Origin of the sequence: Alistipes intestinihominis, assembly GCF_040095975.1 — a bacterium.
Taxonomy (GTDB): Bacteria; Bacteroidota; Bacteroidia; order Bacteroidales; family Rikenellaceae; genus Alistipes; species Alistipes senegalensis.
This window is the reverse complement of the sequence record NZ_JBBMFL010000001.1, coordinates 230,687-346,029: the sequence shown is the minus strand read 5'-3', so window position 1 is coordinate 346,029 and position 115,343 is coordinate 230,687. Positions and strand designations below refer to the sequence as shown.

General features: G+C 55.4%; 68 protein-coding genes, 1 tRNA gene and 2 pseudogenes (2 of these 71 running past the window's edge). 37 read left to right on the top strand and 34 right to left on the bottom strand.

Annotation, left to right across the window (positions count from 1 at the left end; genetic code table 11):
* Both WMO46_RS01370 and WMO46_RS01365 read right to left on the bottom strand, forming a co-directional pair.
* Positions 1-441: the beginning of a glycoside hydrolase family 130 protein gene (locus tag WMO46_RS01370; protein WP_349093627.1), read on the bottom strand. Its footprint begins 588 nt before the window's first position; the window shows 441 of its 1,029 coding nt (coding positions 1-441); the start codon lies at positions 439-441; its stop codon lies off the left edge, out of view.
* A gap of 1 nt (position 442) precedes the next feature.
* Positions 443-2,023: a sodium:solute symporter gene (locus WMO46_RS01365; protein ID WP_349093626.1), complete on the bottom strand. Its 1,581-nt coding sequence runs from the start codon at positions 2,021-2,023 to the stop codon at positions 443-445.
* 156 nt (positions 2,024-2,179) lie between these two features.
* On the opposite strand from WMO46_RS01365, the gene WMO46_RS01360 reads away from it, so the two are divergent.
* The 5 genes from WMO46_RS01360 to WMO46_RS01340 all read left to right on the top strand — a co-directional run bounded on the left by WMO46_RS01360 (position 2,180) and on the right by WMO46_RS01340 (position 7,917).
* A complete protein-coding gene (locus WMO46_RS01360; protein WP_349093625.1) occupies positions 2,180-3,043 on the top strand; it encodes an AraC family transcriptional regulator in 864 nt (287 codons plus the stop codon).
* 16 nt (positions 3,044-3,059) lie between these two features.
* Complete coding sequence (locus WMO46_RS01355; RefSeq protein WP_349093624.1) at positions 3,060-5,627, top strand: beta-mannosidase; 2,568 nt, start codon at positions 3,060-3,062, stop codon at positions 5,625-5,627.
* A 15-nt stretch (positions 5,628-5,642) separates the two neighbouring features.
* Positions 5,643-6,578: a DUF4886 domain-containing protein gene (locus WMO46_RS01350; protein ID WP_349093623.1), complete on the top strand. Its 936-nt coding sequence runs from the start codon at positions 5,643-5,645 to the stop codon at positions 6,576-6,578.
* 68 nt (positions 6,579-6,646) lie between these two features.
* On the top strand, positions 6,647-7,234 hold the full coding sequence (locus tag WMO46_RS01345) for a DNA-3-methyladenine glycosylase I (protein WP_349093622.1): 588 nt from the start codon (positions 6,647-6,649) through the stop codon (positions 7,232-7,234).
* A 95-nt stretch (positions 7,235-7,329) separates the two neighbouring features.
* Positions 7,330-7,917, top strand: coding sequence for an HdeD family acid-resistance protein (locus WMO46_RS01340; protein ID WP_276760933.1), 588 nt, complete (start codon positions 7,330-7,332; stop codon positions 7,915-7,917).
* Between the two features lie 27 nt (positions 7,918-7,944).
* Here the strand turns inward: WMO46_RS01340 and WMO46_RS01335 are convergent, their stop codons facing one another.
* From WMO46_RS01335 to WMO46_RS01280, 12 genes are all read right to left on the bottom strand, one after another.
* On the bottom strand, positions 7,945-8,343 hold the full coding sequence (locus tag WMO46_RS01335; protein ID WP_278817556.1) for a DUF488 domain-containing protein: 399 nt from the start codon (positions 8,341-8,343) through the stop codon (positions 7,945-7,947).
* Positions 8,344-8,652: 309 nt separating this feature from the next.
* Positions 8,653-9,237 carry an RNA polymerase sigma factor gene (locus WMO46_RS01330; RefSeq protein ID WP_026076822.1) on the bottom strand — a complete coding sequence of 195 codons (585 nt, stop codon included), beginning with the start codon at positions 9,235-9,237 and terminating at the stop codon, positions 8,653-8,655.
* A 239-nt stretch (positions 9,238-9,476) separates the two neighbouring features.
* A complete protein-coding gene (locus WMO46_RS01325; RefSeq protein ID WP_019152230.1) occupies positions 9,477-10,376 on the bottom strand; it encodes a cation diffusion facilitator family transporter in 900 nt (299 codons plus the stop codon).
* A 1,001-nt stretch (positions 10,377-11,377) separates the two neighbouring features.
* The gene (locus WMO46_RS01320; RefSeq protein ID WP_014775068.1) at positions 11,378-13,249 is read right to left on the bottom strand and encodes a beta-N-acetylhexosaminidase; all 1,872 of its coding nucleotides are present in this window, start codon (positions 13,247-13,249) and stop codon (positions 11,378-11,380) included.
* 57 nt (positions 13,250-13,306) lie between these two features.
* Positions 13,307-14,812 (bottom strand): hypothetical protein, encoded by a 1,506-nt coding sequence (locus WMO46_RS01315; protein ID WP_279066877.1) that lies wholly within the window; start codon positions 14,810-14,812, stop codon positions 13,307-13,309.
* Positions 14,813-14,962: 150 nt separating this feature from the next.
* Positions 14,963-16,414 (bottom strand): hypothetical protein, encoded by a 1,452-nt coding sequence (locus WMO46_RS01310; RefSeq protein ID WP_242493120.1) that lies wholly within the window; start codon positions 16,412-16,414, stop codon positions 14,963-14,965.
* Between the two features lie 50 nt (positions 16,415-16,464).
* Positions 16,465-18,738, bottom strand: a complete 2,274-nt coding sequence (locus WMO46_RS01305; RefSeq protein ID WP_349093621.1) for a glycosyl hydrolase family 28 protein — start codon at positions 18,736-18,738, stop codon at positions 16,465-16,467.
* 9 nt (positions 18,739-18,747) lie between these two features.
* Entirely contained in the window at positions 18,748-20,238 is a 1,491-nt protein-coding gene (locus WMO46_RS01300) for a glycosyl hydrolase family 28 protein (protein WP_217726860.1), read from the bottom strand.
* 2 nt (positions 20,239-20,240) lie between these two features.
* Positions 20,241-21,974, bottom strand: a complete 1,734-nt coding sequence (locus WMO46_RS01295; RefSeq protein ID WP_231839890.1) for a glycoside hydrolase family 5 protein — start codon at positions 21,972-21,974, stop codon at positions 20,241-20,243.
* Positions 21,975-22,003: 29 nt separating this feature from the next.
* Positions 22,004-22,876, bottom strand: coding sequence for a discoidin domain-containing protein (locus WMO46_RS01290; protein ID WP_279066870.1), 873 nt, complete (start codon positions 22,874-22,876; stop codon positions 22,004-22,006).
* A 29-nt stretch (positions 22,877-22,905) separates the two neighbouring features.
* Entirely contained in the window at positions 22,906-24,756 is a 1,851-nt protein-coding gene (locus WMO46_RS01285; RefSeq protein ID WP_349093620.1) for a RagB/SusD family nutrient uptake outer membrane protein, read from the bottom strand.
* Positions 24,757-24,777: 21 nt separating this feature from the next.
* Positions 24,778-27,846, bottom strand: a complete 3,069-nt coding sequence (locus tag WMO46_RS01280) for a SusC/RagA family TonB-linked outer membrane protein (protein ID WP_009599108.1) — start codon at positions 27,844-27,846, stop codon at positions 24,778-24,780.
* Positions 27,847-28,186: 340 nt separating this feature from the next.
* Between WMO46_RS01280 and WMO46_RS01275 the strand changes: the two genes are divergently transcribed.
* Positions 28,187-29,044 carry a metallophosphoesterase gene (locus WMO46_RS01275; protein ID WP_227901012.1) on the top strand — a complete coding sequence of 286 codons (858 nt, stop codon included), beginning with the start codon at positions 28,187-28,189 and terminating at the stop codon, positions 29,042-29,044.
* Positions 29,045-29,103: 59 nt separating this feature from the next.
* Here WMO46_RS01275 and WMO46_RS01270 read toward each other — a convergent pair whose 3' ends face one another.
* The 9 genes from WMO46_RS01270 to WMO46_RS01230 form a co-directional block, all read right to left on the bottom strand.
* The gene (locus WMO46_RS01270; protein ID WP_009599127.1) at positions 29,104-29,940 is read right to left on the bottom strand and encodes an endonuclease/exonuclease/phosphatase family protein; all 837 of its coding nucleotides are present in this window, start codon (positions 29,938-29,940) and stop codon (positions 29,104-29,106) included.
* Positions 29,941-29,948: 8 nt separating this feature from the next.
* Entirely contained in the window at positions 29,949-31,943 is a 1,995-nt protein-coding gene (locus tag WMO46_RS01265; protein ID WP_009599083.1) for a glycoside hydrolase family 65 protein, read from the bottom strand.
* Between the two features lie 4 nt (positions 31,944-31,947).
* Positions 31,948-33,963 (bottom strand): glycoside hydrolase family 97 protein, encoded by a 2,016-nt coding sequence (locus WMO46_RS01260; RefSeq protein ID WP_349093619.1) that lies wholly within the window; start codon positions 33,961-33,963, stop codon positions 31,948-31,950.
* A 49-nt stretch (positions 33,964-34,012) separates the two neighbouring features.
* On the bottom strand, positions 34,013-35,122 hold the full coding sequence (locus WMO46_RS01255) for an acyltransferase family protein (RefSeq protein ID WP_014775057.1): 1,110 nt from the start codon (positions 35,120-35,122) through the stop codon (positions 34,013-34,015).
* A gap of 32 nt (positions 35,123-35,154) precedes the next feature.
* A complete protein-coding gene (locus WMO46_RS01250) occupies positions 35,155-36,741 on the bottom strand; it encodes a beta-N-acetylhexosaminidase (RefSeq protein ID WP_014775056.1) in 1,587 nt (528 codons plus the stop codon).
* A 22-nt stretch (positions 36,742-36,763) separates the two neighbouring features.
* Complete coding sequence (locus WMO46_RS01245) at positions 36,764-39,052, bottom strand: glycoside hydrolase family 3 protein (RefSeq protein ID WP_039940910.1); 2,289 nt, start codon at positions 39,050-39,052, stop codon at positions 36,764-36,766.
* A 34-nt stretch (positions 39,053-39,086) separates the two neighbouring features.
* A complete protein-coding gene (locus tag WMO46_RS01240) occupies positions 39,087-41,417 on the bottom strand; it encodes a beta-glucosidase family protein (RefSeq protein ID WP_349093618.1) in 2,331 nt (776 codons plus the stop codon).
* A 10-nt stretch (positions 41,418-41,427) separates the two neighbouring features.
* On the bottom strand, positions 41,428-43,281 hold the full coding sequence (locus tag WMO46_RS01235) for a beta-N-acetylhexosaminidase (protein ID WP_349093617.1): 1,854 nt from the start codon (positions 43,279-43,281) through the stop codon (positions 41,428-41,430).
* 131 nt (positions 43,282-43,412) lie between these two features.
* Entirely contained in the window at positions 43,413-47,546 is a 4,134-nt protein-coding gene (locus WMO46_RS01230; protein ID WP_349093616.1) for a hybrid sensor histidine kinase/response regulator transcription factor, read from the bottom strand.
* A gap of 317 nt (positions 47,547-47,863) precedes the next feature.
* On the opposite strand from WMO46_RS01230, the gene WMO46_RS01225 reads away from it, so the two are divergent.
* From WMO46_RS01225 to WMO46_RS01210, 4 genes and pseudogenes are all read left to right on the top strand, one after another.
* The gene (locus WMO46_RS01225; RefSeq protein WP_288116155.1) at positions 47,864-50,098 is read left to right on the top strand and encodes a glycoside hydrolase family 3 protein; all 2,235 of its coding nucleotides are present in this window, start codon (positions 47,864-47,866) and stop codon (positions 50,096-50,098) included.
* 12 nt (positions 50,099-50,110) lie between these two features.
* A complete protein-coding gene (locus WMO46_RS01220) occupies positions 50,111-52,048 on the top strand; it encodes a beta-L-arabinofuranosidase domain-containing protein (RefSeq protein WP_129650808.1) in 1,938 nt (645 codons plus the stop codon).
* 20 nt (positions 52,049-52,068) lie between these two features.
* Positions 52,069-53,790, top strand: coding sequence for a DUF4091 domain-containing protein (locus WMO46_RS01215; protein ID WP_129650809.1), 1,722 nt, complete (start codon positions 52,069-52,071; stop codon positions 53,788-53,790).
* 535 nt (positions 53,791-54,325) lie between these two features.
* Positions 54,326-54,843, top strand: a pseudogene (locus tag WMO46_RS01210) (DUF3408 domain-containing protein).
* A gap of 105 nt (positions 54,844-54,948) precedes the next feature.
* Here WMO46_RS01210 and WMO46_RS01205 read toward each other — a convergent pair.
* The 4 genes from WMO46_RS01205 to WMO46_RS01190 form a co-directional block, all read right to left on the bottom strand.
* Entirely contained in the window at positions 54,949-56,220 is a 1,272-nt protein-coding gene (locus WMO46_RS01205; RefSeq protein ID WP_015546725.1) for a site-specific integrase, read from the bottom strand.
* 324 nt (positions 56,221-56,544) lie between these two features.
* Positions 56,545-58,029 carry a proline--tRNA ligase gene (gene proS, locus WMO46_RS01200; RefSeq protein ID WP_349093615.1) on the bottom strand — a complete coding sequence of 495 codons (1,485 nt, stop codon included), beginning with the start codon at positions 58,027-58,029 and terminating at the stop codon, positions 56,545-56,547.
* 95 nt (positions 58,030-58,124) lie between these two features.
* On the bottom strand, positions 58,125-59,813 hold the full coding sequence (locus WMO46_RS01195) for an OmpP1/FadL family transporter (RefSeq protein ID WP_349093614.1): 1,689 nt from the start codon (positions 59,811-59,813) through the stop codon (positions 58,125-58,127).
* Positions 59,814-59,843: 30 nt separating this feature from the next.
* Complete coding sequence (locus tag WMO46_RS01190) at positions 59,844-60,983, bottom strand: hypothetical protein (protein WP_349093613.1); 1,140 nt, start codon at positions 60,981-60,983, stop codon at positions 59,844-59,846.
* 279 nt (positions 60,984-61,262) lie between these two features.
* Between WMO46_RS01190 and WMO46_RS01185 the strand changes: the two genes are divergently transcribed.
* From WMO46_RS01185 to WMO46_RS01160, 6 genes and pseudogenes are all read left to right on the top strand, one after another.
* Positions 61,263-61,352, top strand: a tRNA-Ser gene (locus WMO46_RS01185).
* A 188-nt stretch (positions 61,353-61,540) separates the two neighbouring features.
* Positions 61,541-62,186: pseudogene (locus tag WMO46_RS15650) on the top strand (IS1 family transposase).
* Positions 62,187-62,356: 170 nt separating this feature from the next.
* Positions 62,357-65,329 (top strand): type I restriction endonuclease subunit R, encoded by a 2,973-nt coding sequence (locus WMO46_RS01175; RefSeq protein WP_349093612.1) that lies wholly within the window; start codon positions 62,357-62,359, stop codon positions 65,327-65,329.
* The gene (locus WMO46_RS01170; RefSeq protein WP_276715895.1) at positions 65,319-66,614 is read left to right on the top strand and encodes a restriction endonuclease subunit S; all 1,296 of its coding nucleotides are present in this window, start codon (positions 65,319-65,321) and stop codon (positions 66,612-66,614) included. The genes WMO46_RS01175 and WMO46_RS01170 overlap by 11 nt, the downstream gene beginning before the upstream one ends.
* A complete protein-coding gene (locus tag WMO46_RS01165) occupies positions 66,611-67,759 on the top strand; it encodes an AAA family ATPase (RefSeq protein ID WP_349093611.1) in 1,149 nt (382 codons plus the stop codon). Before WMO46_RS01170 ends, WMO46_RS01165 begins: the two co-directional genes overlap by 4 nt.
* Complete coding sequence (locus WMO46_RS01160) at positions 67,756-69,408, top strand: type I restriction-modification system subunit M (protein ID WP_349093610.1); 1,653 nt, start codon at positions 67,756-67,758, stop codon at positions 69,406-69,408. The genes WMO46_RS01165 and WMO46_RS01160 overlap by 4 nt, the downstream gene beginning before the upstream one ends.
* A gap of 166 nt (positions 69,409-69,574) precedes the next feature.
* Here WMO46_RS01160 and WMO46_RS01155 read toward each other — a convergent pair whose 3' ends face one another.
* The 5 genes from WMO46_RS01155 to WMO46_RS01135 all read right to left on the bottom strand — a co-directional run bounded on the left by WMO46_RS01155 (position 69,575) and on the right by WMO46_RS01135 (position 74,157).
* Complete coding sequence (locus WMO46_RS01155) at positions 69,575-70,330, bottom strand: type II toxin-antitoxin system HipA family toxin (protein ID WP_349093609.1); 756 nt, start codon at positions 70,328-70,330, stop codon at positions 69,575-69,577.
* Between the two features lie 115 nt (positions 70,331-70,445).
* Positions 70,446-70,859 carry a hypothetical protein gene (locus tag WMO46_RS01150; RefSeq protein ID WP_242493125.1) on the bottom strand — a complete coding sequence of 138 codons (414 nt, stop codon included), beginning with the start codon at positions 70,857-70,859 and terminating at the stop codon, positions 70,446-70,448.
* 3 nt (positions 70,860-70,862) lie between these two features.
* Entirely contained in the window at positions 70,863-71,168 is a 306-nt protein-coding gene (locus WMO46_RS01145) for a helix-turn-helix domain-containing protein (RefSeq protein ID WP_009133522.1), read from the bottom strand.
* Positions 71,169-71,654: 486 nt separating this feature from the next.
* Positions 71,655-72,593 carry a BsuBI/PstI family type II restriction endonuclease gene (locus WMO46_RS01140; RefSeq protein ID WP_129650814.1) on the bottom strand — a complete coding sequence of 313 codons (939 nt, stop codon included), beginning with the start codon at positions 72,591-72,593 and terminating at the stop codon, positions 71,655-71,657.
* A gap of 1 nt (position 72,594) precedes the next feature.
* Positions 72,595-74,157, bottom strand: coding sequence for an Eco57I restriction-modification methylase domain-containing protein (locus WMO46_RS01135; protein WP_242493126.1), 1,563 nt, complete (start codon positions 74,155-74,157; stop codon positions 72,595-72,597).
* A gap of 167 nt (positions 74,158-74,324) precedes the next feature.
* On the opposite strand from WMO46_RS01135, the gene WMO46_RS01130 reads away from it, so the two are divergent.
* The 4 genes from WMO46_RS01130 to WMO46_RS01115 all read left to right on the top strand — a co-directional run bounded on the left by WMO46_RS01130 (position 74,325) and on the right by WMO46_RS01115 (position 78,645).
* Positions 74,325-75,776: an AAA family ATPase gene (locus WMO46_RS01130; RefSeq protein ID WP_129650815.1), complete on the top strand. Its 1,452-nt coding sequence runs from the start codon at positions 74,325-74,327 to the stop codon at positions 75,774-75,776.
* Positions 75,773-76,396 carry an HNH endonuclease gene (locus WMO46_RS01125; protein WP_129650816.1) on the top strand — a complete coding sequence of 208 codons (624 nt, stop codon included), beginning with the start codon at positions 75,773-75,775 and terminating at the stop codon, positions 76,394-76,396. The genes WMO46_RS01130 and WMO46_RS01125 overlap by 4 nt, the downstream gene beginning before the upstream one ends.
* 803 nt (positions 76,397-77,199) lie before the next feature.
* Positions 77,200-77,820, top strand: a complete 621-nt coding sequence (locus tag WMO46_RS01120) for an IS1595 family transposase (protein ID WP_129650817.1) — start codon at positions 77,200-77,202, stop codon at positions 77,818-77,820.
* Positions 77,821-78,135: 315 nt separating this feature from the next.
* On the top strand, positions 78,136-78,645 hold the full coding sequence (locus WMO46_RS01115; protein WP_129650818.1) for a hypothetical protein: 510 nt from the start codon (positions 78,136-78,138) through the stop codon (positions 78,643-78,645).
* A 501-nt stretch (positions 78,646-79,146) separates the two neighbouring features.
* Here the strand turns inward: WMO46_RS01115 and WMO46_RS01110 are convergent.
* Positions 79,147-83,124 (bottom strand): hybrid sensor histidine kinase/response regulator transcription factor, encoded by a 3,978-nt coding sequence (locus tag WMO46_RS01110; protein WP_349093608.1) that lies wholly within the window; start codon positions 83,122-83,124, stop codon positions 79,147-79,149.
* 286 nt (positions 83,125-83,410) lie between these two features.
* Here WMO46_RS01110 and WMO46_RS01105 point away from each other — a divergent pair, with 286 nt between their 5' ends.
* The 11 genes from WMO46_RS01105 to WMO46_RS01055 all read left to right on the top strand — a co-directional run bounded on the left by WMO46_RS01105 (position 83,411) and on the right by WMO46_RS01055 (position 105,180).
* A complete protein-coding gene (locus WMO46_RS01105; RefSeq protein WP_410520072.1) occupies positions 83,411-85,423 on the top strand; it encodes a hypothetical protein in 2,013 nt (670 codons plus the stop codon).
* A gap of 11 nt (positions 85,424-85,434) precedes the next feature.
* The gene (locus WMO46_RS01100; protein WP_349093607.1) at positions 85,435-88,161 is read left to right on the top strand and encodes a glycoside hydrolase family 2 protein; all 2,727 of its coding nucleotides are present in this window, start codon (positions 85,435-85,437) and stop codon (positions 88,159-88,161) included.
* Positions 88,158-90,020: an FAD-dependent oxidoreductase gene (locus WMO46_RS01095; RefSeq protein ID WP_278965376.1), complete on the top strand. Its 1,863-nt coding sequence runs from the start codon at positions 88,158-88,160 to the stop codon at positions 90,018-90,020. The genes WMO46_RS01100 and WMO46_RS01095 overlap by 4 nt, the downstream gene beginning before the upstream one ends.
* Before the next feature lie 13 nt (positions 90,021-90,033).
* Positions 90,034-91,434 (top strand): family 43 glycosylhydrolase, encoded by a 1,401-nt coding sequence (locus WMO46_RS01090; protein WP_227901009.1) that lies wholly within the window; start codon positions 90,034-90,036, stop codon positions 91,432-91,434.
* A gap of 48 nt (positions 91,435-91,482) precedes the next feature.
* On the top strand, positions 91,483-92,682 hold the full coding sequence (locus WMO46_RS01085) for a glycoside hydrolase family 88/105 protein (RefSeq protein WP_195497020.1): 1,200 nt from the start codon (positions 91,483-91,485) through the stop codon (positions 92,680-92,682).
* A 13-nt stretch (positions 92,683-92,695) separates the two neighbouring features.
* On the top strand, positions 92,696-94,003 hold the full coding sequence (locus tag WMO46_RS01080; RefSeq protein WP_302588098.1) for a glycoside hydrolase family 88/105 protein: 1,308 nt from the start codon (positions 92,696-92,698) through the stop codon (positions 94,001-94,003).
* A gap of 157 nt (positions 94,004-94,160) precedes the next feature.
* On the top strand, positions 94,161-97,337 hold the full coding sequence (locus WMO46_RS01075; RefSeq protein WP_195497022.1) for a SusC/RagA family TonB-linked outer membrane protein: 3,177 nt from the start codon (positions 94,161-94,163) through the stop codon (positions 97,335-97,337).
* A 16-nt stretch (positions 97,338-97,353) separates the two neighbouring features.
* Positions 97,354-99,189 carry a RagB/SusD family nutrient uptake outer membrane protein gene (locus WMO46_RS01070; RefSeq protein ID WP_019152184.1) on the top strand — a complete coding sequence of 612 codons (1,836 nt, stop codon included), beginning with the start codon at positions 97,354-97,356 and terminating at the stop codon, positions 99,187-99,189.
* A gap of 28 nt (positions 99,190-99,217) precedes the next feature.
* Positions 99,218-100,891: an Ig-like domain-containing protein gene (locus WMO46_RS01065; RefSeq protein WP_349093606.1), complete on the top strand. Its 1,674-nt coding sequence runs from the start codon at positions 99,218-99,220 to the stop codon at positions 100,889-100,891.
* A 75-nt stretch (positions 100,892-100,966) separates the two neighbouring features.
* Positions 100,967-102,139, top strand: coding sequence for an Ig-like domain-containing protein (locus tag WMO46_RS01060; protein WP_349093605.1), 1,173 nt, complete (start codon positions 100,967-100,969; stop codon positions 102,137-102,139).
* 77 nt (positions 102,140-102,216) lie between these two features.
* On the top strand, positions 102,217-105,180 hold the full coding sequence (locus WMO46_RS01055; protein WP_349093604.1) for a glycosyl hydrolase 115 family protein: 2,964 nt from the start codon (positions 102,217-102,219) through the stop codon (positions 105,178-105,180).
* Between the two features lie 57 nt (positions 105,181-105,237).
* Here WMO46_RS01055 and WMO46_RS01050 read toward each other — a convergent pair whose 3' ends face one another.
* Positions 105,238-106,407, bottom strand: a complete 1,170-nt coding sequence (locus WMO46_RS01050) for a glycoside hydrolase family 130 protein (protein ID WP_349093640.1) — start codon at positions 106,405-106,407, stop codon at positions 105,238-105,240.
* Between the two features lie 301 nt (positions 106,408-106,708).
* On the opposite strand from WMO46_RS01050, the gene WMO46_RS01045 reads away from it, so the two are divergent.
* The 6 genes from WMO46_RS01045 to WMO46_RS01020 form a co-directional block, all read left to right on the top strand.
* Positions 106,709-108,460: an arylsulfatase gene (locus tag WMO46_RS01045; protein WP_349093603.1), complete on the top strand. Its 1,752-nt coding sequence runs from the start codon at positions 106,709-106,711 to the stop codon at positions 108,458-108,460.
* Positions 108,453-109,844, top strand: a complete 1,392-nt coding sequence (locus WMO46_RS01040) for a sulfatase-like hydrolase/transferase (RefSeq protein WP_278965323.1) — start codon at positions 108,453-108,455, stop codon at positions 109,842-109,844. The genes WMO46_RS01045 and WMO46_RS01040 overlap by 8 nt, the downstream gene beginning before the upstream one ends.
* Entirely contained in the window at positions 109,841-111,238 is a 1,398-nt protein-coding gene (locus WMO46_RS01035; RefSeq protein ID WP_129650830.1) for a sulfatase family protein, read from the top strand. Before WMO46_RS01040 ends, WMO46_RS01035 begins: the two co-directional genes overlap by 4 nt.
* Positions 111,239-111,476: 238 nt before the next feature.
* Positions 111,477-113,168 carry a hydroxylamine reductase gene (hcp, locus tag WMO46_RS01030; RefSeq protein WP_349093639.1) on the top strand — a complete coding sequence of 564 codons (1,692 nt, stop codon included), beginning with the start codon at positions 111,477-111,479 and terminating at the stop codon, positions 113,166-113,168.
* Positions 113,110-113,448 (top strand): cupin domain-containing protein, encoded by a 339-nt coding sequence (locus WMO46_RS01025; RefSeq protein ID WP_129650832.1) that lies wholly within the window; start codon positions 113,110-113,112, stop codon positions 113,446-113,448. The genes hcp and WMO46_RS01025 overlap by 59 nt, the downstream gene beginning before the upstream one ends.
* Before the next feature lie 231 nt (positions 113,449-113,679).
* On the top strand, positions 113,680-115,343 hold the 5' portion of the coding sequence (locus WMO46_RS01020) for a translocation/assembly module TamB domain-containing protein (protein WP_349093602.1). The gene runs 3,052 nt beyond the window's last position; the window shows 1,664 of its 4,716 coding nt (coding positions 1-1,664); the start codon lies at positions 113,680-113,682; its stop codon lies off the right edge, out of view.

Below are 115,343 nucleotides of genomic sequence, written 5' to 3'. Positions count from 1 at the left end.
ATCGGTCGTCACGGCAAGCCCTGTATTTCCCAGATTATGCGCCATGGCGGCCGGCGCATAAGCCCCGCATTCAGGCAGACGCACCACATCGTGCGCGAAAGTCCAGTATTGCCCGGGAGCATAGGCGCGATAAGCATAGGTAATGTAAAATTCATTATCGAACTTCACGATGCGCGGGTCTTCGACGCATCCTCCGTCGGGGCCGTCCGCGCTGGGTCCGAAGACCGGCGAATCGCCGACACGGCGGAAATCGAATCCGTTCTCGCTGACAGCCAGCCCCAAACGGATGACATGTTCCTCATCGTCGCCGGCAGCGCGGTAGAGCATGTAAAACTTGCCGTCGTCGTAAATGACCCCCGGATTGCAGGTCACGAGATTCTCCCAGGCATTTGCGGGATTGGGAGCGACGATCGGATTCTTTTCGTATTTTTTCAGTTTCATATCAGCGGAAAATTATAAGAATGAACACACACAGGACCAGCAGCACAACACCCCATACGCGGTAGTTACGCCACCAGGAAACCTCCGCGAGCGACAGGGTTTCAGCCCGGAAATCCGCCGCCGAGAAGGTCGTATCGGTCAGTTTATCGGGGGGGGGCAGCGGGGCCGTGAGGCTTACGGACCAAATCACCAACAGACTGAACGCCAGCAGGAACGGCACGATCAGCAGGAAGTGCATCCCGCCGAAGATCTCCGTACGCCAGAAAAGCATCGCCGCCGCGACGACCAATCCGGCGATCAGCCCGGCAAAGGCACCCCGTCCGTTGGCGCGGCGCGAGAAAACGCCCATCAGGAAAGCCGCCACGACGGGAGGTGCAATATAAGAGAGCATCTCCTGGTAATATTTGAGCAGCGATCCGAAACGGCCGATCTGCGGAGCCCAAAGAGCGGCGATCACGATGATGATTAGCGAAGCCAGCTTGCCGACGCGCACCAACCTACGCTCGTCAGCCCGCTTGTCGATCTTGGCGTAAAAATCCATCGTAAAAAGCGTCGATGTGGAGTTCAGAATGGCGCTCAGCGTCGATGTCAGCGCGGCGAGCAGAGCCGAAAGCATAATACCAAGCAACCCCGTGGGCAGCAGGCGCAGCACCATCGTCGGGTAGATCATGTCAGGCTTCTCGATGCCCGGAAAGAGGTGCCGGGCGATGACACCCGGAAACACGATGATGAACAGAGTGGCCAGCGTCAGCGCTCCAGCGAACATCACCCCCTTGCGGCCCTCGTCAACGCTCCGCGCGCTCAGCACGCGCTGCACGAGCGTCTGATTATTGGCCCAAAAATAGATACCCAGCACCGGCATGCCGACGATCAGTCCCAGCCAGGGCGTGGCCGTATCGGTCAGCGGACGAATCAGTTTGACACTCATATCGCCGCTTTCGAACAGCGATGCGAGGTAGTCGAAACCGCCGTTGGCGAAGCAGGCTCCCGTAAGGATCACCGACCCGACAATCAGAATCACCGCCTGAATCAACTCGGCATTGATCGCCGACGAAAGACCGCCCGGAATAGTGTAGGAAGCCGCCAGCACGGCGAAGATGATGATGATAAGCTGCAAGTCCGCATCCGGAAACAACAGTTTGATAATCAGCGCGGCGGCATACAGCGCCCCGGCCGCATCGAGAAAGATGTTGCCCACGATGCAGATCCCGGAAAAGTAGTAGCGCGACCGCTTGTCGAAGCGTCGTTCGAGAAACTCGGGAATGGTGAATATCCCCGAACGGATATAGAGCGGGAGCAGGAACGTGGCGAAAAACACCATCACCACGACCCCCGTGAGGTTGTAATTGAACACGGCCACTCCGGTATGGTAGGCATCGCCCGACTGGCCGATGAGCGTCGTACTGGAGATGCTCGCGGCGAAAAGCGACAGCCCCACGATCCACCACGGCATCGTACGGCCGGCCAGAAAATAGGACCCGGCATCGGAACTCTTGCCGTTGCGCAATCCCCACCAAATTATAAATATAAGGTAAAGGACGATAATCACGCAGTCGAGAAAATTAATCGCAATCGAATTCATGCAAGTCGTTTTAGGATTTTTTTACTAATGCAAAGATATGTACCCTAAAATTTACCGGATTGTATAAGTCGGCTAAACAAGTATACTTTTTTGAATTATTCATGGAGCTTTCTGAATTATTCCTATTTTTGTATCGGACCCGAAACCCTACCGGACATGAAAGAGATACAGCAGGAGATCACCCCGATCACGAACGAGGACCTTTTCATCATCCTCAACCACCCCAACGCGCATTTCGACTATCCGATCCACTGCCATCCGGAATACGAGATCAATCTGGTGATGAACACCCGGGGATCGCGCATCGTAGGCGATTCCACCGAGGATTTCGGCCCCCTGGACCTGGTGATGACCGGCCCCTATGTGCCCCACGTATGGAAATCTCCGTTGAAAACCAACCATGTCATCACCATCCAGTTCTCGGGCGACCTGATCGACTTCCCGATCGTCAATAAACGCCTGTTTCTCCCCATCCGGCAACTGCTGCTCGATTCCCGGCAGGGACTCTCGTTCACGGGCCCCGAACAGTTGAGCGTCCGGGACCGGATTCTTGAACTGACCCGCATGCAGGGATTTCAGTCGGCGACCGCTTTTCTGGACATTCTCAACGCCCTGGCCACGGCCAACCGCAAGGTGCTCATGAGCAATCTCTGCGACTCGAAGAACATCGCCCATACCTCCAAATCGCGCCGCATCGCCAAAGTCTGCGACTACATCGAAAAAAACCTCTGCCAGAACATCCGGCTCGCCGACGTAGCCGAATTGGTCAACATGTCGGAATCGGCCTTTTCGCACTTCTTCAAGAAGCGCACGAACATCTCCTACATCACCTTCGTCAACAACATGCGCATCTCCAAAGCCTGCCAGCTGCTTGCCAACACGACGCTCAGCGCCTCGGAGATCTGCTACGCCTGCGGTTTCAACAACAAGTCGAATTTCATCCGCATCTTCACCAAAAAGAAAAACATGACCCCGATCGAATACCGCGAATACATCTCCCAGATGCTTATCAAATACTGACCTGTTTCCGCAAATCATGAAAAACCTCAAACAAATTCTTACCGCTATGTCCCTCTGCATGGCCCTCGCCGCTGCCGCAAGCCCCGTCCGTCAACGGCTGCACGACGACTGGCAGTTCCGCCAGGCACGGCTCAACAACTGGTATCCGGCCACGGTCCCCGGCACGGTGCACACCGACCTGATGGCCAACCGGATCATCGAAGACCCCTATTTCCGCCTCAACGAACGCGGCGTACAGTGGATCGACAAGGAAGACTGGATCTACGAAACGCATTTCGAAGCCGGCGCCGACCTGCTCGCCCGGGAACGGATCGAACTGGTCTTCGAAGGACTCGACACCTATGCCGACGTTTACCTCAACGACGAAAAGGTGCTCGCGGCCGACAACATGTTCCGCCGCTGGCGCACGGAGGTCAAACGGCTGCTCCGTCCCGGCGAAAACGTGCTGAAAGTCTATTTCCACTCGCCGATCAAGATCGACCTGCCCAAATACGACTCGCTGCCCTACCGTTACGAAGCCATCAACGACCAGTCGGCCAACGGCGGGCTCTTCGACAAACATTTGAGCGTTTTCGCCCGCAAAGCGGGTTACCACTACGGCTGGGACTGGGGCCCGCGCCTGGTGACCTCGGGCATCTGGCGTCCGGTCTATCTTGAAGGCTGGAACGGCATCCGCATCAGAGACGTTTTCTACCGTCAGGAGGAGGTCACGGCCGAACGGGCCCGGGTACAGGTCGAAGTGGAGATCAACGCCGTCCGGGAACAGCCCCGGGCCGTCGTAACGGTCACGGCTCCCGGCGAAGGGATCGAAGCCTCGGTCACGACCCCGCTCCGCCCGGGCGTCAACCGCGTGACCGTTCCGCTCAACATCGCCTCCCCGAAACGCTGGTGGACCCGCGAACTGGGCGAGCCCTATCTCTACGAATTCCGGACTTCGGTCGCGGCGGGCGACGCCTCCGACAGCCGCACGACCCGCATCGGACTGCGTTCGCTGCGTCTCGTGCGCGAGAAGGTCTCGGACGGCACGACCTTCCGCTTCGAACTCAACGGAGAGCCGCTCTTCGCCAAAGGCGCCAACTACATCCCCTGCGACGTTTTCCTGCCCCGCGTCACGCGCACCGTCTACGAAAAGACGATCGACGACGCCGCAGCCGTGAATATGAACATGCTGCGCGTCTGGGGCGGAGGCGTCTATGAAGACGATGTTTTCTACGAACTATGCGATGAGCGGGGCATCCTCGTATGGCAGGATTTCATGTTCGCATGCAGCATCTATCCCGCCGAAGGAGCATGGCTCGAAAACGTCCGGCTCGAAGCCGAAGACAACATCCGCCGTCTGCGCAACCACCCCTCGATTGCCGTATGGTGCGGCAACAACGAATGTAACGACGCCTGGTTCGGCTGGGGATGGAACACCCGGTACACCAAACAGGGGCATCCGGAATACGATAAGATCATCGATACGCAGTTCAAACGCCAATACTACGAAGTGCTGCCCGAAGCCGTCGCCGCGTTCTCGCCCGGAACGCCCTATCATCCTTCGTCACCGTGGTCCTGCTACGAAGGCACGAGCGAAAACAGCGAAGGCGATACGCATTTCTGGAAAGTGTGGCACAGCCGCGCACCGATTGCCGACTACAACACCACGCGCAGCCGCTTCTTCAGCGAATACGGCTTCCAGTCATTCCCCGAATATGCTTCCGTCCTGCGTTTCGCTCCCGAGGAGCGCGACTGGGACATCGAATCGGAGGTGATGATGGCCCACCAGCGCGGAGGCAGTTTCGCCAACATGCGCATCCGCCAGTATCTCGAAGACGAATACTGGCCCGCACGCGATTTCCGCACGTTCCTCTACATGAGCCATGTCCTGCAGGGCGACGCCATCAAAACCGCCATCGAAGCGCACCGGCGCGACAAACCCTACTGCTGGGGGTCGCTCTTCTGGCAGCACAACGATTGCTGGCCCGTGGCTTCGTGGGCCAGCCGCGACTGGTACGGCCGCTGGAAAGCGCAGCATTACTTCGCCCGTCCGGCCTTCGACGACCTGCTCGTATCGCCCTGCACCGCAAACGGACGGTTGGAGGTCTTCCTCGTTTCAGACCGCCGCAAAACCGTCCGGGGAAAACTCGAAACGACGGTCCTGAAGATGGACGGCACCGTCCTCTCGAAAAACCCCCGCAGCGTAACCCTCGCCCCCAATACCGTCCGAAAGGTCTATTCGGCCGACATTCCCGGGCTGCTGCACGGCTGCTCCCCCGGCGAAGCCATCGTCGTGACAAAATTCACGACCGGCGGACGACACTACTCCAACATCGGTTATTTCGCACCCCAAAAGGAGCTTGCGCTGCCCGAAGCCGACATCCGGTGGAGCGCCGAACCGACGGCGGAAGGTTATGCGGTCACGCTTACGAGTGACCGGTTCGTTCGCGCTGCATGGCTGTCGCTCGACGGCAACGAACACTTCGAAGACAACTATTTCGACCTTTTGCCGGGCGTCGGCCGCACGGTCGGGGTTTCGACGAAACTCTCCCGGGACGAATTCGACCGGCTACTGCGAATCACCCATCTGCAACAAACCCGATAAACCGACCATACGATTATGAAACACACACTGCGCCTTTTGCTGACCGTAGGACTGTCTCTGGTCTGCGTCAGCCTGTACGCCCAAAAACGTCCCAACTACCCGATCCCGCAACGGCCCGACACGCTGCGCATCCTCGGCATCGGCAACAGCTTCACCGACGACGGCATGATGTACCTGCCCGAACTGCTGGAGGCCGCCGGAATCCGGAACGTCGTATTGGGGCGCCTCTACATCGGAGGCTGTTCGCTCGAACGCCATTGCAGAGAGTACGCCGCCGGCAACACTTCGTACACCTATTCCAAATCGACGGACAACCGCTGGGAAACCATCTCGAAGAAAGCCACCCTGCTGGACGGACTCACCGACGAGCGGTGGGACATCGTGGTGCTTCAACAGGCGTCGGGCAAGTCGGGCATGTACCAGACCTACCGGCCCTGGTTCGACCGGCTGGCGGAGATCGTGCGGTGGCACTGCCCCAACGCAGGGGCCTGCATCGCCTGGCAGCAGACCTGGGCCTATGCCCGCAATTCGGAACACAGGGATTTCGGACGCTACGAGAAAAGCCAGCGGCTGATGTACGATGCGATCACGGCCTCGGTCGGGCAGCTCCTCGCAGACACCTCCGTCGAGGTGGTCATCCCCTCGGGAACGGCGATCCAGGACCTGCGCGCCACCGAACTGTGCGACTCGCTGGACCTGACGCGCGACGGCTACCACCTGAGCCTGAAAGCGGGACGCTACACGGCAGCCTGCACCTGGTTCCAGTCGCTCGTAGCCCCGGCTTTCGGGACGAGCGTCGCGGAAAACGGATGCCGCTTGGAGGGTACGCCCCACGCCCTGACGGAACGTGAAGCCGAACTCTGCCGGGAAGCCGCGCGGAGAGCCTGCATCCGGAGGTTCAGCGTCTGGAACGGCACCCCGGCCGACGAAATCCGTGCTGCGGCACAGTAAGGGCCGCCGATATTTGGCGCAACGCCGAGAATCCGTTATCTTTACGCCGCATTGAAATCATTCCGATTATGCAGGATCTGACAAACGGCCGCTGCGGTTGGTGCGGAACCGACGAACTGTATGTGAAATACCACGACGAAGAGTGGGGCGAACCCGTCACCGACGACAGGACGCTGTTCGAATTTCTGGTGCTGGAGAGCGCCCAGGCCGGATTGAGCTGGATAACGATCCTCCGTAAGCGCGAAGGGTATCGCAAGGCTTTCTGCGATTTCGAGGCCGAACGGGTGGCCCGAATGACCGACGAAGATGTCGAACGGCTGATGCACACGGACGGCATCGTAAGAAACCGGCTGAAAATCAAGGCCGCGATCACGAACGCACGGCTGTTTCTCCTTCTGCAAAAGGAGTTCGGGAGTTTCTACGACTACACGCTGTCGTTCTTTCCCGACCGGAAGCCGATCGTCAACTCGTTCCGGTCGCTGAGCGAAATTCCGGTGTCGTCGCCCGAGTCCGACGCCATGAGCAGGGACATGAAAAAACGGGGATTCAAATTCTTCGGGTCCACGATCTGCTACGCCCATCTGCAAGCCACAGGGTTCGTCAACGATCATCTGACCAGCTGCATCTGCCGGAAAAAGAGCGCCGCAGAGCGCTAACCGCCGGATTTCAACCGCAGTCCGGCCGGCGAAAGCCGCGGCGAACCGTCCGGTTTGGTACGCAATTTGCTCGGAAATCGGCAAATCCATATACCATGAAGAATTTCACCACACTGATCGAAAACTCGAAGCAAGCCGTCCGCTACTGGTGGCTGCTGCTGATCGTCGGCATCGCGCTGTTCGCAGTCGGCGTGCTGACCTTCGTCTACCCGGCCCAGAGCTATCTGGGCATGTCGCTCATCTTCGGCTGGCTGATGCTGGTCTCGGGCATCCTCGAAGTGGTGCTCTCGTCGGCCAACCGCCATTTCATCACCGGCCGCGGCTGGATGATGGCCGGAGGCATCATCGAGATCATCCTCGGCATCATCCTGATCTTCAACGTCGCGCTCTCGGCCGCCACGCTGCCCATCTTCCTGGGCTTCTGGCTGATGCTGCGCGGATTCAGCTCCATCGGACTGGGCGGGGACATGAGCGCCCTGGAGATTCCCGGCGCCGGATGGACCGTCTTCACAGGCGTCCTGCTCCTGCTGTGCTCGCTGTGGATTCTGTTTCAGCCGCTGGTGTTCGGCACCGCAGCCGTCATCGTCTGGGTCGGCATCACCCTGCTTTTCGCGGGTATCGCGGCCTGCTCGCTGGCCCTCCAGCTCCGCAACGCCCACCGCTGCCTCAGCGGCGACTGTTAGAGTTCGCTTCTTATGACAAGCGGGGCGTCACTTCGGTGACGCCCCGCTTGTCCGTTTATCGGCCGCCTCTTCCGCGGCACGCTGCAAATACTCCTGCAAAACGAGCGCATGGTTCTCGGCGGCGTTCTTCGAGGCGTAGAGCAGCGTCACGGTCCCGGCATCCGCGATTTCGCGGACGAAATCCCGCACGGCCTGCGAGTTGCGCAGCTCCTCCGTATAACGGCGGCGGAACTCCGGCCACCGCGCCGCAGGATCAGCGTGATACCACGTGCGCAGCTCGGCCGAGGGCGCAATCTCCCGGGCCCACACATCGTATTGCAGGGCCGCCTTGCGAACGCCCCGCGGCCAAAGTTTGTCCACCAGCACCCGGCAGCCGTCGTCCGGCGCCGGCGCTTCGTAAACCCGTTTGATCCGTATCCGTGTCATGGTTGTTCGTTTCGAAGGGAGAGATGCAAAAAACGGACCTGAGAACTCCAAAATGAAGGGCGCCTCCCGGCGCCCTTCCCCATCAAAAATTAACCCTTAAAAATTATCCCCGTTTCGGAAGACCTCCGAGAGGTAATGATGCAAATAACACAAATCCGCATCGCCTTGAATCACCTCCCGCATCATCAAATCCTCGTCCTCAGAGATGCCGTTGTCTGAAACCTCATTTTTGTCAATATCCTCCATAGGCCCTGTCATTAACTTGCTTTGTTCATATAACGCGGCCAGCCGGGGGATTATTGTGCAATGTCAGCTCAGAATCAGATTTTTTTCTTTGATCATTCTCCGCAGGTTGATGAGCGCATAGCGCATGCGCCCCAGCGCGGTGTTGATACTCACGTTGGTCTGCTCGGCTATATCCTTGAAACTCAGACCCGAGAAATAGCGCATCATCACCACTTCGCGCTGTTCGGCGGGCAGCAGTTCGACCAATGCGCGCACGTCGCGTTCGATCTGTTCGCAGACCATAGCGTCCTCGACGGTGCGTTCGGCCAGTTTCAGCGTGCCCAGCACGTCGTAGCCGGCCTCGGACTCGCTGACCGACTTGTTCTGACGCTGTGCGCGGAAGTGGTCGATCACCTGGTTGTGGGCGATGCGCAGTATCCACGAAAGGAACTTGCCGTTATCGGTATAACGGCCTTCGTCAATCACGCGGACGGCTTTGATGAATGTCTCCTGGAAAATATCGTCCGCCACATCACGGTCCTTGACCATCATGTGGATATAGTCCTTCACCCTGCGGCTGTGGCGTTCGATAAGTTGGGATATGGCACTCCGGTCACCTGAAAGGTAGTGATTAAGCAATACCTGGTCACTTAATACTTGCACGTTCATACTCTCGTCTCCTAATTAGTTACTAAGAGTAGATTTCTTTCCCGATAGGCAATCCTTTTAGAGTTACAGTTGTCGTCGATAATCATTGTTCGGGCCTTGTGAAACATCGGAGTTTCCGGAGGCTTTACGCTGGCAAGGTAAGCACATTTTCCGAAAAATCCAAATTTTTCTACTCTGCCGGAAATTGCCGGCACAATTTTCAGCCCGAGACATGCAAATTCCGTGCCACAAACCGCCGCTCATTTCAGCGGCTCCACATGAACGGCGATCATCGTTCCCTCGCCGAAACGCTCCCGCAGGCGGCGTTCGATTCCGACCGTCAGGGCATGGGAGCGCGCGACGGTCATCGCCCCATCGACGCGGATATGAATCTCGATGGCGATAGCGGCGCCGATACGCCGCGTGCGGAGGTTGTGCGGCTCCCGGACGGCGGGATCGAGCGTCACGATGCGCAGGATCTCCCGCTCCGTCTCTTCGGGGAGCGACTTTTCGAGCAGCTCGCCCACCCCCGTGCGGATCAGGTCGAAAGCCACCTTGAAGATGAACACCGCCACGATCAGCGCGGCGATCGGGTCGGCGATGCGCCACTTGTCGCCCAGAAAATAGGCGCATCCGATGCCGACGAGCGTTCCGAGCGACGAAAGGGCGTCGCTGCGGTGGTGCCAGGCGTTGGCCACGACGCTGGGGCTGTCGATGGCGCGCCCTTCGCGCACGGTATAGCGGTAGAGAATCTCCTTGGCCGCGATCGAAAGGACTGCCGCCACGAGGGCGACCAGCCCGGGCCGGGGCAGCACTCCGCCGTCGAGCACCGACCGGACGGCCCCGATGCTGTTGACGAGGATTCCGACGCCCACGACCCCCAGCGCCATGCTGATGAGGATCGTGGCCAAGGTTTCGTACTTGCCGTGACCGTAGTCGTGCCCGTCGTCCCGGGGCTTGGCCGAGATCCGCGCGAAGACGATCACGACGACATCGGTCGCCAGGTCGGAGAACGAATGCACGGCATCGGCGACCATCGCGCCGCTTCGCCCGAAGACGCCGGCGGCGAGTTTAGCGAGCGACAGCACGAGATTGACCGCGAAACCGACGAGGGTCACGCGGTAAATGCGTCGTTTCCGGATTTCTGCGGCGTCTGACATGGATAAAAGTTAGCGGTTAAAAATACGAAAAAAGTCCATAGCATCACTCCCTCAAAATGCGTTGTTTTTGCTCTCGGAGGAGTATATTTATGAAGTGTAGCCCGGCGTGTTTTTGATTTCAGGTGAGATAGTTTCGGGCATCGTGAAGAACGGGACGGATGGATAGTACTTGAGGTATTATCCATTCATTTTTAGATAGAGTTGTAACTTAAAAAGTTATGACTCTATTTGCATATAGCAGGTAATGGTTAGGAAACAGTCGTATGCATTTGTTCGCATCTGCGTTCCATCTTGTCAAACAACTCCTGTTATTGAATACAAATTTAATAAAATGTCCCGATTTTTCAAATTGGATAATTTATTTAGAATGACTTCACCATGATAAATAGACAGTCCTCCAATGGTTATATTCCATCAAATGATCGTGAACAACAAAACTATCTCGGAGGATATGGGTTATCGTTCCGGAATATTGAGGAACATAAACACATTGACAAACGCTTGTACACTAATATAGAGCGTATGACTTTAAATATTTGGTTCTCCCGTCTCTAAATAGATTGAACCTGATAGATAAGCCGATTATATGCGATGTTGAACCGTTCACATAAATATCGATCGCTTCTGAATCGTACGATAAGCCCCGGGGATCTTTGATTTTGAAAACTAGCAAATCTCCGGGGCGATCTATGACGAATCGGTTATCGACCGGTGTGTTTATCGGGCATTGCCCCCTCCGGAACGTCAATTACGATGTCGTTTCTGTTTGCGAAATGAAGACGATCTTTCGGAACAGGAGCGACCCAACGGCATATTCGTCCGCGTCAGGGCATACGGGAAAAATCCGAAGGCCGAAAATAAAAGGGCTGTCTGTTATTCCCTCCACCCGGACCTTTTCCCGAATCAACCCAAAGTCAGCCACGTCCGACTCCGTTTCAAGGCTGCGCACAGTCTGCCGCCCAGAAAGAAAAGGCGATAACGCACAATAGTCGATGGAACGATTAATCGAAATATTCTTTCCAGATTTCCGGCACATCGAACGGATAATAGTTGTCGATCTCCGCGGCGAGAGTAACCAATTGTTTCCGTTCAGGACTTCGAATCACTCCATCCCGACATACGGCGGCCCGGACCACCGTCGAATCGGTCACGGTAAAAGGAGCTTCGTAAAGCGAAGCGTCGGGCGTCGGCGGGGTTCCGTCTAACGTGTAGCGAATCTCTGCGGGATATTTCTCACAGTCGAGAGTCACCTCAACCGCTCTATTTCCGGAACGAATGCGAGTCGTGATCTCAACTTCGTCGCTCAGCGTAAAAGTATTTAGCCCCCGTTGCTGCAACAGTGGGATATGGGAGTTCATCCGGACTTTGAAATCGCACCATTCGCGCTTCTCCTGCGGTGTCCATGCCAATTCTGCCACAGCCAGCAGACGCGGAAAGATCATGTATTCCTGTTGCTCTTCATCTTCGATATATTCAGCCCACGTACATCCCTGCACACCGACGATGCGGTCGGCGCGATCCGCCCGGATCGGCTCCACGGCCGCAGGGTCCACGAATTCGGCCCGGATGATCGACTCGTTGCGGGCCGCCGATTCCGGATCAGCCGGCACCGGCTCGAAAGCGTACATCTTTTTAATGGGAGAATATCCGTACATGGCACGCGGCTGAGTGGAAGGATCGGCCTGATACCAGTCGAAATAGAGCACTTCACCGGGTGTCATTACGGCATAATTGCCCCGATTAGCGGCTTCGATAGCCCCTTTCTGTCCACGATACGACATAACCAAGGTTTCGGAATGCAGTTCGTTGTGCAGTATTTCATCCCAGCCGACCATAACCCGCCCTTTCGAAGCGAGAAAATCCTGGATACGGGCGATCATATAGGGTTGGAGTCCCTGTATCCCGTCAAGTCTCTCCCGCTCGATCAGGGCCTGGCATTTCGGACAGGTCGCCCAGGCGACTTTCCGGGCCTCGTCGCCTCCGATATGGATGTATTTCGAAGGGAAAAGCTCCATAACTTCGGTAAGCACATCCTCCATAAAAGTATATACCTGTTCGTTGCCGACACAAAATTCTCCCGTCGTATAAGGTTTGCCCGTACAGCACAACTCCGGATAGCCGATGAACACGGCGTCGGAATGCGCCGGGAATTCGATCTCGGGAATGACCGTAATGTGCCGCTCGGCGGCGTAGGTCACGATCTCACGGATGTCCTCTTTGGTGAAATATCCGCCGTAAGCGCCCGGAGTTCCCTCGGGAAGATAGCGACGGTCGTTCCGGTCCCACCATGCATACCAATCCCGCTGCGTGCGGAATGCCCCTTCGGCGGTGAGCCGCGGATATTTGTCGATCCGGATGCGCCAACCACCGTTATCGGTCAGATGGAAATGGAATACGTTGAGTTTGTAGCGGGCCATTTCGTCCAGCATCTTCAGCACCTGACTTTTCGGAAAGAAATGCCGCGATACATCCATGTGCATGCCCCGGTAGGCAAACCGGGGCCGGTCGCTGACCCTTACGCAAGGAATACCCTTGTCGGTCATCAACTGTTCCAGCGTCCGTTTCCCATAGAAAATGCCGGTCTGGGTGGCGGCCGTGAGTCTCACCGACGAGCGATCGACCGTAAGTTCGTATCCCTCCCGTCCCAGCGCATCCATCCGGGAATTGTCCACAACTACGGTCGTGAAGTCGTCCACCGTCGTGTTTCCCGGCTGAAAATACCCGGACAGCACCTCCATTTCCGCCGGGCGCGGAATGAGATTCACCCGAATCGCTTCGTGTGAACAGCACCCGGAAAGGGCCATTAAACAAAGAAAAAGAATAGAGACTCCCCAGCCCGAACGGATACGTCCCGGCAACAATCGTTCATTCATGTCCAATTGATTTTTACATAAAATACGGCCCGGCCGTCAAGCCGGGCCGAAACATTCCTATTTACAGGACCACACGGTTATCTGCACTTCGGCAACATTCACATCGGAATCCTCGACCACATTGCCGTCGGCGTTCACCCGGGAGGTGATCTCGCATTTCACATACCGGTAGGTCGCATTTCCCTTGTCGAATTCGATCCGCCCGGTCGTGACCTCGGCTCCGGCGTCTTCCGTAGGTTTCGTCCGGTCGGAAGTGAAAGTCGTGATCAGCGTCCAGCTTTCGTTGCCGCCCCGATAGTCCTCCGGAGCATTGCTTCCATAGATATTCATCGTGCGGAGCTTCTGGCCGCCTTTGCCTCCGAATTTGTTCCAGTAGGTGAGCGTAATGCCCTGACATCCGGTTCCCAAATCCACATACCACGACGGAACGGTGCCTTTTTCTGCCTCCCCAACTGCGTCGGGGCCCCAATAGAGGTCCTTGTGCTCGTCGCTCCCGTCCATGATACCGTCATAAAGATACGAATCGTATTTTACGGAACCGTCCCAGTCGGTGAATACGGACGAAGCCCAGAAATTGTCATATCCGGGATCGGCTGCGCCGCTGATGGGAAGCGGCGCCGAGGACCAAACCTTATTCAGGTCGTCGTCGGTCTGGAAGTGATCCTCGATCGTTATGCTCGCATCCCACGGAGCATAGGTCAAACCCAACGTCAGTTCAGCATTCTTCAAGATCTCTTCCGCACGGCCTTCAAGCCGCGTGAGTTTGTCTGCCGGAATACTTCCGGAAAGACGTACGACGAAATCCTCATACGCGTCGCCCCGGAAAACCCGAAAATCCATCTTCACATTGGCCCTCGTCTCGTCCGAAGGCATCAGCACACTCCTGGCTGAAAAAACTGTACCCTCTTTCGTCAGCTCGATTCGCTTCGAAGCGGGCTCCCCCGTCGCAAAGTCGTATTGCCCCGTAAGGTCAACCCGGTCGTAGAGATCGCCCACGGTAAGTTCCACGGCCGTGACATCATTCGGGACATCGGTCAGGCGGACATCCAAGGCCCCGACCAGGCGTTGCAGGTCGGAGACGGGAACCGTCGCGCCGACATTCCGGGAAACGGACGTCGTACCGAGCACCATATCCGGAATAGCTTCGTTCATGTCCGTTACGGTCACGGTTGTGTTCTTTTTGGCCTCGTCCGAAGCCTCGTAGGAAACATGAGGGACTTCACGATCCATCATCAGCGCGACGAGCGAATAAGCCGCCTTTTCCACCACGAACGGTTCGAGATCGCCGAACGAGTCGGCATGCTGGTATTTATAGCAGTCGGATGACATGTCGTTGAAAAGGTAGAGCGACACCCCATACTCACCGAGCCCCTCGAAGCCATCGCTTTCGGATGCAAGAACGGGCACGATCTTCCAAAGCTGATCCCCCTCTTCCGGTCTTTCGGATTTCGCCTTGTCCTCGTCGCACGAGCAAAGCAGAACGAGCGTGAGCGCAGGCAGCAACAGGAGGCGTGCAAGGCGATCCGCCCATCCGCAGGCATTCCCGACATTCTGTTTTTTCATCATCATGGCTTTCATATTATATACTTGATTCTTCAGGCCCCGCAGGCCCACACGACTGCCGTTCGGGGCGATACCGGGAACGGACTGCTAAAGTCCGCTCCCGCAAATCCCCATTCAGCGTATCGCAGGAGGGAAACTCCTTTCCGACAACTATTTGTACTCCCAAGTCGAAACCTCCAGTTCGCCGACATTCACGTCGAGCACATCCGTAATGGTCGCACCGTCGGTATTAACCTTAGATGTCATCACGCATTTTACATACTGATAGGAGACGCTTCCATCCTCCGAGAATGCGATCTTGCCCGTCGTCACTTGCGCCCCGGCGTCCGTGGTCGGAGTGGTCTTGTCGGAGGTGAAAGTCATGATCTTCACCCAATCCGCATTGCCACCGCCGTAATCGGCTCGCGTATTGCTTGCGTAAATGTCCATCGTCTTGATTTTCTGACCGCCCTTACCGCCAGCCTTGTTCCAGTAGTCGATGGTCACGCCCTGCTTGGCAGCGCCGAGGTTGATATACCAGATGGGAGCTGTGCGGTCCCATTCGGCAGGACACCAATAGTTGCTTCCGTCCGTTTTGTTCCCGTCATAAAGGTTGTACTGCCAGAATGTCTCGCCCCAGCCGGAATCGCCTCCATCGGACGACGCCCAGAAATTGTCGTATCCAGGAGCGGCTGTACCGCTGATCGGAAGGGCTGTCGGACCCATCCACTGCTTGTCAGGGGTAGTCTCGTCGATGGTAAAGCTGTCGGAAAGATTCACCACCGTGCTGTCCCAGGCCGCGTAGGTAATCGCCGAGTTGAGGTTGACCTTCGAGGAGGAACTGCCGGCTTCGACCGTCGTCGCCAGTTCATACTGCCCGTTGGCCGCGATCCGGCCCGCAGGGGTGCTGGTGTAATCCGTGCCGTTGACGCTGTAAGTCAGCGAGAGGTTGGAAGCCTCCGTATCGGTAGGCATCACGATAGCGTTGCCGACGAACTTGCCTTCGGCATTCTTGGTGAGTACAAGACTTTTCGATGCGAACGCAGCTCCGCTCTTGGAAAACGCGCCGTCGAGACTCACCTGATCGTACATGTTGCCGATCGTCAGGGTGATGCTCTCGGCATCGACGTTCTCCAGTCCGCTGACCGTCACCGTGACCGATGCCACGACGCGCTTGAGCTGGAGTGCGGCCGCCGCGCCTTCGGCACCGACCGTAACGACGTCGGAATTACCGACCAACAGTTCGGGAATCTGAGCCGAAATGTCGGTTATTTTGACACGTGCATCGGCAACGGCATTCGAAGCGGCGACACCCGTAAAAGTGAGATTCGCCTCGTCGCTGGAAGCGACAGCGTAAACGGTGTAGCTACCCGGCTCGACGGAGAAGGCTCCTAAAGACGCAGCGTCGGCGGCGCTCTTTGCGTCCGCAATGTTACCCTCCGACACCAGAATCGCCCGGTGCGCATAAGCTGCCTCGGCGGCATCCGCCGAGCGGGTTTCGATCATCAGTTTCGGTCCGTTGTCGGGAATGCCTCCCGGAATCTCCTCCGAGGAGGAGCAGCCCGTCAGAATCATACCGGCCAGCATGGCGACGGTAAATGTGTACATGGAATACTTTCTCATAATTATGCGTTTAAGGTGGTTAATAAAATTTTTTTATTGATTTCAGGCGGTTATTCGAACGTCACGTTCCGGACGTATCCGTTTATCTCCAGATGGGGGCCCGATCCGTCGGTTACCGGCGTACCGTTGACCGTGAAGTTCCCGATCGTCACACCGTCGATCGACTGTGCGTCGCTGCGTCCTCTGATCCAGCTCGGAGTCGCCCGCATACCGGTATAGGCGATATTGCGCAGGGTGATGTTACGCGCCCATTGTCCGTAGAGGTTGCCGAACGCCCAGGCGTTGGTGAAGTGCGCGCAGAAAACCTTTCCGCCGTCGATGTCCTCGACAATGATGTTTTCGAACGAAATGTCCTCGAACGTGCCGTCGTCGGCGATCATCACCGCCATCGCCCCGGGATAAATCCCGTCGTCCTGACGGTTTTCCAGCACGATGTTGTCGTGGAACCGGATATTCCGGAACGCAATGCCCCGCGCTTCGGGGCCCACGAGCATGTTGTGCGCCTTATCGGCCCAGAAGACGCAGTTGCGGATCTCGTAATCGTAGACATCGAACTTGTTTTGCGCCAGATAGTAGACCGTCCAGATGGAAGCATCGGTGAACGATCCGTCGGAGGCAGTATGCGCGGTGACGTAATCGGTCTTTCCGTTGAAGGCCTTGATAGTCACGTTGTCGTCGTAGTTGCGCTGGAACGTATTCTCGACCAGTACATTGCGACAGCAGATGAAATCCATGCCGTCGGAGTTCATGATCCAGCCGATCTCCTTGATGTTGTCGATATGCACGCCCGTGCTTCCGACGATCTTGAGCGTCCAGTTCGGCGTGTCGCGCAGCAGGATGCCCTCGACCTTGAAACCGTTGCAGTCGAAGGTTTCGATCTGCGGCTGGCGGCCGTCACCGTGATTCTCCTTCGACGAACAGAGGATGCCCCGCCCCCGGATCGTCAAGTTGCGGCATCCCTTGGCATAGATGCTGCCGTAGACCAGCGCCCCCTCGTCGAGATAGATCGTCTGATTATCCTTATAGAGAATCTCCTTGCGCCCCATATTATGAATGCCGGGACCGAAATAAGTTACGTTGGCACCCGTCGGGATCGCCGTGTCGGGCAGGTCGGGCAGGATGAAGAGGTTCTCCATCCGGTTGTCGTCGAACTCCACCGAAACCTTTTGCGCGGGATCGTCCAGTTCGAACTCGACGCTGTTCGGGGTCTGCACGTTGGGCACGATGCCGTAAGAAAGCGGACGAATCTCCACTTTCGAAAACGTCCCCGCACGGCGGGTCACACGGACCTTCAACGGAGCGGCGAACGCATCGGTGAACATTGCAAAGCCCATGTCATGCTGGACGTACCCCGCAGCCGGATTGGCGGCATAGTCCGAAACTTCGGCATTGTGCACGAAAATCTCTTCCCAGCATCCGTTGCGGAAAATCTCCACCGTGAAATCGTCATTGGCCGGACGGTCGTCCATGGCGGGCAGCCCGTCGTCGGGAATCGTCGTCGGAGCGTCCCAGGGGAGATAGCTGATCACGGGCGTAAGTTTCAGGTCGGTATCGTCCTTAAATTTCGCCGCGACCGAAAGAGCGTATTTCCGATTAGCCTCGATACGCGTTTCCTGCACGGAAACATAATTCTTTCCGTTGATCGTGAAGCGGAACTCCAACGTCGCGGAGGCTGTGTCAGTCGGCAGGACGACGGCCTGGCCGACATAACGTCCCGCGCTGTTCCGAGCCAGCACGATCGCCTTTTCGGAAAATTCAGCCCCGCTGTTTCCGGGCGTTCCGTCGGAGGCGATCCGGTCGTACATCCGGGGAATCGAGACCGTGATACTTTCGCAGGAGAGCGCTTCCAGCCCCACGACAGTCACCGTAAGGTGAGCCACGGCCCGCTTCATCCCGACCGGAGCCGAAACCGATCCGGCGACGGCTTCGAAACGGCTGTTGCACCCGATCAGCAGGTCGGGAATCGGAGCGGTCATGTCCGTTATCCGGACGCCGTACTCCGACAGAGCGATCCCCTCCGCTGCCGGAAAGGTCAGATTATCCTCGTCCGCAGCAGCAACCGCCAGCATTCCATAGGTTCCCGGCTCTACCCGAAACGGTGCGAGCGCCGCGGCGGATGCCGCAGAGACGGACTGCGCAACAACGCCTTCACGGATCAGGCAGACACGGTGGGCATAGGCGGCCTCCGCAGTCACGGACTGCGGTACGGCCCGCACCATAGCCATTCCGCCCGCAACCAAGTCCGAATCGCACGCGGAGTCGGAGCAGGCGGCTGACAGCGCGGCCGTACACAGGGCAAGAGAGGTTATTAAGATTCTTCTCATGACAAAAGTCTATTCGAACGTTACGTTTCGGACATATTCATTGATCTCCAGATGGGGGCCCGATCCGTCGGTTACCGGCGTGCCGTTGACCGTGAAGTTCCCGATCGTCACTCCGTCGATCGACTGCGCGTCGTTGCGTCCTCTGATCCAGCTCGGAGTCGCCCGCGTACCGGTATAGGCGATGTTGCGCAGGGTGATGTTCCGGGCCCATTGTCCATAAAGTCCGTCGAACGCCCAGGCGTTGGTGAAGTGCGCGCAGAAAACCTTTCCGCCGTCGATGTCCTCGACAATGATGTTTTCGAACGCAATGTCCTCGAACGTGCCGTCGTCGGCGATCATCACCGCCATTGCCCCGGGATAAATCCCGTCGTCCTGACGGTTTTCCAGCACAATGTTGTCGTGGAACCGGATATTCCGGAATGCAATGCCCCGCGCCTCGGGGCCTACGAGCATATTGTGCGCCTTGTCGGCCCAGAAAACGCAGTTGCGGATCTCGTAGTTGCAGACCTCGAAATCGCGAAGCCCGGCAACCATCCAGATCGCCCCGTCGGAATAGGAGCCGTCGGTATTCGTATGGGAAGCGATGTATTCGGGCGTGGCATTGAAAGCCTTGATGGTCACGTTATCGTCGTAGTTACGCTGGAAGGTGTTTTCGACCAGCACATCGCGGCAGCAGATGAAATCCATGCCGTCGGAGTTCATGATCCAGCCGATCTCCTTGATATTGTCGATATGCACGCCCGTGCTCCCGACGATCTTGAGCGTCCAGTTCGGCGTGTCGCGCAGCAGGATGCCCTCGATCTTCAGATTGTCGCAATTGCGGAACTCCATCTGCGGCCGCCGGCCGGCGCCGTGATCCTCCTGCGACGAACAGAAAACACCTCGTCCTCGAATTGTAAGGTTGGCGGCATTTTCAGCCTCGATCCGTCCCAGCACGACCGCCCCTTCATCAAGATAGAGAATACGGCCGCTTTCATTCGCAATACGGATCACACCCGCATTGTGCACCCCGGGACCGAAATAAGTTACATTGGCACCCATCGGGATCGCCGTGTCGGGCAGGTCGGGCAGGATGAAGAGGTTCTCCATCCGATTGCCGTCGAACTCCACCGAAACCTTTTGCGCGGGATCGCCCAGTTCGAACTCGACGCTGTTCGGGGTCTGCACGTCGGGCACGATGCCGTAAGAGAGCGGACGAATCTCCACTTTCGAAAACGTCCCCGCACGGCGGGTCACGCGGACCTTCAACGGCTGCCGAAACGAGTCCGTAAACAAGGCGAACCCCATTGTATACTGGGTATATCCCGCCTCGGGATTGCCGGCATAATCGGAAACCCGAGCATTATAAACGAAGATCTCCTCCCAGGTTCCGCCCCGAAAAACCTCGACCTTATAGGCGGCGTTTCCGGGCAAGACGTCCCGGCCCTCCCCATAGGCTGTTCCGGGCATCAGGCAAACAGCAAGTATCCAGAATACGCCCTGTGTAATCTTCAACAACATTCCTATTCAGTTTTAAATCCATACTTTTGCAGCAGAACTTTCGCCTCTGCATCGGTCAATTCCTTGCCGGTCAGCACTTTCAGTAGAGGACAGTTGATCCGGTAAATGCCATATTCCATATCGACAAATCCGAATCCGCCGTCGAGGCACTCCCAAAGCGTCCATGGAATATTATTTGCCTCCATGGCAGCCACCATATCCGTGAACCACGCCAAACGCATCGCTTCCGCGACGTTTTTACTGCATCCGAATTCGCCGCAATGTACCGCAAGTCCGGCATTCCGACCGTCGGACGCCGCATTGGACATTTCACCCATAATCCGGTCGGCATTGTAGGTCGTTTTGTGAAAAGAGGCATACTGCGGGTATTTGTCAGCATCCGACTGAGTGGGAATGACCACCCCCGGATATTGCACGGCTCCCTGATAGCCGACCCACGCCAGCATCTTATAATGCGACAGCAGCATCGGGAGATAATAATGGAACGACACAACCGCATTGGGATCTTCCTCGGCCACCCGTGCATACTTGATGTAGTTGTAGTCCTGCCAGCCCATTGCCGGGACGAATACGATCCGTTCGGGGTCCTGCTCTCGGACTGCCGTCAGAACCTCATTCTGGAGCTTATTCCAACCAGTTGCGTCGGGTGTCCCGTCATGCGGTTCGTTCAGCAGTTCAAAGGCCACGCACTTCGGATTGTGAGCCTTGAATTCCGCAGCAAGTTTTCGCCAAACATTTACGAAATGGGTGCGAAATTCGGGATAGGCAGGGTCGTACAACTCCTCCTCCCGGTAACTGTCCGAGCCTTCACGGGGAGCCAGTGTGTGCATGTCGAGAATCGCATACATGCCGTTTTGCTCGCACCATGTAAAAAGTTCGTGTAATTTCCCGACGGCCTTTTCGTTAAACTGCCCCTCCCGGTCAAAGATGCACAGCTCGTCGACGGGAACCCGGAAATGGTCGAATCCCAACTCTTTCCACAACGGGAATTGAGCGGGCATGACATAGCCCAACCAGTCACGATCGGCTTCCGTCATCCAATAAGCGAGGTTCACGCCGCGCCGAAACCGGAAGTCAGAGAGATGATCTGCCACCGGTATCGGAGCAATGTCGGCAACCAGTCTATAAGTGTACGTATTGCGGCCTTTGTAAACGGAAAAACTCTCCCCGGTCGAAAGGTCGTACGAAACCTTTTCGCTTGTCGGCCGATAGCCGTCGGAAAGCGTGATATCCAGCGGTACGGCACCCAACAGCTCCTCCGGATATTCCGAAGCATAGATCGTCGTGATCGGGAACGAAACCGTCCTCGTCTCATGGTCAATCACTCCCTCGATCGGTTTCCCGCGAAACAGGAAAGAGGCCGACAAGACCGGAGTTTCGTTCCGGGCTGAGATTTCGTAGGAGACCTCCCCGGCTCCCGAGCTGACCGTCACGGTTCGGGGTTGCGTCAGGTCCATCGTCGTCTCCGGTTCCTTCGGAGAAACCATCGCATACCCGGGATTCAACTGGAACGTCAACTCCACGGCATCCACATCCCGCTTTTTGTCGAAAGTCAGACGGATCGTCCGCTTGCCGTCGTCGATGACCGCCGAAATGGAAGTCCGCCCGCCGTCGGCAGCGGTCACCAGGGCAAAAGGCTTATTCGCAAATACGCCGTCCAGTCCGGAATCTTCCCCACAAGCAGGCATCAATGCGACATAAATTAGCAGCAATATGTATTTCAAGAGTTTTTTCATCTTTATCGTTGCTTTTTCAATTATGATTGTCATTCGGCTTCGGGATCGACCAATTCCCGCACGACCTCGTAAAATTCGATCTCTGCGAGTGAAAAATAGGGCTGGTAGACATCGGTTCCTTTCACCACCTCGTATTTTACATGGGAAATAGGTTCTTCCGGCAGAAACAACTCCGAAGTGTAGGAGGAACCCAGATCACCGGGCAGGTTATCCAATTGGGCCAGCAACGCCCACGTTTCGCCATCCGGACTGCCGTAAATATTCACGGTCTTGGGCAGCGAACCGTTCGCTTTCTTACGGTTCCAATATTGGAATTTAAGCGCTGAAACTTCCTTGCGAAGATCGAAAGTCAGGTGATGATAACCCGTAGGCTTCAATTCGGGATAGGTCCACTCATCCCAGAAACTCTGGAAAAAAGTATCCGGATTTCCATCCACAAGCAATTCCAAGGGGCCTTCGCTCGGCTCCTGGGCATTGGTAGCCAACTGGTCTGCTGCGAGCGGGATCAGATTCTCCGCAACAACCACATAATAGGACTCGGCCTTTTCACACTGCCGTTCGATATAGACGGGTTGCCCGGGCGTTCCGTTTACATCGTAAGCCGTAAATGTGAAACGGTACTTCCCATATCGGTTTAGCAGTCCGTCAATGTAGAGGGTGCCGGTATAGCGGCTGCACTGCTTCGAAATTGTCGTCTGCGTGCCGAAATCGTAATACGAAACCTCGGCATAGAGGAAGTCGCGGCTTTCGATCGGGTTCCATGTCAGTCGGATCGCTCCCGGAAATGCCTCGGCACGGATTCCCTGTACGGCGAGCGCCGTCATGACAGGCTCATCGTCCCCGCCGCACGAAACGCCGCACGAACAGGTAAAGAGCAACAGTATTTTATATATGCTTTTCATAGATGCAGTTTTTCAAATTCGTGATTCTGTCAATAACCCGGATTCTGGACGAACTTTCGTTCGTTCTTGTTGATGTCATCCTTGGGTATCGGCATCAGGTAATGCATCGGAGTCATGAACTTGCGCTGGACGATCACCTCGGTCACCCGGAAGAAATCGGCATCGGACTCCCCGTTGTAATTCATGCCTTTGGGGCGGACGTTGAAATACTTGTCGCCCTCTTTCCAACGGCGCACATCCCAGAAGCGGTGCCCCTCCAGATAAAGTTCGATAGTCCGCTCCTGACGTGCCATGCGGATCATTTCGTCGCGTCCAAGCGTCAGCCCCGCCTTTTCGAAAGCCTCGTCTACCGGGTCCAGTCCCGCCCGTTCGCGGACCGGTTTCAGCGCTGCTACCGCTTCGTCAATCCGTCCCAAGTTGGCATAAGCCTCCGCAAGATTCAGGTACAGCTCCGCCATGCGAATCACCGGCCACGGATAATGCGGAGCGGCAACATCCTCCTGAATATTGTTGTAGAGCGGCGAACAGCCCTTCTTATTGAGATATCCCGTAGGGGTGTAGTTCGTCGTGCGCTCCTTGATGCCGAAAACATCGTTTTTGCGGAACCTCGTCTGCACGATGTTCGCGTTGTCGTCAGCTCCGTCGCGACGGAGCACTTCGTAATACCCGTTCTGGAAAGCCACCCACGCATAGAAGCGAGGTTCACGATTGATATTCAGGTTCATGGTCACGCCGTCGCAGACATCGTTATGATACTCCCCGTAACGGTACCTCCCGGTATAGTCGTATTCCGGATCGAGATCGATCGGAAGTCCGTTTTTCGAATAGAACATCTCGACCATCGTCAATGTCACACCGACACCGTTGCCCGATGACGGACCCACGCGGTAGGGAGTGGACTTGTATTGCAACCCGTAATGGCCCTCTTTCCGGGTATCGGCCCACAGCACCTCTTTCGAAGTGTTGTAATCCATGAAATTCAGACGGAGCACCCGATGCACAGGATCGGTCGGTTGGGCGAACCTCGACGTAGCCACCGGACTTTCGGTATAGAGTTTATAATCTGCGGCCTTAGCGACCTCAATGGCCTCCTCGGCTGCGGAAGCCGCCTTTTCCCATTTTGCCTCCGAATAAGTCTGGCTAATCAGATGGCGCCCGTCCACCTTGCTGACGAAATTCGCATAGTATTCGCTGTTTCCGTTGAAGAGCGGGGAAGCGGCATAGAGCCACAACCGTGATTTCAGCGCTTTGGCGGCAACGCTCGTGGCCCGGCCGTAGGCCGTGGAGGTCTGCTCTGCCGGCAGCATCCCGGCCGCTTCGTCGAACAGGTCAGAGATCCACTGCACACATACGTCGTAACTGTCCCGCTCGGGGAAGTCCGCCTTGTCCATATCGATGGACATGACGCCCTTGATAAGCGGAATCGGACCGTAGTTCTTCAAAAGCAGGAAATGGTAATAAGCGATCAGGAATTTCGCCTCCCCCTTGTAAATCCGGAGATTCGCCTCCGTCATGTTGGGCACCGCGTCGATATTTTCCAGCAAGATGTAGCACCGCCTGATACCTCCGAAAAGCGTATTCCAATAGGAGATCACCGGTTCGCTGGCGTTGTAGTTCCCCTTCGGGAAATTGGCGAAGGTCTCGTGCTCCCAGGGAGTGACCACCTCGTCGGCCGTCATCAGGTCCAGCGAAGCTGTTTCGTGACGCGGATTGGGCAGGAACGAATAACAGGAATAGAGATAGCGTTCGGCCATCGTCGGGTTCTGGAAGGCGTCTTTCTCGTCCGGCGTCTCATCGGGGACTACGTCCAGATAACTGCACGCCTGAAACAGGAATGCGGCAGACAAAATCAGGGACAGGATATGTGTGTAAGATTTCATAAGATTTCGTTTGGAATTTATTTATAGCGTCATCTGAATTCCGATGTTGAAAACCCGCTGGGTCGGATATTTCAGTCCCGATCCGCCGCCCTGTTCGGGGTCCCACAACTTGAATTTCGAGAAGGTCAGCAGGTTCGATCCGCTGATGTAGAAACGCATTTTCTTGTAGGTATAGCCGATCTCCGCGTTTTTCAGTTTCAGGAACGACGCGTCGCGGAGCCAGTAGGTCGAGGCAACCGTGTTGTTGCCGTATTCCACGACGCTCAACCGCGGATAGGCCGCATAGATATTCGGATTGCTTTCGCTCCAGTAATCGTCGGCGACGAACTGCATGACGTTGCGCTTGACATTGTTATTGATACCGAACGGATGGAATCCGCTCATCACGAGCGACGTATTGGCCGTACCTTGGAAGAAGACCGAGAAATCGAGTCCTTTCCACTGCGCTGAAAACCCGAACCCGTAGACGATCTCCGGCACTTCGGGATACCCTGCATAAATACGGTCGTTCGAATTGATCGTGTTGTCGTAGTTGCCGTTCGCATCGGGCTGGTTGACGTATTTGATGTCGCCGGCCATGATTTCACCGCCCAGCAGTTGTTCAGGACTGTATTTCACCTCGTTATTGTCGATAAACAGGCGTTGCGCCTCATAAAGCAGGAACGAATTGACCGAACGGCCGACCCGCGAAAGATTGGGATACTGCAGGTAATCCGGCTCATCCTGTTCGAGCACCCGGTTGCGGGCGAAGGTGAAGGTTCCTTTGGCAGAAATGAAGAAATCCTTGCCGATCTGATGGGTATAATCCATCGAGAGATCCAAACCGCGATTTCTCACCTTACCCAGATTGCCGTACACTTTTGTCGTAGCCGTTCCGAGAAAAGCCGGAACTGTGCCGCGTTCCAGGAAAATACCGCTCCGGACCTCCTGAAACAGATCGACCATTACATTCAGTCGGTTATAAAATTGCAGATCGACACCGACATTGAGTTTTTCTCCGGTTTCCCAAGTGATCTTCTTATTCTCGAAACGGTTGTAAACGGGACCGCTCAGCGTATACTCCCCGTCGGCGCCCGTCGTATATCCGGCTCCGGAAAGGGAGAGGTCCGACATGTACATGAAACGCGTCTCCTCGCTGTCGTTGCCCACAAGACCGTACGAACCGCGGAGTTTGAAATAAGAGACGGCCTTCTTGATAGGCGCCCAAAATTTCTCCTGACTGACCACGTATCCCACGGCCACCGAAGGGAAAAAGCCGAAGCGCCGTCCCTCGGCGAAATTCTCACTGCCGTTGTATCCGAAATTGGCCTCGATGAGGTAACGGTTGTCGTACCCGTAGGTCAGACGGCCCGCAAGACCCTGTTTACGCTTGGGCAAAGAACTGAACAGACTACCGGGATTTCCGAGCGCAGTCTCCTCCTGATTATACACGACCATAGCGCTCACGTCATGACGGCCGAAACTGCGGTTATAGTTGATCATTCCCTGGATATATATCTTGCGGTCTCCGTCGGTACTGCTGGAGGTGGCGAGCGTCGTACTTTGCTCGTTGCCGCGGATCTCCAGATCATAGTCTTCCAATCCGTCATCGCCCGTATGCGTACCCGAAATCTCGTAGGAATTATAACCTGCCGAACGCGATGTCTGGGTATAGGAATAGTTCTTGAAAGAGATCAGCGCCGAAGCGGAAAGCCCTTCGGTGATGAAATCGAAATTCTGATCCAGACTCAGATTGGCGTTCAATACGCTCTGGAACTCGTCTTTGTAGCCGGTAACCATTTCAGCCACGGGATTCTTCACCATGGCTTTGCCGCCCCAACGGATATGGTTTACCGTCGGATCGTCGGGAAAGGTTATCGGCATATCGGCGGGATTGCCGTTCATGATCATTCCGAAAATGTTTTCGCTGCTTTTCACCGGCCCATGCGTATCCCGGAGCTGGGTGTTGATTTTCAGCGACACTTTGGTAGACTTCGTAAGATTGACGTTGACATTGTTCTGGAAAGCGTAACGCCAAACCGAGTAATTGTTGTTATAGGAGAAGTAATCCCGGCTCAGGTTCTTCAACATACCTTCCTCGTGACGGACGGTGGCGCTCATGAAGTAATCGACCCTCGAACTGCCGCCGCGGATATTGAAGTTAAAGTTTTCGTTGACTGCCAAATTTTTAAACATCTCATCGTACCAATCCACATCCGGATAGATATATTTGTTGCTGCCGGCCCGCGTACCGTCGATCTTCGCCTGCGTATAAGGAATCTGCCCCGTACCGCGCGTCAGAACCGACTCGTTGTACATCTGCATGTAGGTCACCGCATCGACCGTTTCCGGGCGGCTCGTCGGAGTCGAAAGAGCCGTCTCGAAGCGAAAATTAATGACCGGCTTATCCAGATTCTTACCGTTCTTCGTCGTAACGATCATCACGCCGTTGGCTCCCCGCGAACCATAGAGAGCGGTCGCCGTAGCATCCTTGAGCACCGAAAAACTCTCGATAATCTCCGGGTCCAGCCCGTTCAGTTCATTCGCGTCGATAGCCACACCGTCAAGGATGATCAACGGCTTGGTCGCGGAACCGAACGTGGAGATACCGCGTATCCAGAAATCCGCCTGGTCGGCACCGGGCTGTCCATTGCGCTGCACGGCGATCACACCGGCCAGGCGTCCGGCAAACCCGGTCGACAAACTCGACGAAGGCATCCGCAGTTCCGCGGGAGCGATGGACTGTACCGAGCTCACCAGCATGCCTTTCTTTTGCTGGCCGTAACCCACCACCACAACTTCGTCCAACGCATTGGCGTCCTGTTTCAACGCCACGTTGAGATAATTCTCACGGCCAACCGCAATCTCCTGGGCTTCATACCCGACATAGGAGAAAAGCAGTGTTTTCCGGTTTGCCGGCAGGTTGATCGAAAACATTCCGTTCAAGTCCGTCGTAGTACCGATGGTCACACCTTTTACCTGTACGGTGGCTCCGATCAGCGGCTCTCCGGTGGCCGCATCGGTGACAGTACCGGAAACCGTTCGGGGAGCAGACTGTGCATATATTCCGCAAGGAACCGCGAAAATACCTCCGGACAACACGGCGAGCATAATCAACCGCGCAGTCCGCAACATATTATCAATCTTAATACATTTCATGATTTTCTGGGATCAAACATTAGCGATTCGTAGAGATGGGACCCGACTACAAATAGAGAACGGGATAAGAAGTAATGTCGTAAACGTGTGTCATGAGCATGTTTCATTTTACAATTTTCAGATAAAGTAGTTTCGGTTGAAATGCCGATACAAAATTCTTCTCTTATTTAGAAAAAAGGTCGAAATTTTACCGGAAAAACACCGTAAGGAAAATAAAGTGGGATTCCTTCGTTTTTTTTTGGATTTCGGCAACCCATTCGTTATTTTTGGCTATGCATTCATCTATAATCCAATGAAAAAGATCATTTTAACAACTCTTTGCTGTCTGACGGCCGCACTCACATCCGCAAGGGAAAAATCTCCGGTCACGATCATCATGCAGGTTTCGGACCCCCAGATGGGGTTCTATGCCGACAACCGCGACATGGCCTATGAAACCCGCACCCTCACAAAAACCGTCGAAGCAATAAACAGGCTCCGCCCCGATGTCGTCGTCTTCACCGGCGATTACGTGCACAATGCAGCGGACGAGAGCCAATGGACGGAATTCCTGCGGATCGTCGCAGAAATAAATCCCCGCATCAAGACCCTTTATCTCCCGGGCAACCACGACGTCCGGCTGGAAGAGGGTTCCGTCGATGTGGAACCCTACACGAAACACCTCGGAACCGACCGCTTCTGTGTGCGTGTGAACGGGATCCTACTGACCGGCATCAACTCGGATTACCTGAAAGACGAAACCCGGGACCCCTCGAAAGAAGAGAATCAGTTCCGGTGGCTGGCCCGTTCGCTCAAAAAGAAAAGGGCCAGCCGGACATCTCTTGTCTTCGCACACCACCCGTTCTTTCTCCGGCAAATCGACGAACCGGACGGCTATTCGACCATTTCGCCGGAAAAACGCCGGAGATATTTCGAACTGTTCCGGGAAACCGGTGTGCAAACCGTCTTTACGGGACATTTGCACGACAACGCGGAGACATCGTACGACAACATCGGAATGATAACCACGAGTGCCGTGGGCCGACCGTTGGGAGACGCTCCTTCGGGAGTGCGGATTATTGTCATCAAGGATCGAACGATCATCCACCGGTACTATCCGCTCGATGAAATACCGGACGCTCGAACCGGACTGATCCAGGCTCTCCGATAACGGAGTTCAAATTCCGGACGGTACGACGAGGCCGGTTCGACGAATCGGCCTCGTCGCTTTCAGAGCGTAAAAACCATTGCTATCGGATAGTGATCCGAAATGTAAGGCGCCCCGTAATCGCCGTCGAGGGTGACGAACTTTCGACATTTCATCCTGCCGCGGTAGAAAAGATGATCGAGAATAATCGTGTCCGGAGCCGATCCGAAACCATTGAATGTTCCCTTTTGATCGGTTTCCGCCGCTGTATCGCGTGCCGAAGCCATCAGTCTGGTCAACGGCTTGAGATGCGGATTGTCAATGGATGTATTAAGGTCTCCGCCCAAGATAACCGCTGCTTTCTTACCGGCAATCTGTCGAATCTTCGTCACGATCAGTTTCACACCCTCCTCACGGGCAATTTTCCCTTGGTGGTCGAGGTGAGTGTTGAAATAGAAAAACTCCTTGCCCGAACTCTTGTCGCGCAATTCGACCCATGTTACCGTGCGGTTGCAGGCCGCATCCCACCCGCGCGACACGTTGTCGGGAGTCTCGCTGATCCAGAAGGTGCCGCTGTCCAGCAGTTCGAACCGGTCGCGGAGGTAGAACACCGCCATCGTTTCGCCACCTTCGGCCCCACCGTCACGATCTTCGCCGACACGGGCATACCGGGGACATTCGGTGTCGATGTAATACAACTGGTCTTGCATGGCTTCCTGCACGCCCATCACATCGGGAGCCTCCTGCCGGAGCATTTGCGCCGTGGCGTGACGACGGTTCGGCCAACTGTTGTCGCCGTCGCGCCCCCAACTGGTACGCATATTGAAAGAAATCAGTTTGATAGATACTGCATCCTGACCAGCCTGGACCGAGTTCGAGAAACAGAACGCAAGCAGCAAAAAAAGCATTGTCTTTTTCATCGGAATATTTATTGGTTCGTTGCCTGATAGATTTTACCATTTATTTTGATTCTCAGATTCTTCCATTGCGGCGGCAGGACAGACGGGCGCTGCACGAGACCGTCCGCCGTAATCTCCAGCCCGCCGAATCCGAACAGCACGGCCTGCAACATGCCGCCCGCACCCGTCATGAAATAGGGATTGCCGCTGGTGGCCGTTTCGGCAAACACCCCGAACGGCGGCCGCAGGTTGGGCAAGTAGGAGCGACGGAACATTTCGCAGGCTTTTTCGGCCATTCCGAGCCGGGCATACTGAATCGCAAAAACCGAGTAACTCATCGCCGGACCGTTACGCGGATCGATTCGGCGCTCGTAGTATTCCAGATCGCGCAACTGAGCTTCGCGTCCGGTCACGATGCCCAGCGGATAGCCCAGCAGGTTGGCATCGGCCTGTTTGATCATCTCGCCGTCGTAGCCGGCATGCTCGCGCGTCGTTCCGTCGGCGAAGTGCGGGATGCGAAGGCCCGCGGCTACCGCACTCCACTGCGGATCGGGACGCTCGCCGCAAAGCTCCGCCGCAGCCGAAGCGTACTCCAGTGCCCGGCGGGCCGCGCCGTTGGTAAAGGCATTGTCCGTGACGCCGACGGCGTATTCGTTGGCTCCGATCACATTGCGGATCGAGTAGCTGCCGTCGGCATTCGCCGTAACGCGATCGCACCAGAAACGTGCAGCCTCGCGCATCAGCGGGAAACCCTCGCGGCGCAGCCACTCCCGGTCCTGCGTCACACAGTAATAGTTCCAGCTGGCGATGGCGATATCGGCTGTAATATGATGTTCGAGCGGACCGGTGAGGGCAAAGGTCGGCGTAGCCTCCTCGCCCCGGTCATCCCCTTCCCAGGGGAACATCGCGCCCCGATAGCCGTGGGCGTAGGCCCGACGACGGGCCGCATCGAGTCCGTCGGTTCGGTAATCGAGCATCTGGCGCGCCAGGCAGGGCCGGAGCACCAGCAGCGCCGGATACATCCAGATCTCAGAATCCCAGAAGATATGACCGTTGTAAAAGCCCCGGGCCGAAAGGCCCATCGGCGGAATACTCCGGCGACTGCCTTCACGGATAGAGCCGTAAAGGTTGAACAAGGCGAAACGCACATCCAACTGTGCCGTGGGATCGCCTTCGATCTCGATATCGCCCTGCCACAACTCCGCCCATTTCCGTTCGTGTGCCGCAACGAGTTGCGCCGCTCCCTCCCGGGCTGCATAAATAGCCTGCCTTTCCGATTCATTCCACGGGTCGGCGAAAGCGGCTGTAGTACAGATTGTTCCCACAAGGGAGAACGACGCCCGGCCGCCCTTGCGCAGAACAATCCTCACGCTTTCCGGTGAGACCGCTTCGCACCCTTCACCGCAAAGAAAAGTCGACGAAGCCACAATATGGTCGCGGCCGCGGTTGTAACTGCCGGAAGTGCGCTGTACGGCAATACGGCTGCCGTCCTCACATCCGACCGTGCGCGACTCCCGCAGGGTGTCGGCGAACTCTCCGGGAACGGTATGACCGTTTGAAAAAAGAACCTCTGCATCGCGTTCCGCCGTCACTTCCACTTCTGTCATAAGAGCGTAAGGCATGTTCCGCAAGGCCCGTATACGATAGACGACCGTCACACCGTCCGTTGAAAAACGGGTCGTGTGCACTGCACGCCGCATATCGACCGACTGATGCTGTGGACGGACCTCCGACGGATCGAACCGATGACCATCGACAGCCATTGTCAACCCCAGCGGATTGATCCCTTCCAGAATACGACTCACATCATCTCCGAACCCCGGCTCATAACTCCCTCCCAGAATCACAGAACCGAGGGCAAAAGGCTCCCGCCCCACGGCTACGCCAATTTCTCCGTTGGCCATGGCGACGGCAAAATAATCAGCCGTGGTATCTCGTGCGGTAATTACCCACCCTTCGCTGCGGGCATCGACCGACAGCGGAACGACCGACAGCAGCACGCCCCAAAAAACAAGTCTCATCATGGTTCTATTCATTTACGGGAACAAACGTCACGGCCTGCCCGCCACGGGCAGTCATTGCAATTTCGAGCATATCGGCAGAAGTCACGGTCCGTTTTTCGATGCGATAGTTTTCGGGATTCTCCGCAGAATCCGGAGCGTCGGCATAGATCGTTGCAGTATAAGTCATACCGGACTTCAGGAAGCCGAGTTTCTGGGTCAATGTCCGGGGCTCATCGTTCGTGCCGGCGCCCAGGAAGAAACTGTCATCCGCACGGCGTACGACGACAATATATTCGCCGGGTTCACCCTGCAATGCTTCGGACCAGTCACAGTCGGCATCGAAATCCCGGAAGAATTGGAAAGCCGGATGTCCCTCGTAGTTTTCGATCAGATCGGACGCCATCTGAAGCGGAGAATAAATAATCACCCAGTTGGCAATCTGACGTGCCAGCGTAGTCTTGATACAACACGAATTGTTGTCGCCGTTCCACTCCTGCATTCCGGTTTCCCGGCCCCGGACGCGCGAGTAATCAAGATCGAATACCCCCGGCGTATAATCCATCGGACCGCTCAGGAGCCGTACGAAAGGCAGCGTACAGAGATACTCCGCGGAGTTCCCTTCCGACCATGCGTTCCACTCCATGCCGCGTGCCCCCTCCCGGGTCATCATATTGGGCCACGTGCGGCGAATGCCCGTATCCTTGATCGGCTCGTGGGCATCGATGACGATCCCATAACGGGCCGCCGTCTCGACGACACGCTGGTAGTGCCGCACGCCATACTGCGAGTGGTGGAGCTGGCCGTCCCTGAAGCCTCCGGCATATCCCGTTTTGACGGCATGCACACCCAATCCGGCATAGCGCTGCATAGCCGTTTCCAGAGCCGCTTCATATTCAGGAATATTACCACCCGTTTCATTGTGCATCCACAACTCGATGTTCTTCTCCCGGGCATACGCGGCAATGCGGTCGAGATCGAAATCTGCATAGGGCTTCACATAATCGAAGTGCTGCGTTTTACCCCAGTTCTCCCAGCCTTCGTTCCACCCTTCGAACAACACTCCCTGAATATTGTTCGCCGCTGCGAAGTCAATATGACGCAGAGCATTCTCCGTCGTCGCTCCATGCCGGGGTCCCATTGTCCATGTATGGGTGCCGAGATGCAGTCCCCACCATACGCCGATATATTTCTGCGGTTTGATCCACGAAGTGTCAGCAATCTTCGAAGGCTCGTTCAGGTTAAGGATCAGCGACGAGTTGATCAGGTCCACCGCTTTGTCTCCCACTTGGATCGTCCGCCACGCCGTCATGAATTTCGAGGGAATACGAGCCTTTATACCGTCAGGCAGCGGAGCCAACTCGGCTTTGAAGGCCAGCGAATCGGTCCGGTAGAGATTCATTTCGGGGAAATCGTACAGCGCCGCTTCGTGAATCGAACCGTATGTGCCCTCCACACGGAATGTGAAAGGCGTATTGGCGTTTTCGACGGCCGAAACCGGCAGTTCGCGATACAACAATTCATAGGTGTTGAAATTTCCAGGAATCGACCACGACACGCCGTCTTCGGCGAAGCGGAATTCGGTCAGTTCATCGGTGACGGTCAGCGAATCGAGGTCCGGCACCTCCCATTCATAGCGGAATGCCACACCGTCGTCAAAAGCCCGGAAACGAAGCGTCAGCAACACGCCGTCGTCGTTTTTCAATACCGCCGTCATTTCGTTGTGGCAATCGCGCAGGATTTTATTTTCGCCCCACGGCTGCGTCCATGTTTCGTCCACGGACCTTTTCACAATCTCCCGTACCGAAAAGCCGCCGGCGAGGTTCCGTTCTTGCACCACGAGGCCCAAGGCAGAAGGAAGGATCAAAGGTTTGCCGTCGCGTTCGACGGTATAGGCCATGCAGCCGTCGGCGCCCGTCACGAACGAAAGGCGTGTGCGCCCGTCGGGAGAAATTATCTCCGGATTCCCGCCGCATGCAAACAGAAGCAAGCACACACAGGACAAAAACAAGTTCCGGAACGAGAACTTCAAAGTTTGGTTCATGCTAAATTTATTTAAATGAGGTTATTGTAATTTTCGGGCTATTTGCCGGTCATACCTTAAGGAAAGTGTTTTTTCGATACAAGAAATAGAGAAACAGCCAGCAGAGCACGATATAACCTATATCGTAGATCACCGCCCCTACTGTTTCACTGCATTTGGAAGCAAGTCCGCCGACGAAAAAATCGGACGCATAACGCAGTGGAATAATCCGCTGCGCCATATAAATCGTAATGGAATTCAATCCGATAACCCGGAAAACGAACGTCCATCGTTTGTACCCGCACACGTCAATCAGGTAATAAAACAAGGCGGTCATCCCCAGCGAATAACCGGAGACCACGCAAGTGAACGAACTGCTCCATAAATTCTTGTTGACCGGCATGATAAGATTCCAGCACAAGCCCGCCGTCGTGATCGCCAGTGCGGCGACGGCCATATAGAACGCTTTCCAAGAGCCAGAGAGCCCTCTCCGGCCATCGAGCAAAAATTCGCCGGTGAACATTCCGAATAGAGCCGATACGACTGCCGGCAGGGTGCTCAATATCCCTTCCGGATCGAATGCCCCGTAAAGGATGTGTCCGGGAAGGTACTGTCGGTCAATCCATCCGGCCAGACACCCCTCCACCGAAAGCGGATCGGCACCGACCGGAGCATCGGGGGCTACGACCAGGCCGAGCAGCAGTGAATAGCCTATTAGGATAATCCCGGCAACAGCTATCCGAGTTCTCACGCTGCAATACACGCAGAGCAGTGCGGCGAACATCCAGGCCAAGCCGATCCGTCCCAGCACGCTTGCTATGCGCAACGAGGAGAAATTGAGCTCGAACAACCCGTTATAAACCATTCCCAACAGGGCAAGAATCAGTCCGCGGCGGAAAATCCGGTCCAGAATCCGTTTTCTGCCGAATCCGCGTGCACGCTGTTTGGCCAGCGAGAAGGGGAACGCCACGCCTGCGATAAAAAGAAACAGAGGAAAGATCGTGTCTTGAATCGTTAGTCCATTCCACGCCGCATGCTGCATCTGCGACGCAAGCATATCGGTAAAAGATCCGGGCCACAGTGCGCACAACGAGGTCACGAGCCCTGAAAAGCCCATAATAAAGAACATATCGACCCCCCGCAGGGTGTCCAAAGATAAAAGTCGTCTGTTCGGGTTCATCATCGCAGTATATTTAGCACCGGTAGACCGATTTATTCGCCCGTTCCATCGAAGAAATAGGAGGCGTAGCGATAGCCGCATTTGTCGTAAAGTTTCCGGAATACCGTCATGCGCCGGGTGAAATCCCCGAAATCGCGGCGGTCGCAGGCCCATCCCACCTCCGCTAATGCGGCCAGCCGCGGCAAGGCCATATGCTGTGCATGGGCAAAAGAAGCGATATATTCCGTCCATATATTCCCTTGTACTCCCTGAATACAGGATTGTTCCGCTGAAGAAAGACGGTCATAGGGATCGAACGAATAAACCTTACGAACCGGCACGTAACCGCCGATACCGAGTGGTTCGAGGCGCTCCGGCTCCTGCGTCTGAAAATAATCGAGATAACAATGCGTGTTGGGGGTCATGATCACCTGATTCCCGGCCTTGGCAGCGGCAACGCCGCCATCGGCACCGCGCCACGACATAATCGTAGCCGTCTTTGAAATCCCTCCTTCGAGTATTTCGTCCCACCCGATCAGATTGCGCCCCCGGGCGTTGAGCCATTTTTCAATCCGATGGACAAAATAACTCTGCAATTCGTTTTCATGCTCTAACCGCTCATTACGGATACGCTGCTGACAGGCGGGACAGCTCGTCCAACTCTGTTTGGGACACTCATCCCCGCCGATATGGATATATTCCGAGGGAAACAGTTCACACACCTCTGCAAGCACGTTCTCCATGAATTCGAACGTCGAATCCTTGCCCGCGCAATAAACTTCCGGGAATACGCCCCATCGCGTCCGTACCATATACCCCTCACCGGCACACCCCAGCCAGGGATAGGCCGCCAGTGCCGCCGAGGCATGTCCCGGCATTTCGATTTCAGGGATGACCGTAATGAACCGTTCGGCCGCATAGGCTACGACGTCACGAATTTGTCGCTGCGTATAGTATCCTCCCGAAGGTATGCCGTCGTAGATATTCGTATTGCGTCCAAGGACTGTTTCGGCACGCCGTGACCCCTCTTTCGTCAATCCGGGATAATGCCTGATCTCGATACGCCATCCCTGGTCGTCGGTCAGATGCCAGTGAAAACGGTTGAGTTTGTGGAGCGCCAATATGTCGATGAACGTTTTGATCTCGTCAACCGTGAAGAAATGACGGCAGCAGTCGAGCATGGCGCCGCGATAAGCGAAACAAGGTTCATCCTCCACATGCACTGCCGGAAGTCGCATGCCATACTGCGAGATAAGTTGACGCAAGCTCTGCAATCCGTAGAAGAGTCCCGAAGGGGAACCGCCCGTCACGGCGACACGCCCTTGGCCGATGTCGAGCGAATAGGCCTCCGCCCTGAGCGCCGGATCGATCCCGAGTACGATGCCGCTTTCGGAAATTCCGGAAACTTTCAGCCGAAGTCCATGTTCCCGGCAAATATCCCGCACAAAGAGTTCCGCGACACTCCGCAACGCTTTAGCCCCGCCGGGTACAGCGATCCGCGATCCGGCGGAGAGCACCGCTCCTTCGCCAGTTGCGTAAGCGATGTGCTGAGGCATGGGAACGATCGCGGGAGAATCCGCCGCTCGGGTTTCCGTAAATGAAACAGCAAGCGCCATGACGGCAAAAAAAACATTTTTCATATCGGTATGTTTTAGAACGGTTTCAGGGAATGTTAGGGGTGTCCCACACCCGGGTTTCCACGCATCGGACGAACAGGGTCTCCGTACCCATACGGATCCGGAAATCGCCCTTTTCGAGCCGCCAGCGACCGTCATAACCGACAAACGCCAGATCGGATGCCGGTATCGAAAGCGTCACCGTACGGGTTTCGCCCGGTTCAAGGGAGATCTTCTCGAAATTGCGCAGCCGGATCACGTCAGGCGTCAGGCTTGCCACCAAATCGCTCGACCAGAGCAATACGGCCTCCTTGCCCGCGCAGTCGCCTGTATTGGAGATATCGACCGTGAACGAAAGCGTATCTCCGGCCCGAAATTCCGTAAGGTTAGCCCGCAGATTTCCGTATTCGAATGTAGTGTAACTCAATCCGTGGCAGAAAGGCCATTGCACGTCCATCACGGCATCGTAGTTGTATTCGCCCTCCATCGTACCCCTTTTCTGACAGGGTTTGTAGTCATAGGTGGCCAACGCATCGGGCCAGCGCGGATAGGTAAAGGGAAGCCGGGCGCTGAAGTTCGCATCCCCGGCAAGCAGATTGGCCAGTGCGTCACCCCCGTAATTGCCGGGCAGCAGGATATCGACGACAGCCTGCGCCAACGGCTCTATATCGCCGATCAGACGCGGCCGTCCCTCGTTCAACACCAATACGAGGGGTTTCCCCGTAGACGCCAGTTCGCGGACCAGTTTTTTCTGGTTTTGCGACAAGTTCAGATCATTCATGTTGCCCGGAGTTTCACAATAGGAGTTCTCGCCGATGCAGACGACAATCACGTCTGCATCGGCCGCTGCCGAGACTGCTTCGCCGATTCCCCGCACACGCTCCACCTGCCAATTCTCCGAGGGGGTGCCGTATTCTACGCCTGGAATCCAGGTAACATGATCGAATTTACGCGCCAAGGCCTCGTAAATCGTATTGTAACGATCTGCAAACTCATCGCAACGCTCACCCTGCCAGGTGTAAGACCAGCCGCCGTTGAGACAGCGCATGGAATTGGCATTGGGGCCGGTGAGCAGGATACGCGCCGACTTCGGGAGCGGTAGCAGACCTCCGTCGTTTTTGAGCAGCACCTCCGACTCTTCAGCAGCTTGCAAAGCCACGGCGGCGAATTCATCACTCGCGAAACGATCGAACTTCGAAGTGTCCGGGAACGGCTCTTCGAACAGCCCGATGCGCATTTTCAACCGCAAAATCCGACGAACGGCATCATCGATGCGTCTTTCGGAAACCAGCCCTTCCTCGACCAGTTCACGGAGATAGACGCAGAAATCCCGGTCCAAAGGGACCATGGCCATATCGATCCCGGCATTTATAGCGATCCGAACCGCATCCTTGCGGCTCTCGGCGATATGATCCCGCTCATATAGATTGTAAATATCATTCCAATCCGTAACGATCACCCCGTCCCAGTTCAGTTCTTCCTTCAACCACCCCGTGAGCAACTCGCGGTTGGCATGAAAGGGCATACCGTCGTTGTTGGACGAGTTGACCATCAACGACAGCGCCCCGGCCCGGATACATTCGAGAAAGGGGGCAAAATATTTTTCGCGCAGGGCGTTGCGCGTAACGGACGAAGGCGTTCGGTCCTTGCCCGACACGGGGACGCCGTAGGCCATGAAATGCTTCAAACAAGCAGCCACCCGATACATCCCGATCCGATTGGGATCATCGCCCTGCAAACCGCGCACGGAAGCCGCCGCCAACCGGGAATTGACACAAACATCCTCTCCGTAACTCTCCCACATCCTCGACCATCGGGGATCGCGTCCCAAATCCATCACCGGCGCAAAATTCCACGGAATGGCACAGGCACGGGTTTCATAAGCCGAAATCTCCGACGAACGGCGCATCAGTTCACAGTTCAGCGCGGCACCCATGTTGATCCCCTGCGGAAAAAAGGTTGCACCGCGGGTGTAGGAAGCACCGTGCATTTGATCGACACCGTAAATGCAGGGAATCCCCAGGCAGTCGAGCGAACGACGCTGAATCCTACCGATAATCTGCGTCCATGCCTCCCGGGACTGCGCCTCATCGAACGGTACGTTGAGAATCGACCCGACTTTGTAATGTCCGATGACCGTATCGAGCAGCTCATCGCTGATGAACGGATGCCCGGAATCATTCATATCGGTCACCATGCTGACGGTCAACTGACACATTTGGCCGATTTTCTCTTCAAGCGTCAGGCGGCCGAGTATCTTTTCAATCCGGGTTTCGATCTTCGCATCGGGCCGGATAGCGGGCGGCACTGCTGCAAACAGCGCATTGCAGCCCATACAAATCAACAAACAAGCTATTATTTTCATTGCATCAGAATTTGAGTCGTCGCAGGGGCTCCTGCGGTTTCAGTACGTCATGCACCTTGCGCTCGGAAGCTTTGGCGACAAAAGGCAGCCGCTGGACAATGTCGTCGGCAGAACGCCCCAGTTCGGCCATATAGCGCCCCGAATCGACGACAAACGCCGAAATACGCTCGTCGAACGAGGCCAGATCGGCAGCCGCGAAACGAAGGGTCAGCGCCTGCGACTCCCCGGGCTGCAATTCCCGGCTTTTGGCAAAAGCCCTCAATTCGCGCACGGGCTTCGGCAGCGCCCCTTGCGGGGCTGCAACATAAAGTTCAACGACCTCCCGTCCGGCGCGCGAACCTGTATTGGTTACACGGAGCGTTACCGCATAATCCGTCCCGGAACGCCTGACGGCCGCATCCGTCCACTCGAAGGTCGTATACCCCAAACCATAGCCGAAAGGATAGGACACCGCCTCCGGAGCATGGGTCGAGAAATAGCGGTAACCCACCCAGATATCCTCCTCGTAACAAGTGAATCCCAGGTTTCGCAGGTGCCGTTCCGGGGCGTCGTCGGCCCAATCGCCGCAGCGCCCCCGATAGTCGAGCGGAAAATTCTTCGATGACGGATGATCCGAATAATCCGCCGGAAAAGTCATCGGCAGCCTTCCCGAAGGCGATACGCGGCCGCTCAAAACATCAGCCATGGCATTCCCGGCTTCCAAACCTCCCTGCCAGGCCAACAAGATAGCGTCGGGAAGTTCCTTCCACGACATGGTTTCGATCACGCCGCCGATATTGAGCACCACGACCACCTTCTTACCCGCGGCATGAAACGCCGAGCAGACCGATTCGAGCAGTTCCCGTTCGGCTTCCGTCAGGTAGAAATCCGATGTAGGACGATCGTTGTATTCACCCGAATTGCGGCCTAAGGCAACGATGGCCGCATCGCTGTCCGCCGCACGCGAAGCGATGAATTCCGGCGTCAGCGTCGTTTCGGGGACAAACCACTTTTCGCCCAAATAACGCAGGGCGTTCTGCTCCGCGAGCAGTGCCTCACCGAAAGACATGTATTTTGCATAGAGATCTGCCGTACGGGTGTTAAGCCGGAATCCGGCGTTGCGCAAGCCTTCGTCCAAATCGACCGTATAGGCTTTGTTGACGTGTCCGGCGCCCGTACCTCCGGCAATGCAATCATAGGCATTGACTCCGAACACCGAGAGATTACATCCTGCGGCAAGCGGCAAAGCAGCGCCTTCGTTGCGGAGCAAAACCATGCCTTCTGCTGCCACCTGACGCGATACGGCGGCATGTGCTTCCAAGTCGGGAGTCTCCGACACGGCTTGTTTCCGGAAACGGGGCGTCCGCAGAATATATTCGAGTACACGGGTCACACACCGGTCAACATCCGCCTCGGCGAGTCTCCCGCTGCGCACCGCTTCTACAATCTCTCTCGCCTGAACCGGTTCTCCCGGCATCATCAGGTCGTTGCCGGCATGTACTTGTGCCACGGTGTTACGTTTTCCGATCCAGTCCGACACGACAAGACCTTCGTAGCCCCATTCGTCGCGCAGAACAGTGGTCAGTAACTCGCGGTTCTCCTGCGTATAAGGTCCGTTGATACGATTGTAGGACGACATGACCGTCCATGGACGCCCCTCCTTGACGGCGATCTCGAATCCTCGCAGGTAAATCTCACGCAACGCACGTTGCGACACCCGGGCGTCATTCTGTAAGCGCATCGACTCTTGGTTGTTGGCCGCAAAGTGCTTGACCGAAGTCCCTACGCCTTGCGACTGAATGCCCCGCACCATCGCCGCGCCGCATTTGCCGCTCAGCAACGGGTCCTCGGAATAATATTCGAAATTGCGGCCGCAGAGCGGATGGCGGTGGATGTTCATACCCGGACCGAGAATCACGTCACAGCCATATTCGAGCACCTCGTTACCCATTGCTGCGCCACAGCGTTCAATAGCCGCCTCGTCCCAGGTCGAGGCGAGCATCGTGCCGATCGGAAAAGCCGTACAGAAATAAGTCCGTGCATCTCCTGCACGTTCCGGATCGATACGAAGGCCCGCAGGACCGTCGGCCATCACCGTTGTCGGAATGCCGTAGGATTCCAAAGAGCGGGTAGTTCCGGCCGAACCGGGAACTGTTTTCAACGTGCGGCCCGTTACAGCGCCCTCGCCAGCGTAACCCTCCATTGAGGTTCCCACCAGCAGGCCGGCCTTCTCCTCAAGGCTCATAGCCGCAACGATCTTCCGGACCGGAGCCTCGCCCAACCGGGGCTTTGCAGACGGAACCGCCACGACCAGCGTCACGGGAAACAAAAACAATGCGATCAGTAGTTTTTTCATAAAGTATCAATTAACGGTCTGTCGAGGCGTATACCTCGGGAGTATTCAGATAAGTATAGTAATTATCGACATTGCGGCGGGCATCGACATAGAGTTCCGTCATGGTCCCCTCCATCCTGCCTGCGACAAAGAGCGCCGCCCGGACGGTTGTCCCCGCTTTCACGACAAAAGGCCCGTCGTAAAGGTCTGATCCGGGAACCGGGACCGTACCGTCCAAAGTATAGCGTACTTCGGCGGGATATTTCTCCGTGTCGAGCGTCACCCGGGCCTTTTTGCCTTCGGAAAGCATCTGAGCCGTAATCACAACGTCGTCGCTCAATGGAAAAGCATTGATTCCCCGCGCATGCAGCAACGATACATGAACATTGATACGACGACGGAAATCATTCCACTCACGTCGCTCCCGGGGAGTCCAGGCAAGTTCGGAAACTGCCAGCAAACGCGGGAAAATCATGTATTCCAAATGTTTTTCCGTTTCTATAAACTCGGTCCATGTGCAACCCTGTACCCCGATGACGTGCTCTTTGCCGCCGTCATAGATATATTCGACCGAATCCGGCGAAACGAATTCACCGCGAATTATCGATTCATTGTCGGCCGCCTTTGCAGGGGTATCGGGGACGGGATGAAAACCGTACATCTTCCGGATCGGCGAGAAACCGCCCATTGCGCGCGGCTGTGTATGAGGATCGGCCTGATACCAGTCGAAATAGAGGATCTCGCCCGGCGACATGACCACATCGTAACCGCGATTGGCCGCCTCGATGCCTCCTCGCTGCCCCCTGTAGGAAATTACTGTAGAGGTGGACCGCAGGTTGTTCTTCAGGATTTCATCCCATCTGATCATCGTGCGTCCGTGTTCCGCCAGAAACTTTTCGGTGTGTTCAACCAGATAGCATTGCACCTGGTCCACTCCGCCCAACTCCCTGGCCAGATGCCGGCATCTGGGACAGCTCTTCCAAGCTGTCCGGTCGGCCTCGCCGCCGCCGATATGGATGTATTTCGAGGGGAACAACTCCAGAACCTCGGTCATGACCTCGTCCATAAATTTCAACGACAGCGGATTGCCGACGCAAAACTCGCCGGAAGTATAGGCCCGGCCCGAACAGCAGAGCTCCGGATAAGCTGCGAAAACCTCGTCGGAGTGCCCCGGAAACTCAATTTCCGGAATCACCTCGATGAAGCGTTCGGCAGCATAGGCAACGATTCTGCGAATTTCCTCTTTCGTATAGTAACCGCCATAAGCGCCCGGGGTGTCCTCGGGTACATAATGCCTGTCACCGTAACTCCACCATTCGAGCCAGTCGGACTCCGTACGGAATGCTCCCAGCCGGGTCAGCAGCGGATAAGCGTCGATCCTGATGCGCCAGCCGCCGTTATCCGCCAGGTGGAAATGAAATTTGTTAAGCTTGTACCGTGCCATTTCATCGAGGAGCCGGAATATCGTTTCAACGGGGAAAAAGTGCCGCGAAACATCGAGATGAATACCCCGATAACCGAAACAGGGATTATCGATGATTTCCACGCAGGGAATCCCCTGTGCGGTCGCCAACAGGCACAGCGTCTGCCGGCCGTAGAACAGTCCCGCGGAATCCAGGGCCGTAAGGTCAATGCCCCGGCGAGTCACTTTCAGCCGGTAACCCTCCGGACGAATCTCCGGAGCCGAAGGATCGATTCGGCAGGCAACGTACCCATCGCCTGCACGCTCCACGAATCGGGCGCTGTCCGTTTCAAAGTAACCTCCCGTAAAGGTTGCCTCCTGCGGCATCGGCACCAGAATCATTTCGCCGACAGATCTCCGGCAGGCAGTGCCGAAGAACGAAAGAGCGACAATGGAGATTGCAAAAATGAGTTTCATAATCATATCCTATGGATTGAGCCGATTCCATCCACTCTGCCGGGACAAAATCTACCGGGTACGAAAATACTCCTGACATGGATCATGCAGGTCGAATTTTTACCGAAAAACGGTTGTAGGCCCGCTTCTGCGGACAATCAAGCGATTTTATCGCCTTTTTCGTTCAGTCTGTCGATAAATTCCTTGGGAGAGAATCCGAATTTCTTTCTGAAGCACGTACTGAAATATTTCGGGTCGTTGAATCCGGAAGCATAGGCCAGATCGGCAATACGCATCTTCTTCTGCTCTTCGAGCAAATGATAGGCAGCACGCAGTCGCACGTCAATGATGAATGCAGCCGGAGTCAACCCGGTGAGCGATTTGAGTTTTTCGGTAAGAATCGTACGCGACATATTCATTTCACGGGTAAAATCGGCCTGTGCAAATTCGCAATCGTCGATATGCGCATTGACGCACGCCATAGCCTGACGCATGAACTTTTCGTCCATCGAAGTATACTCCAGTTTCTCCACCTCAAAAACCGGCTGGTTGCGGAAATGCAGGCCCCGAATCTCCAATTTTCGGAGTTGATTGACAATCTGAGCGTAGAGCAACTGCAGGTTGAAGGGCTTGGTGACATAGCCGTCCGCCCCCGAATTGTACCCTTCAATCCGGCTTTCGTCGGCATTTTTGGCCGTAAGCAGGATAACCGGAATATGACAGTATTCGAAGGTCTGCTTGATCCGTCGGCACAATTCGATACCGTCCATGCCGGGCATCATGATATCCGAAACGACCAGATCGACCGGCTGTCGGGACAATATACGAAGCGCTTCTTCTCCGTCGGATGCCGTTTCAATTCGGAAATAGGGCGCCAAAAGATTGGAGATCAACAAGAGCAGTTCTTCGTTGTCATCGACGACCAACAGCGTATGGTCAGTGCGTGTGCGGGAGGGGGTATCGGTCATCGCCGCATCGGGCTGCACCGGAACGAATTCTCCGGCCCCTTCGTAAATTTTTTCCGCGGCATCGTCTCCGGTATCATCGTCGATCTCCTCTTCGGTATAAGCATCTCGACCTATGGGTAGCGTGATTCGGAAACAGTTGCCGTCCTGCTCGTCGCTCGACACCCGGATTGAACCTCGGTGGAGGTCGGTGAGATCCTTGACCAACGACAGACCGATACCGGTCCCAATCGTATGGTGTTTCCGGTAATTGCCGTCGTAAAACCGGCGAAAAAGTCCGTCGATAGTCTGCTGGGTCATCAGTTCGCCGCTGTTGGCGACCGAAATGCAGACCGAACAGTCGTCTCCGGTTTCGATCCGGATGATAATTTCACCCTTGTCGGGCGTGTATTTTGTCGCATTGGACAGCAGGTTGTAGACGATCTTATCGAGTTTGTCGGGATCGAACCAGCCGTCGACCTGTTCCGACGAAGCACGGAAATAGACCTTGAGCTGCTTTCGGGCCACAAGCGGGGCAAAAGTTTCCACACACCGGCGAACGAATCCGACGACATCGCCATGCGAAACACGGATTTTCAGATTCCCGCTCTCGACTTTCCGGAATTCGAGTATCTGCTGAATCAGTCGCATCAGCCGCGTCGCATTGGCCGACATGACACCGTAAAGAGTCTGATTGTCCCCTGTGCCGTTGTTCAGGTTCTGGAGTGAAGTAAGAATAATCGTCAGCGGAGTCATCAGTTCGTGAGTGACGTTGGTGAAAAACTGCAATTTGGCATGATTCAGTTCTTCGGTTTTTTGTCGCTCCAACTTCGAAATCTGCACCTCCTGACGCAGCCGGAGCCTGTAGCGCAGGAACCGCACGACCCCATAGGCGAGCACCAGCAGCAGCACGGAATAGATCGTCCAGGCCCACCACGAAAGCCACGGGGCGGGGAGTATCCGCACTGTGAGCGTCCGCTCGTTGCTGCTCCACACGCCGTTTTCCCCGGCAGCCTGCAGACGGAATGTGTAGGTTCCCGGTGAAAGATTGCTGTATGAGGCGAAACGGTGGTGCGAATCGGCCGTAACATACTCCTTATCAAATCCGTCGAGCCGGTATCTAAAAATATGATCGCGCGGATTGGCATAGGAGAGCATCGAGAATTCGATGAAGAAGTTGTTCCGGTCGTGCGTAAGCGTCACGGCATCCGTGTAATCGATATCCCGGAGAGAGATGCGCGATCGTTCCCGTGCGGGAATGGTCCGTAACGAACGATTGTGCACCTTGAAGTCTGTGAGCACGATCGGCAGTCTCGTCTGGTGGGGCTGCGTGCGATTGCCGGTGAATATCATCAGCCCATTCGATCCTCCGAAAGCAATGCGTCCGTAATCGACCTGCGCCGAAGCGTTTCGGTTGAAGAAGAACGACTGCATGTCGGCCGATATAATATAGGTATTGATATGCTCGGGATTGCCCAGGCTGTCCGGCGAAAAGGAAAAGACCGAATTATTCGTGGTAATCCACATCCGGCCGTTTTCATCCCGGGCAATATTGCCGATACCTTTGTTTTCCAGATTCGGGAAAGCCGACACGGCCTTAAAGCTCCCTTCCGAAGGAATACGGACCGCAAGTCCGTCCGCAAAAGTTCCGGCCCAGATACACCCCGTATCGTCGGCCTGCAGGCAATAGACATGATCGGAAATCATGCCGTTGTCGCGTGTATACTGCCTCCAGGTTCCGTCTGCCGTACGGATATGCAGAATGCCCTGACCGTTGGAAGCGATCCAGACATCGCCTGCTTTGTCGCAACAGATGTCGAACACATAAGTCTGATCGAATGGCGTAGCGTATCCGAGCCATTCAGCAGCGGTGTGGAAACGCCCGTCTGTCGATTCGACGTAAATACCTAACCGGGAGCCTATCCACAGATTGCCGTGCGTATCCTCACACAGAGCAATCACGCAGTCGTCCAGAAAGTTCGGCTGGTTGAAATGATTGATCTGCCGAACCTTGTGCTGCGTTTCGTTATACACCCAAATACCGGCGTTTTGCGTTCCGAAATACAGTTCCCCGGTAGTCGAGCGGCGGATGATCGTATTGACGGTCGAAGTGTAAGGAAGCGACTTCAAATCGGGATGCTCGTGGTAATCGACGATTTTACCGCTTCGAATGTTGTATTTTATAAGGCCGAAATCAAGCAGCCCGAACCAGAAGTCGCCGTTTCCGGCGTAATACATACTTCGAACAGAACTCGTGTTGTAACGGGTTCTGATCGGTTCCAGCCGATCGGACTCGAATTTGGTTCCGCTGGTCTGGACCTTGCAGACGCCGCCACCCAACAAACCGATCCACATCAGTCCGTCACGGGTTCGAAGGATCGAATTCACCTCGTTATAGGGCAGGTCTCCCACGTTGTCGCCGGGAAAGAAATTCTGGAACGAATCGGGATTGTCGATGTCGTGGAGGATGCTCAACCCGCTGCGACCAGCGATCCAGATGGTATTCTGCTCGGGATTTTCCTCAATATCGTAAATAATATCGTCGAGCAGCGAGTGCGTTCTGCCCGGCACGTGTTTATAATGCACGTAACGGGTCGGTCCCGGGGCCAGAGGATTAACCAGCCGCACCACTCCGGCGCCCCACGTACCCACCCAGATATTACCCGCGACATCACGTGCCAAAACATGTGCTTTACGCAGCACGGCATCGTCGCAAGCATAGGCGCGATCCTCACGGATATCATAACGCAACAAACCCTGATCGAAAGCGGCGATCCACAGGTTCAGTTTGTCATCCTTGATGATGGAGGTGACCGCCTTGACGGGACGACCCGCCGAATTGGAGATCGGGACGGGATGAAAATTACGGTCGAGCGCATTTTTGCGGAAAAGGCCCTTGTCGCCGCCGATCCAGATGCCGTTGCCCGTATCGCACAGAATGACTGCGATGTTGCAATCCGCCAACTCTGGATATTCGTCGGCCACGATGTTTCCCGAAACCTTGTCGAGCCGAAAAAGGCCGTGCTCGGTTCCGATCCACAGGTTCTTGTCGTGGTCCTCGGCAACGACATTGACGAACGTGTTGAACAACCCGTTCGAAACATCACGCATACCGTAGGTGATGGCTCCGTATCCATCGTAGCGGGCCAATCCGTTATAAGTTGGAATCCAGATATATCCATCGGAATCCTGATAAAGTTTGCGCACTTCGTTCGACGGCAGAATGTCGGAAGGTAACGGGGTGAAACGCACCTGAGGAAAAGACTCGGCAGCAACGATCTGTATCTCGGAAAGGACAAATCCGATGCAGACTATGAAAAAACGGGATATAAGAAAGCGACGATGCATAACGGGTATTTTCGGAAACTAAAGTATACATTTTTTTCGGGAAACACAACTGCATCCCGCCGAATTGTACGATCATTTGGCCGAAAGAGAACGGCGCAATACGGCTCAAAACGTCCGGACAACTGCAATTTCGCCTTTATTTCAATAAGGTATCCGTATACGGGAAAGAATCTTTCCGGAAAATATTCAACCCCGCGGCCGATAAAAATTCATTCTTTTGTAACTGCTTTCCCAAGTCCCCTAAAGAACGAACCGACCCTGATAACGATATGACAACAAAAACAGATCTTGTACGTCGAATAGTATCTTTGGCGTTTATGTTGCCGATACTCTGTGCCTGCGGCCGAAAATGGACGGTCGAGCCGCATGACACCTACTGTCTGATTCGGCAAGACGGAGGACAGACTCTGGGCTATTTCCCCGGATCCGGCGTCCGTATCTTATATTCCGACGGATACGCTTTCAAAGACCTGAACCGAAACGGGATTCTCGACTGCTACGAAGATTGGCGGTACACCCCGGAAGAACGGGCGGAAGACCTTGCAAAGCGACTCTCCGTCGAAGAGATTGCCGGATTGATGTTATACAGTTCCCATCAGGCCGTCCCGACGGATTCGGTAGGTTACTGGTCCTCGACCTACAACGGGACCTCACTCCGGGAAAGCGGACTTCCCCACTCGGCTGTTTCGGACAAACAGCGGAAGTTCCTCCGGGACGACAATCTCCGGGCCGTGCTCGTCGTCCGGGTTGAAAGTCCCCGCATTGCAGCCGAATGGAACAACAACATGCAGGCCTTCGTCGAAGGCCTCGGACAAGGCATTCCGGTCAATATCAGTTCCGATCCCCGGAATGAAACCCGAGCCTGGGCCGAATACAACGCAGGGTCAGGAGGAAAGATTTCGTTGTGGCCCAGTCCGCTCGGGCTGGCCGCTACGTTCGACCCCGAACTGGTCGAAAAGTTCGGACGGATCGCATCCGCCGAATACCGCGCCTTGGGTATCGCCACAGCGCTGTCGCCGCAGATCGATCTGGCGACCGAACCCCGGTGGAACCGGTTCTACGGTACCTTCGGCGAAGACCCCGATCTGGACACCGATATGGCGCGGGCCTATATCGACGGATTCCAGACCTCCGTCGGAGCTGCCGAGATTGCGGACGGCTGGGGGTATGAAAGCGTCAATGCCATGGTCAAACATTGGCCGGGCGGCGGCCCGGAAGAAGGCGGACGGGATGCCCATTTCAGCTTCGGGAAATACACTGTTTACCCCGGCGGAAATTTCGAGCAACACATCCGGCCCTTTGTGGAAGGAGCTTTCCGCCTCAACGGCAAGACACGAAAGGCCGCAGCCGTCATGCCCTATTATACGGTTTCCCACGGGGTGGACCCCTCGGGAAAAAAGGTCGGCAACGGTTTTAGCAAATATATCGTCACCGATCTGCTGCGGAACAGATACGGATACAACGGCGTCGTCTGCACGGATTGGGGCATCACGCACGACTATTCCAGCATCGAGGAGGCTGACGGCAAATGCTGGGGAGTGGAGGCATTGAGCATCCCGCAGCGGCATTACGAAGCGCTCAAAGCCGGAGTAGACCAGTTCGGCGGCAACAACGACAAAGGTCCCGTGCTGGAAGCCTACCGAATGTGGACCGCCGAATTCGGCGAAAAATCTGCCCGGGAGCGGTTCGAACGTTCCGCCATAAGGTTGCTGCTCAATATTTTTCGGACCGGTCTGTTCGAAAATCCCTATGTAGACCCGGACCGGACGGAAGCGACGGTCGGGAATCCGGAATTTATGCAAGCCGGTTACGAAGCGCAGCTCCGGTCGGTCGTCCTGCTGAAAAACCGGGCGGGAACCCTGCCCGCATCGACCCGCCGGAGCGTATATCTGCCCGAATGCGGACAATCCCGCCTACCTGTAGACACCTCTTTGGTCAAACAATATTACGAATTGGCAGAAAGCCCCGAAAATGCCGACTTCGCGATCGTTTTTATCGACGAACCCGACGGAGGCTGCGGATACGATGCGGCCGATCGGGAAAAGGGCGGCAACGGTTATGTCCCGATCAGCCTGCAATACGGCGACTACACGGCCCGCCACGCACGCCCCGAGAGTATTGCCGGCGGGGACCCGAAAGAACCGTCCATCGACCGGAGTTACCGCGGGAAAACCGTCCGGAGTTCCAACCGGGAAGAGTTGAAACGGGTACTCGGAACGAAACGGCAGATGGGAGACAAGCCCGTCGTGGCTGTCGTTTCCACGACCAGACCGTTCGTTCCGGCCGAATTCGAACCTTCGGCCGATGCCATACTGCTTGCTTTCGGGGTACAGCGTCAGGCCGTGCTGGATATTATCTCCGGCCGGCGGGAACCGTCGGCACTTCTGCCGATGCAATTGCCCGCAGACATGAAAACCGTGGAACAGCAGCATGAAGACGTTCCGAAAGATATGGTTTGTTATACGGACTCGGAAGGAAATACATATGATTTCGCTTTCGGGCTCGACTGGAAAGGTGTCATCCGGGATGCAAGAGTCGAAAAATACAAATAGTCAAGAAATCGCATGAAGAAGCTGTTTTCAATTATTGCACTTTGCCTCGTCGGTACCGCGACGAACGCCCAGGCCCCTTATGCCCAGTTTCAGGGCGGCATGATCGGCTGCATAGAGCCGCAGGGCTGGATCGAGGAATTCCTCCACCGCCAACAAACGGGACTTACGGGACATCCCGAGGCGATGTCCTATCCGTACGACTCCTGCCTTTGGGCGGGTGAGATCGGACGTAACACCGAAACCTACGGAAGCGACTGGTGGCGCTACGAGCAGACAGCCTATTACACCGACGGTCTGCTCCGCCTGGGTTACCTGCTCGGTGATCGGGAGATGATCGCCAAAGCCGAGGAGGGGATTCGCTACACGCTGGCCAACGCATCGTCCACAGGTGTTTTGGGCAACAAAGCGATTGAGTCGATGTGGCCCATGTGTGTCTACTTCCGGGTGCTGCAAGCCTATTACGAGCGCACGGGCGATCCGGCGATCCCCGCAGCCTTGGAAAGGCACTACATGAACTTTACGCAGGAGCAGGTCGAGAAATGGCGCAACATCGTCAGCATCGAGGGAATGTTGTGGACTTATGGCAAAACCGGCAATGCGAAGTTGCTGGATATTTGCGAAAGAGCCTACAATGGCGGAAAATTCGGGGACCTGACGCCCGCAGTCGCGGCCGGCGACGAACGGTTCGTCATGCATGGCGTCACCTGCATGGAAGAACTGAAACTCCCGATGCTGCTCTATGCTTATACGGGCAAACGATATTACCTGGACCTTGCACTCAACGCCGAACGCAAACTCACCCGCGACCACATGCTCCCCGACGGCGTTCCGGCCAGTGCAGAAGCGCTCGTCGGAAACGGGAACGTTATCAACAGTCACGAAACCTGCGACATTTCCGACTACACCTGGACGCTGGAGCAATTTCTCCTGACCACGGGCGAAGTCCGGTGGGCTGACAAAATAGAAAAAGCGGTCTTCAATGCCGGACCGGGAGCCGTTACCAAGGATTTCCGATCGTTGCAGTATTTTTCGTCCGTCAATCAGGTAATCGCAACGGGGCGTTCAAATCACAACGAATTCTTTCACGGTTCGACCTGGATGGCCTTCCGGCCGACGCATGAAACGGAGTGCTGCGCCGGAAACGTTCATCGTTTCATGCCCAATTACGTCGCACATATGTGGATACGCGGAAAAGACGGCTCTATTGCCGCCGCGCTCTACGGACCTTCGGCCGCAACATTCAAACTGCCGAACGGCCAACAATGCCGTATCGTACAGCAAACCTCATACCCGTTCGACGGAGAGATCGAGTTCTCCTTCGGTCTGAAAAACAGGACGAATATTTCGTTTCTGCTGCGCATTCCCACATGGTGCAGGGATGCCAAAATATATGTTAACGGCAAACTGTGGCGAGACGCATGTCCTGCCGGCACGTTCGTGACTCTCCGGCGCAAATTCAGGAACGGCGACCGGATTCGGTTGTGTCTCGGCATGCAACCCGTCATGAACACCGTTCCCGGACAGGGAATCTATGTGCAGCGCGGACCTTTGCTCTTCTCCTATCCTGTTCCTCAACGGAAAACAGCCGACCGGACGGTCTATGCGAATATGAACGGCAAAGTTCCCGGCAACCCCGAATTCGAATGCTGGAACATCGAGCCAGCCGGATCCTGGAACTATGCCCTTTGCTCCGATCCGGTCATACCCCTGAAGGTCGTTCGGACAAAATCCGCAGCCACAGGAAGCTATCCGTTCGATCCGAAACATACGCCCGTGAAAATCTCGGTTCCCGTCAAACAGATCGACTGGGAATTGGAAAAAGGACGCTACACGCCGCGTCTTCCGACCAAAGGGATAGCCTGCGCCGTATCCGACTGTATCGAATACCTCGAACTGATTCCCTACGGATGCACGGAACTCCGGCTTACTGTGTTCCCGCAATGCAATTAAGAATTCAAACCGAACCCGAAATGAACATTTTCCCGCTCCGACTTCTCGTCAACCGGACGATCCGAACCCTTTGTCCTGCACTCCTGCTGCTACCGATAGCCTGTAATGAAAGCGGACTCACGATCCGCGTCATCGATCCTTTGACCAATGTTCTTCCCGGAATCGTTTGCCCTCCTGCCGGGGACGATACCGTCCGCGTGGCCCGCGGCGAGAACGCCGTTCTGCAATTCGTTATCTCCGCAGACGACTCCGTCGCGGCAATGAATCCTGTCCTCCGGAGTCTCAAAACAAAGCAGGGAGCTTCGCTCGACAAAGCCGTTCTGGGCTGGGTCCGGAACGTACAGGCTTCCCACGCCTACGTGCCGGCGGCCCCCGACGCCCTGCAATCACCGTCCGGAGAATATCCCGATCCCATTCTGACCGACACCACCGTATCTATCGCCGCAGGCGGGACCGCTTCTCTCTGGTTGGACATTCCGATTCCGGCCGATGCCGAAGCGGGGCTTTACGAAGGATCGGTACGCATTTCCGGGCTAAAGAACGGAAAACGGATCGTTGCCGACCGACAATTCACCATACAAGTTTATCCGGTCACGCTTCCCAAGCAGTCGTTATTGGTTACCAACTGGTATTTCCCCGATAAATTCTCTTTTATGAACGACAACGAATACGTGGAGGACGATTCACCGGCCTATTGGGAATGTATGCGGCAGCTCGTCGAAACCGCCTCGGCCTATGGTCAGAACGTCTGGTTGCTCTACGAAACGGGAACGCCGGTTCCGACAGCCGATGGCAAAGGACTGACGTTCGATTTCTCACGGATGGACAAAACGATCGAATTCCTGCTCCGACATGCCGACGTACGGCTGATCGAGGCCAACCATTTCGCCAAGCGATCCCACAACGGATGGACCGATCCTTTCTGGGCCAACGTACCGGTCCCCGACGGCGAGGGCTCCTATGTTTACCAGCGTCTGCCTTATGACGACCCGCGCGTGCAACAATACATCGCAGCGTATTTCCCGGCTCTGCAGGAACACTTGCGTTCCAAAACGATCAATGACGGAAGCGGCCGCAGCTGGCTTGACATCTACACACAACACATTGCCGACGAACCGCTCGACGAAAATAAGACCTCCTGGGAAGGATTGGCCCACCAGGTAAAACAGGCTGCCCCCGATATCCGAATCATCGAAGCTTACCGCTCTTCGTCCTACGACCCGGCGCTGATCGACATTCTGGTGCCGCAACTCGACGAATTCGCTTGGGAAATCTATCGGACAATGCCTGCCGGACATAGTTGCTGGTTTTACACTTGCATGTATCCCCGGGGGAATTTCGCAAACCGTTACGTAACACTGCCGCTCATTAAGACACGCCTGCTGCATTGGATAAACTACAAATACGGCTCTCCGGGATACCTTCACTGGGGCTTCAATGCATGGGGAGCGAACGGCGATCCTTTCGGGGATGTTTCCGCCCCCGCCAATGACTGGCCCGGCGGTGACTCGCATATCGTCTACCCCGGTTACCGGAAACTCTATCCTTCGATCCGGCTGACTGCCATGCGTGACGGCATTCGCGACTACGACCTACTGAAAATGGTTGAGGCCCGGGATTCAATCCGTGCGCAGGCTTTCGTCAATGCAATCATATTCGATTTCGACCGGTACGACACGTCAGTGTCCAGATTCCGGCAGATTCGCCGGGAAATATTGGATTTTTTGGAAGACATGCATTAATCGGAATATTCAAGCAGTCAATCTCTGATTCAGTTCAGCAGATAAAATAATCCCGTTTGTCAGTTTTCGGTCGGTATTCATGACATCGGTTAAAAAGGCGTTCGACTCGGGAGCGATCCCGGCCTCGCAGAGCGAGCACCTTTCGTATGCCGAAAAGTTTTTCGGCATACAAAGGTACAGCTCGCTGTTATCTGGCGATAACAAAAATCCGCGGCGGAAATTTTTTGTGAAAACTTTGAAAAACCTCCGCTACGGCTTTCGAGGACGGGTCTTTCCCGGTTGCAATATTACAACCGTCCGGGCGCCAAAACAAGCTCTAGGTGCGGACTGGAGCGGTCGTGGCCGGACATCAAAACCGAGGTATTTCAGTCGGTGGTATCCTGCATCATGAAAGGTAGGTTTTCTTGTTCCGTTCATTATTCCGATATAAACTGCGTGAAGCAGAAAATGGTATTTTGAATGGTTTAAACCATAAAACCAGACACACACGCTTTACAAGCATAAAGCGAACGTTCAATCTTAAAAACATTGTACCATGGATTCATTAAAAGAAACCGACAACCTCGCAACAAAACCATCGAAGCGTCCCCGTATCGAAGTCGACGAAGAATTGATGCGTCAGATGATCGCCGGACAGGCCCCTTTGGATTCGAAAGTCATCCGCCGGATTCCCGAACCGGAAGCGGAAAATACGGACGCTCCCGAGGGAAAGACATCGGAAACGGTATCCGGAGCATCGGCTCCGACTGCTGAAAGGACAGACGCCAATACCCAAACGAGTGACGTAAAGGAGCTGGCCGGATTCCGTCGCAAAAAGATTCCGCTGCCGGATTTCGAACGCACGTTCTTTGCCCCGGCGGACTGCCGTAACCGTTCGGCGATCTATATCAGTGCGGCAACCAAGTACAAAGTATCGGCAATCCTCCACTTATTGGGAATGAGAATACAAGGCTTACAGCTTTGGTCGACAATATGCTGCGCTTTGTAATCGGAATTTACAGCGACGAGTTGAATTATCTCCACGAGAAGAAGAACAACAGACGACTATTTTAAACAGACAATGCGATAAGCGATTACTTTGGGTTTCTGATATGGACGTAGCGAAGCGACTGGCATCCGAACCGCAGAATGTCGCCTTTTCCGCCGATGTCTTTCGGATTAGCCGTCGCTCTCTTCTTTCAGAGTTGGACATTGGAACCGTTCGCCAATTTGGTCCTCTATTCGGCTTATCGCATTATCTATCATTTGGTTTGTCACCTTGGCATAAATCTGAGTCGTGGTCGTATATTTGTGTCCCAACATTTTTGACACTGTTTCCAGCGGAATGCCGTTCATCAAGGAGACCGTCGTTGCAAAGGTATGTCTCGCCATGTGGAATTTCAGATTCTTGGTAATTTCGCATTGTCTGGCGATATGTTTCAGGCAGACATCCGAGGATTTCAATGAAGCTACCGGAAAAACCTTTCCCGGATTCTCGGGAAAGAGCCGGTTGAATCGGTTGGCAGGAATACGATACTTTTCAAGAATAGCTTTCGCAACCGGAAGTAGTTTTACCGTAAACGGTACTTTCGTTTTCTGACGGATACTGCTAATCCACCATGCTCCGTTCGGAGTTTGTTTCAACTCCTCATAACTCAGTTTGGCCAGATCGGCATAGGACAGGCCCGTAAAACAACAGAACAGAAACATATCCCGTGTCCGATCCTGACGCTGCTGCTTGACTTTGCCGATAATTAGTTTATTGATTTCTTCTTCGGTGAGATATTCAATTTCCGGCTGGTCGGCAAAGTAGTAGTAATAGGCAAACGGATTCTTCTCCATTTGCCCGTCGTTAAACGCTTTCTTGACGATATGCTTCAGTGATTTGATCTCAACGCTGATCGTCGTGTCGGCAAGGCCCCTGACATGTTTCAGATAGGCGGCAAACTTCTCTGCAAAAGACTGATCCAGTTCCACAAGGGGTATATCCTTGACTTTATAGTCCTGACAGATGAAAAGACTCAAATCGCGTCGTAGCGTTTGATAACGGAATAAGGAATGGATAGTACGGTCCACATCTATACGGTTCTTGTACTCTTTGCAGAATTCATCGCATAACTCCAGTAACAGTTTATACCTTTTACTGAAACCCAGATAGGCGTTCTTCACCTTATCGGCGGAAACATATCCGTCACGGTCGCAGATAGACTGGTAATGCTTTCCGATCTGGATACGAATATTATCCAGATAGCGGTTGATACGGTCGGCTTCGAGGCTTTTGCCTTTGGCGCGACCGCCCTTCACCTCCCACAGATGGGGAGGAACGCTAAGTTTGGCGCTGAACTGGGAGATCGTACCGTTGACGGTAATACGGCCCATGACGGGAACAACCGGCTGAACTTTGTGTTTGTCCTTTTTGAGGTAGAACAGAACCTTGAATGTACTGCGCATACTCCGATGAAATTTGGGGGTTAAAACTAATTTCCTCAGAGTTGTCTGTCAAGATGAAGCGCGATGCAAGAAATTGCAAACGAATATTTTATGCAAAATACAGCAAAACAGACGAGGTAACGATCTGGAAACCGTAACCTCGTCTGGAATTACCTTATTATGCTTGGAATCCCTCGAAGAAGAAACCCTGTGCAAAGATTAAATCGCTGAATATTTAATATTTACACCCATTTTCTCCTCTCGGGAAACGAATGGGTAGTACTCAGGTACATTCCATTCGTCCCGCTCGAGGGATGTGCGGAAATATCCGCCTGAAATCGGAAACTAATAGCTGCGGGCGAACAATACGCGGCGGTGCGACGGCTTGCCCGAGAAGACGCAGACGCCCTCCTCGTCCGGAGCATCCACCGGGATGCAGCGGATCGTGGCCTTCGTGGCATCCTTGATCGCCACCTCGGTCTCCACCGTGCCGTCCCAATGGGCGAGGATAAAGCCGCCCTTCTCGTCGAGCACCCGCTTGAACTCCTCCCACGTATCGACCTTCGTGATCATCGACTCGCGGAAAGCCAAAGCCTTCTTGTAGATATTCTCCTGAATCTCGGTCATCAACCCCTCGATGCGCTCCACGAGCCCCTCCTGCGGAACGGTCTCCTTTTCGAGCGTATCGCGGCGCACCAGTTCGATCGTGCCGTTCTCCAGATCGCGGGGGCCCATCGCCAGACGCACGGGCACGCCCTTCAATTCGTATTCGGCGAACTTGAAGCCCGAACGCACGTTGTCGCGGTCGTCGATTTTCACCGAAATACCCTTCTCCCGGAGCTGCGCGGCGATAGCCTCGAAGCGGGCCCGGATCTCCGTCAGCTGCTCTTCGCCCTTGTAGATCGGGACCATCACCACCTGGATCGGCGCGAGTTTCGGAGGCAGCACCAGACCGTTGTTGTCCGAGTGGGCCATGATGAGCGCGCCCATCAGACGGGTCGAAACGCCCCACGAGGTCGCCCACACGTATTCGAGCTTGCCCTCCTTGTTGACGTACTGCACGTCGAACGCCTTGGCGAAATTCTGCCCCAGGAAGTGCGACGTACCGCTTTGCAGCGCCTTGCCGTCCTGCATCAGCGCCTCGATGGTCATCGTATCCTCCGCACCGGCAAAGCGTTCGTTGGGCGACTTGTGACCCACGACCACCGGCAGCGACATCCACTCCTCGGCGAATTTCTGGTAAACATGAATCATCTTTTCAGCCTCCTCGATGGCCTCCTCGCGCGTGGCGTGCGCCGTATGGCCCTCCTGCCAGAGGAACTCGGCCGTGCGCAGGAACAGGCGCGTACGCATCTCCCAGCGCACGACGTTGGCCCATTGGTTGCAGAGGATCGGCAGGTCGCGGTAGGACTGAATCCAGTTCTTATAGGTGTTCCAGATGATCGTCTCCGATGTCGGACGCACGATCAGCTCCTCTTCGAGTTTGGCATCGGGATCGACCACGACGCCCTTGCCGTGGGGATCGTTTTTCAGGCGGTAGTGCGTCACCACGGCACACTCCTTGGCAAAACCCTCGACATGATGGGCCTCCTTCGAGAAGAACGACTTGGGGATGAAGAGCGGGAAATAGGCGTTCTGATGCCCCGTATCTTTGAACATCCGGTCCAGCGCGGCCTGCATCTTCTCCCAGATGGCATAGCCGTAGGGTTTGATGACCATACACCCGCGGACGGCCGAATTCTCAGCCAGTCCGGCCTTCACGACCAACTCGTTGTACCACTGCGAGTAGTTTTCGTCGGACTTCGTAAGGTCTTTCAGTTCCTTTGCCATATCTTTCTAATTTTTACTTTTATTCCGGACTGCAAATATACAAAAAAATAAAGGTCCGCAGCAAAGACGGACCTTTATATTGAATATATATGCTTTCAGAAACGGAATCCCAGCGTCAGCGCCACGTTGTGACGCTTCACCTCGGTCGAATAGACCGCGCTGTCGGCCGATCCCTCCTCGTCCCAGACATAGAACAGGTAATAGTCCGGCGTCTTGGACGAAACATACTGATAAGCGATGTCGAGCAGCACGCCCCGGCCCAGCACGAACCCTACGCCGGCCCCGTAATAGGTGGTCTTCGTGAACAGCGGCGAAGAGGGCGACACGTCGTCCTTGTACATCGAACCGCTGTACCCGAAGCCGGCCCGCAGCGCCAGCACCGGCAGGGGCTTGAACTCGGCGCCCACACGCACGATGTTGGACCCCTTGCAGTTGTCGCGGAACGAATCGTTGTACCACGACTGCGAGTCGAGTCCCGACGGGTTGTCCTTGATGCGAATGCCGTTGTACCAGTCGCGCTCGTAATCCACCGAGATCACGCCCCGCTGCCCGAAAGTGTACGAAGCGCCGAACATCAGCCGCGTCGGAGAGACGAACGACCAGTTGTTGGGACCGTCGTCAAGCAGCACCGGCGAAGTCATGTTCGGATCGCCGGCCGTCGAGATGTATCCGTCTTCGTCGGGCTTCACGTTCGGATCGGTATCGTTGTTGGCGTAGGCCAGTCCGGCCGCGGCGCTCTGGAATTTCCGGTCGAGCGAATAATAGGTCGGGGTGTGGATCGCCGCGCCCAGACGCAGATTGGTCGTCGGACGGTAGACGATACCCGCCTTGAAATTGACGCCCGTACCCTCCACGATCACGCTCTGGTTGAGCTTCCACCAGAGGAGCTGATAATCCAGTCCGGAATTGCCGTATCCGTCGGGCCCCGTGCCGGGATAGTAGTACTCCTCGCCGTAATCGATGTATTTGCGCTGGTAGACGCTCTGAATGCCGAGCGACGCGCCGATATAGATCTTGTTGTTGATGTTGGCGCCGAGCGACAGCGTATACTCCCCGATCGAACCGCGGCTCCGGAACTCGGTGAAATGGCCCATCTCGGCATCGTTCCCGACCCAGGTCGGCTTCCAGCTTTTGGGATCACCCGGGTCCACCTGATCGACCAGAAATCCGCGGTAAGCCAGCATGGCGTTCCAATACTGGGGATCGTCCGGCCAAATCCAGTTGCCCGAGCCGCCGTTGGTGTAGAAATCGTTTTTCGAGACGCCGCCCCAATAGAGCTGGCGCGAATAGACATCGCCGACGGTCGCCCGCTGTCCGCCCCTCTGGAACGAATAGTCGTAATTGAAATCGGCGAGACGGTTATATCCGAAACCGATATTGAGGCTTACCAGCGAACCGGAGCCCTCATAGGCATTGATCGCCACACCGATATTGGCCATCGAAAAACGATCCCGCGAATTGCGTCCGTACTCCGGGGCATTGGTCTTGCTCCGGGCGAAAGACATCATCGGCGTGATCGAAATGTCGCTGTGCCGGTACATGCCCAGGCCCGCCGGATTGATCGACATCGACGAAAGGTCGGCTCCCAGCGACGTGAAAGCCCCGGCCATAGCCATAGCCCGCGCAGTCCCGAAATTGAACTGGGTCTGCGACAATTCGACCATATCCCCCGGCATCAGCACATCCTTATCCATCAGCAGGCCGCCCCAGCCTCTGCCGGAGCTCTGGGCCGAAGCCGCGGCCGCCGCTGCGACGGCCGCAAGCAATAGAATCACTCTCTTCATCGTGTTTTCACATTTATCGGCGTCCGAACGTTACCGTCCGCCGGAGTTACGATAGCTGCCGCCCGAAGAGGTCGTTCCCGAACCGCCGCGCGAGCCGCCTCCGGAACTTCCCGACGACGAACCGCCCCGGCTGTAAGGCGACGAACTGCCGCTGTTATAGCTGCCGCCGCGGTTGTAGGTGCTGCCGCCGGAATTGCGGTAGGTATCGTCGTAACGGCTTCCGCGCGACGGGCTGCCCGAATCGTAGCGGCTCCTCGACGAACCGCCGCTGTTGTTGGAGCGCACGCCGAAATTGTTCCGGCGGTTGCTGCCGCTGCCCCGCAGCGATCCCGACGACGGGCTTCCGAAACGCGATCCCACGCCGTAGCGGGTTCCCGAAGGCGAGGTGTAGGGATTGGGCCGCCGCACGATATTCGAATGATAGGGGCGTCCGTGTCCTCCCCATCCCGGAGCGGGATAATAGTGGTGTCCGCCGTGCCATCCGGGCCCCCAGCCCCATCCGGGCCGGTACCAGGGATCGTACCACGAGCTGTACCACGGTCCCCACGGGCCGTACCAGGGATTGTACCACGAATTCCATCCGAAGCTCCAGCCCCAGCTGCCGATCGAGAAGCTGGGTCCCCACGGACGGTTCCAGCCCCAGTACCACGGATCGCCGTAGATCACCGTTCCCCACGATCCGAACATCGACGTAATGTATTTGGGTTCGACCCACACCTGGTCGCCCGAGATCACGATGTTGTAGAACGCCGGATCATAGGCCGAAGCGTAGCTGAACGCGCTGCTGTAACGCGCGTCGAGGTAGCTCGACGGCATCTTGTAGCTCGGCGACTCGAAGCCGCGCAGACGGCGCGCATAGGCGCTTTCGTAGTCGTCGGCCAGCACGCTTTGATAGGGATTCGCATCCGCAGCCTGATATTCGTAATAGTTGTTCTCGGCAGCCGCGGCCTCCGCCTCGGCGATCTTCGCCTCCCATTCGGCCCTGCGGGCTTCGGCGGCAGCACGCTGCGCCTCGGCCTCGGCCTGCTTCCTGCGGGCGATCTGCGTCTTGTCATGCACGGCGTAGAGGTCGTCGGAGGCATACCCCGCCGAGGCGTAATATGCCGACGTGCAGCCGGCCAGACCGGCGGAGAGCAAGACGGTTCCGATCAAAATTCTCAACTTTTTCATAGCGCACAAGGGTATTGTTTGCGTTAGTCTCTGATCTAAAAACGAAAACCATACCGTTTTTAGTATCATTTCATTCTTATAAACGGCCCCGCGCGGGAAATACTGCGCACGCGAGGGGGATTCCCGCCATCAAAGATAGGAATTATATCCGGAAAAGCGCGCCTCGGCGGGGCCTCCGGAGCTTTTTTTCAACGGATCGCAATTTTTTCCGCATGAAAATAGGCGGAAATAAAAAATATGTCTATATTTGCAGTCCCAAAACAGCGGTTTTGGGATCAAGGAGAGATGCCGGAGTGGTCGATCGGGCCGCACTCGAAATGCGGTGTACGGGCAACTGTACCGGGGGTTCGAATCCCTCTCTCTCCGCCAAGTGGTAATGTATCAGATTAGGGCATAGGATTGCAACTAACTGAAAATCATTACAAGGACTTAAAGAAAAACATAAAAAGAAGACGACTTTCGGGTCGTCTTTTGTATTTTTGCGCCCGCAAATCGGCTGAAAATCGGCCGAGGGTTTCGGATAGGAACCTTTATGTATCAGATTAGGGCACGAAAAAATGGCTTGCAAATTTTGCGGAGGAACTTGTATCAAAAATGGCTATCAAGAGAACGGAAAGCAACGCTATAAATGCAAACACTGCCATAGGAAACAACAGACGGATTATTCTTACCAAGCCATATCCCGGAATTGAACCGGACGATCTCGGAATATATCAAAGAGGGCGTCGGGATCAGAGGTATCGTAAGGTTACTGGAAATATCGACGACTACTCTCATTAAAAGAATTATCTCCATCTCCAAAAATATAACAGCTCCGCATGTAACAGCCAATGCAGAGTATGAAGTCAATGAAATCAAAACTTTTGTCGGACGTAAAAAAGATCATATCTGGGTGGCATACGCCCTAAATCGTACAGACAGCTCGGTGGTTGTTTCTCTGTCGGTCCTCGTACCAATGAGACGCTAAGTAGAGTTACCGACAAACTGGCCAATGCCAGATTGATCTATACGGATAAACTCCGGCAATATAAGACTCTCATTTCACCGGAAATCCATAGGACTGCTCACCGCGGCACCAACCACATCGAACGTCATAACCTGACCATCCGCACACATATCAAGCGCCTGGCCCGTCGCACGATCTGCTTCAGCCGGAAAGCGATAATGCTTTATGCGGTATTGAAGATTTATTTTTGGGGATAGTATAATCATTTAACAATACGAATGTGACTATTATATCAAATAAAGAAAATAGTCCGACAAAGCAAAATAATCCGATACTACTCTTTCTTATACTTTAAAAATCGTAGAAACCCGAATTAATCGCTATATTTGTAACATTTAGGTGTAAAATACACACTTTTAAAACTGCTATGAATCGGGAAAAACAGATAGAAAAAAGTTTTATTCGGAAACTGACGGAGCAACTAAAATATGTCTATCGTGATGACATTCACGATAGGGCCTCTCTTGAAGCAAATTTCAGGCAGAAATTCGAGACCCTGAACAAAGTAAAATTATCCGATTCCGAATTTGATCGGTTGCTGGAGGAGATTATCAATCCCGATGTTTTCGTATCGTCAAAAAGGTTGCGCGAGCGAAATACATTTACCCGTGAGGACGGAACGCCATTGCAGTATACACTGGTCAATATAAAAGATTGGTGTAAGAACGACTATGAAGTAATCAATCAATTACGGATGAATACCGATAACAGCTACCATCGTTACGATGTTATTCTGCTTATCAACGGTATTCCGGTTGTTCAGATCGAGCTGAAAACCTATGATGTCAGTCCGCGGCGAGCCATGCAGCAAATCGTGGATTACAAAAATGATCCAGGCAATGGCTACATGAAGACCTTGCTCTGTTTTATTCAGTTGTTTGTCGTTAGCAATCAAACTAATACTTATTATTTTACAAATAATAACAACCAGCATTTTTCTTTCAACGCAGATGAACAGTTCCTTCCGGTGTATCAATATGCGACGGAGCAAAACACCCCGATAGGTAATCTCGATGCTTTTTCGAGCGCCGTACTTACCAAATGCGAACTGGGTAAGATGATTAGCCTCTATATGGTGCTGGTCGCAAGCGAGCAGAAATTGTTGATCATGCGTCCTTATCAAATATATGCTGTAAAGGCGATTATGGACTGCGTGCATCAAAATCGCGGGAACGGCTATATCTGGCACACGACGGGTAGCGGTAAAACGCTGACCTCATTCAAGGCTTCCACTCTGATGAAAGACAATCCAGATATCGACAAATGCTTGTTCGTCGTGGATCGAAAAGACCTGGATCGTCAAACTCGGGAGGAATTTAATAAGTTTCAGGAAAATTGCGTCGAGGAGAATACGAACACAGAAATGCTTGTTCGGAGAATGTTGTCAGACGATTACGCAGATAAAGTAATTGTAACCACCATCCAGAAGCTGGGTATCGCTCTCAATCCGAAACATAAGAAGAATTACCAGGCACGATTGAAGCCGTTGAAGAATAAACGCGTCGTATTTATTTTCGACGAATGCCACCGTTCTCAATTCGGCAATAATCATAAGGCGATTAAAGAGTTTTTTCCGAACTCACAACTGTTTGGTTTTACTGGCACACCAATATTTGAAAAGAATTCGGTGCAGACACAAGTGGACGGGGAACAAAAAATGTATAAAACAACTGAAGACATCTTCGAAAAGTTGTTACACGCCTACACCATTACGAATGCAATTGAAGATAATAACGTGTTGCGTTTTCACGTAGACTATTTCAAGCCAAAGGAGAAAAATCAACAAAAAAACAATGAGATATCAAAAACGGCCATCGTGAACTCGATCCTGCAGAGGCACGATGCAGCGACCGATTCCCGCCGGTTCAATGCTATCATGGCTACCGGACGCATCGACGATGCCATTGAATACTACAATCTATTCAAGACGATCCAGCAGGAACGGAAAACTCAAAACCCCGAATACGAATCGTTGAATATCGCTTGCATCTTCTCTCCGCCGGCCGAAGGGAATAAAGACATACAGCAAATGCAGGAAGACCTGCCTCAAGAACGTTTCGATAACCAGCAGGAGCCCGACAAAAAGAAAGCGGCTCTAAAAATGATCATTGCCGATTACAATAAACAATACGGAACAAATCATACGATTGCAGAGTTCGACACCTACTATCAGGATGTTCAAGGGCGGATAAAATCACAGAAATACGGCAATAAAGACGTTCCGCATAAAGATAAGATAGATATTACCATTGTAGTAGATATGCTGCTTACCGGATTCGATTCCAAGTACCTGAATACGTTATATACCGACAAGGACCTGAAATGGCACAATTTGATCCAAGCTTTTTCACGTACGAATCGAATCCTAAACGACACGAAGCCTTATGGCAATATTCTGGATTTCCGAGGACTGGAGGATGCCGTCGATGAGGCAATCGTGATGTTTTCAGAGAAACATACCAACGACCCGAAACAGATTTGGCTGGTTGATCCCGTTCCGAAGGTAATCGAGAAATATGAAGAGGCTATCTCTCAATTGGAGAAGTTCATGCAGTCACACGGCCTGGAGTGTAAACCCGAAGAGGTCAACAATCTTCGCGGAGATGAGGCCCGTGCCGGTTTTATCAACTGCTTCAAGGAAGTACAACGTTTCAGAATGCAACTGGAACAATATACGGATATACAGTCGGATGATAAAGCAAAGATCGACACCTTGATGCAGGAAGATACGCTTCGGGCATTCAAGGGTATATATATCGATACCGCTCGTCGGTTGAAAAAGAAGCGCGAAAAGAGAGGAGGAGAACAGGTCAGCCAACAAATCGAAGACCTCGATTTCGAATTCATATTGTTCGCATCGGCGATTATCGATTACGACTATATCATGGGGCTTATTGCCCGATATACGAATCGGGGTACTGCCAAAAAGCGGATTACCAAAGAGCAGCTTATCACACTTGTCGCATCGAGCGCGAATCTGATGGAAGAGAAAGAAGATATCGTCGCCTATATTAACAGTCTCGATGAGATCAATGGTAAAACCGAACAAGAGATCAAAGATGGGTACGAGTTTTTCAAGGAAGAAAAATATAAAAATGAGATAACCTCCATAGCGACCAAATACGGACTGGAGTTTCCGGCATTGGATGCATTCGTCAAAGAGATTGTCGAGCGCGAAATCTTCGACGGTGAACGACTCAGCGATCTGCTCGCCCCGCTCGGATTGGGCTGGAAAGCGCGTACACAAAAGGAACTGGCATTGATGGACGACCTTGTCCCCATGTTGAAACGACTGGCCGACGGCCACGAAATATCAGGACTTTCGGCTTATGAAAACTAACGAAAAAGATACAAAACAAGAGGTTGTTCCTACTTTGCGGTTTCCAGAGTTTAGTAGTCGTAATTGGCATATTAAAGAGTTGTCTAAAATTGCGAATCTGATTAAAGAAAGAGCAAGAAATGGCAGCTACACACCAATGAGTGTTACTTCCGGAATTGGGTTAATTTCTCAAAAAGAAAAATTTGGACGGGACATTTCAGGGAATCAATATGGAAACTATTTTGTTATAAAAAAGGGGGACTTTGCGTACAACAAGAGTGCAACTAATTTATATCCAGAAGGATATATATCCATGCTTAAAAATCTTGAAATAGCCGCTGTTCCTAATAGTATATTCACATGCTTCAAAGTAAATCGAGAAGAAATATTACCTGAATATCTTAATTATTTATTTGAAGATAATTATCATGGTAAATGGCTTCGTAAGTTTATTGAAGTTGGAGCACGTGCTCATGGATCCTTAAGTATTGATACAAAAAAACTTTTCGAACTTCCAATAGTATTTCCCTCAGTAATTGAACAGCAAAAAATTGCAGATTGTCTTTCTTCAATTGACGCTTTAATAAAAGCTACGGAAAATAAAATAGACGAACTGAAAGCCCATAAAAAAGGCTTGATGCAACATTTGTTTCCTGCCGAAGGAAAAACGGTTCCGGAATACCGCTTCCCTGAGTTCCAAGATGCAGGAGAATGGAAACCTTATAGACTTAACGATTTCGGCTCATTTTTCAGGGGGTTAACGTATAGCACAGCTGATATTTCTAACGATAACGAAGGAATAGGCGTGTTACGATCTACTAATATCCAAGATAATCGACTGATTTTGGATAGAGATTTAGTGTTTGTCAATAAAACTTGCACCGCTGAACAACGATTGAAAAAAGGAGATGTCGTAATCTGCATGTCCAATGGCAGCAAAACATTGGTTGGCAAAAATGCAGAATTTGACCAGGATATTTCGTATGATTTAACGATAGGGGCTTTTTGTTCCATTTTTAGACCTAAGAATATTTTTGCCAAATATTTATTACAAACAGATAGTTATACAAAGTTTATTTCTCTTGCTATTGGAGGAGGCAATATTAATAACCTCAAAAATTCCGACTTAGAGAATTTTATTCAATTCACACCGGTTAAACCAAAAGAACAACAAAAAATCGCCGATTGTTTATCCTCTATCGACGATTTAATTGTCTCCCAAACAAAACGGCTCGAAGCCCTGAAAATCCACAAAAAAGGCTTGATGCAACAACTATTCCCGAATATAAAAGACACCGAGGCATGAACAACCCGCCTAAAATCGTACCATTCAAGTCGTTATCCGACATTGCCGTCCGGCTTCGTTCCGATCTAAAAGATTTGGATTTCGTGTTGCTGTATGCTTACAACGGAACCGGGAAAACCCGGCTCTCGATGGAATTCAAAGATCGGGGCAAGAAAGGTCGGGGAAACAAACGGGATACCCTTTATTTCAACGCCTTCACCGAAGATTTATTCTATTGGAATAACGAGCTGCGGGTCCTGAAAATGAATGCCGCATCGAATTTCTTCAACGGATTTAGAGAGTTGGCACTTGAAGATAAAATCTTCGAATACTTACAACGGTATGCGACTTTCGATTTTAAGATCGACTACGAGAATTGGGAAATATCGTTTAGCAAAGATGTTCCCAACCCTGCATATCAACCCAATAACGATGAGCCTGAAACCGTCATACAGACCAATATCAAAGTCTCGCGCGGAGAAGAAAATATTTTTATCTGGTGTATATTTCTTGCAATCTGCGAATTAACGATCGACGGGGCCGAGTCGTACGACTGGGTAAAATACATCTATATCGACGATCCCATATCGTCGCTCGATGACAACAATGCAATTGCCGTGGCAAGCGATTTGTCAAGTCTTTTGCAAAAAGGAACCGGTAAACGCAATGTCGTTATTTCGTCGCATCATCATCTCTTCTTCAACGTGATGTGCAATGAATTGAAAAAGAAAAAATGTAAACGCTATTTTCTTCACAAAAACGGAGACAATGGATATTCGTTACAAGCAACGAATGACACCCCATTTTTTCATCATGTCGCGTTATTGAGCGAATTAAAAAAACTTATACCGAAAGAAGGGCAAACGGTGGATAACGTCAGCATAAAAACCTATCATTTCAACATGTTGAGGAGCATTTTGGAAAAGACCGCAACCTTCTTCGGTTACAACGATTTTTCTATGTGCATACACGGTGTAGAAGACGAAGTATTGTATGCCAGAGCCCTGAACCTGTTGAGCCACGGTAAATATTCAATTTACGAGCCCGTCGAAATGGGGCACGATACGAAAGATCTATTTGTCGATATATTGAAAGCCTTTCTGGCAAAATACGAATTCGATTTACCTGAAATTATCACAGAAGAAACTAAGACTGAATCAGAATGACCGCAATAGAACAACAAAAATTAGGTAAAGCCCTTTGGGGAATTGCAGATAAACTGCGAGGAGCGATGAACGCGGACGACTTCCGTGATTATATGCTCTCATTTCTGTTTTTGCGCTATCTTTCTGACAATTATGAAGATGCCGTAAAAAAAGAGCTTGGTTCGGATTATCCCGTAGTGTCCGATGTCGATTCGGACGAAAATCGAGCTTTGATCCCATTGCAGATTTGGTACAATCGAAATCCTGACGATATTGTGGAATTCGAGAAGCAGATGCGACGAAAAATCCACTATGTGATCGAGCCGAAATATCTGTGGAAGAATATGTACGAGTTGGCCCGAACGCAAAGCGACGATTTGTTGAAAACCCTTCAAGACGGTTTCAAGTATATTGAAAATGAATCTTTCGAAAGCACTTTTCAAGGACTGTTTTCGGAAATCAATCTTAGTTCGGAGAAATTAGGGAAAAACTATACCGAGCGTAACAAAAAGTTATGCGAAATCATCAAGAAGATTGCAGAAGGTATCTCTGAATTTTCCAGTGACTCTGACACATTGGGTGATGCTTACGAATATCTGATCGGCCAATTCGCAGCGGGTTCGGGGAAAAAAGCAGGTGAATTCTATACTCCGCAGCAAGTTTCGACCATTCTTTCAATGATCGTAACATTAGATAGCCAAGATCCGACAACGGGCCCGAAGCAGAGAATAGACAAGGTTCTCGATTTCGCTTGCGGTTCGGGATCGTTGCTTCTGAATGTCCGCCACCAGATGAAACGTAACGGCGGACGAGGTATCGGCAAAATTTACGGGCAGGAAAAGAACATTACGACCTACAACCTTGCTCGTATGAATATGTTATTGCATGGGGTGAAGGATTCTGAATTCGAGATTTTTCATGGAGATACGCTACTCAATGACTGGGATATACTGAACGAAATGAATCCGGCGAAAAAAATCGAATTCGATGCGATCGTCGCTAATCCTCCGTTTAGTTACCGTTGGGAGCCTAAAGAAGAGTTCGCGACCGATTTTCGATTCCAAAAATACGGTGTTGCGCCCAAATCGGCAGCCGATTTCGCATTCTTGCTGCATGGTTTCCATTTCCTCCGCGAAGATGGGACAATGGCTATTATTCTGCCTCACGGCGTATTGTTCCGCGGAGGAGTAGAGAAGCAGATCAGAACCAAACTTCTGAAAGACGGCAATCTCGATGCTGTTATCGGATTACCAGCCAACCTCTTTTTCTCCACGGGAATTCCGGTGTGTATTTTGGTACTGAAAAAATGTAAAAAATCCGAAGATGTGTTGTTTATCAATGCCTGCGAAGGATATAAGAAAGACAAACGTCAAAACCGATTGCGTGAGGGTGAAAACGGAGAGCCTAACGATATTCAAAAAATTGTGGAAACTTACCAATTTCGCAAAGAAGAACCGCGCTATTCCAAGCGGGTTTCGTTAGAACGAATCGAACAAGAGGATTTCAATCTGAATATTACCCGTTACGTCAGCACAGCACAAGAAGAGGAGCCAATCGATTTACAAAAGGTTAATGATGAACTGAAAGATATTGCAAAGAGATCAAAAGAAGCGTTAGCTCGTCACAATGAGTTCCTTAAAGAATTGGGGTTACCACCTATCGCTGATTAGGCGTAATATTTCAAATAAGGGAATGCCTCAATTTCATATGGATTTAACGTCAATTAAAAATAACGAGCAATTACTATTGGTTAAACACAAAAGAAATACGATAGTTTAAGATATAAAATTTCAACTAATAGAAAATCACCATAAGGTCTCAAGTACAATTGCGTATTTAATAGGCTGATGTTTTTATGATTTTCAATATCTGAACGCTCTCCATAGCCTCCTGCTCGGACTTGGAAATACCGTATTTAGTAGCGAGTTTTCTCCAACCCGAAACGGCATGTTTGACCTCCGCGAATATTGATTCCGCACGGGCGGGCTCCAACCCGAAATACGGCGTGATACTCATAGCCAGATCGAAATCCAGTGAATTGTCATTCTCCGAGATATTGAGCTTCAGTCCAATGCCGTACTCGTCAGAGTTCAGATCATAGGCCGGTGATAATCGCCAGCCCTGTGGCGTAAGTATAAACCCGTGGTTCCGCAGGTGGTCGTCGCAGTTCGAAACCACGATATTGAACACGATCCTGCGCCAGAGCTGTTCCAGGTTCCGGTCCGTATCATCGCAGTTGGCGATGATCCATTCGGCCAGTTCGAGGTAGCTGGCTCCCTCCGTATGGCTCGTACCGTCCGTATAACCGAGCAACGTCATGGCCGAAGCAAAGTGCATCCGTCGCCCCCTATCGGTCCGGTCGAAACGCTCGGTCATAAAGCTATGGTGCCGACTTCCGAAGCGCTGCGCCCGGCATTCGGACACCTCGATACCGCACAAGCGGGCCATCTCGGCCGTAACCATCTCCCATGCCCCGGAATCTTTCGTATCTCCGGCACTCGGGAACTTGACGATCCATAAGCGTCCGTTCTCATCTACCACATTGGCTTTGGGCCTTGCCCCGCCCAATGACGAACCAGGTGCGACGAGCATATCAATCCATCGCGTATGCTCCGGGATATCGACAATATCTTCCCGCTCTATTTGCAGGCTGGCATGTTCCAGTTCCCGGATCGATGCCCAGGGTGGCGTAGCCAGCGACCGCTCGTTATCCATGAAGTCCCCCTCTTTCGAGAACTTGAAGCGCAGGGCCCCCCATACGGTTGCCGTCGTACACGCCCATCAGGTAATCCGCCTCGTTAAGCGTTCGCGGTTCTCGATCCTGCAACCGGGCGTTGATGGCTTCCCATCTGCGCATAAGCGTACGTCCCCAGCGGTCTGGTGCGGAATCGAGGAACAATCCGAAATTGCTCTTATCCGAAGGTTGGTATTGCTTCCCGGTAAATGCCGACAGGTCGGGATCCAACGCACGAAAACGGGGATGGGCCAACCATGCGGGATCATTTTCATAGGAAAAGACCTCTTTGCCCCGGATCATTTCGCTGTGGAGTACACCCATATAGACCGGCTCCGCATCCTCGGGCCAGTCCATATATACGTATATATCGCGTTGCGTTACCATAATTTACCGTTTTTTGGAAACCCTTTCCCCAACCACGAGTTTGGCATCCTGAAGGGCACGCCCTAACTCGTCATCTTTAGCTACGAGCAGCAAATCTTTTTCCAGGCCGAGGATAGCCAGCACCCGGAAATAGTATCCCATCGCAACTCCCTCCTCACCCCGCTCGATCTTGGTCAGGGTGTTACGGGAGATTCCGGCACGCTCGGCCACCTGCTCCGAGGATAACTCCCGGCGCAGACGTGCCAGCTTTATATTTTCGCCTAGAGCCGTAAGCGTCTTCCGCTGGCTCGGCAACAATGCCCGCTTCATACAATAACATTAACGATTTTGTGCAAAAAAAAGCATTATCGCTCAAAATAATTAGCATTATGCAGATTTATTTTACAGATTACTCCCGAATACCTTTCTCATACAGGTTCCAGCAACAACGAAGGCCGATATGGCAACGTCCCGCTGTTATCGTGAAGTAAGCGATGAGATTATGATTCTACCAGCTACTCATGAGTAGGAATTATTCGGAGAACCTTTCCGGTCTTCTCAAACCGGTCCCTCTGATCCATGGCTACTATCGTCCCTTCCGTTAGCCCCAATACGTTTATGATTTCTACTGGACCATTATACTTCCAGTCGAAATTCTTGTCCATTACTTGGACACATACCTACACCAAGCAAGCAATCATGTTCTTTTTCATCAGAACAAAATCACACCTTTTTGATGTTATCAAAAAAAGTGAAATAGTTTCCTAATTATAACACTATACAATGCAGCATCATACTATAATAAAGCAAATAATACTAACGAGGACCGATAAATCGGTCTCCATTGAAATGTATCATGTGATCCGGATTATCAGCAATCCAAACCTCAGTCTCCCATGCGATATCCGCAATATGTTTTCTGAATTCCGCCCGATCCGGGAATGCCGTAACATATATTTTACCGACTTCTGACTCTTTCAAAAAATCCTCCAATTCAAGCATTCGCTTGGGTGATACGGGACCGTGAGATGTAACCACTTCTATCAAGAATAACCATTCCTTCCATTCATCATAGATAATGATATCAGGAAGCTTACTATGCTCTGTAATAGGAATGCCGATTTTTTCCAACGCGACCTTGTCTACATATAAATCTTTATTCTCTGTATCTCCGATATATAATACTTTTGCTCCGGGGGCAAATCGAGGGGCAAATTCCTCTATGACTGCTGCTTGAACAAGATTATGTTTTCCTGCCGACAACTTATATTCTTCACCTTCAATAATAACAGGTATTTTCGCTAAATCACGCTCTTTGTCATACCTGTCTTTCAATTTACCCAACAACTTTATGAAAGCCGACAGCTTGTCATCCCACTCTTTTTGTCCATATGCTCGGATTACCTCCAACGCCTCGGTACTCACGGCATAATGGGCTCGCGGACTATTGACAGGCAGATCCGGAATGTCCGGATTATAATATACCACTCCGGCCTGCACGAACTGATGCAAAACTTGTCTGCGGAACGTCTCTCTCGTATTGGGTGCATACGGCTGGTCTTGTTTGTAATGCTCGTTTACAAACGACATGATACCCTTGCTTACACCCATACTCTCACGAGACGCATCCTCCCAATTCCCATCCTCGGTTATATTACATAAGGCAAGAAGTGTCAAAGCAGACATTTCGTTTTGTTGAGCATCCGGCAATCCCAATGCTTTCAATATGGCTTGCGCTTCCTTGATTTTGCCCATATCAGTTTATTTGAAAATAGTTATTTACAATCTCATTTACATTCTCTATTGAGAAATTATTTTTCAATATCAATTTTTTGCCGATAGATCTGATTATTTCCAAATCCGGTAAAGGCATACTTCGCAATTCAGTGGCACTCACATTCACGTTGCCGTTGAATGTTCTGAAATAGTCATCGAATAAATCGCTATCCAATAGAGCCGATATTCCGATGACTTCGGTTCGATCCAAATGGCCCTTGGGCCTATAAATATAATTCAATTTATTTTCCACACCGATATAGCGGGCATTGGTCTTATTGCAAAAGTAGGGGGCTGCAATCAATCTGCTTTTATCATCCTTTGCACTGAATCGTCTTAAAAATACATAATTACGATTAGGTATAAGTACTCGTTGCGTCTGTGCAGAAATCCTGATGTATTGCTTTTTCCCTTTATATTCAACAGGGTGATCCACCAACATCTTTACGACATTATGCAACCAAAATAACGGTGCAACATCAAAAGCGGCAGGTTTATCACACAGGCTATTTTCCATTCGAAACGCCACGACCGGCCCTGTGGATATTTGGATGTCGTATTTATTGAGACTACCATTCCATGACTTAAACAGTCTAATAATGGACTCTTCGCGTGCATTGACCGGCAAATGAATGATCTTATCTTTCGATGTCGTATCAACTATATCAGCATATGGGTATACCTTCTGCCTCGCGGCATTCAAATCCGTTATCCCTTCGCTATATGAAATGCAAATTCTACGATCATCTATCATTTCGTCCCGCTGGAAGCCTTTGACTATAACCGTTTCTTGCAATACATCGTCTTTGGCGAACGTATCTTTCCGAGTATTGAATAGATGAATGAACGAAATATCTATTGCCCCTAAAAAATATTCTCTGAACAGCCGAAAGTACCGACCGGATGCAAAGCTACGAGGGACAATGAAAATCAATTCTCCGCTTTTATTCAACAAACCCGCAGAGATCGCCATAAACAACGAATATATGTTCGGTTGCCCGTCAACTATTTGTTGTGTAACCTTGACTCGGCTATCGTCTTTTGGTAGTTTGAAATACGGCGGATTCGATATGATGAAGTCGAATTTATCCGCGTCCTTCTGAAGTAGTGATGGAGAAGAATTCAGTGCTTGATAATTTTGTAGAATAAAATCATCTTCGCATACGACATAGTCAAAATCAATTCCTTGATTCTTTAGTGTCTCTGCTAAATAAATTAATGCTCGCTTCGTATATGCAACAACGCCTGAATCCGTTTCATATACGACCAGCCGAATGCTACGCACGGTACAAAGTTGTACTAACCTCTCGATTAAAGCGCAAGACAATACGCAAGTGCCACAACCCGGATCTAATACTGATATATCCTCTTTCTCGGTGGATAGTTGCTCGCTCATAAAGCGAGCTATCTCAACCGGTGTAAAAAATTGACCTTTCTCTTTTTTTGCTTCATTCGAAGTCGTAGACATGTATTGTGCTCCCAATCTTTGAGCGAAAGATGTGGGAGATTCATTGTCTTGATTATGTAATAAGTCAATTTTCACTCTACAAAGATAATTCTTTTAATCTGTGAATAGAGGTGGTAGGTTAGATTAATTATACAACATATAACAAAAGTTGTAACTATTACAATACAAGAAAGACATGTATGTTTATTTTGTAATTTCGCAAAATTATTCTACATTTATTTCACTATATTTAATTAAGTAACATGGCTCCTTTTCGACTATATTCTGTACGTATCGAAGAAAACAACATTACAACAGATAACGTAACCCTGATCTCTCCCAGACACAGTGTCGGTCAGCAAAATGAATATTCAAATTATTTCTCATTAATTATCGGCAATAATGGAACGGGGAAGAGTCGACTGCTTTGTAGCATAGCGAAACTGTTTAAACAAATTTATAATGACAAAAGTCCAGCAAAATTTTTTGGCAGTAAAGCTAATTTTAACACTGTTCCTAACAAAGTAATTGCCTTAACCAATAGCTTATCTGATCGTTTCCCATTAGATAACAGTTTTAAAAAATATCGGTCTGTATACGAACGCTACAACAAGACGGATGATTTTATTAAAAATTTATATAAAGATTCAAAATACATTTATTTAGGTCCCAGAAGCAGGAATAATTTTTTCTCGAATAAGACCACCATAAACAGAGCATTGGATATTTTTTTCGAACATTACTCAGAATTGGAAATTTCAGGTTATTACAGGCATGTATTCGATTATCTGGATTTTGAACCGATTTTAAAACTTAGATATCGAATCCCCGATTTATTTAAACAAGGCAAACGCATTAATAAAGAGTTTCTTTTCGCAAACACTCGTGCAACAATGTCTATAATGGGTCAAATTAATGGGGTTGATAAAACAAAGACACAACTCATAGACCTTTACGGACAGGAATTGGCCGATTTTTTCAATAATACAGAATTTTCCCATGATGGGTACAGAGAAATTTTAATCAACTTTTCTGCAAAGAATATCGAAAGACACTCAGATGATAAAAGACAATATAGCAATAATATAACTGAGTATAGGATATTAAATATCTTACGTAAGTTGAATATTGTCAGATCTTACGAAGTTAAAGTATATAAGAAAGGTGGATCCGAGTTCAGTTTTGAAGAAGCAAGTTCCGGAGAAGCCAACATTTTATCAACTTTATTAGCATTACTCCCGCTATTAGAGGATAATTGTATGGTTTTAATCGACGAACCGGAAATTAGTTTGCATCCAATCTGGCAAGCTAAATACATTGAATTATTAAACAACATTTTTGAACATTTTCATGGCTGTCATATCATTATAGCCTCCCATTCCCATCTGTTGGTCACAGATCTCCCTCCCGACCGATCTACAGTGATTACATTACAAAATAGGAAGAAGAATATCATGTCAGAAGTTATTCATGAGTCTACATTCGGTTGGAGCGCAGAAGATATCTTACTGAATGTATTTAGGCTTCCTACTTCAAGAAATTATTATCTATCCCAAGTTTTATCAAAAGGGCTGGAATTGTTGGCTGATCACGATAGACCAAATTCTGAATTAAATGCGGTCAGACGTCAAATTGAAGAATATTTCCCGTTAATGAAAGATAACGATCCTTTAAAAAGTATTGCCGAAATTATTATAAATGCAACCTTACGATGAGCGATCATATAAACAATGCATATCAGTTAACTTCAAAAGAAACTTCTTTAATAAAAAAGGAATTTTCAACCCATACGGATTGGAATAAAAGAATATTTGATCAGCTGAAAAAGAATATTGTGCTACATTTGAGAAAAGAGCAAGACAATACATGTTGCTATTGTAAACGTGAATTGGGATTTGACATTAAAGATGTAGAGATTGAACATATTGTTCCGAAATCTACATTTTCAAAATTTGCATTCTATTGTAAAAATCTTGCATTAAGCTGTCCTGGATGCAATACAAAGAAAGGAACAAGAAATGTACTTAATAAGCCTATTAAAAATTATCCGCGTTCAGGTAACGCATTTAAAATAATCCATGCTCACTATGATTCATATCCACAACACATACAAATTGATAATAAATCCGTTTATATAGCACTCTCTTCTAAAGGAAGTGAAACAATTACCATTTGTGAATTATTCAGACTTAATAAAGTCGAAGACAATATAAAAAAATTCAATGCGGAACGACAATCCGTATTAGCACATTTGACTGAAGGCATACGTACCGGCAAACCTGAAGAACAAGACGCTTTTATAAAAGAAATAAAACGACTAATACGTAATGAATAATCAATTAATTATAATACAGCGTACTATTACCCTATATGAATATATTCTCCGGTTAACGAATAAAAGGACTTTACCAGCCAAATACAATCAATTACACGACAAGGAAACATAACCTTTGAAAAACAAGTTTTCTGAACTTGCATATCTACAGTAAACTACGTACATTTGTGCCGTTAGCAGGTTCTTAAAAGACGATTCCGGACAGTAGATCATAAGGTTAGTATCCAAATCGTTACCTGGCACGAGAAAGAATATAGCAAGTATCTGATAATAGGATATTTCGAAGAGTTAGGTTCATTTCCCTCCCTCTCCGCAGAAGCGAAGATCGCCGGGTTGCAAGCGTGGCTTGCAACTCTTTTTTGTTTCCGGCACCGCAAAATTTCGGGGCCGAACGGCCCGAATTAAAAAAATTATGCCATATTTGCAATAAATAATTAAAGGTTAAGGCAAACCTTTATGCCATGAGGTAAACTTGCGATTACTAATAGGCAACTTATACAACAATACCCTTACAGCTAAAATCGGCGTCATTTTATCCACAAAGTTATTGGTACCAACTAATAGTTGGTATTATGAAATTTATCGAGTTCCGGTCGATTTTCGAATTGTTGGAAGCCTTTCCCACAGAGACGAGTATCCGCTATCTTGAACAACTTCGATGGCCTTCGGGGCCAGTTTTTCCCTATGATCCCGTTTCGGTAGTATATAACCGTGGCGATGGATTATATCGTTAAAACGACGGAAAAGAATTTCAACGTTCGTATAGGGACTATATTTGAAGGTTCCAAAATTTCGTTTCGTAAATGGTTATAGCTATCTATCTTATCACATCCTCCAAGAAAGGGATTTCGTCCACGTTACTGGCTGAATACATAAATGTCACCCAGAAAACCGCGTGGTTTATGAACCACCGCATTCGAGTCTGCTTCGGACTGGTTATGCCGAAGAAATTATGTGAAGAAGTCGAGGTCGATGAAACGTTTGTCGGCGGGAAAAATCGGAATCGCCATGCCAACAAGAAAGTCCAAAATTCCCGCAGCCGGAGTTTCAAAGATAAAACCCCGGTGTTGGGAATGCTTCAGCGGGGCGGTATGGTCGTATGTCAAGTGGTTCATAATACGTCCTATAAGGCGTTGACGCCGCCGATTATCAAGACTATTAAATTACGAACAACGTTATATTCTGATGAATGGTCTGGCTATAATGTAATAAGCAAGTTCTACCAGCACTACATTGTAGATCATGACCGAAGGCAGTATGTTGATGGAAATGCTTACACGAACACGATTGAAGGCTTTTGGGGAATCTTGAAATTTGCATTTTGGTATTTCAATACGCTCTTTATCTACTGGAGCAAGTTTTATCACGGCTCCACATTTGGGACATCTTGTTATATCATTTTCATCAACAAATCCTTCTTGTAACCCGCATTTGCCGCATATAATTTTTCATGCTTATTCATCTTCATAATTTGTATTTTTACGAAAAAAATCAAAATTTTTCTATCTTTGCCAATATTAAGGAATGTGCCTTATACTCGTTGAAATCGCCAATCTCACCGAACGTATATACAAGGCACAGCGAACGTCCATACTCGTGGGCTGTTCGTCTGTGTGTATATACAGGTGTTTGGCGATACCTAACGAGTACACGAGGACGACAGCCCACTTTCTGTTTAATTAAACATTGTAAAACTTTCCTATCGGCTGTACGTGGAAAAATCGTTAAAATTCGCCATTATGAAAAAGATTTTTATCTTAGTTGTTTGCGCTGTAATGCCCAGCGTAAATGCGTTTTCGCAGATTGCTCAATTAGGGGATGAAGTCGTGTCGCAAAAAACAGGATTAGAAGCTGCGTTATTGTTACAAGATCACGGCTTTCTTGCCATGAAGCCAATTTACGAAGTTCTTGATGATAATAGGATATTTTGCGGTCGGATGTGCCTGCTGGGAAACAAAAATGGAGTTGGGGTGGCAGCAATGTTCAATATAACATCTTACAACGAGAGAATTGCAAAACTAATAGTCACATACAAACGCGAGATGGAAACTTCAGACGATTTAGCTGATGAATTAATAAGATTAGGGTACAGAAAAGTAAAAACTTATCAGAAAAAAGAAGGAGTAGTTTTGTCTACGAATATAGAATTTATTAATTCTCCAAAATCAATTACAGCAACCATAATCATACCTCACAATTCTATTTCAAATAATGATGCACCGCCATTACAATTATCATTTACGCGTTAAATGTTCAGAAAATATTAGGGTATTTTGTATATAGTTACCTACTAATAAATGTAATAGGTTTTCACTGGTATAGATTTTGTCTGAAACCTGTGTTTTGCCCCTGCATTTCGGTGCAGGCGGCATGCACGGGCGCAAGGGCAGTTACCGGTGAAGGCTCGCAAGGCCAACCTCATGGGACTGTACCTGCGTTCCGTGCTTTTTTATGCCCGGACCGGAACGCAGAACCGGACATCGGGCGAATTGGGTGCGGGATATTCGAATTCTTCATGTTTGCAGGTTAAAAGCGTCACAATGCATTTTTACCTTTGTCCCGCACCCGTTTTTTCGATCTCGTAATTTCAACGGGTCCGCCGCCGCACGATCCGATGCGGCGTCCGGACGAAACCCGGTCGAACCGTCTGCGATCCCGGCCGCGATTCGAAAGTCCCAAGACACGCAATATGACGGCGGCCGGGGATCGCTTTCCGACGGCCGCTGCGGCAAGGGCCGCAGTCCCGCGCGTCACTCGGACGCATACTTCTTCGGAAGCACGCCGAACTGCTTCTGGAAGCATTTGGCGAAATAGGACGTGGAACTGAATCCCACCATATAGCAGACCTCGTTGATGTGGTAACGCTTGTCCCGGAGCAGCCGGGCCGCGGTTTTCAGCCGTTCGAGCCGCAGATAGTCGTTCGGGGTCATGTTCAGCACGCCTTTGATCTTGCGGTAGAAGCTCGCACGGCTCATGTGCACCATCTCGGCGATGTCGTTGATCTTGAACTCGGGATCGCTGAGGTTGGCCTGGATGATCTCTTGCAGCCGGACGATGAAATCGGTGTCCACCGAGGAGGTCGCCACGGTATTGGCCAACACCAGCGGATTTTTCGAGAAAGCCTCGCTCAGCATCTGCCGGCTCTTGATAAGGTTGGCGATCACCGACAGCAGGTAATCCGACGAAAAAGGCTTCTCGACATAGGCGTCGGCCCCGGCGTCCATGCCCGAAATCTTCGAACGGAGATTCGTCTTCGCCGACAGCAGGATCAGGGGGATATGGCTGTAACGCAGGTCGGTTTTCACCTGCCGGCAAAACTCGATGCCGTCCATCTTGGGCATCATGATATCGCTGATGATCACATTGACGTAGTTCTTCTCCAGCAGCTCCAGCGCTTCGACGCCGTTCCCGGCCGTGAGCACCGAGTAGCTTTCCGACACCTGCCGCCGGATGAAGGCGCACATCTCGGGGTTGTCCTCGACGACCAACACACTGTAAGCCTCCCAGCCGGGGTCGCCGCGCTCGTCGGAGATGCTCTCGGCATCCTCCGCCGATACGGTTTCCACGACCGCCTCCGCCTCCTGCCGGCAGAGCGGAACGGTCAGCACGAACACGTTCAGTTCCGTGTCGGCCTCCATCGCCAGCGTGCCGTGGTGCAGTTCGGCCAGCGAGCGCGACAGCGCCAGCCCGATTCCCGTTCCGGTCGATTCCTCCTTGCGGGTATGGCGGAAGAACGGGGCGAAAATGGCCTCGCGCATCTCCGGAGGCACGACCTCGCCGTCGTTGGTCACCGTGACCCGGAACGCATCGCCCGCCACCGACAGCCCGACGCGGATCATCGTCTCGGAATATTTCAGGGCGTTGTTCATCAGGTTGCTCAGAATCTTGGTGAAAGCCTCCCGATCGACCTGCGCATGAATCGCCCCTTCGCCCGGGTCCAGTTCGAAGGTCTTGTGCTGTTGCTTGGCCGAGGAGCTGAAACGGTAGAACGTCTCTTCGACGATATCCGTCACGTTCTGCCGCGTCAGGTTGAGCGACAGACGCTCTTTCTCGATCTTCTGGAAATCCAGCAGCTGATTCGTGAGGTCCAGCAGACGGTTGGTGTTGCGGTCCATGACGATCAGGTCCTCGGCCATGCTCCGGTCCGTCATCTGGCGGCCGAGGATGTTCTCCAACGGCCCTTTGATGAGCGTCAGCGGCGTGCGGATCTCGTGGGCGATGTTGGTGAAGAAGCTGATCTTGGCATTGTACAGCTCGCGTTCCTTTTCGCGCTCGAAAGCCTGGATGTGCTGCTGCTGGCGGCGGACGTTGCGGCGCGTATAGTAAATCCGGATCAGCACGAGCGCCCCCAGGGCAAGCAGCCCGTAGACGACATAGGCCGCCGCAGAGAGGTAGAACGGCGGCGAAACCTCGATGAAAAGACGCTTCTCCGCCTCCGGGCCGGCATGGTCCGACCCCGCCGGGAGACGCACCCGGAAGCTGTATTTACCGTAGGGGATTTTCGAATAGGTGATCGTGGCGCTCCCGGGCGTGCACTGCCGCCACTGGTCGTCGAAGCCTTCGAGCTTATAGAGCAGGCGGCTGGTCTGCGGCTCGCGGTAGCTCAGGGCGGCGATCTGCAACGACAGGGAGTTCTGGTCGTGTTTCAGGCGGATCGAATCCGAACAGATGATGCTCTTGCGCAGCGGAGAGTTGCGGCCCCCGACGGCGACTTTCTCGTCGAGCAGCGAGAAATCGGTGATGTAGATGGGCGGCACGTAGTCGGTCTTGCGGCCGAGGAGCGTCTCGGGGTTGAAGGAGATCAGCCCCTCGATACAGCCGAAATAGATGGTCCCGTCCGGGGATTTGTACCCCGACTTGTAGTTGAACTGATTGCTCAGCAGACGGTCGGTCACGGTGTAGACCTGCCGGACACGGCCCGCCCGGGGATCGAACAGCGCCAGCCCCCGGTCGGTCGTGATCCAGAAATAGCCGCGGTCGTCCTCGATGATCTGGAAAACGACATCGCTGGGCATTCCGTCGGAGGAGGTGTAGCGGACGAAGGTGTTCCCGGCGGGGTCGAAGCGGCAGAAGCCCGAACCCTCGGTGGTGAGCCATATCCGGCGGCCGCTGTCCTCGAAAATGCCCGTGATGTTGTCGTAGGGAAGCGAGTCGGGATCGTCGTCATCGTGCAGGAACTGCGTCCAAACGTCGTTGCGCGCGTCGTAACGGTAGACGCCGTTGGAGGAGGTCCCCACCCACAGATTCCCGTTCGAATCCTCCCGGATGTCGCGGACCATCTTGCCGCCGTTGATCTCCGGGACGTAAAGGAAACGGTCCGTCTCGCGGTTGTAATACTGGAGTCCGTGCATGGTTCCCACGTAGATGCGCCCGCCGTTGGTCTTGTAGAGGGCGAAAACATAGTTGCTGAACAGCCGCCCCGGCTTGTTGTCGTTGTCGTATTTGCGGATGCGGCCCGTCCGGGTGTCGATCACCCGGATGCCTTTCGAGAAGGTGCTCACCCAGAGGTCGTCTCCGTCCATCAGCAGTCCGTGGACGTTGGAGAACTCCCGGCTCGGGGCGAAGAAGCCGAACGAACCCGTCGCCGGATCGAACGTGTAGAGCCCGGCATCCTCCGTGCCGATCCAGAGCCGCCCGTCGCTGCCGGGGCAGATTTCCCGCACGCGGCGGCCCTGAAGGCTGTGCGGATCGTCGGTGTGGTAATATTTTTCGAAATCGGAGTTCCGCTGGGGCAGGTAATTGATGCCCCCGAAGAACGAACCGATCCACAACCCGCCCTCGCGGTCCTTGCAAAGCGAATACACGGCGTTGTCGGAGAGCGAATAGGGATCGTACGGGGAGCTTTTCAGATGCTGGTAACGCCGGGTGCGGACGTTGTAGACGACGATGCCCGACTCGGTTCCGATCCACAGTTCTTCGGGCGAATACGGCAGGATATGGCGCACGAACAGCGGTGCATCGGGGTTGTCCGACAGCCGCAGGCGGGTAACCGTTCCGGAGACGAGGTCCACCTTCGCCACGCCGCGCTCCTCCAGCCCGAGGTACATCTCGTTGTAGTCGCTCAGACAGATGAAGGAGATGATATCCTGGGGATAAATCTCCCGCCCGTCGGCGTCGAGGAACGGTTTCACGGTCCGGAACAGGTCCTCGGTGCAGTAAAGCCCGCCGCCGTAGCCGGCGAACCAGATGACCCCGTTCTTATCGGAAGCGAGGCTGCGCAGCGGCTTCCGCGGCTTGTAGCGGCGTTCGACCTCACGGGTCTGCGGATCGTAGCAGAAAACGTCGCCGTTCTCCACGACGATCCAGACGCGGCCCTCCCGGTCGCAGTCGAGAATCGAAATGGGCTTGGTGACCGGCTTCCCGTCGGCAGCGTAGAGCGGCACGCCGGAGAAATGCTCCGTCTCGGGATCGTAGATATAAAGCCCCGAATCGGTGCCGACCCAGATTCTGTGACCGTGATCCTGGACGAGACGTTTGATCAGGCTGTTCCCCAGTCCGGCCGTGAAACGGGGATCGTGCATGAAGGTCTTGAACGATTTCCCGTCGTAACGGCACAGGCCGTCCTTCGTGCCGAACCACATGAAGCCTTTGTCATCCTGAATGATCGAAGTGACCGTATTCTGCGACAATCCGTCGTTGATGTCCAGCCGGTCGAAATGGATCGACTGCGCACGGAGCGGAAAAACGCCGCAACAAAACGCCAGGACAAGCGGATAAAATTTTCCCATACGAAGTTCAGGTTAGCAGAACAAATATAATTAAATTTATATCACCGAAAAACACCCCGCAGACCCTGCGACAAAAGAGCCCGTTTGCACAACGCGCTGACGAACAACGATTTGCAAAAACAAAACAATCCGTTCACACCGGACAAGAGACAAAATTGAGATAATTCTTGCGTTAATAGCGACTATATTTTCTTGCGCCCCGTTTTCCCTTTCATATCTTTGTTTTAGCTAAAAAACCCGACTTAAAACGGCACGCCCCGGATGGCTGCCGGACCGAAAGCAACCGATGAAAAAGTGCATTTCCATTCTGTTCGCCTGCTGTGCGATCGCCGGTGAGACCGCTGCCATGAAGGGCAGCCTTTCGCAGCGGATCACGCTGAAAACCCCGGGCAACCGCGCCGTGACCTACAACCTCCGCGAAACCGCTGAGGGGGGGGGAATTTTAGAAGCTGACCGACGGCTGCCGCTGACCGTCCGACGGCAAAAAACCGAAACCGACGACGAAATCAGAATCGTCCTCACGCTGACAGCGGAGGATCTCCTATATTATAATGTAGAGCAGTCTTTCCATACGGGCCTCGCCCACGAGAACTGCCTCTTCTACATGCCCGGATTCTGGTACCGCAAGAACCTGCGGTCGCCCGAATCGGCCCCTTCGTTCCACACCGGCGACAGCTGGCAGGTGCGCGAAGACCGTCTGAGCACGCCCCTCACGGGTATTTACGACGAACGATCGGGCACCTACTACACGGTGCTCCGCACCGACACGCCCGACTGCGAGGCGCTCGCCTGCCACAACTACGGCGAGGTGATCCTCTCGGGCAAAACGTCGCTGGGCTTCACGGGATTCCGCAATGCGGACGCGCACGCCGCGCTGGTCTTCGGCTTCCCCTACTGCGAAGCCCCGAAATCCTACGTCCGCAAACTGACCCTCGCCCCGGCCGTCCGGGCATTCGAAAAGTTGGAGAAGGGCGAGACGCGCCGCCTGACATGGACCATCCGCAAGGGCGCCAGCCCCTCCTACTCGTCGTTCGTGGCCGAGGTGTGGAACGACTCCTTCGACACGCTCGATCCCCGGCCCGTCAGCCCGCGCTACACTCCCGACGAAGCCAAGGCCATTCTGTCCGAATACTTCTCCCGCAGCTACGTCGGGAAATACCCGCTGAAATTCACCTCCGGCGTGGAGCTCCGCACGGCCGACTGCGAAAGCACGGACATCGCCGAAGTGGGATTCGTGGGCCGCGTGCTGCTCAACGCCTTCAACGCGCTGGAATACGCCGAGGCGAACGGCCGCGAACAGCTCGCGGCAGAGGCCCGGTCGATCTTCGACAGCTACCTGCGATACGGATTCACGCCGGGCGGCCTGATCCGCGAGGTGGTCGATTTCAAACGCGAGCGCGAAGCCGACGTGTACAGCATCCGCCGCCAGTCGGAAGGCCTCTACGCCCTGCTGAACTACCTCGACTACGAAAAACGGCACGGCCGCAGCCATCCCCGGTGGGAGGCCCGCATCCGGACCCTGCTGGAGAAATTCCGCACGCTCCAGAATCCCGACGGCAGTTTCCCCCGCAAATTCCGCGACAACCTGACCGTCGTGGACGCCTCCGGCGGCAGCACGCCTTCGGCCACGCTGCCCCTGACGATGGCCTGCGCCTATTTCGGGGACGAGGCGTACCGCCGGAGCGCCGTACGCACGGCCGACTATCTCGAAAAGAACCTCATCTCCAAGGCCGACTACTTCTCCTCGACGCTCGACGCCAACTGCGAGGACAAAGAGGCTTCGCTCTACGCCGCAACGGCGATGTACTACCTGACATTCATCTCCGAGGGCGCCGAACGGCAGCGCTACGTCGATCTGTGCCGCGAGGCGGCCTATTTCGCCCTCTCGTGGTACTACCTCTGGGACGTGCCTTTCGCACAGGGGCAGATGCTCGGCGACGTAGGCTTCCGCTCGCGCGGCTGGGGCAACGTGTCGGTGGAGAACAACCATGTCGATGTCTTCATCTTCGAATTCGCCACGGTGCTCGATTTCCTGGCTGACACGTGCGGCGAACCCCGTTTCGCCCGCATGAGCGCCGTGATCCGGAGTTCGATGCTCCAGCTGATGCCCGCCGAGGGGTCGATGTTCGGGATCGCCCGCACGGGCTACTACCCCGAGGTCGTGCAGCACACCGCCTGGGACTACGGCAAGAACGGCAAAGGCTTCTACAACGACATCTTCGCGCCGGGATGGACCGTAGCGTCGCTCTGGCAGATGCTCACCCCCGACCGCGTCACGAAATTTTTCGCCAACCGATAAACCACGGGCAAATGACACGAATTCTACTGCTTCTCATTCTTCTCGCACCGCTCGCCGCACCGGCGCAGAGCGCCCTGAAAGAACGCGAGACGATCTGCACCCTGACCTCGCAGGAGGGCCACGGCGGGCAGTTCGACTGGAAAATGAAACGTGCCGACGAAGTGGGCGTACGCTCCGAGGAGGTCTCCTCCGCCGAGCTCCCAACCGAAGGGTGGCTGCCGGCGGTGGTCCCGGGAACGGTGCTCAACTCGCTGGTGCACGACGGCGTATACCCCGAACCGTACTACGGACTCAACAACAAACTGGAATCGAACCTCATTCCCGACCTCTACCGCGCCGGACGGGATTTCTACACCTACTGGTTCCGGACGGAGTTCCGGCTCGACCGGAAGGAGTGCGGCGGCAGGAAGGTCTGGCTGCAAGCCGACGGCATCAACTACCGCGCGGAAATCTGGCTCAACGGCAGCATGGTGGGCAGCACGGCCGGCATGTTCCTGCAACGTGTGATCGACATCACCGACAAGGTCACGTTCGACCGGAAGAACGTCCTGGCCGTGAAGGTCTACCCCGTGGACATGCCCGGCACGATACGCCCCAAGGGCGGCAAGTCGTTCGGCGCCAACGGGGAGTTCCAGAACGGCGGCAACGGCGAGATCGGCCGCAACGTCACCCAGCTGATGACCGTCGGGTGGGACTTCTTCTATCTCGACGGCATCCGCGACCGCAACACCGGCATCTGGCGCGACATCACGCTCTTCACCACCGGGCGCGTGCGGCTGGCCCATCCGTTCGTGAAATCCGAGTTGTCGAAACCCGGCTACGATGTGGCGCACCAGACCGTTTCGGTCGAGGTGACCTATCCCGACTACATCCCGCAGAACACCTGGCGGAAAGCCAAAGTCAGCGGCGAGATCCACGGCGAAGGCATCCGCTTCGAAAAGGAGGTGTCGCTCTACCGCGGCGAGGTGAAGGAGGTGGTCTTCACCCCCGAAGAGTTTCCGCAGTTAGTGATCCGCAACCCGCGCCTGTGGTGGCCGCTGAACAAGGGGAAACAGGAGCTCTACGACCTGACGCTGAAAGTCGAGTTCGACGGCCGGGTCAGCGATTCGATCTCGACGCGTTTCGGCATCCGTGAGATCGCCTCGACGACCGACACGCCGGACAAGTCGCGCACGTTCAGCGTCAACGGCCGGCCGCTCTTCGTCCGGGGCACCAACTGGCTGCCGGAAGCCATGCTCCGCACGTCGGACGAACGCACCCGGGCCGAACTGCGCTACACGGCCCAGTCGGGCGTGAACCTCATCCGCTTCTGGGGCGGCGGCATCACCGAATCGGACTACTTCTTCCAGCTCTGCGACTCGCTGGGCATCCTCGTCTGGCAGGAGTTCTGGATGACGGGCGACACCAACCACCCCAACGATCCGGGCGTCTACTATTCAAACGTGGTCTCCACGGTGAAGCGCATCCGCAACCACCCCTCGCTGGCCTACTACGTCTCCTCGAACGAGAGCACCGAGATGCCGCAGATGGAACGTCTGCTCGAAAGGCTCGACGGCACGCGCGGTTATCAGATGCAGTCGGAGTGCGGCGGCATCCACGACGGCAGCCCCTACAAGCAGGTCAACATCATGAGCCACTACGAGGACAAAGCCTCCCCGCGCGGCAGCCGCGTCTACGGATTCAACCCCGAATACGGCGCCCCGTGCCTGCCGACGGTCGAGTGCCTGCGCGAAATGATGGACGAAAAGGACCTGTGGCCCGTCAACAAGGCGGTCTGGGACTACTCCGACGGCAACGGCTTCCACCTCATGTCAACGCTCTACACCGACATGACCAACGAATACGGACCTTCGCAAAGCATCGAGGAGTTCGCCGAAAAGGCGCAGTTCCTCGGCGCCATGAACTACAAGAGCATCTGGGAGGTCTGGAACTACAACAAGTTCGGCTACGGCGACCGCTACACGTCGGGATTCCTCTACTGGTACCACAATTCGGCCGTGCGCCAGGTCGCCGGACGCATGTGGGACTGGTCGCTCGAACCCACTGCGGCGCTCTACGCCGCGCAGAACGCCTGCGAACCCCTCCATCCGCAGTTCGACTACCTGAAAAACACGGTGTCGGTGGTCAACGACCACTACCGCGCATACCGCGGCTACCGGGTCACGGCCGAGGTCTACGACCTCGACATGCGGCGCATCGACTCGCAGTCGGCGGCGGTCGATCTTCCCGAAGACGGCGTTGCGAACGACGTGCTGACGCTGGACTTCTCGGCGTCGAAGACCCCCGTGCAGTTCATCAAGCTGCGACTCTTCGACGAACGCGGCAAGCAGGCAGGCAGCAACTTCTACTGGCGCTCGGACAACGAATACAAGGGTGCCAACACGCTCACCGGTCCGGCGACGGCGGGATTCCAGTCGCTCGGCGAACTGGCCCGGACCCGCGTCGCCGCGTCGTACGAAACCTCGGTGGACGACGGATGCCACTACATCGACCTTCGGCTGAAAAACACCGGCCGCACGGTGGCGTTCTTCACGCAGGTGCAGTGGCTCGACGAGCGGCGCAAGCCCGTGCGGCCCTCGTTCTACACCGACAATTTCCTCTGCCTGATGCCGGGCGAGAGCCGGACGGTGCGCATCGAAACGGCGCTCGACAAACTCCCCGAAGAGACATACACGCTCGTCGTGCGGGGCTTCAACCTCGACACGCGCGAATTCAAGGTCAAAATCCGGCGTCCGTGAAACCCCTGCTGCACATCCTGTTCCTGCTGCTGGCCTTCACGGCCGGAGCGCGGCCGCACACTTACGACGTGGTGATCGTGGGCGGAACCCCTGCGGGGATCACCGCCGCCGTCGCCGCCGCGCGCGAAGGGAAAAACAGCGTCATCCTCGAACGCTCGGACCACGTCGGCGGACTCCCGGTCAACGGACTGGGCGCCACGGACATCGCCACGCGGGGCGCCACGGCGGGGCTGTTCGCCCGTTTCGTCGCGCTGAACAAGGCCCACTACACGGAAAAATACGGAGCCGGTTCGCAGCAGGCGCGCGATTGCAGCGACGGATACCATTTCGAACCGTCGGTGGCGGCGGAGACCTTCGCACGGATGCTCGCCGAAGCCGGCCCCGGACGCATTACGGTCCTGACGGGCCGCCAGTTCGACGCCGAAGCGCGCTACGTCGAGAAGCGGGGCGATCGGATCGTCTCGATCCGCATCCTCGACCGTGCGACGGGCCGCGAAGAGCACTACCGCGGCGCGGTATTCATCGACGCCACCTACGAAGGCGACTTGGGCGCCGCCGCCGGAGTTCCGTTCCGGACCGGGCGCGAAGGAGCCGCCGAATACGGCGAACCGTGCGCCGGAAAGATCTACCGCTGGTGGAAGCACGGCCCCGACGCCGAAGGCACGACCTACGAGGGCGACGACGCCATCCAAGCCTACAACTACCGCCTCTGCCTGACGGACGACCCGCAGAACCGGCTGGCGATTCCCCGGCCCGAAAACTACGACCGCGAAGAGTACGTTTCGCTGGTCGGCGACGTGCTGGACGGCCGCAACACCGACGCACGTTACCGCACGGCGGATTCGGCGGCCATCGCCCGGAACCGCCGGCGCATCGAGGCCGGAGAGCGGACCTCGGCCCCCGGCGATGTCTGGGGCATGGCCAAGGTGACGAGCATGACCCGCCTGCCGAACGCCAAAACGGACGCCAACAACCAGCACCTCGCGCTTATCTCCACGGACCTGCCCGAAGAGAACCAAGCGTGGCCGACGGCCGGCTGGGCGTGGCGCGACCGCTTCGCCAAACGCCTGCGCGACTACACGCTGGGCCTGCTGTGGTTCGCCCAGCACGACGAGGCGCTGCCCGTGCACTTCCGCGAAGCCTGCCTGCGGTGGGGTCTCGCCGCCGACGAATACCGCGACAACGGCGGATTCCCGCGTCAGGTCTACGTCCGCGAGGGCCGGCGGCTGGAAGGCTGCCATTTCTTCACCGCGCAGGACGCCCTGCCCGAAGCCGAAGGGAAGCGCCCGCCGCTCCACCGCAGTTCGGTCACCGCGAGCCACTACGCCCTCGACTCGCACGCCGTGCGCAAACGCGAGCCGGGACGCATACACCTCGACGGCTTTTTCAGCCACCCCACGGCGGTCTACACGGTTCCCTACGGCGTGATGGTTCCCCGGCGGGTCGAAAACCTGCTCTTCCCGACAGCCGTTTCGGGCAGCCACGTCGGATTCTCCACGCTGCGCATGGAGCCCTGCTGGATGGCCCTGGGCGAAGCCGCCGGAACGGCGGCCGCACTGGCGGCCGACAGCCGCCGGAACGTCCGCGAAATCCCCGTGGACTCGTTGCAGGAGCGCCTGCTCCGCCACGGAGCGGTGCTGGTCTACCTGCGGGACCTGCGCCCCGGCGATCCCGACTACGCCGCCGTGCAGCGGCTGGCGCTGCGGGGCTTCTTCCCCGAATGGGAGGCGGGGCTCGACCGTCCGCTCGACGCCTCCACGGCGCGCCTGTGGAGCTCGCTCGCAGGGCGCGGAATAACGGCCGACGGCACGGCCACCCGGCGGGAGTGGATTCGCCGGATCGCAATGACTAACTTCTAAAACACAAATGAATATGAAACGAATTCTCTCCTTTCTGACCGCTTCCCTGGCCATTGTCACGATGATGCTGTGTTGCAGCCATTGCAGCAAGGACGACTCAGGCAGCGGCAATTCCGGAAAGCCGTACATCCGGCTCAATTTCAGCGAAAAGATGGTTTCCAACTCCGCCGGATCGCTCGAAGTGTTCGTGTCGTCGAACACCGAATGGACCTCCGAGCCGCGGAGCAAATGGCTCAGCGTGGACCGCAGCGGCGGCAAAGGCGACCTCGCGGTGCGCATCTCCTTCGAGGAGAACGGCACGGAGAAGCGCACGGGCATCGTACGCTTCACGGCCGACGGCGTCAATCCGGTCGAAATCATCATCACGCAGTCGGCGCTGACCTTCACCAACCCCATCACCATCGGAGGCAACATCGCCACGATGCCCGACCCCTACATCGTCAAGGACGGCGACTATTACTACACCTGCAAGGCGAGCGGCAACGGCATCGCCATCTCGCGCTCCATGCGGCTCACGGTGGTCAATGCCACCACCAAGAAATGGAGCCTTCCCTACGAAGGCCCCTCGAAACCGTGGAACATCGCCGACCTCTGGGCTCCCGAGCTGTTCCACATCGGCGACCGCTGGTACGTCTACTACGCCGCCGGACGCCGCGGACAGGACGGAATAACCGGTTACGGCACCCAGCGCAGCGGCGTGCTCCGTTCGAAGACCGACGACCCGCTGGGCGAATGGGAGGACATGGGCATGCTCTACACGGGCTACGACTACCAGCCGGGCATCAAGCCCACCGCGGCGAACACGGAATACGCCATCGACCTGACGACCTTCGAACTCAAAGGACAGCGCTACGCCGTCTGGTCGGGCAACGGAACCGACGCCGTTCAGCAGATCCGCATCGCCACGATGTCGGACCCCTGCACGATCTCCTCGTCGATGGTCATCCTCTCGACCCCCACGCAGTCGTGGGAGACGATGGACGGACGCAAGATCAACGAGGGTCCCGCCATACTCGTCAACGAAGAGAAGGGCAAGCTCTTCATCGTCTACTCCTGCAACCCCTCGTGGACCAAGAACTACCGGCTGGCCTGGCTGATGCTCGACATGAACGACGGCGATCCGATGAATCCGGCCGACTGGCAGAAGTCAAGCAACTACGCCTTCTGGCGCTGCGACAACACGAAGGAGCCGGTATCGGGCGTCAACGGACTGGGCCACTGCACCTTCACCAAGTCGCCCGACGGAACCGAGGACTGGATCGTCTACCACGCCATGCGCTACTCCGACGGCGGCTGGGGCCAGCGTTACCCCTTCGTCCAGAAATTCACGTGGAACGCCGACGGAACCCCCGATTTCGGAGAGGGAGCCGGATGGGGCGAACCGCTGCTGCTGCCCTCGGGCGAAACCCTCTGAAAACCTGTCCGCATCGTTAATCTAACCGAATAACAGTACCGCAAACCGATGAAAAAATTCCTGTTAGCCGCACAAACCCTGCTGCTGCTGTTCGCGGCGGCCCCGAACGCTCAGGCACAGAAAAGCTACGACCTGAAAAAATTCCCGAAGGGATGCCGTCCCGAAGAGATCGGCGTAAGGCTCACCGAACGCTACCTCCAAACCCCGCACTCGCACTGGGGCGACATCAACTCGAAGCACAAGGTGACCCTCGTGACCTATCCCGATGTCTGCGCCTGGCTGGGGGCGCTGTGGTTCACCGCCGGAACCGGCAACGACAGCCTCTACACCCGGCTCGTGGAGCGCTTCGAACCGCTGTTCACCACGCAGAAGAATCTGCAACCCAACCTCTTCCCCAAGGACCACAACGTCGTCGATTTCTACGTCTTCGGCGCCGTGCCTCTGGAGATCTACAAGCGCAACCACGATCCGAAATACCTCGAACTGGGCATGAAGTACGCCGACGGACAGTGGGAGCTGCCCGCGAATCCGCAGCACTACAAGCAGCTGTCCGAAGCGAAAAAATACGCCGACGAGGGCTACTCGTGGCAAACCCGGCTCTGGGTAGACGACATGTTCATGATCACCGACCTGCAAGCCCAGGCTTATCTGGTAACCGGCGACAAGAAGTATATCGACCGCGCCGCCCGTGAGATGGCGCTCTACCTCGACCGCATCCAGCGTCCCAACGGACTCTTCTACCACCACACCGGCACGCCCTACTTCTGGGGCCGCGGCGACGGCTGGATGGCCGTCGGCATGGCCGAGATGCTCCGCATGCTTCCGAAGGACAACCCCTACCTGCCGCGCATCCGGGCGGCCTACATGCAGATGATGGAGACGCTGCTGCGCTATCAGGGCTACGACGGCATGTGGCGTCAGATCATCGACAACCCCAACTCGTGGAAGGAGACCTCCTCGACGGCCATGTTCACCTATGCGATGATCCTCGGCGTGAAGAACGGCTGGCTCGACAAGAAAATCTACGGCACGGCCGCCCGCAAGGCTTGGCTGGCGCTGCTCTCCTACCTCGACGAGAAAGACAATCTCCGCAACGTCTGCGAAGGCACCGGCGCCAAAAACAGCTTCGACTGGTATCAGAACCGCCGCCGTCTGACCGGCGACCTCCACGGACAGGCCGCCATGCTGTGGTGCGCCTATGCGCTCTCCTGCGACGTGAAACCTTACAAACTGACCCCGAAACGGTAAACCGATCCCTATCATGCACAAGATTCTGAAAACCATCCTTCTCGGATTCGCCGCGGCCGGGCTGTGCCTGACGGCATGCAGCGAGAAAGCGACCTCCGGATCGGGCGTAAAGCCCAAACCCAAGCCCGACCCGACGCCCGAAGTCGAAGATTACGATCTGGTCAGCTTCCCCGACCGGAAAGACCCCAAAACGGTCGGCGAAGGGGTCGTCGATCTCTTCATCCGCTCGGGCAACTCCAACTGGGGCGACATGCACTCCTCCAAGAAAAGCACGCTGACCTCCTACCCCGATGTCTGCGCCTGGCTGGGAGCCTTCTGGTATGCCGAAGCGGCGGGCAACAACGACCTGTTCAACCGGCTGGTGGCCAAGTTCGACCAGTTCCTCGAAGTGGACGACAAGAGCGTCGAGCCGAACAAGAGTCTGGTGACGCAGATCCCCCGCACGGAAAACAACGCCGTGGACTACAACATCTTCGGCGCCGTGCCGCTCCACATCTACCATGTCAAAAAACAGCGCGGCGCAGCCGAGTCGGAGATCAAAAAATACCTCGACCTGGGGCTTCGCTACGCCGACCAGCAGTGGGAGCTGCCGACGGAGCAGAAATACCTGGAGAAGATGAAGAACCCCGAGTATTATCACAACCTGGGCTATTCATACCAGACGCGCCTGTGGATCGACGACATGTTCATGATCACGGCGCTCCAGTCGCAAGCCTACCTGGCCACGGGCGACGAGAAATACATCGAACGGGCCGCCAAAGAGATGATTCTCTACCTCGACGAACTTCCGGGCGAGAACGGAATCTTCTACCACGCCCCCACCGCCAAATTCTTCTGGGCGCGCGGCAACGGCTGGATGGCCGTCGGAATGCCCGAAATGCTGCGGATGCTTCCCAAATCGTCGAAATACGACGTTTACCGAGACCGGATTCTCGCCGAATACAAGAAGATGATGGCCACGCTGAGCGCCTATCAGTACGACAGCGGACTGTGGGGACAGCTGATCCATCCCAATCAGGGCGACATGTGGGAGGAGACCTCCGGATCGGCGATGTTCACCTACGCGATGATCCTCGGCGTGAAGAACGGCTGGCTCGACGAGAAGACCTACGGCACGGTCGCCCGCAAAGGGTGGCTGGGAATCCAGAACTACCTGAACACCAACTTCGAAATCCGGAACGTCTGCTGCGGAACCGGAGCCGGCACGAGCTACGCATACTACCGCGACCGGGACAAATACACCGGCGACCTGCACGGACAGGCGGCCGTGATGTGGTGCGCCTACGCGCTGACCGAACTGGCCAACGAACAGAAACAATAAACGACAGAACAACCCTAAACCTACCTGCAAGCCTATGAAACACACACAGCAGACCGAATGAAGAAACATTCGGTCCGGGGCGCGACCCGCTTTCCGGACTACGGGCTTTCGAGGTCCGAACCCTTCCGAATCATCATCATCAATCAACCAAAACCGTATGGAAAAATTTTATAAAACAAGCATCGGGTACGCCAGAGCGCTGAAAAGCGCGGGCATCGCCCTGCTTCTCGTGATGTTCCTGTCGGTGAGCGTCGATGCAGTCCATGCACAGGGCGCCTCCGCACAGACAGGGAAACGACGCATCACCGGAACCATCACCGACGCCGACGGGTCGCCGCTGGTCGGCGCCACCGTCTACATCAAGGACACCAACGTCGGAACGACGACCAACACCGAAGGTCTCTTCGTCATCGACGTACTGCCCAAACAGCAGATCACGATCAGCTACATCGGCTACCTGTCGCAGACGCTCCCGACCGACGGCCGCGAGGTGTTCAACATCAAGCTGCAATCCGACACCGATCAGCTCGAAGAGGTCGTCATCGTCGGCTACGGCAAGCAGAAACGTCAGGCGATGGTCAGCTCGATCGCCACCGTCGGGTCGCGCGACCTGATGCAGTCGTCGTCGAGCAACCTGACGAGCAACCTCGCCGGACAGCTCGCCGGTCTGATCAGCATCCAGCGCAGCGCCGAACCGGGACGCGACGACGCCGAGTTCTGGATTCGCGGCATCAGCACCTTCAAGGGCGGAACCAACCCGCTGGTGCTCGTCGATGGAATCCCCCGCGACATCAACAACATCGAAGCCGACGAAATCGAGACGTTCAGCATCCTGAAAGATGCCGCGGCGACGGCCGTCTACGGCGCCGAGGGTGCCAACGGCGTCATCCTCGTAACCACCAAGCGCGGTACGATCTCCCGTCCCAAAATCTCGTTCCGCATCGAACAGTCGATCGCCTCGCCGCAGCGTCTGCCCGAGTTCGTCGATTCGTGGGACTACCTCGAACTGGCCAACGAGGCCCGGTCCAACGACGGACTCACGCCCAGCTTCAGCGCCGCGCAAATCCAGCTCTACCGCGACCGCGCGGACAACGACCTCTATCCGAACACGCAGTGGATCGACGAACTGGTCCGCAAAGCCGTGCACAGCCAGCGCTACACGCTCAACTTCCGCGGCGGTGCCGAAAATGCCAAATATTTCGTCTCGATGGCCTACTACCAGTCGGACGGCGTCTTCAAGGAGAACCCCAACGGCAAATACGACAGCAACTTCGGATTCGAGCGCTACAACCTGCGCAGCAACATCGACCTGAAAGTGAGCAAAACCACGCGCCTGAGCGTCGATCTCTCGGGCCAGTACGTACACCGCCGCACGGCCAACCGTTCGGCCGACGACATCTTCAGCTTCATGCTGCACACGCCGTCGTACCTCTTCCCGGCCATTTACAGCGACGGCACGCTCGCCAGCTACGAAAAGCAGGCCGACTCGAACAACCGCAACCCCTACAACATGCTCTACAACCAGGGCTACCGCCAGGAGTGGGGCGTGAAGATCCAGTCGAACATCAAACTGGAACAGGACCTGAAATTCATCACCCCGGGTCTGAGCGTCCGCGGAAGCGTCAGCTTCGACTACGACGGCAGTTCGGCGACGCTGCGCGACTACTGGCCGAGCCTCTACCACGCCAGCGGCCGCGACGCCGAAGGCAACCTGGTCTTCACCACCACCTCGTCGGGATCGCCCGAGATCTCGGACCCGAAATTCACCTCGACGAGTTACCTGCGCAAGATCTACATCGAAGGCGCCGTCAACTACCAGCGCACGTTCAACTATGTCCACAACGTGAGCGCCATGCTCCTCTACATGCAGAAGGAGCAGCAGAAGAACGATCCGGTGCTTCCCTACCGCAAGCAGAGCGTCGTGGGCCGCGTGACCTACTCGTACGACAACCGCTACTTCATCGAGGGCAGCTTCGGCTACACCGGCAGCGAAACCTTCGCCAAGAAGAACCGTTTCGGCTTCTTCCCGGCCGTCGGCGTCAGCTACTTCGTCTCCAACGAGAAATTCTATCCCGAAGGGCTGAAAAAGGTGATGAACAACCTGAAAATCCGCCTCTCGATGGGCCGCACGGGTAACGACGACACGGGAACCGACCGCTTCCTCTACCGTGCGACGTTCAACACCGAGGGCCACACCTTCAACCAGGGCATCGGCACCTCGGCCTCGAACGGCATGGGAGCCGGCATCTACGACCTGCGCTTCGTCAACAACGACATCCACTGGGAGATCGAGACCAAGCGCAACGTCGGACTCGACCTCGGCTTCTTCGACAACGAAATCGAACTCACGGCCGACTATTTCAACAACCGCCGCAAGGACATCCTGCTGGAGCGCAACACGGTCCCCGGAGTCGCCGGATTCCACGCGAAACCGTGGCAGAACTACGGCATCGTGGACAACTGGGGCGTCGATGCCAGCCTGAACGCCCGCCACGACTTCGGCAAAGTCCGCATCAGCGCCCGCGGTACGTTCACGTTCGCGCGCAACAAGATCGTCGAATACGACGAGCTGAACCAGCTCTATGACTACCAGCGGATCACCGGCACGCGCGTGAACGAGAACACGCTCTACATCGCCGAGCGCCTCTACACCGAGGACGACTTCATCCGCACGCAGAATCCCAACGGAACCTACTCCTACGAGCTGCGTCCGGGACTTCCGATCGTCGCGCTGCAAGGAACCCTCGGCCCGGGCGACATCAAGTACGCCGACCTGAACCACGACGGCGTGATCGACAGCAACGACAAGAAGCGCGGCGTGGGACACCCCTACAATCCCGAAATCAACTACGGTTTCGGCCTCAACGTCGAGTACAAAGGCTTCTACGTGAGCGCGTTCTTCCAGGGCACGGGCAACTCGTCGGTGCTGCTGGCGTCGGGCAACAACCACTTCTGGCCCTTCAACTGGTACGAGGACAAGTCCAACTACCGCACGCTGTTCCTCGACCGCTGGACGGCCGACAACCCGCGCCAGGATGTCACGATGCCGCGTCTGCACAGCCATTACAGCCACAACGTCAACAAGGAGGCCAGCACGTGGTGGCTCCGGAGCGGCAACTTCCTGCGCTTCAAGAACCTCGAAATCGGCTACAACCTGCCCAAGACCTTCCTCCGCAAGATCCGCCTCGACGCGGCGCGCGTCTACATGTTGGGCAACAACCTCTGCGTCTGGGACGACATCAAATACTGGGACCCCGAGCAGGGCAACCGCAACAACGGCATGAGCTATCCCATGTCGCGCACCTTCACGCTGGGACTCGAAGTCAACTTCTAATCAAGGAGAACGAACTATGAAACAGAATTTTGTAAAAATACTTTCCACCGGACTGCTGGCCTGCACGGTCTGGTCGTGCAGTTTCCTCGACGTGTCCGACGAACTGGCCGGCGGCATCTCCGACATCTCGCAGGTGTTCAGCAATGTCGATCGCACCAAAAAGTGGTATTCGCAGGTCTTCAACAACCGTCCCGACTATTCGGCCGTCTGGGTCACGGACAGCCCGATGGGAAATCCCTGGACCGCCTACTCCGACGAAATCTACACGCGACTGGCCAACAACGCCGGCAAATACACCGAGTGGAACTCGTCCAACAGCAATTCGCAGCGCTGGAACACGCTCTACGGGAGCATCCGGCAGGCCAATATCTTCCTCGAGCAGGCTCACCCGATCGTGGACGAGGGAGGTCCCGACGCCGACCGTCTGACCGAAGAGGAGATCAAGCTCTACAAGGCCAACGTCCGCTTCATGCGTGCGGCCTACCACTACTACCTGATGGAGCTGTACGGCCCGATTCCCATCGTCGATCATTCGATGACGCTGGAAGACGATCTCGACCTCCCGCGCAACTCGCTCGACGAGGTGATCGAATTCATCGACCGGGAGCTGAAGGAGTGCATGGAGGAGATGGCGCAGGAGCCCTACCACGACAACGAGAACCTGCGCGCCGTGCCCACCAAGGGCGCCGCGCTGGCGCTGCGCGCCAAACTGTGGGTCTATGCCGCCAGCCCGCTCTTCAACGGCGGATGGCCCGAGGCTCTGGCGCTGACGAACAAGGACGGAAAACGGCTCTTCCCCGACCGGAACGACTCGAAGCTGCAAACGGCGGTGGACCGTCTGCGCGACTTCCTCGACTACGCCGAGCAGGGCAGCCGCTACGAACTGCTCAACACGGGCAACCCGGACGACGACCTCTACAAACTGTTCCAGGAATACAACAGGGAGATCATCTGGGCCACCTCGACCAATTCGTGGGGCAAGCTGGGCGAACAGAAATTCGACACCTTCGCAACCCCGCGCTCGCAGCCTCAGGGTCAGGGCGGATTCCACGTCCTGCAAGAGCTGGTCGATGACTTCTACATGAAGGACGGCAAGCCGATCAAGGCCACCTCGTTCCTCCCCAAGTCGGAGCTCTACCCCGCCAACGAAGCCGAGATGGGGACCTACAACGGCGTTCAGGTGTCGAAGATGTACATCGACCGCGAACCCCGTTTCTACAACACCGTCACGTTCTCGGGCATGAAGTGGCACATGAGCAATCAGGAGATCCAGTTCTACCGCGGCGGCCGGGACGACAACTCGGTGGCCGACGGCGCCCCGCTCACGGGCTACCTGCTCTACAAGCGCATGAACCGCACGGTCTACGGAGGCAACATCTCCGGCGCCGTAACGTCGAAATACCGTCCGGTGATCATCTTCCGCCTGGCGGAGTTCTACCTGCTCTACGCCGAGATGCTCAACGAGGTGGACCCGGGCAACGCGGACGTACTGAAATACGTCAATCTGGTGCGCCGGCGCGCCGGGCTGGACGATCTGGAGGCGCTGAATCCCGCCATCGAGGGCAACCAGACCTTGCAGCGCGAGGCGATCCGCCGCGAGAGCCGCATCGAACTGGCCACCGAGGGGCAGCGCTACTTCGACGTGCGCCGCTGGATGATCGCCGACAAAGCGCCCGGCGAAGGCGGTCAGGGAGGCGATTTCCACGGCATGAACGTCGATCAGGCGCAGCCCGCGTTCTACACCCGCACGAAGTTGCAGACCCGCTCCTTCAAGAACAAAAACTACCTCTATCCCATTCCGCTGGACGAGATCAAGCGCAGCGACGTGCTGGTGCAGAATCCCGGTTGGTAGAGCCGTATAAACCGATAAACTTACGATGATGAAAAAAATCAGCATATTCCTGTTCGCAGCGGCGGCCCTGCTGGGTGCCGGCTGCGACGACAGCTCCGACACGGACAAGGTGATTCCCGTTTCGGCGATCGCACTCGACACGTCGCTGAGCGGCGGCATCTCGCTGGTCGTCGGCCAGACGGCCGACATCGCCGGCAAAGTGACGGTACGCCCCGAAAACGCCACGGACAAGACCGAGACCTACGAGTCGTCGGACCCGGAGACCGTCTCGGTCGATGACGCCGGCGTCGTGAAGGCCGTGAAGCCGGGCCTGGCGATGGTCACGATCAGCGTGGGCGGCAAGCACTCGCACTTCGAAGTGGAGGTCCGGGAGCAGCGGATTTCCGTCGAATCGGTCACGCTGCCTGCCGAACTGGCCGACGGCGTAACGCTGAAACTCGGCGCGACGCTCGACATCGCCGGCAAGGCGACGATCACCCCTTCGAACGCCACGGACAAGACCGAAAGCTACAATTCGTCGAACCCGATGATCGCGTCGGTCACCGAAGAGGGCATCGTATCGGCGATCGCCGTCGGCGAAGCGACGATCACGATCTCCGTCGATGGCCAATCGGCCCAGTTCACCCTCACGGTCGAGAAGATCGCCGTGGAGTCGGTGACGCTGCCCGAAGAGCTGGCCAAGGGCGTCACGCTGGCGATCGGCGACACATTCGGTATCGCCGGCAAGGCGACGATCGCTCCCGAAAACGCCTCCTTCAAGACGGAAACCTACACTTCGTCGAAGCCGGAGGTTGCAAGCATCAGCGACGCAGGTGAAATCAAGGCCCTTACGGAAGGGGAGACGACGATCACCGTCGAAGCAGACGGTATCAAGGCCACTTTCAGCGTAAAGGTGGAGAAAGGCGCCGTGCTGATCACCTCGATTGCATTCCCGGAATCGAGCAAGGAGGTCGAACTCGGAGAACCGGAAGCAGAACTGGATCTGCAAACGCTGCTGACGATCCTGCCTGCGGAGCACACCGAAGGAATCGTCTTCACCTCCTCCGATCCGTCGGTCGCAACGGTCAGCGAAAACGGAAAGGTTACATGTCTCAAAGCGGGCGAAACGACCGTCACGGCAGCAGCCAAGAACCACGCCGATGTCAAAGCGGAACTGACCCTTACCGTTTGCGGCGACTACGACCGCACTGGATGGATGATGAGCGCGACATCGCACAACCTGCCCACGACGCCCACGAAAAACAGTGTAACGGCCGCTTTCGACAATGATGCGAATGGAACGTCGAATTTCGGTCAGACCCGTCCGGGCAAGAATTCGGGAGGTGTAAACCTGGGGACTCAATCCGACATCCAGATATGGTTCGTGGTCGATCTGCAAAGTGCGCATAAGATCAATTATTTCCGCATCCGGCACATTTCAACGCGTCAGGCCGACTACGGAACCCGCTGGCATAAATTCGTAGAGATTCTCGGAAGCGACACCGGAGAGGAAGGCAGCTGGACCTCCATCGCCACCGATGTCGATTTCGACAGCCAGTCAACCGTATTGGCGAATCAGGAAACGGACAACATCCGAATTCCGCTGTCGAATTACCGCTATCTGAAATTCGTCAGCGACAAAAATTGCTTCGACACGACGGGAAATACCGCCCAGATCAACGAGTTATTCATAGGACGCTCGAAAGATGCGGCGGGCAACTAAACTTTCCGGCTCCGGCGGCAGCACGGTCCGCCGCCGGGGTCCGGAATCTTCAACCGAAAAAACGACTTTCAAATTATGAAAAAAATAAGCATTTGTCTGTTTGCCGCGGCGGCCCTGCTGTGCGCCGGCTGTGAAGACGGCATACCCGAACCGGGAACGATGGAGGTTCCCGCAGAGAGCGTCGTGCTCGACGAGGAGCTGAGCGGCGGCCTCATCATGGAGGTCGGCGAAACGAGGGACGTTGCGCTGAAAGTGAAAGTGCTGCCCGAAAATGCCACCGATCTGGCGGAGCTCTTCTATTCCTCGAACGTCGAAGTGGCGACGGTCAGCCCCAAGGGCGTCATTACGGCCCAGAAAGCCGGCATCACCATGATTTCGATCTACGTGAGCGGCATCGAAACCTATTTCGCGGTGACGGTCGTCGATCAGATCCCGATCGACATCGAGTCGATCGTATTCTCCGCCCCGGCCATGAATGCCTACGCCGGAGTCGGTTACAACCTGCTGGTCTCGGTCGAGCCGTTCGACCAGAACGAAGGCGTGGTCTTCTCATCCTCCGATCCGGAAATCGCATCGGTGAACGCCGAAACGGGCCGCATGATCTGCCACCGAAGCGGCAGCGTCACCATCACGGCCGCCGCCAGAAACCACCCCGAGGTCAAGGCATCGATCGAGGTCACGGTCACCGAGTTCTACGGCGACTGGGACCGCAGCAAATGGTCGATGAGCTTCTCACACGGCTGGAAAGCCGACAACGCCATCGGAAGCAGCGCGACGGCCGCCATCGACGGCAACGCGAGCACGACGCTGTCGATGGACCGTCCGGGCAGAAACGGCCTTTCCGCCGACGACGTGATCTGGTTCCAGATCGACCGCGGCGAGAATCCGGGCAAGGTCAACTACCTGCGTATCCACCACCGTCCGGAGGGAGGCGGCAACAAGAACATTCTGGTCCGCTGGTTCGGCTTCAACCGCATCGAGGGCAGCAACGACGGCACGAACTTCGAGGTCATCGCCGAACGGGTCGAGCTGACTCCCGATCCGAACGTCTACGAGAACCTGCAAACGGACAACGTTCCGATCCCGGAGAACGACTACCGTTATCTGCGGTTCAGCGGTTGGAACGATGTCAAGCAGGCGTCTCCGAATCTGGGCTTCTACTGCGCCCGCGGAGTGGAATACGGAGGCATCAACCCGGGCAATACCATCCAGATCAACGAAATCTATCTCGGACGCGCACAGGAATAGGCCGTCGGGTAGCGTAATCGAAAAGGCCCGAAGGAGAAATCTTCGGGCCTTTTCCCACTTTCAAAATTCAGACAACGATGATACGAAAAACCCTCTTGACCTTAGCCCTGCTGTGGATGCAGGCCGCGGCGCTGCAAGCGCAGGTCGCGCTGACCGAACGGGCCTCCGCACGCACGGACTTCGAACTGGTCGCCGCAGATTCCAGTGCGGCCGTCTGCTACGACGCCGGGGACGCCGCGGTCGTGGAAACCGCCGCCGGGCTGTTCGCCGCGGATGTCGCCCGCGTAACAGGCCGCGAAATTCCGGTCGTCGCCGGGCAGGAACTGCCCGCAAAGACGCGCTGCGCCGTGATCGTCGGAACGATCGGTCAGAGCCGCTGGATCGACGAACTGATCGCAGCCGGCAAGATCGACGTTTCGGCCATCGAAGGCGGCTGGGAACGTTATGCAGTCCGGCTGGTCGACCGTCCGGGACACGGCATGCGCAAAGCGCTGGTCATTGTGGGCAGCGACCGCCGCGGCACGGCCTACGGATTGCTTTCGGTGTCGCGCGCCATCGGCGTAAGCCCGTGGTACTGGTGGGCCGACGCCCCCGTGCGGCACCGCGACCGGCTGACGCTGCGCGTCGGGGATTTCACGTCGGAAAGCCCCTCGGTGAAATACCGCGGCATCTTCATCAACGACGAGGACTGGGGCCTCTACCGCTGGGCGAAGGAGAACTTCGAAAAGGAGCTGGGCAACATCGGCCCGAAGACCTACGAGAAGGTGTGCGAGCTGCTGCTCCGCCTGCAAGCGAACTACCTGGCCCCGGCGATGCACGACGCAACGACGGCCTTCTACAAGATTCCCGAAAACATGCGGATCGCCGACCGCTACGCCATCGCCGTCGGCTCGTCGCACTGCGAGCCGCTGGGGCTGAACACCGCCAGCGAATGGGATTCGAAGACGATGGGCGAATGGGACTACGTGAACAACCGCGCCGGAGTGGACCGGGTGTTAAAAGAGCGCGTCGAGACCTCGGCGCCCTATGAGAACGTCTACACGCTGGCCCTGCGGGGTCTGCACGACCGGGCGATGGCCGGCAGCGAGGATCTCGACGCACGGAAAGCCACCATGCAGGAGGCCCTGCTGTCACAGCGGCAGATCCTGACAGAGGTGCTGGGCAAACCCGCGGAGGAGATTCCGCAGGCGTTCACACCCTACAAGGAGGTGCTCGACGTTTACAACCGGGGGCTGGAGCTCCCCGACGACGTGACGATCATCTGGCCCGACGACAACTACGGCTACATGAAACGCCTGAGCAGCCCCGCGGAGCAGAAACGCTCCGGACGTTCGGGCGTCTACTACCACTCGTCCTACCTGGGCCGTCCGCACGACTACCTGTGGATGAACACCACCTCGCCGACGCTGATGTACGAGGAGCTGCGCAAAGCCTACGATTCGACGGCCGACCGCATATGGCTGCTGAATGCCGGCGACATCAAGTCGTGCGAATTCGCGGTCGATTTCTTCCTGGCGATGGCCTGGGACATCGACTCGTTCGACTTCCGGCGCGCCGCGGACTACCGCGCCGAGTGGATGAGCGGCCTGCTGGGCCGGGAGTATTTCGACCGTTTCCGGGAGATTTCCGACACCTTCTACCACCTCGCATTCGTCCGCAAGCCCGAGTTCATGGGCTGGGGCTACCAATGGGCCACGGACAAGCACGGCAAGGAGCGGAACACGGACACCGACTTCTCGTTCGCCAATTACCGCGAGGCCGACCGCCGTCTCGAAGCCTACGCCCGGATCGCCGGGCAGGCCGAAGCGCTGATGGACCGGATGCCCGAAGCGAACCGGGCGTGCTTCTATCAGGTGCTCTACTACCCGGTGAAGGCGTGCGAACTGCTGAACCGGATGGTGCTCCGCGGACAGCAGAACCGCCGCTACGCCACGCAGCAGCGTGCCGCGACCGACGCGCTGGCCGCCGAAAGCCGCATGTGTCACGACAGCCTGCGGATCATCACGGCGGGCTACAACGCCCTGCTCGGCGGCAAGTGGAATCACGTGATGACGATGAACCAGGGATTCGCCGCCTCCTATTTCCAGCTGCCCGAACTGCGGAGCGCACAGCTCGCACCCGGCGCCGTGCTGGAGGTCGAGGCCGAAAACGAGGATGTGATGAAAGGGATGCGCAGTTTCCACATGCTCCCGACGTTCGACACGTTCCTGCGCCGTTCCCATTTCGTAGACGTTTACAACAAGGGCCGCGAGCCGCTGCAATGGAGCGCCTCCGCCAGCGACGAGTGGATCGTGCTGAGCCGCACGGCCGGCACGACGCGCACTGAAGAGCGGATCGAAGTGTCGGTGGACTGGACGAAAGTTCCCGTCGGAGACGAGGTTTCGGGCTGTCTGACGATCGCCGCCGCGAACGGGGAGAGCTGCCGCGTGCTGGTTTCGGTGTTCAACCCGGCCTCCCCCGCCCGCGAAGAGCTGCAAGGGGTGTATGTACAGCACAACGGATACATTTCGATCCCGGCGGCGGATTTCCACCGCAAGCGCGAGAACGACGCGATCCGCATCCGCCCGGTTCCGAATCTGGGCGTCGAGAACGCGGCGCTCCAGCTGGGCGATCCGACGATGCCGAAGCAGAACACCCGGCGGCGCGAAGTGCCCTGCGTGGAATACGATTTCTACACGTTCGAACAGGGTTCCGTAGACGTTTACACCTACGTGCTGCCGACCTTCGTGATCAGCGCCGACCGGGGATACGCCGGACACGAGGCGACGAATCTGGAAACCCAGTACGGAGTCTGCATCGACGAAGGTCCGGTGATGAACCCCTCGACCTCGTCGATCGAATACGCGCAGACCTGGTACGAAAGCGTGCTGCGGAACTGCCGCGTGAACAAAACGACGCTCCACATCGGCAAGCCCGGCAGACACACGCTGAAAATCCTGTGCGGCGACGCCGGCACGGTGCTTCAAAAGATCGTGCTGGATTTCGGCGGCATGCAGCGCTCCTACCAGGGGCCGCCGCCCACCCGCGCCGAGGTACAATGAAAAAAGGAACGATCCGGATTTTCGGATCGTTCCTTTTTTTCAGGACGGCAGGAAACGTCACTCCGGACATCCGGGAACGGGGTCCCCGGGCGTCGTGACGGCCGGATCGTAAACGGCGACCCCGACCCGCGAATCGGCACAGCCGTAATAGAGATACCACCGGGACTTGAAATAGACCAGCCCCTCGATGAAGACCGTCCCGTCCTTGTACTGTCCGCTCTTCTCGAAGTCGTCCACCGGACGGAAGAACGGCACGTCGAGGCGTCCGATCACTTTCCCGGGCTCTTTCGCGTCGAACAGGATCTGCCCGGCGGAATAGGTGCGCGCCGGATAACGTTTGTCCCGCCCCTCGCCGAGCCGGTTCTGGCCGTTGTAAAGCAGCAGAATGCCCTTGTCGGTCAGCAGCGCCGGAGGGCCGCACTCGGTCAGGGCGCTGTCGAAATAACCCTCGCGCGGATAGACCACCCCTTTCAGATTCCCGTCCGCATCCAGTTCCGGAGTCCAGTCGATCAGGTTGTCCGACGTGGCGATGTTGACCATCCGTTCGCCCCAGTACATCATATACTTTCCGTTCACGCGCGCGATGACCAGCCGGTCGCCGTCGAGTTTCGTCACGATCGACCCCGATTTGCTCTTTAGGTCGCGGAAACGCCCTCCGTAAGCCTTGGCGAATACCGGGCCGTGCTTCGTCCATGTCACCAGATCGCGCGACGTGGCCACGCTGAGCCGCGGAATGCGGCGGTTCCACGAGGTGTAGAGCATCACATAGGTTCCGTCTTCGGTGACGGCCACGCGGGGGTCTTCGCAACCGCCCGGCCAGTCGCACTCCTTCATCGCGTCCTCGGCCGGAAAGAGCACCGGAGCATCCCCGAGGCGCATCGTCACACCGTCCGCGCTCCGGGCCAGTCCGATCCGCGACGTGCGCTTGCCGATACCGGTGGCCGAATTGTCCTCGGCGCGGAAGAGCACGCAGATCTCCCCGTCCCGGACGGTCGCGGCCGGATTGAACGTGTCGCTCTCCATCCATCCGACCGAATCCCTGCGCATCGGGCAATAGAACCGGACCTGCGAATCGGGCCGAATGACGGGATTGGCGCCCGCAGGCCGGACGAAGCCGCCCAGCGCCCATTCCGGCAGCCGGTTTTCAGTCGCCCCGGGCTCCACAGCCGAAGCTCGGCCCGCACCGCCGCCAACGAAAACAAGAAGCCCGGAGGCCGTCAGCAACATTCTGAATAGTCTTTTCATGAAATCTGTTTTTAAGTTCTGTTCCCGGGTCGGTTTCCGCACGTCCGCGCAGTTTTTTCCCGAGGTTTCCGCCGGATCGTCCGTCACCGGCAGATTCGGTACAAGGTACGAAAAAACGGGCGAAAATAAAAGGACTCACCTCCGGAAAATTCCTTCGGAAAATCGAATATCCGGCCTTTCGGCGCATTTTGAACATTTCGTCCACCTCTTTTGGGCAATTTTTGAAATCCGCACAATCGGAGAATAGCTATCTTGCAATCGCAAAACGACCGAAACACCGCCTATGAAAAAACCGATCCTATTGACCGCTCTCGGAGCGGCGGCCTGTGCGGCGCCCGCGGCAGCCCGGGAACAACCCAACATCCTGGTCATTCTCGCCGATGACATGGGGTATTCCGACATCGGCTGCTACGGAGGTCTGATACGTACGCCCAATCTCGACAGCCTCGCAGCACACGGGCTGCGCTACACCCAGTTCTACAACACGGCCCGGAGCTGCCCCTCCCGGGCAAGCCTGCTGACCGGCCTGCATCCCCACCAGACCGGCATCGGGCACATGGCCAAAAAACAGCACGGCGAAGAGGGGTACCGCGGAGACCTGAACGACCGCTGCGTGACGATAGCCGAGGTTCTGCGCACGGCCGGGTATGCGACCTACGCCGTGGGCAAATGGCATGTCACCAACCAGCTCTCGCCCTCCGGCGCGAAGGACAACTGGCCGTTGCAGCGCGGATTCGACCACTTTTACGGAACCATCATGGGCGGCGGCAGCTATTACGATCCGGCGACGCTCTGCCGGGGCAACGACTACATCACTCCGGAAAACGATCCGGCCTACCGTCCAGAAACGTTCTATTACACCGACGCCATTGCCGACAACGCCCTGCAATTTCTCGCCACGCACCACGACCGGCAGGCCGGAAAGCCGTTTTTCATGTATATGGCCTTCACGGCAGCCCATTGGCCGATGCAGGTTCCGGAAGAAGAGGCCGCCTCTTATCACGGCGTCTTCGACAAGGGCTGGGACGAACTCAGACGCGAGAAATACCACCGGATGCGGCAGTCAGGGCTGCTCGACCCGTCCTGGGCGCTTTCAACCGACGAAACGGTGGTTCCGTGGCGCACGGTGCAGAACAAGGATTTCGAAATCCGCTGCATGGAAGTTTATGCCGGAATCGTATCGCGCATGGACCGCAATATCGGCCGCGTGGTCGAATGGCTCCGCCGGCAGGGGATGCTGGACAATACGATCATCCTCTTCCTTCAAGACAACGGCGGCTGCGCCGAGGGCATGGAGCGGCAGCGTCCCCCGTTCAAGGTCCGCGTCCCCCAGGGCGAAACCCTCGCCCCGATGGCTCCCGACGAACTCCAAACCCTCCTGATCCCCTTCAAAACCCGCGACGGGCGTCCGATGCGCCGCGGACAGGTCGAGGCCGGCGGCGCCGACACCTACGTAGCCTACGGCAAAGGCTGGGCGCACCTGAGCGACACCCCGTTCCGCGAATACAAACATTGGGTGCACGAGGGAGGCATCGCCACGCCCCTGATCGTCCACTGGCCCGCCGGCATTACGGCCCGGGGCGAACTGCGCAAAACGCCGGGACAGCTCCCGGACATCATGGCCACCTGCGTCGATCTCGCCGGGGCGCATTATCCCGAAAGTTACGGGGACAAAACGATAACGCCTTGCGAAGGCACGAGTCTCGCCGGATCGTTCGAGGACGATACGATGCCGGAACGGGATCTGTTCTGGGAACACGAGGGAAACCGGGCCGTCAGATCGGGCCGCTGGAAACTGGTCTACAAGGCATCGAAGGGTCGCAAACAGGACATTCCGCTTTCGGCATGGGAGCTCTACGACCTGAAAACCGATCGGACCGAATGTCGGGACATCGCAGCCGAACGTCCCCGACTGGTTCTGGAACTCGCCCGCAAATGGGAAGCATTCGCAGAGCGCTGTCAAGTGAAACCGTGGCCGACCACGAGTAAAACACCCGCTAAAAAACAAACACTCAAAATATCCGAACATGAATAACCGCACACTGCTCACCGGACTGCTGGGCGTCAGCACCGCTGCATCAGCCGCAGCCCAAACGCCCGCCAAAGTCAAAGCGCCCCAAACGCGCCCCAACATCATAATCATCTACACCGATGACATGGGCATCGGCGACCTCTCATGCACCAACACGGGATGGATCGAAACGCCGGCCATCGACCGCCTGGCGTCCCAGGGGCTGGTGATGAACAATTATTACTCGGCAGCGCCGGTCAGTTCGCCGTCGCGCGTGGGTCTCACGACGGGAATGTTCCCGATGGAATGGGGCATCAACACATACCTTCAGGCCCGCAAGGGCAATGCCGCCTGCGAGCAGGCCGACTATCTCTCAGCCGACGCGCCTTCGATGGCCCGCATCCTCCACGACGCAGGATACGCCACCGGACACTTCGGCAAATGGCACATGGGAGGCGGACGCGACGTGACGGATGCACCGCAGATCACCCGCTACGGATTCGACGAATATTGCTCGACCTGGGAGAGCCCCGATCCCGCGCCCGAACTGACCGCCTCGAACTGGATATGGTGCAAAAAAGACGACGTAAAACGATGGGAGCGAACCGGTTACTTCATCGACAAGACGCTCGACTTTCTGGTGCGCCATCAGGGAACGCCCTGCTTCGTGAACCTCTGGCCCGACGACATGCACACGCCTTGGGTTCCCGACGAAGAGTCGCAGGACCACAACAACACGTGGGGATCGCGCCCCAACTTCACGGAGGTGCTGGCGGAATACGACCGTCAGATCGGACGTTTTCTCACCCGCCTGAACGAACTGGGGCTGAGCGACAACACCATCGTCATTTTCACGTCGGACAACGGTCCGGCGCCGAGTTTCCGCCAGCTCCGCACCAACGGTCTGCGCGGCATCAAAAACAGCCTCTACGAAGGCGGCATCCGCATGCCCTTCATCATCCGCTGGCCGGGCGTCATCACGCCGGGCAAGGTGGACGACGAGACCGTCGTCTGCGCCGTGGATCTGCTGCCCTCGCTTTGCGCCATCGCCCGGGCTCCCCTGCCGAAAGACTACCGATCGAGCGGAGAGGATATGAGCAAGGCTCTGTTGGGGACAGCTTCGGCCCGCAAGGGTGATCTGATGTGGGATTTCGGCCGCAACGTATCGTTCAACTTCCCGCGGGACGCCTATCACCGCAGCCCTTCGCTGGCGATCCGCCGCGGCGACTGGAAACTGCTCGTCAACCCCGACGGAACGAATGCGGAGCTGTACGACCTGTCGAAAGACGCCAACGAGACGCAAAACCTCGCCGCAGAGCATCCCGGCCTTACGGAAGAGCTTTCGAAGAGCCTCCTCGCCTGGTGGGAGCGCCGCCCCCGCATCAACATTCAAAGAGAAGTGAAATGACACCCACAGGAAAAATCGGGCTCGGGACCTCGCTGGCCCTGCTCTCGGGCGGCATCGCACAAGCCGCAAAACCCGCAACCGGCACAACCCCGAAAAAACCGAATATCGTACTGGTCATCGCCGATGACTGCCGGTTCCTCGATTTAGGCTGCTATGGCAGCCCCGATGCCATCACCCCCAACATCGACCGGCTGGCCGCCGAAGGAGTGCGTTTCACCCGGTTCTTCCAGGCCACAGCCATGAGTTCGGCGACGCGCCACTGCCTGCTCACGGGACTTTACCCCGTTCGTTCAGGCGCATACCCCAACCACACCCGGCTCAACGACGGTGTCGGCACGCTCCCCCAGTACCTCAAGCAAGCAGGCTACCGCGTCGCGCTGGAAGGAAAACGGCACATCGCCCCCATCGAAGCCTTTCCGTTCGAATACCTCTCGAACGAACAGCAGCGCACCGTCTATCCCGAGCTGATCGAACCGTTTCTGGCCGATGTGGCCCGTTCGGGCGAGCCGTTCTTCCTCTACGTCGGTTCGACTGAGCCCCACGACCCCTGGAACAAAGGCGACCAGAGCCTTTGGAACCCCGACGACCTCACGCTGCCCTGCAACCTGGTGGATACGCCCGCCACGCGCAAGCAGTTCCGCAACTACCTTGCGGAGATCAACGAACTGGACAACCAGGTCGGTGCGGTCGATGCGTTGCTGCACAAGTACGGCCTCGACGAAAACACGATCTTCATCTTCACCAGCGAACAAGGCTATTCGTTCCCGTTCGGCAAGTGGACCTGCTACGACGAAGGTCTGCATACGGGGTTCGTCATCCGCTGGCCCGGGACGGTGAAGCCCGGAAGGGTCACGGACGCCATGTGCGAATATGTCGATGTGACCCCGACGCTGGTGGACATCGCCGGCGGAAAGATCCCCGAAGGACTCGACGGCAGGAGTTTTCTGCCCGTCATCAAGGGCGAAACCGATTCGTTCAAAAACGAGGTATACGGCATCCAGACCAGCCGCGGAATCTTCTTCGGACCGGAGTATTACGCCATCCGTTCGATTCGCAACGAACGCTACGCCTACATCATGAACCTCACGCCCGAGGCCACATTCAAATGTATGTCCACGAATCCCAAGAAAGGCTGGTGGATGTCGTGGAAGGAGAAGGCCGCCACCGACGAATTCGCCCGGCGACAGGTCGAACGCTATCAGAAACGGCCGGCCGAAGAGCTCTACGACATCGTAAACGACCCGTTCCAGACCCGGAACCTCGCCGACGACCCGCAATACGCCGGCGAAAAGGCCCGGATGCGCGCCAAACTCCTGCAATGGATGGAGAGCCAGGGAGACAAAGGCCAGCAAACGGAGATGGAGGCATTGGAACACATGGTCAAACACCGTTAAAATCAGAACTGTCTCTACTCGGCCCGCGACGAACCGCACCTGCTATATGGTGAACCTGCATCAGCGATAGCCGATCCGGTCGGAAAGAGGAAACCGCAGCGGCCCGGCAACGGCGGCCGAGGGCTGAAAATCTGCATGCAAAGCGAAACATTCCGGTCGGAAAGTGCGTGTTCCCGATCGCTGGCAAGGTAATTGACGGCCTCCTGACATAAACACACAAACACATACGACTATGGGAATGTTTTGCTTTCAATGTCAGGAGACGGCCATGAACAAGGGCTGTACGATCAAGGGCGTCTGCGGAAAAGAACCCGCGACCGCCGGATTGATGGACGTGCTGATCTATGCCGTCCGGGGCGAGGCGATCGTCAACCGGGCGCTGCGCGCAAAAGGCGCCGCCGACACCGCCGCCAGCCGCCGGATGCTCGACGCGCTGTTCAGCACCATCACCAACGCCAATTTCGACGACGAGGCGCTGAAGATGCGCATCGCCGAAGCGCTGGCGACGAAAAACCGCCTGATCGGAACGGCCGAGAAACGCGGCATCGCGCTGCCCGACATGCCTGAAGTGAAATTCCGCCCCGCCCCGTCGGAATACGAAGCCGAAGCCGCAAAAGTGGGTGTGCTGAGCATGCGCGACGAGGACATACGGTCGCTCAAACAACTGATCATCTACGGCGTGAAGGGAGCCGCCGCCTACGCCGAACACGCCCTGAACCTCGGCCACGAAGACCCGTCGCTCTACGAGATGCTGGAAAACGCCCTGGCCGAGGTCAGCCGCGAAGACATCGGCGCCGACGAGCTCACGGCGCTGATCCTGAACGTCGGCGAAGCGGGCGTCAAGGCGATGGCGCTGCTCGACAAGGCCAACACCTCGGCCTACGGCGACCCGGAGATCACGAAGGTCAACATCGGCGTCGGCAAACGCCCCGGCATCCTCGTGAGCGGTCACGACCTGAAAGACTTCGGGGAGCTGCTCGAACAGACCAAAGATGCCGGCGTGGACATCTACACCCACAGCGAAATGCTTCCGGCGCACTATTATCCGGCTTTCAAGAAGTACAGCCACTTCGTCGGCAACTACGGCAACGCCTGGTGGAAACAACGCGACGAGTTCGAGACTTTCAACGGCGTGATCCTCTTCACGACCAACTGCATCGTGCCCCCGCGGCCGAACGCGGCCTACGCCGACCGGATCTATACGACGGGCTCGGCCGGGCTGCCCGGCGCAACGCATATCCCGGACCGCAAGGAGGGCAGACCGAAGGATTTCTCGCAGCTGATCGAGCACGCCAAGAAGTGCCCGCCTCCGACGGAGATCGAACACGGAGAGATCGTCGGCGGCTTCGCCCACCATCAGGTGCTGGCGCTGGCCGACAAGGTGGTCGATGCCGTGAAGTCGGGAGCGATCAGGAAGTTCATCGTGATGGCCGGATGCGACGGCCGCATGCGCTCGCGGGAGTATTACACCGATTTCGCTTCGGCGCTGCCCGAAGATACGGTCATCCTGACGGCCGGATGCGCCAAATACCGCTACAACAAACTGCCGCTGGGTGACATCGGAGGCATTCCGCGCGTACTCGACGCCGGACAATGCAACGACAGCTATTCGCTGGTGCGCATCGCGCTGGCGCTGAAGGAGGCTTTCGGGCTCGGGAGCGTCAACGACCTGCCGATCGTCTACAACATCGCGTGGTACGAGCAGAAGGCCGTCATCGTGCTGCTGTCGCTGCTGAGCCTCGGCATCAAGAACATCCACGTCGGGCCCACGCTCCCGGCGTTCCTGTCGCCGAACGTACTGAAAGTGCTGACCGACAAATTCGGCCTCGGGACCATTTCGACTGTGGAAGAAGACATGAAAAACCTGATTTATGAAAACAACGACGGAAAACACGTTCCCGAAGGCATCGGTGATGCGGTTCGCGGATAAAATCGAATATGCCGACGGAGGCGTCGTAAGCAAACAGGTGCTGAAAAACGACGCCGGCAACATCACCCTCTTCGCATTCGACGAGGAGCAGGGACTCGCAGAGCACACCGCACCGTTCGACGCCCTGGTGCAGGTGTTGGACGGCGAGGCCGAAATCCGGATCGGCGGCGAACCGCTCCGGCTGAAAACCGGCGACGCCGTCATCATGCCCGCCGGGGTCCCTCACGCCCTGCAAGCCGTCGGGCGGTTCAAAATGCTGCTGACCATGATCAAGGGATGAGAAAGAGAGAACGCCGGCTTGCGCCGGCGTTCTCTTTACGCCCGTAAGATGCGAGCGGAAAAGACCGTAAATGTCCAGAATAAGACCGTTTATCCGAAGTCCTCCGCTTGCGCAATCGGCAGGGCTTTAGTAACTTGCAGCCGGACAAATCCGCTTCCCGCAGCTGCGGACAGAAACAACTGGCATTCAACGGCTTGAATTTTGCGGCAGGCGGAATCGTTCGTTGTGCACATGCTGAGAAAAATCGTAAAATATACGCTTCGGACACTGATCGTCATCCTGCTGGCGGTGCTGCTCGCCCCCGCGCTGCTCTACGTTCCGGCCGTTCAGGATTTCATCCGGGGCAAGGCGGTCGGCTACGCCTCCGAGGCGCTCGGCATGGACCTTTCGGTCGGCCGCATCCGCCTCGCCTTCCCGCTCCGGCTGACGGTCGAAGAGACGCTGCTGATCGACCGGGCCGACACGCTCGTCGATTGCGGCCGGCTCTCGCTGGACGTGGCCCTGTGGCCGCTGATCCGGAAAGAGGTCGTCGTCCGCAGTTTCGAACTGGACCGGATCGCGGCCCACTACAAAGACACCACGGGAGGTTTGGATATGCGCCTCTCCGCCGGACTGCTCTCGCTCGGGGAGACCCGGGCCGACCTCCGGACCCAGAGGGCCGGCATCGCCCGGATCACACTCTCCGACGGCGACATCTTCCTCGGCCTGAAGGCATCGGCCCCTGCGGAAAAGGCCGACAGCACGGCTCCGCCGGCCTGGTCGCTCGACATCCGGAAAATCTCGGTACTGAACACCTCCTTCGGGATGCGGACCGCACCCGCGGTGACCGAACTCGCGGTACGCCTTGCCGACGGCATGGTCGAGGAGTGCCGCGTCCGGCTCGACAGCCAGCAGGTCAGCGTCGGGAGCGTGCTGCTCGACCGCGGCGTCTGCTCCTACCTGACCGCCCCGTCCGGCCCCGGGGCCGAAACGCCGCCCGAACCCGCCGACACGACGCCCTCCCTGCCGTGGACCGTGCGGGTGGGAAGCGTCGCGCTGACCGACAACCGGGTGGAGTACGGCACGCTGGGCCACCGCCCCGCCGCGGGATTCGACCCGGCGTTCATCGCCCTCTCGGCACTCGACCTGCGGATCGACTCGGTCTACAACCGGGGCGCCGACATCGCCCTGCAACTCCGGCAGCTGACGTTCACCGAGCGCAGCGGACTTTCGGTGCGCGACGCGAGCGGACGGTTCGAAATGGGCCCGGCAGGCGTTTCGCTCTCCGGATTCGAACTCGGAACCGCCCGCTCCCGGCTCCGGGCCGACGTTTCGGCCGGACCCGGCATCCTGCGCACAGAGCCCCGCACGCCGCTCTCCGCCGCGCTTTCCGCCGACCTGAACACCCGGGAGATCGCCGATCTCTGCCCGGCGGCGATCCCTCCGGCGTTGAACGACCGCACGGTCCGGATGAAACTGACCGCGGCGGGAACCCTGGCCGACATCGGCCGGATCGGTCTCGACATATCGTCGCCCGGACACCTCGACTTCACCGCCGACGGCCGGGCGCAAAACCTCCTCGACCCCGAATCGCTGAACGCTTCGGCCCGTTTCGAAGGCGACTTCCGCGACATGGCCTTCCTCGTGGAGCTACTGCCCGATTCGGCCCTGCGCCGCCGGGTGGCGATCCCCGACCGGATCGGACTTCGCGGCTCGGCCGCGGCGGACAGAGGTGCGTTCTCGGTCGCCTCAACGCTCTCCGTCGGCGACGGCCGCATCGTTCTGGACGGGCGTCTCGATCCCCGGCAGGAGAGCTACGACGCCGAGTTCCGGTGCGACAGCTTCCCGGCCGGCCGCTTCCTGCCGTCCGACTCGCTGGGGATGCTCGACCTCGCGCTGACCGCCCGGGGCGCCGG

Excerpts from the sequence above, each read along its gene's own strand:
- WMO46_RS01365 (WP_349093626.1), bottom strand. The coding sequence starts at position 2,023 with ATGAATTCGATTGCGATTAATTTTCTCGACTGCGTGATTATCGTCCTT.
- WMO46_RS01360 (WP_349093625.1), top strand. The coding sequence starts at position 2,180 with ATGAAAGAGATACAGCAGGAGATCACCCCGATCACGAACGAGGACCTT.
- WMO46_RS01355 (WP_349093624.1), top strand. The coding sequence starts at position 3,060 with ATGAAAAACCTCAAACAAATTCTTACCGCTATGTCCCTCTGCATGGCC.
- WMO46_RS01350 (WP_349093623.1), top strand. The coding sequence starts at position 5,643 with ATGAAACACACACTGCGCCTTTTGCTGACCGTAGGACTGTCTCTGGTC.
- WMO46_RS01345 (WP_349093622.1), top strand. The coding sequence starts at position 6,647 with ATGCAGGATCTGACAAACGGCCGCTGCGGTTGGTGCGGAACCGACGAA.
- WMO46_RS01340 (WP_276760933.1), top strand. The coding sequence starts at position 7,330 with ATGAAGAATTTCACCACACTGATCGAAAACTCGAAGCAAGCCGTCCGC.
- WMO46_RS01335 (WP_278817556.1), bottom strand. The coding sequence starts at position 8,343 with ATGACACGGATACGGATCAAACGGGTTTACGAAGCGCCGGCGCCGGAC.
- WMO46_RS01330 (WP_026076822.1), bottom strand. The coding sequence starts at position 9,237 with ATGAACGTGCAAGTATTAAGTGACCAGGTATTGCTTAATCACTACCTT.
- WMO46_RS01325 (WP_019152230.1), bottom strand. The coding sequence starts at position 10,376 with ATGTCAGACGCCGCAGAAATCCGGAAACGACGCATTTACCGCGTGACC.
- WMO46_RS01320 (WP_014775068.1), bottom strand. The coding sequence starts at position 13,249 with ATGAATGAACGATTGTTGCCGGGACGTATCCGTTCGGGCTGGGGAGTC.
- WMO46_RS01315 (WP_279066877.1), bottom strand. The coding sequence starts at position 14,812 with ATGAAAAAACAGAATGTCGGGAATGCCTGCGGATGGGCGGATCGCCTT.
- WMO46_RS01310 (WP_242493120.1), bottom strand. The coding sequence starts at position 16,414 with ATGAGAAAGTATTCCATGTACACATTTACCGTCGCCATGCTGGCCGGT.
- WMO46_RS01305 (WP_349093621.1), bottom strand. The coding sequence starts at position 18,738 with ATGAGAAGAATCTTAATAACCTCTCTTGCCCTGTGTACGGCCGCGCTG.
- WMO46_RS01300 (WP_217726860.1), bottom strand. The coding sequence starts at position 20,238 with ATGTTGTTGAAGATTACACAGGGCGTATTCTGGATACTTGCTGTTTGC.
- WMO46_RS01295 (WP_231839890.1), bottom strand. The coding sequence starts at position 21,974 with ATGAAAAAACTCTTGAAATACATATTGCTGCTAATTTATGTCGCATTG.
- WMO46_RS01290 (WP_279066870.1), bottom strand. The coding sequence starts at position 22,876 with ATGAAAAGCATATATAAAATACTGTTGCTCTTTACCTGTTCGTGCGGC.
- WMO46_RS01285 (WP_349093620.1), bottom strand. The coding sequence starts at position 24,756 with ATGAAATCTTACACACATATCCTGTCCCTGATTTTGTCTGCCGCATTC.
- WMO46_RS01280 (WP_009599108.1), bottom strand. The coding sequence starts at position 27,846 with ATGCTCGCCGTGTTGTCCGGAGGTATTTTCGCGGTTCCTTGCGGAATA.
- WMO46_RS01275 (WP_227901012.1), top strand. The coding sequence starts at position 28,187 with ATGAAAAAGATCATTTTAACAACTCTTTGCTGTCTGACGGCCGCACTC.
- WMO46_RS01270 (WP_009599127.1), bottom strand. The coding sequence starts at position 29,940 with ATGAAAAAGACAATGCTTTTTTTGCTGCTTGCGTTCTGTTTCTCGAAC.
- WMO46_RS01265 (WP_009599083.1), bottom strand. The coding sequence starts at position 31,943 with ATGATGAGACTTGTTTTTTGGGGCGTGCTGCTGTCGGTCGTTCCGCTG.
- WMO46_RS01260 (WP_349093619.1), bottom strand. The coding sequence starts at position 33,963 with ATGAACCAAACTTTGAAGTTCTCGTTCCGGAACTTGTTTTTGTCCTGT.
- WMO46_RS01255 (WP_014775057.1), bottom strand. The coding sequence starts at position 35,122 with ATGAACCCGAACAGACGACTTTTATCTTTGGACACCCTGCGGGGGGTC.
- WMO46_RS01250 (WP_014775056.1), bottom strand. The coding sequence starts at position 36,741 with ATGAAAAATGTTTTTTTTGCCGTCATGGCGCTTGCTGTTTCATTTACG.
- WMO46_RS01245 (WP_039940910.1), bottom strand. The coding sequence starts at position 39,052 with ATGGGCTGCAATGCGCTGTTTGCAGCAGTGCCGCCCGCTATCCGGCCC.
- WMO46_RS01240 (WP_349093618.1), bottom strand. The coding sequence starts at position 41,417 with ATGAAAAAACTACTGATCGCATTGTTTTTGTTTCCCGTGACGCTGGTC.
- WMO46_RS01235 (WP_349093617.1), bottom strand. The coding sequence starts at position 43,281 with ATGATTATGAAACTCATTTTTGCAATCTCCATTGTCGCTCTTTCGTTC.
- WMO46_RS01230 (WP_349093616.1), bottom strand. The coding sequence starts at position 47,546 with ATGCATCGTCGCTTTCTTATATCCCGTTTTTTCATAGTCTGCATCGGA.
- WMO46_RS01225 (WP_288116155.1), top strand. The coding sequence starts at position 47,864 with ATGTTGCCGATACTCTGTGCCTGCGGCCGAAAATGGACGGTCGAGCCG.
- WMO46_RS01220 (WP_129650808.1), top strand. The coding sequence starts at position 50,111 with ATGAAGAAGCTGTTTTCAATTATTGCACTTTGCCTCGTCGGTACCGCG.
- WMO46_RS01215 (WP_129650809.1), top strand. The coding sequence starts at position 52,069 with ATGAACATTTTCCCGCTCCGACTTCTCGTCAACCGGACGATCCGAACC.
- WMO46_RS01205 (WP_015546725.1), bottom strand. The coding sequence starts at position 56,220 with ATGCGCAGTACATTCAAGGTTCTGTTCTACCTCAAAAAGGACAAACAC.
- proS (WP_349093615.1), bottom strand. The coding sequence starts at position 58,029 with ATGGCAAAGGAACTGAAAGACCTTACGAAGTCCGACGAAAACTACTCG.
- WMO46_RS01195 (WP_349093614.1), bottom strand. The coding sequence starts at position 59,813 with ATGAAGAGAGTGATTCTATTGCTTGCGGCCGTCGCAGCGGCGGCCGCG.
- WMO46_RS01190 (WP_349093613.1), bottom strand. The coding sequence starts at position 60,983 with ATGAAAAAGTTGAGAATTTTGATCGGAACCGTCTTGCTCTCCGCCGGT.
- WMO46_RS01175 (WP_349093612.1), top strand. The coding sequence starts at position 62,357 with ATGAATCGGGAAAAACAGATAGAAAAAAGTTTTATTCGGAAACTGACG.
- WMO46_RS01170 (WP_276715895.1), top strand. The coding sequence starts at position 65,319 with ATGAAAACTAACGAAAAAGATACAAAACAAGAGGTTGTTCCTACTTTG.
- WMO46_RS01165 (WP_349093611.1), top strand. The coding sequence starts at position 66,611 with ATGAACAACCCGCCTAAAATCGTACCATTCAAGTCGTTATCCGACATT.
- WMO46_RS01160 (WP_349093610.1), top strand. The coding sequence starts at position 67,756 with ATGACCGCAATAGAACAACAAAAATTAGGTAAAGCCCTTTGGGGAATT.
- WMO46_RS01155 (WP_349093609.1), bottom strand. The coding sequence starts at position 70,330 with ATGCTCGTCGCACCTGGTTCGTCATTGGGCGGGGCAAGGCCCAAAGCC.
- WMO46_RS01150 (WP_242493125.1), bottom strand. The coding sequence starts at position 70,859 with ATGGTAACGCAACGCGATATATACGTATATATGGACTGGCCCGAGGAT.
- WMO46_RS01145 (WP_009133522.1), bottom strand. The coding sequence starts at position 71,168 with ATGAAGCGGGCATTGTTGCCGAGCCAGCGGAAGACGCTTACGGCTCTA.
- WMO46_RS01140 (WP_129650814.1), bottom strand. The coding sequence starts at position 72,593 with ATGGGCAAAATCAAGGAAGCGCAAGCCATATTGAAAGCATTGGGATTG.
- WMO46_RS01130 (WP_129650815.1), top strand. The coding sequence starts at position 74,325 with ATGGCTCCTTTTCGACTATATTCTGTACGTATCGAAGAAAACAACATT.
- WMO46_RS01125 (WP_129650816.1), top strand. The coding sequence starts at position 75,773 with ATGAGCGATCATATAAACAATGCATATCAGTTAACTTCAAAAGAAACT.
- WMO46_RS01120 (WP_129650817.1), top strand. The coding sequence starts at position 77,200 with ATGGTTATAGCTATCTATCTTATCACATCCTCCAAGAAAGGGATTTCG.
- WMO46_RS01115 (WP_129650818.1), top strand. The coding sequence starts at position 78,136 with ATGAAAAAGATTTTTATCTTAGTTGTTTGCGCTGTAATGCCCAGCGTA.
- WMO46_RS01110 (WP_349093608.1), bottom strand. The coding sequence starts at position 83,124 with ATGGGAAAATTTTATCCGCTTGTCCTGGCGTTTTGTTGCGGCGTTTTT.
- WMO46_RS01105 (WP_410520072.1), top strand. The coding sequence starts at position 83,411 with ATGAAAAAGTGCATTTCCATTCTGTTCGCCTGCTGTGCGATCGCCGGT.
- WMO46_RS01100 (WP_349093607.1), top strand. The coding sequence starts at position 85,435 with ATGACACGAATTCTACTGCTTCTCATTCTTCTCGCACCGCTCGCCGCA.
- WMO46_RS01090 (WP_227901009.1), top strand. The coding sequence starts at position 90,034 with ATGAAACGAATTCTCTCCTTTCTGACCGCTTCCCTGGCCATTGTCACG.
- WMO46_RS01085 (WP_195497020.1), top strand. The coding sequence starts at position 91,483 with ATGAAAAAATTCCTGTTAGCCGCACAAACCCTGCTGCTGCTGTTCGCG.
- WMO46_RS01080 (WP_302588098.1), top strand. The coding sequence starts at position 92,696 with ATGCACAAGATTCTGAAAACCATCCTTCTCGGATTCGCCGCGGCCGGG.
- WMO46_RS01075 (WP_195497022.1), top strand. The coding sequence starts at position 94,161 with ATGGAAAAATTTTATAAAACAAGCATCGGGTACGCCAGAGCGCTGAAA.
- WMO46_RS01070 (WP_019152184.1), top strand. The coding sequence starts at position 97,354 with ATGAAACAGAATTTTGTAAAAATACTTTCCACCGGACTGCTGGCCTGC.
- WMO46_RS01065 (WP_349093606.1), top strand. The coding sequence starts at position 99,218 with ATGAAAAAAATCAGCATATTCCTGTTCGCAGCGGCGGCCCTGCTGGGT.
- WMO46_RS01060 (WP_349093605.1), top strand. The coding sequence starts at position 100,967 with ATGAAAAAAATAAGCATTTGTCTGTTTGCCGCGGCGGCCCTGCTGTGC.
- WMO46_RS01055 (WP_349093604.1), top strand. The coding sequence starts at position 102,217 with ATGATACGAAAAACCCTCTTGACCTTAGCCCTGCTGTGGATGCAGGCC.
- WMO46_RS01050 (WP_349093640.1), bottom strand. The coding sequence starts at position 106,407 with ATGTTGCTGACGGCCTCCGGGCTTCTTGTTTTCGTTGGCGGCGGTGCG.
- WMO46_RS01045 (WP_349093603.1), top strand. The coding sequence starts at position 106,709 with ATGAAAAAACCGATCCTATTGACCGCTCTCGGAGCGGCGGCCTGTGCG.
- WMO46_RS01040 (WP_278965323.1), top strand. The coding sequence starts at position 108,453 with ATGAATAACCGCACACTGCTCACCGGACTGCTGGGCGTCAGCACCGCT.
- WMO46_RS01035 (WP_129650830.1), top strand. The coding sequence starts at position 109,841 with ATGACACCCACAGGAAAAATCGGGCTCGGGACCTCGCTGGCCCTGCTC.
- hcp (WP_349093639.1), top strand. The coding sequence starts at position 111,477 with ATGTTTTGCTTTCAATGTCAGGAGACGGCCATGAACAAGGGCTGTACG.
- WMO46_RS01025 (WP_129650832.1), top strand. The coding sequence starts at position 113,110 with ATGAAAACAACGACGGAAAACACGTTCCCGAAGGCATCGGTGATGCGG.